The organism is Marinibacterium profundimaris (genome assembly GCF_002210095.1).
Classification (GTDB): domain Bacteria; phylum Pseudomonadota; class Alphaproteobacteria; order Rhodobacterales; family Rhodobacteraceae; genus Marinibacterium; species Marinibacterium profundimaris.
In genome coordinates this window covers 1-108788 of record NZ_AQQR01000013.1, presented here as the reverse complement: position 1 = coordinate 108788, position 108788 = coordinate 1, and the positions used below count along the sequence as shown (strand labels likewise).

Below are 108788 nucleotides of genomic sequence, written 5' to 3'. Positions count from 1 at the left end.
GCAGACTGCAAATCATAGCTTATGTCAGTGTCCGAAATTTGGGAGGTAGCTCATGGGAACGTCGGGAAGGTCTGGTAACCGGCCTGTGGTGATAGAAGGATGCAGCGAACCATTCCTCAGAAACGGGTTCTCAGACGCTTGCTCTGCCCGCCTCCTGCAGGATGACCTCAACCGCAGCCTCGATATCCTCGACCGTCAGCGCCCTGTCGCTCTGGCAAAAACTCTCGTCTCCATCCCGGTACTTCCCGGTCTTAACGAGGACCCCCATGCCAAGCCCGGCCTTGAACCCGCCCGCCACATCGCTCTCGGCATCGTCACCGACCATGGCAACCTGCACCGGATCGCAGCCCAGGCCGGCCACACCGGCAAGGAAAAAGGCAGCCGAAGGCTTCCCCATCAAAAGGGCCTCGCTGCCGCTGGCATGCTCCAGCGCGCGGACGAAGGCGCCGGCATCCAGGCTCAGCTCTCCATCGTCGTCGCGAAAGACCCGGTTCGCCGCGAGGGCGATGAACGGCGCTCCACGGTCAATCTCCCTGAAGGCCGTGTTCAACCGGTCGTAGGTGAAGCAGGGACCGGCATCTCCGACCACGACCGCTGTCGGGCCCGCGCCAGGACAGCCGGCAAAATCCTCCTCGAGGTCGGGGTGGATCAGGAGATGGGGCGAACGGCTGTTCTCTTCGAGCCAGGAGCAGGCAGCAGCGGCAGGCGTCATGACCTCTTCCGGCTCCACGTCGATCCCGAAAGAGCGCAGCTTTTCCACGATCCGCCGTTTGGGCTGACGCGTCGAGTTGGTGAGAAAGCGGATCCGGAGACCGGCATCGCGGAGCCGGGTCACAGCCCCGGGCGCGCCCGGGATGACCTCGCCTCCCTGGTACAACACGCCTCCGATGTCGAGAAGGACACCGCGGATCAAGGCAGATTTTCCATTCGTTTCAGTCACCTGCGATTGCCTTCGGTTATCGCTCTTGACGCCCCCAGTCCCATGAAATATCTCTCTGCCCTGCGACGCGGGCGTCGTATACTGGCTATTACCTCAGCCTTCCAAGCTGATGAAGCGGGTTCGATTCCCGCCGCCCGCTCCAGGAAACCTCCCACGTTATCAATTCACGTCCTGCGGTCTTCGGCCTGGCGCAACTATGCTGCAAGGCCTGCGCCTGGGCCGGGGCAAGGCCATGTCGCCGCTCAGGAAATGGGCATCCTTCCCGTCCCCGGCCTCTGTCCCCCCGAAACAGGCTTGGCGCAGCGGCGTTGCGGTCGTCCCATCGGCACGACCATTGCAACGAAAGGACACCCCATGTGCAAGGCCTGCGATTACACCATCCACGGCGCGCAGCACCATTTCGGATGGGACAATTCGATCGCCCCGGTCGAGACCGTCGCGCCGGGCTCCACCATCCTCTTCCATTGCAAGGACAGCTCGGCCGGCCAGCTTGGCCCCGCCTCCACCGCAGGCGACGTGAAGACGCTGGACTTTGGCAAGATCAACCCGGTCTCGGGGCCCATCTACGTCGACGGAGCCGAACCCGGCGACGTGCTGAAGATCACGCTGGACAGCTTCGCGCCGCGCACCGAAGGCGGCAAGGGCTGGGGGTGGACGGCGAATATCCCGGGCTTCGGGCTGCTGGCGGACCAGTTCACCGAAGCCGCACTGAACATCTGGACCTATGATGCCGACAGCCTTGAGCCCGCGCTTTGGGGCAGCACCGGTAAGGTCGCGCTGAAGCCCTTTGCGGGCACGGTCGGTGTCGCCCCGGCCGAGCCCGGGCCGCATTCCATCGTCCCGCCGCGCCGGGTGGGCGGGAACCTGGACATCCGGGACCTGGCGGCTGGGGCAGAGCTGTACCTGCCGGTCGAGGTGGCGGGCGCGCTGTTCAGCGTGGGCGACACCCATGCGGCGCAGGGCGATGGCGAGGTCTGCGGCACCGCGATCGAAAGCCCGATGGACGTCGTCCTGACGTTGGACCTGGTGAAGGGCGAGCCCCTGAAGATGCCGCGCTTTACCACGCCGGGGCCGGTCACGCGGCACCTGGACGCCAGGGGATACGAGGTGACGACGGGCGTGGGCCCGGACCTGATGACGGGCGCGCGGGACGCGGTGGCGGGGATGATCGACCTGCTGACCGCGCGGCACGGGATGACCCCGGTCGAGGCCTACATGCTGGTCTCGACCTGCGGAGACCTCCGGATATCCGAGATCGTGGATGCGCCGAACTGGGTGGTGTCGTTCTACTTCCCGCGCTCGGTGTTCGAATAGGGGGCCGCTCACCCTGCCCTCGGGCCGGATGAAGCAGAGCCATCCGCGATCGCGAGCAGGCCGGCAAGTGAAGAGGGCCGGCGGGAGCCCCCTGCCCCACGCCCGTTCCCGCGGGTCCTAGTCAGGCGCGTACCAGATCGGCGAGGTATAGGCCCGTTCTGTGACCGTCATGGGCACCTCGGGCGCGAAATCCGACTCTTCGAAATAGGCCGCGTCGTAGGCGGTCCAGCGGGGGGTCGGGATCTCGATCACGCGGGCATAGTAGAAGGCCTTGAGCGCAGGATCGAACTCCGGATCCTGCCAGACGGCGATCAGTTCCGGCGCGCCGATCGTGTTGGTCCAGGTCGCGCCGGCCACGTCCACCGTGTCGCCCACCGGCGGCACCTTGCCCTCGGCATCCGGCGCCCGGTCGCCGGACCAGGCCACGTCAAAGATCTTCTCGCGCAAATCACCGTCGGCATCGACCCAGCCCTTCACGATCTGGATCCGGTCCAGGTTGCCCGAGATCGGGTCCTTCAGCGCCGCCACGAGGAAGCTTGGCGCGCTGCTGCCGTCGGACGCGGGAGGAAGGTCGCCGCCCATCGGCACGCCCTTTCCATAGCCGACCACGGCGGGATCGCGGCGCTGCGCATCCTCCGGCGCGAAGTCCCAGCCGCCGAAGAACCGCACGAAGATCCGCGAGCCGGTGGTGCCATAGACCTCCTTGCGCTTCATCGCGTCCCAGATCGCCGCGCGGGTGTTCTCGGTCGCCCAGACCGCCGTGAGGCCCGAGGCGCCAAGCTGCCAGTCCTTCACGGTGCGCCCCTCGAAATCAAAGGCATTGCCGGTCGACCGCTCCGGCCCCGGCTCGCTGGCGGGGAACTTGCCGAAGAAGTTGTTCTCCTCGGCCGAGGAGATCCCGGTGTGATCGTCGGTGGACCCCAGCAGGCCGAACTTGAACGGGTTGGCGCCCAGCTCGTCCTCCAGCTTGAGCCCCCGCTTCAGCGCCTCGCGGGCGTACTCGAAGGGGATCATCCCCGGCTCCTTGGGCACCACGTTCAGGTTGCCCTTGTCCCAGATCTCGAAATCCGCGAACTCGTCCGCCGGGGCGAGCGACGGGTGCTGTTCAGACGTGCCCTTGGACTGGGTGACCTCGTAAAGCGGCTCCCACCGGGCGCGGCGCGCAGCCCAATCGGCGTCGATCGGCAGGCCGTCCGGGGTCTCGGTCGCGAACATCAGCCCGTTGGAGAGGTTGCCGTTGTGCGGCACCGCCAGCAGGCGGCCGCCGGTCTTTTCCTCGTAGGCCTCCATCCAGTCCCACAGCTCGCGCGGAAGCTCGGTGTCGAAGGTGGTCAGCGGGCGCACCTGGTCGGCCTCGGCCTTGTTGCCGCGATAGATGACGTTGCGGTGCAGGTTGTTGCCGCCGCCATAGTTCGACGTCCATTCATAGCCGATCAGCGCGGTGAAGACGCCCGGGTCGTCATGGCCCTCGACGATCTCGGTCATCTTCTGCCACATGTCCATCTGGGTGGTAGGATCGGTCATCGCGGGCGGCAGGTCTCCCTGCCCCTGCAGCGTGATCATCTCCATCACCACGGCCATCGCTGCATCGCCGCCTTCCCGCCTGCCGTCGTGCCAGCCCTTCAGGACCGGGTCCGACATCAGGGCCGGATCCCCCTCGTAGACGCTGGCCACGACGCCGAGCGCATCGGAATGGTCGGCCACGACCATCCAGTCATAGGGCCGCGAGAGTTTGACCGGCTGGCCGGTGCTCGACGTGATCTCGTCCCCCTTGGCATAGCGCAGGGCATCGTCCGGACCGACCCGCGTGCCGCCGCCAAAGGCATCCGGCGACCACGAGGTATGCAGGTGCTGTTCGCCCCAGAGCGGCAGTGCGGGAAAGGCGCGGCCGGCGTAGGGCGAATAGGCCGGCTGGCCGAAGAACCGTTCGATCCGCGCCGGGTCGATGGTTCCGGCATCTGTGGTGACCGCGGCCTGCTGCGCGGCGGCGGGCGTGGCAAGAACAGCCGCGCCCGCGAACAGGGTCAAGCGAAGGGAAAAGGTCATGTGGCACCTGCGTTCTGGAACACGTGGTGCAGTCTACCATGATTTGCGCGTTTCGTCCGAATTTCGGACCTGCGCAACCTCTGGCCCGGGCGGGCGATCCCTGCGGCGGCCTGTCAGCCGCCGCACCGGGCGTCGTCTCAGCCGCGCAATTCGCCGCCGGTGGCCTTGGTCACCTTCTCGACGATCTTCTTCGACACCGCCTCGATATCGGCATCGGTCAGCGTCTTCTCGGTCGGCTGAAGCCGCACGGCGATGGCCAGGGATTTCTTGCCCTCGCCCAGCGAGCCGCCGATGAATTCGTCGAAGACCCGCACGTCCGAGATCAGCGCCTTGTCGGCGCCCTGTGCCGCGTTGACCAGCGTCAGCGCCTCGACCTCGGCATCGACGACGAAGGCGAAATCGCGCTCCACCGCCTGCAGGTCGTGCAGGGCCAGCGCCGAGCGCGTGGCGCCGGACTTGCGCGGCGCCGGGATCGCGTCGGGCCAGAGGGTGAAGGCCATGGCCGGGCCCTTGATGTCCATCGCGGTCAGCACCTTGGGGTGCAGTTCGCCGAAGATGCCCAGCACCTTCTTGGGGCCGAGGCAGATCTTGCCGTGACGGCCCGGGTGCCACCAGTCCTGCGCGCCGCGCAGGATCTGGACCTTGGCCGGCGCGCCAAGGGCGGCCAGCACCGCCTCGGCATCCGCCTTGACGTCATAGACATCCACGGCGCGCGCCGCGCCATGCACATCCCTGGGCCCGGTGCGGCCGATCAGCAGGCCGGTCACCAGGTTGTGCTGCTCGCCCGGCTCGCCGCCGTGAAAGGCCGGGCCGCATTCGAACAGCGCCAGATCCATGAACCCGCGCGCCTGGTTGCGCGCCGCGGCCTGCAGCAGGCCGGGCAGCAGCGCCGGACGCATGTGCGACATGTCGGACGAGATCGGGTTTTCCAGCATCGTCTCTTCGGTGCCGCCGCCGAACAGCGCGGCCGAGGCCTGATCGATGAAGGAATAGGTGACGCATTCGTTGTAGCCAAGCGCCGCCACCTGGCGCCGCGCAATGCCCATGCGCTTCTGTGCATCGGTCAGAACCGGTTTTGGCACGCCGGGATCCAGCCGCGGCAGAGGCTTGCCCTGCAACCCGGTCAGCGAGGCGATCCGCGCGACCTCTTCGACCAGGTCGGCCGAGCCCTGCACATCCGGGCGCCAGCTGGGCACATGGGCCATGTCGCCCTCCAGCCGGAAGCCGAGCGCCGTCAGCGTCTCGCGCTGGGTCTCGGGTGCGATCTCCATGCCGACAAGGCTTTGCACCCGGTCGGTGTCCAGCTTGTAGGCGCGGGCATGGTCCGGCACGGCGCCCGCGATCACGACCTCGGACGGCTCGCCCCCGCAGAGGTCGAGGATCATCGCCGTCGCGGCCTCCAGCCCCGGTTCGGTGAATTCGGGATCCACGCCGCGCTCGAAACGATAGCGCGCGTCGGAATTGATCTTCAGCGCGCGGCCGGTCATCGCGATCTGGACGACATCCCAGAAGGCACTTTCCAGGAAGACATTGGTAGTCTCGTCGGTCACGCCGGTCGGATCGCCGCCCATGATGCCGCCGATGCTTTCCGGCCCTTCGTCATCCGAGATCACCATCATGCCCGGCTCGAAGGTATATTCCTTCTCGTCCAGCGCCTGCAGCGTCTCTCCACCCCTGGCGCGATGCACCCGCAGGTTGCCCTTGACCTTGTCGGCATCGAAGACATGCAGGGGGCGGTTCTGGTCGAAGGTGAAGAAATTGGTGATGTCCACCAGCGCCGAGATCGGGCGCAGGCCGATCGCCTTCAGACGGTCCTGCAGCCATTGCGGGCTGGGTCCGTTCCGGACACCGCGAATGACGCGGCCGGTGAACAGCGGACAACCGTCCAGCGTATCCTCGTCGATGCTCACCTTGACCGGGCTCTCGTAGGTGCCCGCCACCGGGTCCACCGGCTTGTCGATCAGCCGGCCCAGCCCCCGCGCGGCCAGGTCGCGGGCGATGCCGCGCACGCCCAGCGCGTCGGCGCGGTTGGGGGTGATGGCGATCTCGATCACCGGGTCGACCTTGGCGGGCTGATGTTCGGCCAGCCAGTCGGTGAAGCTTTGGCCGACCTCGCCCGACGGCAGCTCGATGATGCCGTCGTGTTCCTCGGAGAGCTCCATCTCGCGCTCGGAACACATCATGCCGAAGCTTTCGATCCCGCGGATCTTGCCGACGCCGATTGTGGTGTCGATGCCGGGGACATAGGTGCCGGGCTTGGCCACGACCACGGTGATCCCGGCCCGCGCATTGGGCGCGCCGCAGATGATCTGGGTCACGCCCTCGTCCGTCTCCACCTGGCAGACATTTAGGCGATCGGCATCGGGATGCTTCTCGGCCGCCTTGACGAAGCCGAGGGTAAAGTCCTTGAGCGCGTCGGCGGGATTGGTGACGCCCTCGACCTCCAGACCGAGGTCGGTCAGGGTGTAGAGGATCTCGTCCAGGCTCGCCTCGGTCTCGAGGTGATCCTTCAGCCAGGAAAGCGTGAATTTCATGTGTCTGCGCCCAAGGTCAACGGGAGTTCCGGGCGGGGTTTAACGGAAGGGCGCCCGGGGGGAAAGGGGGCGTGGCAGGCCGGGCCCGATATGACCTTCGGGCAGGGCCGCCGGACAGCACCGCCCGCGCCCGCGAGCCGGCCTGCCAGGGCCGGCGAGCATGGCCCTGCCCCTCAGCTCCTGAACCGCTCCGCGAGGTCCTCCTCGTCCCCCATGGCCGCCAGCTTCAGCTCGCGCACCAGCCGCAGCGTCGGCTTGGCGGCGAAGAAGAACGAGCCCACGATGAAGCACCAGGTCCCCGTCATCGTCCATTCCTCGGACAGGAACATGAACGAGCCGATGACGAAGAGGGTCGCCGCGGCGAAGTCGATGATCGTGTAGGCGATCTCGAACCAGGCATAGATCCGTCGCTGGTCATGTGTGCCGTGGCGATGGTCGGTCTGAAAAAGCATGTCGGGCCTCGAAATCCTGTCCTGTTCCTGTCACTGGCAGGGTCGGCGCTGGTCGCGCCTGCGTCAAGGACCGGCGGTCCGTGGCAGGGCCGGGGCCGGGAAAACACCTGTGCCGGCGCGTGTTTCGGGCGGTGCGGGGGCTCTGCCCCCGTCCTCCTGCGGAGGTATTTGGGCCAAGAAGAAGCAGGGGCGTCGCGACATGTCCCACGCGTGGGACATCGGGGCGCCTGTTGGATTTCAAGGAGTTGCGGGCGCGTATTTACAAAGTGTTCACCTTTGCCCGCGCAAGGGGAGGGTCATTCCGGGACGGTGTTGGGCGTGCCTTCGGCGCCGGCAAAGACCGCGAGCAGGCGCATCGGCGCGTCCCCTGTGTTTTCGCCGTTGTGGCGCGATCCCAGGGCTTCGACCAGGGCATCGCCCGTGCGATAGGTCTTCGTGCCGTGGGGGCCGTAATCGACCGTGATCTCGCCTTCGAGGATATAGGCGAAGAGCGGCGCGTCGTGGTCATGCCAGCCGGTCTTCTGACCCGGCTGCATCGTCACGATCGCCGCGGTAATCTGCGCCTGGCCCCCGGGGTAGGCGATCGGCTGACCCAGGATCGTCGTCGTGGTCTGCAGCAGGACGTCGAGCGGCGGATAGCTGTCGTCGGCCGCGGCGGCGCCCGTCCAGAGGACTGCCAGGGCCGCGGCCGCGCGGATCACCGGGACAGCCCGCCGTGCAGGGTCGGCGTGTCGAGCGCCGAGAAGCCGTAGTGCCGCAGCCAGCGCAGATCCGAATCGAAGAAGGCGCGCAGGTCGGGGATGCCGTATTTCAGCATCGCGATCCGGTCGATCCCCATGCCGAAGGCGAAGCCCTGGTAGACCTCGGGGTCGATGCCGCCAGCGGCGATCACCTTGGGATGCACCATGCCCGAGCCCAGCACCTCCATCCAGCCGTCGCCTTCACCGATGCGCAGCTGGCCGTCGACCCAGGAACACTGGATGTCGACCTCGGCCGAGGGTTCGGTGAAGGGGAAATGCGACGCGCGGAACCGGGTCTTGATGCCGTCGATCTCGAAATAGGCCGAGAAGAATTCCTCGAGCACCCATTTCAGGTTGGCCATCGAGATATCGCGGTCCAGCGCAAGCCCTTCGACCTGGTGGAACATCGGCGTATGGGTCTGATCGTAATCGGCGCGATAGACGCCGCCCGGACAGATGATGCGCAGCGGCGCGCCCATCTCTTCCATCGTGCGGATCTGCACCGGCGAGGTATGGGTGCGCAGCACATGCGGCGGGCGGTTGTCGCCGTCCTTGCGGTGCATGTAGAACGTATCCATCTCGGCCCGGGCCGGGTGGTGCGAGGGGATGTTCAGCGCGTCGAAATTGTACCAGTCGGTGTCGATCCGCGGGCCTTCGGCCACGGCAAAGCCCATCTCGGCGAAGATCGCCGTGACCTCTTCGGTCACCTGGGAAATCGGATGCAGCGTGCCCTGCCGCGCGGGCCGCGACGGCAGCGTCACGTCCAGCCATTCGGTGCGCAGCCGCTCTTCGAGCGCGGCATCGGCCAGCGACGCCTTGCGCGCGGCCAGCGCCGAGTTGATCTCGTCCTTCAGGGCGTTCAGCTGCGGCCCGGCCACCTGCCGTTCCTCGGGCGTCATCTTGCCCAGCTCGCGCATTTTCAGCGCGACTTCGCCCTTCTTGCCGACAGCCGCCAGGCGGATCGCTTCCAGAGACGCTTCATCCGCCGCATCGGCAATCTGGCCGAGGTATTTGCCCTTGAGATCGTCCATGTCGGTCCCGTTCCTTCGCTGTCGCGCCGACCTATCCCAGAGCGGGCCTTGATGGCAAGGGCCGGGGTGCGCATGGACAGGGCCGGCGCCGCTGCCTAGGCTTCGACGCGGGACCTTGCAGAGGGGGGGAGCGGGATGAATGGCCTGGACGTGGCGCTGACGCAGGCGGTCGAACGGGGCGACGTGCCCCATGCGGTGGCCATGACCGGCACCGCCCGTGGCATCACCTGGAGCGGCGCTGCCGGCGGCACCGGGGCGGGATCGGTCTTTCGCATCTATTCCATGACCAAGGCGATCGGCGCGCTGGCCGCGATGATCCTGATCGACCGCGGGCAGCTGAGCCTTGACACCCCCGTGGCAGAGGTGCTGCCCGAATGGGACAGCCTGCCCCTGCTGACCGGCTGGGAGGGTGAGACGCCGATCCTGTCGAGGCCCCGCAACAGGGCCACGATCCGGCACCTGGCGACCCATCGCGCCGGAGTGGAATACGACATGTGGAACGCCGACGTGCGCGCCTATGCCAAACACGCCGGTGTGCCCCGGGCCGGCACCGGCCGGCTGAGCGCGCTGGCCGGTCATCCGCTGACCTTCGAGCCGGGCACGCGCTGGGGCTACGGTATATCCTCGGACTGGCTTGGCCGCCTGGTGGAGCGCGTGGACGGCCGCCGCATCGACCGGTTCTGCGCCGAGGAGATCCTTGAGCCGCTGGGCATGGGCGACACCGTCTTCGAGATCGAGGGACGCGCGCACCGGCTTGCCCCGGTCTTTCGCCGCACCGCCGATGGCGGGTTCGAGGCGCTGGAGCTTGCACCGCCGTCGGAGCCGGAATTCTACGGGATGGGGCATGCGCTGTATTCCACGGCGCCCGATTACATGCGGTTCCTGCGGATGATCCTGAACGGCGGGGAGCTGGACGGGTCGCGCGTGCTGTCGCCACAGGCGGTCGAGACGTTCTGCGCCGACCAGATGGAGGGGGTGACGGTGCAGAAGATGCACAGCGTCATGCCGTGGATGACGGCGGACGTGGATCTGTTCCCCGGCCTGCCCGCGACGCATTCGGTCGGCTTCATGCGGGTCGAGGCGGATGTGCCCGGCAAACGTTCCGCGGGCAGCCTGGGCTGGGCGGGGATCTGCAACACGCATTACTGGATCGATCCTGCGCGCGGGATCGCGGCGGTCTTCATGACCCAGCTACTGCCCTTCGTCGAGCCCGGCGCCTGGCGGGCCTATGACGGCTTTGAACGCGCGGTCTACGCCGCGATCTAGGCGCGGGGGCGCGTCCCTGCGGCCGCCAAACGCGAAAGGGGCACGCAGGCGGTCGGCCTGCATGCCCCTTGAATGGTGTCTGTTCCCGGGACTGCGCGCCCCGGGATCCCGGCAGTGCCGGATCAGGCGGGCAGCGCGCCCTTCGCCTGGTCGACGATGGCGTTGAACGCCTCGGGCTCGTGCACGGCCAGGTCGGCCAGGACCTTGCGGTCCACCTCGATGCCGGCCAGCGTCAGGCCGTTGATGAAGCGCGAGTAGGTCAGGCCTTCATCATGGGCACGCACGGCGGCGTTGATCCGCTGGATCCACAGCGCGCGGAAGTTGCGCTTGCGGTTCTTGCGGTCGCGGGTTGCATACTGGTTGGCCTTGTCGACGGCCTGGGTTGCGGTCTTGAAGTTCGACTTGCGGCGGCCGTAGTAGCCTTTCGCAGCCTTGATGACCTTCTTGTGACGGGCGTGGGTGACGGTACCACTTTTGACGCGGGACATGTTCTAAGCCTCCTTCGATCAGCGGTCGTAGGGCATGTAGCCCTTGACGATCTTGGCGTCGGGGGCAGACAGGGTTGTCATGCCGCGCGCGTCGCGGATGAATTTCTTGTGGCGCTTGATCATGCCGTGGCGCTTACCCGCCTGGCCTGCCAGCACCTTGCCGGTGCCGGTCACCTTGAAGCGCTTCTTGGCGCTCGACTTGGTCTTCATCTTGGGCATTTCGGTCTCCTCGAAACGTTGGGTCCGTTACACGCGACTCGGCATGCCGCTTTGGCCGGCCGCGCAGACGAGAGGCGCCCTTTACAGGCGTCGCGCGGGGCTGGCAAGCCCTGGCGCGCGGAATTGCGGGATTTCGCGACAGGTAACGCCGCGGTCAGCGTCCCGGCACGGCCGGCCCGGCGAAGCGGGCGGCCGGCCGGCCACGTGTCAGGTGATCACGCGGGCGATCACGTCGATAAACGCATTGGGCACGTCCGGCCAGCTGAAGCCCCCGGGCAATGTGGTCACCGCCCGATAGATCAGGTAGGCGCCGCCGGCGGCCATCACCACCGGCAGTTTCGGCACGCGCCGGTCGACCAGCGCGGCCAGGACACCCGGAATGGCCAAGCCGGCCAGCAGGATGCCGATCACAAGCGAAAGATCAGGGTCCATCACATCTCCTCGTCTTCGGAAACGGTGTTCAACCCGGGTCCATATAATAAATCATGCGCTCGTCACAGGGGGCGACGCGCAGGATGTTCGTCGTGCCGGCCACGTTGAAGGGCACACCGGCGGTGACCACGATCTGGTCCGATTCCGTGGCATATCCCGTCTGGATCGCGGCGCGCACCGCGTTGACCACGGCCATCTTGAAGCGGGTCAGCTGCTCGGTCATGACCGGGGTCGTGCCCCAGGTCAGCGCCAGCTGCCGCGCGGTGGATTGCATGTTGGTCATCGCGATGATCGGCACGGTGGGCCGTTCGCGCGCCGTCAGCAGGGCGGTGGTGCCCGACTGGGTATAGGCGACGATCGCCTTGACGTCCGTCGTCTCGGCGATCTCGCGCGCGGCGGCGACGATGCCGTCGGCCACGCCATGCTCGCGCCCCTCGCGCGAGGCGGCGATGATCTTCATGTAATTCGGGTCGGCCTCGACCTCGCGGGCGACGTTGTCCATCGTCGTGACCGCCTGCACCGGGTACTGACCGGCCGCCGATTCGGCCGACAGCATCACCGCGTCGGCGCCCTCGTAGATCGCGGTCGCCACGTCCGAAACCTCGGCCCGGGTGGGCATCGGGCTTTCGATCATGCTTTCCAGCATCTGGGTGGCGATGACGACAGGCTTTGCCGCGGCGCGGCACTTGCGCACCAGGCGCTTCTGGATCGGCGGCACGGCATGGACGGGCAGTTCCACGCCCAGGTCGCCGCGCGCCACCATGATGCCGTCGCAGACCGCGAGGATCTCGTCGAAGTTCTCGACCGCGGCGGGTTTCTCGACCTTGACCATGATGTTGGCGCGCACGCCGACCAGGCCACGGGCCTCCTGCACGTCCTCGGGGCGCTGCACGAAGGACAGCGCCAGCCAGTCGACGCCCAGCTGGCAGGCGAATTCCAGGTCCTTGCGGTCCTTGCGGGTCAGCGCGGCCAGCGGCAGGATCACGTCCGGCACGTTCACGCCCTTGCGGTCGGAAATCGTGCCGCCGGCGATCACGGTGCAATTGGCATAATCGTCGCCGCAGGAATCGACCCGCAGGCGGATCTTGCCGTCGTTGACCAGCAGGCGGGCGCCGGGCTCCAGCGCGGCAAAGATCTCGGGGTGCGGCAGGTTGACCCGGTTGATGTCACCGGGCGTGTCACCATCGAGATCCAGCCGGAATTCCGCGCCTTCCTCCAGGTCTTCGGAACCGTTCGCAAAAGTACCCACGCGCAGCTTCGGCCCCTGCAGGTCGGCGAGGATCGCGATCGTGCTCTCCAGGTCCTCCTCGACCTGGCGGATGATCGCATGGCGTGCCTTGATATCCTCATGGGTGCCGTGGCTCATGTTCAGCCGGAAGACATCCGCGCCCGCCTCGTGCAGCTTGCGTATGGTGTCGTAGTCGTTGGAGGCAGGCCCCAACGTCGCAACGACTTTCACTCTACGATTTCGGATCATGCGCCTACTGCTCCCCGTTCAGGCCTGTTACCGCAAACGAGGGTCTAGACGGTTTCCACAGCAATTTCCATCCCCAAGCAATTGGCCTACACAAATGATCGAACAAGTGACAGGCACATGACATATACACCGTTTTTCCGGCTGGGCGGGGCCCGGCTCTCGCGCTGGCGCATCACCTGCGACCATGCCAGCAACGTGGTTCCGCCGTCGGTCTGCGGCGGCGACCTTGGCCTGCCCGAAACCGACATGGCCCGGCACATCGCCTATGACGTCGGCGCCTGGGGCGTCAGCCAGATCCTGGGAGAGCGCCTGGACGCGCCGGTGGCGGGCGCCAACTTCTCGCGGCTGGTGATCGACCCGAACCGGGGCGAGGACGATCCGACGCTGCTGATGAAGCTCTACGACGGTACGATCATCCCCGCCAACCGCCATGCCGACGCCGTCGAACGCGAACGGCGCCTGGCCGAATTCTACCGCCCCTACGACCGCGTCCTGGCCGAGATGATGGCCCCCGATGACGCCGTCCTGCTCTCCATCCACAGCTTCACTCGCCAGTTGCGCGGCCGCCCGCCCCGCCCGTGGCACATCGGCGTGCTGCATGCCGGCGTAAATCCCCTGGCCGAGGCGCTGCTGAACGAGCTCCGTGCCGAGGGCGACCTGATCGTGGGCGAAAACGAGCCCTACGGCGGGCATCTGCCCGGCGACGCCATCGACCGCCACGCCCTGGCCCGCGGCCGCGCCAATGTGCTGATCGAGCTGCGCAATGACCTGATCGCCGATCACGCCGGCCAGCGCGCCTGGGCAACCCGCCTGGCCCCACTGCTGGAGCGGGCGCTGGAGACCTGCGGCCACTGAAAGCCGACAGCGCCGGCCCGGCGGCACCTGCACCCCGGCCAGGACAAGCCCCCGCCGCCTCAAGGGCGCGCCGCCCCCTCTTCATCTTTGCAGAAATACCTCCCGCCGGAGGCTCCGGCCGTCAGGCCGGATAATCCGACACCATCAGGCGCCACGCCGGCTCGTCTTCCTCCACCGTCGGAAACCGCCCGATCGGCGCCTCGAAGATGTTGTCCGTCTCGTCGTCGTTCACGGTCGAGACCTCGCAGATCAGGCAGGGCGCCTTCTCCGCCCAGAAGGCGTGCCACGTCGTGGGCTCCAGCGTGACCGAGGCCCCCGGCGCCAGGCGCAGATGCCCGCCCGCCTCCATCGTCACCAGCACCCCGTCCGAGCGCACCTCCACCGGCGCCTCGCGGTCGATCGACCCGTCGGGCGCGGCCGTGAACAGCTCCAGCACCAGGTCACCGCCGCCGCGGTTGATGATATCCTCGGTCTTCAGGTCGTGCCGGTGCATGGGCGAAATCTGGTCCACGCCCGAGATCATCGCCTTCTCGGCATAAAGCATCCCCCGCCCCGCGGCCATCTGGCCGAGATCGCCGTTGCGCGTGGTGAACAGCACCAGGCCCAGCTCCTCGAACTTGCCCAGCCCGTAATCGGTGATGTCCCAGCCCAGCCGCCTCTCGCGGATCTGGTCGCCGTCGGGGCCGAGGATACGTTCGGGCGTCCAGTCGGCGAAGGGTGGCAGGTAGTGGCCGAAGCCGCGGATGAAGGACTCGGACCGTTTCAGGATCTCGTTGACGTCGGATCGTTGCATCTCGGGGCTCCGCCAGTCTCAGGTTTGGGGCAGTATCAGGTTTCGGTCAGGTTCAGCTCGCTCGCCCAGGGCGGGTTCGGCCCGGCGCGCGACACGGTCACCGCGGCGGCGCGGGTGCCAAGCGACAGGGCCTCGGCAAGCTCGATCTCGGATAGCTCCGAAAGCCCCTGCTTGTCGAGCCGCCCGACCCGGCGCAGCCCCGACAGCAGCCCCGCGTTGAACGTATCCCCCGCGCCCACCGTGTCGGCCACCTGCGCCTCGGGGCTCGCCACCTCGACCGACAGGCCCGAGGCGGTGACCGCCACCGCGCCCTCGGCCCCGCGCGTCATGACGATCATGCGGGGCCCGAGCTCCAGCAGCCGGGCAAAGATCTCGTCCAGGCTGCCATCATCGGGCAGGAGCCAGGCCAGGTCCTCGTCCGAAACCTTCAGCACATCCGTCACCGCCAGCATCGCGGCAAGGCGGGCGCGGTAGGCCATGGGCTCGGTCACGAAATCGGGGCGGATGTTGACGTCGAGCATGACCAGCGCCCGGTCGGCATGGTGGCGGCAGTAATCCGCGAGGCTGTCGGCCACCGGCGGGTTGATCAGGCTGATGCCGCCGAAGACCATGGCCGTCGTGCCGGCGGGCGGGTCCGGCATGTCCGCGACCTCGATGTCGCGCAGGGCCGAGCCTTCGTCGCGGAACTCATAGGTGGCCTGCCCGTCGACCAGCGTGACCACGGCCAGCGTGGTCGGCCGGTCCGAGCGCACCGAGGGCGCGAAATCCACGTGGCTGGCCGCGCCGTGCTCTTCGATCAGGCGGCCGTATTCGTCCGAGGACAGGCCGGTGAGCATCGCCACCTCCTCGCCCAGACGCCCCAGGGCCACGGCGGTGTTCAGCACCGCGCCGCCCACGTGGGGCACGCGGGTGCGGGCTTCGGGGATGAGGTCGATCAGGGCTTCGCCGCAACAGAGGATCATGGGAGCGTGTCCGTATAGGTGATGTCCGGATCCAGTAGCGCGGCGGCCACGCGCGCGCCATTGGGGATGTCGTTGTCCATCGCCTTGGCCCGGGCGGCCTGCTCCGGCAGACCATGGCCCAGCCAGCGGGCGATCAGGCGCTGTTCCAGCACCTCCGGATCAACGGGCAGGTAGACGGAAAGATCCCAGCGCGCGGCCAGCTCGCGCCAGCCGGGCGCGTCGAGCAGCAGGTAATTGCCCTCGACCACCACCGTGTCGCATTCCGCCGGCACGACGCCGGACTGGGCGATGGCGATCTCGCGCGTGCGGTCAAAGGTGGGGTGAAAGACCTCTCCGCCGGTCGCCAGATCGGCGATGAAGCGGGCAAAACCGCGCTGGTCGAAGGTCTCGGGCGCGCCCTTGCGGGGCAGGAGGCCGCGCGGTTCGAGAAGGGTGTCGTCGAGGTGGAAGCCGTCCATCGGCACCACGGCGCCGCCCAGCGCATCCGCCAGGCGGGGGGCGAGGGTGGATTTGCCGCTGGCCGGCGGGCCGGCCAGGGCGATCAGCCGCCGGGCGCCGCGCGCGGGCACGGCGCAGGCGGCGACCAGCGCATCGAAGTCGGACAGTCTGCGGCTCATGCGGGCTGCATCGCCTCCGGCGGGGTATCGGCCCCGGTCATGTAGGCGACGGCATCGGACATCGAATGGTCCTTGGGGTCGATCACGCACAGCCGCTTGCCCAGCCGGTGGACATGGATCCGGTCGGCGACTTCGAAGACATGGGGCATGTTGTGGCTGATCAGGATGATCGGGATGCCCCGGGATCTCACGTCGAGGATCAGCTCCAGCACCCGGCGGCTTTCCTTCACGCCCAGCGCGGCGGTGGGCTCGTCAAGGATGATGACGCGGGATCCGAAGGCCGCCGCGCGGGCCACGGCCACGCCCTGGCGCTGGCCGCCCGACAGCGTTTCCACCGCCTGGTTGATGTTCTGGATCGTCATCAGCCCGAGGTCCGACAGCTTCTCGCGCGCGATCCTTTCCATCTTCGGGCGATCCAGCTGCCGCAGGAGAGAGCCGCGCCAGCCGGGGCGGCGCAGCTCGCGGCCCATGAACATGTTGTCCGTGATCGACAGCGCCGGGGACATTGCCAGCGTCTGGTAGACCGTCTCGATCCCGTGCTCGCGCGCCTGGATGGGCGAGGTGAAGCGCACCGGCTTGCCTTCGAGCCAGATCTCGCCGCCGTCCGGGACGACAGCGCCCGAGATCGCCTTGATCAGGGTGGACTTGCCGGCGCCGTTGTCGCCGATCACGGCGAGGATCTCGCCCGGCATCAGGTCGAAGTCGCAATGGTCGAGCGCTGTGACCCGGCCATAGCGTTTGACGAGGCCACGCGCCTTGAGGATGGGGTCGGTCATGTCGCTTCGCTCCTTTCCGACAGGGCTTCGGGGGCGGTTCCGGGGGCGGGCGGCTGCGCCGCCGAGGCATCGCTGACGCGATGGGGTATCGGTGGCGGCTTCGCCGCGGGGCTGGAGAAAGGTGTCATGCCGACACCTTCCGGATCCACTGGTCCACCGCCACGGCACCGATGATCAGCACGCCGATCAGCAGGAAGGTCCATTGCGGGTTGGCCCCGGCCATGCGCAGGCCCAGTTCGAACACGCCGACGATCAGCGCGCCGAAGAAGGCGCCGAGGATCGAGCCGCGCCCGCCGAAGAGGGATATCCCGCCGATCACCACGGCGGTGATCGCCTGGATGTTGCCGATCACCCCGGTGGTCGCCGAGGGCGAGACCGAGCCGAAGCGGCCGATCATCACCCAGCCGGCCAGCGCGCAGATGAAGCCCACCAGCATGTAGACCGACATCAGCGTGCGGTGGACGCTGACGCCCGCCAGCTCGGCCGCTTCGGGGTCGTCGCCGACGGCATAGACGTGGCGCCCCCAGGCGGTGGCGCGCAGGGCATAGGCCAGCGCCCCCACCAGCACGACCATGGCGATCACCCCCAGGGTCAGCCGCGCGCCGCCCACGTCGAAGGTGGTGCCAAGGAACTGCAGGAATGGCGCCTGCTCTTCGATTTCCTGGGCGCGGATGGTTTCATTCGCGGAATACAGGTAGTTGGCCGCCAGCACGATCTGCCACATGCCCAGCGTCACGATGAAGGGCGGCAGCTTGACCTTGCTGACCAGCCAGCCGTTGATCCCGCCGATCAGCGTGCCCACGGTCAGGCCCAGCACCACGGCGATGAAGGGCGGCAGGCCGTAGTCGAAGGTGATCTTGCCCATCACCACCGAACACAGCACCGCAATCGCGCCGACGCTCAGGTCGATGCCCGCCGTCAGGATGATCAGCGACTGCGCCGCCGCCAGAACGCCCACGATCTGCACCTGCTGCAGGATCAGCGTCAGCGCGAAGGGCGAGAAGAATTTCGATCCCAGCACCAGCCCGAAGATCACGATCGCCGCGACAAGGACGATCAGCGGCACCAGCGCCGGCGTTGTATGAAGTAGATGGTGGAAGCGGCCGAACAGCCCCTTCTCGTGCTCGTCGAACGAGGCCACGTCGGACGAGGCGCGCGAGACCGCGTCCTCGTAATTCTCGGTCTTCGACATCACTGCCTCCCCTGCACCGCGTCGATGTCGGCCAGTCTATCATGGAACGGGAAGGACAGGGGCGGTCCGCGCCGCCCCTGCCCCGGGTCATCGGGACAACTCAGCCCCAGCAGAGCTCCATGCCCTTGTCGGTGTCGATCGATGTGACGCCCTCGGCCGGCTGGTCCGTCACAAGCGCGACGCCGGTGTCGAAGAAGGCCTTGCCCTCGGTCGCCTCGGGTTTCACGCCGTCCTTGGCCCATGCGGCGATCGCCTCGATCCCCTTGGAGGCCATCAGCAGCGGGTATTGCTGCGAGGTGGCGCCGATCACGCCTTCCTTGATGTTCTCTACCCCCGGGCAGCCGCCATCGACCGAAACGATCAGCACGTCGTTCTCGCGGCCCATGGCCTTGAGCGCCTCGTAGGCGCCGGCGGCGGCGGGTTCGTTGATCGTGTAGACGACGTTGATGGTGGGATCCTTGGCAAGCAGGTTCTCCATCGCCTTGCGGCCGCCTTCCTGGTTGCCGGCGGTGACGTCGTTGCCGACGATGCGCGGATCGTCCTCGTCGCCCCATTTGTCGGGGTCCTTCACGTCGATGCCGAAACCGGTCAGGAAGCCCTGGTCGCGCAGGACGCCCACGGTCGGCTGGCTGATGCCCAGGTCCAGCATGGCGATCCGCGCATCCGCCGCATCATCGCCCAGCGTGGCGGCGGCCCACTGGCCGATCAGCTCGCCGGCAAGGAAATTGTCGGTGGCAAAGGTCATGTCCGCGGCCTCGATGGGATCCAGCGGCGTGTCGAGCGCGATCACCAGGATGCCGGCGTCGCGCGCCTGTTCGACCACCGGCACGATGGACGAGGTATCGGAGGCGGTCAGCAGGATCCCCTTGGCCCCGTTGGCGATGCAGGTCTCGATCGCGGCCACCTGGGTTTCATGGTCGCCGTCGATCTTGCCGGCGTAGCTCGACAATTCGATCCCCAGCTCCTCGGCCTTGGCCGTGGCCCCTTCGCGCATCTTGACGAAGAACGGGTTGGTGTCGGTCTTGGTGATCAGGCAGGCCGAGACCGGCTCGTGCCCGGCTGCCATCGCGGCACCGGCGCTGGCCAGAAGGGCACAGGCGGTTCCCATCAGCAGTTTCTTCATGATGTCCTCCCAGACGTGATATCGACGCAGGGGCGCCTCCTCCGGCCCCATCTGCGCTGCGCCTCAGGAAAGGCGATTCCCCCGGCCCTGTCAATTAATAACTAAACTTGATTTATTAAAGCGGGAGCGGCACACTTGCCCCCAGGTGTGCGGGCGACAGTATCATGAGTGAAATTCGAAGACTGACCAGCGGGATCAACCAGAGGGGCGTTCGGGCCTACAACGAACGGCTGATCCTGACGATGCTGCAGCGGGGCGGGCCGACACCGGGCCGGGACCTGGCGCGGCAGTCGGGGCTGTCGCCGCAGACCGTATCGGTGATCCTGCGCAAGCTGCAGAACGACGACCTGGTCCTGCGGGGCGCGCCGCAGCGGGGCAAGGTGGGCAAACCTTCGGTCCCGGTGGCGCTGAACCCGGACGGGCTGTATTCGATCGGGCTGAAGATCGGGCGGCGCAGCGCGACCCTGACGCTGATGGATTTCACCGGCGTGGTGCGGTCGCATTACCGGCTGACCTATGCCTACCCGATGCCCGGCACGGTCTTCGGCTTCCTGCGCGAGGGGGTGGAGAAGGCCTTTGCCAGCCTGCCGCCCGAGGGCCGCGCGCGGATCTGCGGGATCGGCATCGCGGCGCCCTTCGAGCTGTGGAATTGGCGCGACCTGGTGGGCGCCCCGGCGAAGGATTTCGACGCCTGGAAATCCGTGGATATCCGCGCCGAGGTACGCAGCTTCAGCGACATTCCGGCCTATGTCGTCAACGACGCCACCGCCGCCTGCCGGGCCGAGCTGATCTATGGGCAGGGCAAGCATTACCGGGACTACGCCTATTTCTTCCTGGGCGCCTTCATCGGCGGCGGGATCGTGATGAATCACCTGGTGGTCGAAGGGCAGTTCGGCAATGCCGGCGCCCTGGGCTCGCTGCCCCTGCCCGGACCGGATGGCCGGACGGTGCAGCTGATCGACGTGGCCTCGATCCGCAACCTGGAGGCGCGGCTGGTCGAGGGCGGGCTGAACGCCCGGGCCCTGTGGGAGATGCCGCAAAGCTGGTCCGCGCTGGAAACCCACGTGGGCCCCTGGGTGGCGCAGACCGGCAAGGCCATGGCACAGGCCTGCCTGGCCACCTGTTCGGTGATCGACTTCGAGGCGGTGCTGATCGACGGCGCGATGCCGGAAGAGATCCGCAAGCGGCTGGTCGAGACCACGCGCGCGGAGATGAAGACGCTGGACGCCCGCGGGCTGATCCTGCCCAGGATCGAGGAAGGCCGGATCGGCGCCGATGCGCGCGCCATCGGGGCCGCCTGCAGCCCGATGATCGCCGAGTTCCTGCTGGACGAATTCTCGGGGCTGTTCCGCGGCGACCGGGGGGCGTAAGCCGCCTCGGGTCCTGAACGAGAACCGCACGAGAACCGTGTGAGCGACCGGGCCCCTGACCACCGCCATCGGGCGTGAACCGATGGCGCGCCGATGTCCCCGGAGGTATCCGGGCAAGGATGAAGAAAGCGGCAGCCTCTTCGGGGTCACGTGACCAGGAGGACGCGGGCCTGGCGCGGTGACGCGCCCCGCCCGTTTACTTGGTCAGGATCAGCTTGCCGGCCTTGGTGATGCGCAGGCGATAGACCTGATCGCCAAGGACGATCTCGGCCAGGTTGCCGCCGGCGGTCAGCGCCATGGCGTCGTGTTTCGGCAGAACCGGGATAGAGCTTTCAGCGTCGTTCTGGGTCATGGTTGTCCGTACATTCATGTCGCTTCGCGCCCCCGCGCTTCCATTCGTTCGTTGATCCATTCCATGCCGTGGAACAGGAGCAGCCAGCTTTCCCGCAGCACCGCCCGAACCTTTGTCGCGAGACACCGGCAGCGTTTCACCCTGGCCGAAGTGCCTGTATCGCATCGGTTCTCTCCACGTCTCTGGATTGGCTGCCCCGGTTTCGTGGAAGGGGGTGGCTATGGAGATAAACATTACTTTTTTAATCGGATATTACAAGCCGAGTTTTTTTGTCGGGTAAATGAGGCGCCTGAACGCCGGTAAACACGGCGCAGGACGCGCCCCGGCGACGCCCGTGGCGGTGTTCAGGCAGGCGGCGAGCCCGGTCAGGTTCTGGCAGGGCCGGCCGGACCCGATTCGGGCCCGGGGGACGGGATCAGGAGACGGGTGTCAGCCCAGCGCGTCGTTGGCGGCGCACAGGCCGGCCAGCGTCATCGCCTCGGCATCGGTGCGATCGCCGATCGCGGCCTGGGCCTTCAGCGCGCGCTGATAGGCGCCGGCCAGCTCGGGCGCGCCGATGAAGGCCAGCTGCTGACCCAGCCAGTAGGATTTCGACCCGGCCAGCTCTGCCCCGATCAGCAGACCGGAAAGCCGCGCCCGGGCCGCCGCCGGGGCCATGTCGTTCAGCAGCCCCTCGGCCCGGATGCCGAAGAGGTCGCTGGTCAGGAACTGGGGCCGCTGCAACCCGTCGGCCACGCCGGCGTCGAAGGCCTCTTCGTCCCAGCCGTCGCCGTCCAGCCCGTGGCGCAGCACCGACTGGCCCGACAGCAGAGCGAAGAGTTCGCCGGTCATGAAGCTGCGGAAGCTCACGATCTCGCCCGCGCTGATCTGGACCCACTTGGTGTGGGTGCCCGGCAGGCAGATCACACCGTCGAAGCCGGGCTGTTGCGCGAGGAAGCCTGCGACCTGTGTTTCCTCGCCCCGCATCACGTCGGCGGGACGCTGTTGCGACACGCCGGGCAGGATGAAGACCTTCAGCCGGTCGTCCTTGACCGGGGCTTCGACCGCGTGGGCGCCCATGGGCGGTTTGCAGGGGGCCACGGCATATCCGGCGTCGACCCAGCCCTGTTTCGCGCCGACCATGCCGCAGGCGACGACGCGGGTCGGCCCCTCGATCCACTCGCCTGCGACCTCGAGCAGGGCGGTTTCGAACCCCGCCGGTGTCAGCGCGCCCATGCCCATGTCGGATTGCGCGGCCTGCAGCACGCTGCCATCCGCGCCCATTGCCCAGGCGCGCAAACGCGACGTGCCCCAATCCACTGCGATCCAGTCGGTCATGCCCTGCCCTCTCGTTGCCGTTACGGACTTGTCACCGTGGCGGCGGGCCGGGTCAACCTTTGACGCAGGCCCCGGGTCACGCGGGCGGGATCGGGCAAGCTGTGAATGCGCTGGTGGCGCGAATCGGGTCAGGCGCAGGGGCGGGATCGGATCGGGTCCCCGGTGCGTTGGCCAGGGCCACGTCATGTTCCGATGGGCCGCACCCTGCGGTTTGGGCTGGCCCCACGCGCCGCTCTGCCGCACACTTCGGCTGATCCGGAGGGGGAGGATTGCGATGACGGATGCAAGGACCGCGCTGGTGATTTCGGCCCATGCGGCGGATTTCGTCTGGCGCTGCGGCGGGGCGATCGCGCTGCATCAGCAGAAGGGCTGGGAGGTGACGGTGGTCTGCCTGTCCTACGGCGAACGCGGCGAAAGCGCGAAGCTGTGGAAAGAGCCGGGCATGACGCTGGAAAAGGTCAAGGCCGCCCGGCGCAGGGAGGCCGAGGCGGCGGCAGAGGCGCTTGGCGTCCATGACATCCGCTTCATGGATCTGGGCGATTACCCCCTGGTGCTGGAGCGCGAGGACAAGGACCGGCTGGTGGCGCTGATCCGCGCGGTGCAGCCACGCTTCATGCTCAGCCATTCCGCCTACGATCCCTACAACACCGACCACATGTACACGACGCAGGTGGCGATGGAGGCGCGGATGATCGCCCAGGCCTGGGGCCACGAGCCGGGGCAAAAGGTGCTGGGCGCGCCGCAGCTTTACCTGTTCGAGCCGCACCAGACCGAGCAGATGGGCTGGAAGCCCGACACGTTCCTGGACATCACGCCGGTCTGGGACCGCAAGCGCGCCGCCATCGAATGCATGGAAGGCCAGCACCACCTGTGGGACTATTACACCAACGTGGCCGAGAACCGGGCCAACCACTTCCGTCGGAATTCGGGCGGGCAGGCCGGCGGGCGGCCGGCGCAATATGCGGAAGGCTTCCAGTCGGTCTATCCGCGCTGCGTGGATGAACTCTGATGGGCGTCGTCGTGCAGAAGATCGAGAGGGCCGACCCGGCGGTGATCGAAGAGCTGGGCCGCTGCGGGGTCGCGACCCTGCACGAGGCGCAGGGGCGCAAGGGGCTGCTGGCCGCCTACATGCGCCCGGTCTACCGGGGCGCGCGGGCGGCGGGATCGGCTGTCACAATCCTTGCGCCGCCGGGCGACAACTGGATGATCCACGTCGCGATCGAACAGCTGCAGGCGGGGGACGTGATGGTGATGGGCGTGACCTCGCCTTCGGACGCGGGGTATTTCGGCGACCTGCTGGCGACCTCGGCCAGGGCGCGGGGCTGCGCGGGCATGGTGCTGGACGCGGGCTGCCGGGATGTGGCCGAGCTGGAAGAGATGGGCTTTCCGGTCTGGTCCAAGGCAATCTGCGCGACCGGCACGGTGAAGGAGACGATCGGATCGGTGAATATCCCCGTGGTCTGCGCCGGCGCCCTGGTGGAGCCGGGCGACGTGGTCGTGGGTGACGACGACGGGGTGGTCGTGGTGCGCCGGGCCGAGGCGCAGGAGGTGCTGGAAAAGGCCCGCGCCCGGCTGGCCAGCGAAGACAGCAAGCGCGCGCGCCTGGCCGCCGGAGAGCTGGGGCTGGACATCTACGACATGCGCGACCGGCTGGCCGCGAAGGGGCTGACATATGAGTGACGCCGGGCGCGCGGGGCCCGGGGACGCCCGTGTCTGACGGCATCCGCGCCATGTGGATGCGGGGCGGCACGTCGAAGGGCGGCTATTTCCTGGCGGAGGATCTGCCCGACGATCGCGACAGCGCCCTTCTGCGGATCATGGGCTCGCCCGATCCGCGCCAGATCGACGGGCTGGGGGGCGCCGACCCGCTGACCTCGAAGGTGGCCGTGGTGCGGCGGTCCGACCGGCCCGGGGTGGACGTGGATTACCTGTTCCTGCAGGTCAGCGTCGACCGGGCGCTGGTCTCGGACCGGCAGAACTGCGGGAACATCCTGGCCGGGGTCGGCCCCTTCGCCATCGAACGCGGGCTGGTGGCCGGGCAGCCGGGGCAGACCCGCGTGACGATCTACATGGAAAACACCGGCCAGACCGCCATTGCCACGGTCAAGACGCCCGATGGCCGCCCAGTCTATGAGGGCGCCGCGCGGATCGACGGGGTGCCGGGCACCGCCGCGCCGGTGCCTCTGGAATTCCGGGACACCGCCGGGTCGACCTGCGGCGCGCTGCTGCCCACGGGCCGGGCGGTGGACGTGATCGACGGCGTGGAGATGACGCTGATCGACAACGGCATGCCGGTGGTGATCCTGCATGCCTCGGACCTCGGGCTGACCGGGCAGGAGCCGCGCGACGCGCTGGATGCGGACGACGCCCTGAAGGCGCGGCTGGAGGCCATCCGGCTGCAAGCCGGGCCGCTGATGACCCTCGGCGATGTCGCGGACCAGACGGTGCCGAAGATGACGATGGTCAGCGCCCCGTCCCACGGCGGCGCGATCTCTACACGAACCTTCATCCCCCACCGCTGCCATGCCTCGATCGGCGTGCTTGGCGCGGTCTCGGTCGCGACCGCCTGCCTGCTGGAGAACGGCCCCGCCGCGGCGTTGGCACAGGTCCCCGGGGGCGCGCCGCTGTCGCTGGATATCGAGCACCCCACCGGGGCCACCACCATCCTGGCCACGCGGGGACCGGACGGGCATGTCAGCTCTGCCGCGATCCTGCGCACGGCACGGAAACTGTTCGACGGGATGGTCTACGCCTAGCCATCTCCGCCAGCGCGAAGGGCGGCAGGCGGATCGGGGGTGGGCGGGCGGGAGATCTGCCTGCCGCCCGGCCCTCAACGATGAGATGTCAGAAGAAGTATTCCAGCGACAGCTGCACGAAGCTGTCGTTCTGCGCGAAGGCCAGCGGATCGCGGGTATCGGCCGAATTCACGCCGAAGGCCGCAACCTCGACCCGGACCGCATCGCCGATGCGGCGGGAATACGAGGCGGTGTAGATCTGCGCATCGCTGTTGACGTCGTAATACATCCCGCCCCGCACCGCGGTGCCCTGCACGTCGTTGCCGGTATAGGCGAAGCCCAGGAAGACATCGTCGTCGTAGATCGTGAGCGGCTGGATGCGCGAGCGGTTGTCGTAGAGATATTCGCCGACCACCGTCAGCGTGTCGCCCGTCGGGCCGATCCCGCCAAAGGAATACTGCGCCCCTGCCACGTAGGAATAATAGGTCTCGTCGATGGCATTGCTGATCGCGCCCTCGAAGGTCAGTTGCAGGCTGCCGCGCGACCAGACGGTTTCCAGCCCCCAGCGGCGCAGCTTGGCGTAATAGGGCAGCGCGTGCAGATCGGGCAGATTGTCGATCAGGTCGGTGGTACAGCTGGACCGGTCGAAGACCCCGGTGGGCACCACGCAGATGCTCGGCAGGGTCGATGGCGCGCGGTCGGTCCCGTCGAAATAGGACAGCGCCAGGTCCATCCCGCCCCAGAGCGCATCGAAGGAGCTGCGGAACCGTGCCGCGAAATCGAAATTGCGGCCGCCGCCCTCCTCGTACACGGCATCGTTGTTGCTGACGAGGATGGGCGAGCGGAAGCGGGTCTCGGCGGTGTTCAGGTCGCGGTCGCGGAAATAGACCAGTCCGAAGACGCTGAGGGTCGAATTCAGCCCCAGCGACAGGTTGAAGTTCACCATCGGCTGGCCAAGGCTGATGTAATCGACCGTCTGGTCGATCGTGTAGCGCTGGTTCACCGTGTCGACGACGCGGTTGCCCTCGCTCACGCCCCAGTATTCGATGTTGGAACCGACGAGCAGATCCCAGCCATCGCCGAAATACTGGTAATAGCCGCGCGGGATGTCGGCATAGCCTTCGCCGGTGTCGGTGTTGTAAAGGCCGCTGACCTCGAACACCAGGGTACCGCTCTCGAACCGGGTGCGGGTGTCAAGCTCACCCGAGATGATGGTCTGGAAGCCGGCGTCGCCCTGGCCGCGCAGCAGCCCGTCCTCGGGATAGTAGCGCAGCGTCGCATCGAGCGAGCCGCCAAAGGTGAAATCCTGCGCCCGGAGCGCACCGGGGGCGGTGGCCGCCAGAAGGCAGGTGGCAAGGATCCCTCCCGACCAGGCCGTCCGTGCCCCGGTCGCCGCTTTGGTCAGCGCAGTCATCGCCCCAGTCATCACCATGTCCGTCGGTCCGTCCCCGTTCCGGTGGGTCAAACGGCACCGCCCCGCCATTTCCTGCGGGGCGCCACCGGTACACGTGGTGTCCGACCGGGGCCGGACACCGGGTCAATTAGCGCGACTTCAGAGCCTGGACACTGAAATCGTTGGCCGAAAAGCCGTTTCCGAACTTGAAGTTCGACCACAGCAGGTCGGTGCTCTTGCCGGTCAGGTGGTTGACCATGCGCATCTTCGAGGCGCGCCAGTAGCGGCCGTATTTCTTGTGCCCCGAGCTTTGCAGCGTCTTCACATGCTTGCCGGCGCGGTCGAAATACTGGACCTGCACGACATAAAGGTTCGACGCGTTCATCCAGACCCGCTGCAGCGCGTAGCCCGAGCGTTGCTTGGGCGTGCGGTCGATGACGTGGCAGGTGCCGCCGCCCACCGGGCAGGGGCCGTCCTGGACCCATTTGTGGTTGAAGTCATCGGGGCCCTGGTCGGTCATGTCCTCGTAAGCGAATTCCGAGCCCATGAACGAGCCCGAGCGCGCCGAGGAAGAGATCCGCTTTACCCGGCCGACCGACGGCAGGTACAGCCACTGGTCGTCCGCCTTGTTGTCGTAGGAATAGGTCAGCAGCGCGGTGTCACGCACATCGCCCGGCCATTCGAACACCAGCAGCGAGGCCGAGGGGTTGTTGCCCCGCCCTTCGAGGCCCTTGGCGTTGAAGCGCCTCTCGGACTGGGCGCCGCCCTGAGTGTAAAGGATCATCTGGCCCGACGAGGAGCTGTCGCCCCAGCCCTGGCCGGCGGCCTGGGCGCGCTGGACGATTTCCTCGCCCTTCTGTTCGGCGCTTTGCGCCAGGGCCGCGACCGGGGCGGCCATCAGCATTGCGATCAAAGAAACTTTTTTAAGAAAGGTCATGTTCTCTTTCCTTCGGCTAGAACCAATAGCACAGGGAGCAACAACAGGTCGGCCAGGAAGGCCATCGCCACGACAAGAGCCGTCAGCCCGCCAAGGTGTTCGTTGATCGCGAAACTTGACATGGCAACGATGGTGAATCCGGTAACCAGTGTAATCGACGTCAGAGTAATGGCGGTGCCCACGGTTGCCAACATCCGTTGGACAGCCTCGCGGGGGTCGAATCCAAGGCGTCTCTGGCGGATATAGGTCATCATCATGTGGACCGTATCATCGACCACGATCCCGAAGGTCATGACCGTCACCACGGTCGAGCCCAGGTTCACCTGGCCAAACAGCACGCCCCACAAACCAAAGGCCATGACGGCAGGAACAAGGTTCGGCACCAGGCTGAGGAAGCCGTAGCGCAGCGACCGCAGCGCGATGATCATCGTCGCCGAAATCACCACCAGAACCACCACCGCGCCGGTGAACATCGCCGTCCCGTTGCGCTGCGAGACTCGCGCGAACGTGATGCCCACGCCGGTGCCGATCGTGGCGATCTCGGGGGTGTTTTCCTCCATCCACGCCTGCGCATCCTCGGCGAACCAGCGCAGCTCGGCGCTGGTGTCCACGTCAAGCGACACGGTCATCAGCGTCTGCTTGCGGTCGATGCTGAGCTGGGTGTTCAGGTCCTGCCCCACGGGCAGGTTGAGCTCGTAGAGCATCAGCAGCTGGGCATTCGCCTCGGAACTGTCGGCGGTCCGGTAGAATGCGGGATCGTCGCCGTTGAGGTTCATGTTCAGCCGTTTCAGCGGCTGCACGATCGAATTGATGTGGCTCACGTCGTCCCGGTCGCGCATCCAATCGCTGAACGCCTCGACCTGCTCCAGGAATTCGGGGGCAAAGACGCCGCCCTCGTAGGGGCTGTCGAGCACGAAGTTCACGACCTTGAGCGAGGTCAGGCGGTCCTCGATCACGTCGCTGTCGCGGCGCAGCTGGTAGCTGTCGTCGAAATAGCCGATGAAGTCGTCGTTGAAATGGATCCGGGTGATCCCGAAGACGGCGATGCCGGTCAGGATGGCGAAGACGATCAGGATCGGCTTGGGGTAGGTCAGGGTGAAATCGCCCACGCGCGGCAGGATGCGCGGCAGCAGCCCTTCGCGGCGGCGGCGCAGCTCGGGCAGGACAAGCAGCGTGGTCGGGATCACCAGGATCGCCAAAAGCCAGCCGCACACCGTGCCGATGGCCACCATGTTGCCCAGGTCCTGCAGAGGCGGCGCGTCCGAGAAGTTGAGGCAGAGGAAGCCGAAGGCCGTCGTCAGGTTGGTGACGGTGATCGGGGCCAGGTTCTCCTGCACGGAATGCTCGACCGCCTCGCGGCGGGTCATCCCCTTGCCCATGCTGTTGCGCCAGTGCAGCACCAGGTGCATGCAGGTCGCGGCGACGATCACGATGACCGCCAGCGGGCTGGAAGCATTGCCCGGCGTCAGCGCAATACCCAGCCAGCCGCCCACGCCCAGCGTCATGGCGGCGCCGCCGAACAGCACGATGATCGAGCCGACCACGCCCGAGAAGGTGCCGAGGCCGAGGATCAGCAGCAGGACGGTCGAGGCCGCCGCCAGCGGCAGCGTGTCGTCGAGATCGCGGTCGCCGGCCTCGCTGAAGGCCAGGCTGGCCATGATCGAGCCGGTCATGAAGACTTCGTGGCCCGGGTAATCCGCCTCGATCCGGTCGGCCAGCTCGGTGACCGCATCCATGATTTCCTGGAAGGTCTCGGGCGAGCGGTCGGGCGGCACCATGGAGATGCCGACGCCGAAGGTGCGCCCGTCCGACGACACGACGCGGTCAACGAGCTCTTCGGTCTCGAAGGTGCGTTCGCGCGCCTCCGCGGCGATCTCGGGCGTGATCTCTCCGACCTCGGGCAGCATCGGTTCGACGATGATCTCGTCGCCCTCGGCCCAGGAGGAATTGAAAGTCGCCATGGAATCGACGCGCAGAACATGCGGGATGTACCAGGCTTCCTCGGTGGCTTCGCGCACGGCGGACAGGGTTTCGGGATCGAAATCCGACCCTTCCGGCCCCGAGATCGCGAGGATCATGTTGTCGGTCGAGACGAACATGTCCTCGATCTGGAGGATCAGTTGGTATTCGGGGTTGTCCGGCCCGAAGAACGCGCGGGTGTTTGTCGAGCGTTCGACCCTGGAAATGCCCATCGCGCCGATGATGATCAGCGCGATCGCCAGGCCGAAAAACAGCCAGTGCCAGCGGACCAGCGCATGCGCGATCCGCGTGCCGAAGGAAACATCGCCTTCAGCGTGGAAAGTTTGGTCAGCCATTGGAGGCGTTGGGTACCTGTCTGATGTCGGAATTCGTATCGTCTTCAGGCGTGCCGGGCGCCTCCCCGTCCGCTGTCACGATGGCCTCGTTGACGGGCGGCTCCTCTCCCTCGACCGGCAGCTTTTCATACCCGTACTTGTCGAAATAGATGTCCCAGTTCTCGTTGATCATCTTCACGATTTCGGGGTCTTCTTTGTACTTGTTCGGCTTGTAGTTCTTGCGGCTGTCTATGTAGGCCTGCATCGCCGGCAGCGCGTGTTCGATGTCGGGAAGATCCAGCGTCGTGTAGATCTTGCGCATCACGCCCAGCGGGTCCTTCACCAGATCCTCGTAGCTGACGGTCACCAGCGCCCCCTCGGGCAGCTCGGCCTTCTGCTTCTCGAACGCCTCGTGGAAGGCGGGGAAGCCGTCCTTGAGATCGTGGATCAGCTGTTCGTCGGTCATGCCCTTGGCCTCGAACCCCTGGGTCACGGACAGCGCCTTGCCCAGTTTCAGGTTCGACTGAAGGATCCGGTAGGGGTTTCGGGTGATGTGGATGAACTTCGACTGCGGAAAGACCTCGCGGATGAGCGAGACGCGCACCGTGTGGGTGGGCGATTTCAGCAGCAGCTGCTTGTCGGGGTTGCGGTACTGCACCTTGCGCAGGAACCAGACCCAGGCCTTGATCCAGCGCGCGCGCACCTTCGGATCGCGCTGCATGATCAGGCCATCGCTGTACCTTCCCTTGGCAGAGGGAAAAGCCATCTGCGCATAGGGGCTGGGCTGGCCCATGGTCAGCATGGCGATCTCGTCCTCCTGCGGGGCATCCATGGACATGTCCATGTCGTCCATGGGCCGCTTTTCCATCTTCGCGAGAGGATGGTTGCGCAGGCGCTTCTCGGCGATCAGGAAGCTTTCCGGCATGATGCACTGCATGTTGTCCGGCGAGGCAAAGCGGTCGTCGCAGGCAAGCAGTTCGTTCAGGAAGGTCGTGCCCGAGCGCATGAAGCCCAGGATGCAGACCGGATCGCCGTTGAACCGGGTTTCCTTGATCCGCTTGCGATAGAACAGCTTCACCAGAAGGGCGAGGATGCTGTGCGTCGGCGCGGTCAGCAGGAACACCGACACGACCACCCCGTAGCGTTGCGGAGATATGTGACGCCAGTTGCCCTTGAGCAGCTTAAGGAACGCCCAGATCGTCATCCCGTGCCACAGGCGGAACTGGTAGCGCGAATAGCCGTAGTACCGCGGATCGTTCGGATCGTAGAGCTTTGTGGGGTCGACGCTGTCTTCGCGGTCAGCCGGGGAGGTCATGCGAAATCTCCGTTGTTCAATTCATGTCCGACGTTCGGACCCAGGCGGTCCGCTCAGCCGTCAAATTTGCCCCGAGCATCGGCCGCGGGGGCCTGATGCTCGAGCCTTCAGCGATAAGTCTGCCCTGCGATACCAGAACGCGCCCTATGCGAGGACGCTGAGAATTTGTTCCACGATCTTCGTCGCAATGGTATCCACCTCGTCGGCGTCAAACGCCACGTCAAGTCCACGGACGATCAGTTTCGATCCCTGGGAGGTGGTCCGGATGTCGACCCGAAGGTCGTTCGGGAAGGGCATGAAGGGGCGGCGGGGCAGATGCATGCGCTCCACCTCGACGGGGCCGACCTTGAAGGTTTCGGCGCTTTCCGATTCGAAGAGCTTCGACATCATCGACGCCTTGGCCTTGCCGGTCGCCAGCACGTTGTGCACGAAGACCTGCGGCGCGGCGCCGACCTCGGCCTTGATCCTGTGACCAAGTTCGTTGTCGGGATCGTCGAACATGATCGACCGGTGGGTATCCGCCTCGGCCATGTGCTTGCGCACCACGGCCGCCCGCGCGATCAGGTCGTCGCCATCCGAGATTTTCGACCGGACGTAGTGGTACTGCAGGTCACACCCGGAATACCGCGCCAGCAGCGCCGAGGTGCGGCTGGCGATGAACCGGCCGATGTAGTCCTCGGTCCCGTAAAGGTCCTTCATCGTTGCGCCGATCGCGGCGATGGTCAGCGCAAAGAAACTGGCGTCGGCCTCGAGCAGCTTTTCCGAGATCGCGTCGTAATCCTCGCGCGAGACGGTGACGATGGTCTCGTGCAGCGGCAGCGGCCCGCTGATCCACGGCCCGACAGGCAAGTCCCTGGCGAAACGCCCGAAGGGAATCGGCGCCGGCGGATTGGCCAGCAGACCATCCCAGAACGCGGCGGTCGCGCCGGTATAGGGGGGCAGCTTGTTGTGGTGATCGCTGATATATTCCTGATGGCTCAGCGCGGCGCCGGACCCCGGAAGATTCAGCACGCTGCGCACCAGGTCCTCGATCATCACCAGCATGCCGTAGCCGTCTGTGATCGCGTGGTGAACGCGGATGATGATCACGTCGCCATGCGAGCCGAACCGCAGCATGCGGAATTCGCACAGCTTCGGGCCGGTGATCTCCATCGTGTCGTTCTGGCTGTCCGACACGATCTGGTACATCTCCTCCTTGGAGACATCCCCGTGTTCGTACACGTCCAGAGTGATGTCGTCGGACGGGATCAGCTTCATGACCCATTCGCCGTCCCTCTGTTCGAAGGCCCCGCGCAGGGTGTCATGTGCCTTGACCGTCTTCTTCACCGCCCGTTCCAGGCGGCGGGGGCTGCCCGAGGGGCTGATACGAATGCCCTCGGACAACGTGAAGAACTGCTTCGCCAGATCGGTGCAGTCAGGATGCGTGAGCTGGTCGATCAGGAATTTCTGGTAACCCGTTAACGAAAATGAAGCGGAGGATTCCTCCTCCGCTCCTTTTTTGGCGCGTCTGCCAATCATTCAGCAACCTCGAGCTGATTGTCGTAGGGCGACGTGATCGAGGTGATCCCGAGACGCTTGGCCAGGGCCTGCATCAGGCGCTGAGCGTCGTTCGGGGTGACCACGTCGCTGTCGACCCGCATCAGCAGGAGCGACGCGTCATCCGACTTGCGCAGGATGATCTCCACGTCGCTGGCGATGCCGGTGCGGCCGTTGGCCTCGGCATGGATCGTCATGTCGCCCATGCTGACCGGACCTGCCACCAGGGCCGCCTCGAGCGCGCTGAGCTCGGGTGCGAAGCGGTACGAGATCTGGAACGGAGCCGCCCCGGATTTCTCGAACTGGTCCGCCAGCTCCTTGCGCAGCGTGTAGAGGTCGACGCTGTCGTGGCTCTCGGCCGCGGCCAGGATCCGTTCGACATGGTTGCGCTGAACCTCTGCCGTGGTGTCCATCGGCACGAAGAGCGGCTGATCGTCGGCAAGCGGGGCCACCACATTGGCATCGGCCAGGCGCGCGGAACGATCGGTCTCGCGGGTCAGCAGGACGCCGCCCTTGTGGCCGGTCGCTTCGGTCAGGGCCTCTGCCAGAGCGATGGTGAAGTCCGCCTCGGTCAGCGAATTGCCGGGGATGTCCCCCTGCCATTCGGCTGCCACACCGTGATCGCGGCCCAGGGCGGCGATCGAAACCGCACGCGCCCGTTCCTTGAACTCGATGGCCGGCGCCTTGCCGGAGACAGCGTAGCTCCAGAACGACTGGTCGTTGGCGTTGGTCGAGTCCTCCGGATCGAAGATACCGCGGCGCATTTCGACGCCCAGGTCCTTCTCTGCCATCGGGTCGGCCAGCTCCGCGCCGCTCAGGCACTTCATCAGCTCGTCCATCACCAGGTAGGCCGAGGCACGATTGGCCACACCGCTCTGGATCTGCAGCATCAGACGGGTCGCGTCCTCGCTTGCAGGCGCCATGGTCAGGCAGGCGACGGTGCCTTCCGACACGTCGACCGCCTTCACCTGGAACGGATCCAGAGTGTCGAGCTGGACCAGCTTGAGGCCTTCGCCGTCGAAGCTGACCTTGCCGTTCGAGAACCTGGTCTTGAGCATCGGATGACGCCCGCTGACCGTCTCGGCCGCCTTGGCGAGGGCCTCGGCGTCGACCGCCGGGGTGACCTCGACCACGATGCGATGCTCCAGCGCTTCACGGGCACTGTCGGTCGTCATCGGGGCGGTGGCTTCGGACAGAAGCTGCGTGCCGCGGTCGTTCAGCAGAAGCTCTTCGCCGTAGTAGGCGCTGCTGCTTTCGCCGTCGTCGACGATGTCACCGGCCAGCAGGGCGGCTTCCATTTCCGCCTTTGCCTTGTCCAGTTCCACGCCGAGCACGTCCACCAGTTCCAGGATCGTGGGCGCCTGCAGGAACTTCGCCGCCTGCAGGGCCAGACCCAGGCCGGTTTCGATGCGCATCTTCAGCTCGAACGAGGAGAGCGAGTCGAGGCCAAGCTCGTTCATCGCGTTCTCGGGGTTGATCGTGTCGGGGTCGATCTTCAGCACGTTGCCGATCTCGCCCTTCACGAATTCCGTCAGCTCCACGATGCGCTGTTCGCTGTCGAGCTGCAGAAGACGCTCGCGCACCTCCGAGGATTTCTCGTCCTTCTTCTTCAGCATGCCGGAGACGCGCGGGATCGAGCCCATCTTTGCGTTGGTCCGGGCCATCTGCTGCCAGTCGGCGTTGGCGTAGAAGATATTCGGAGCGCTGGTCCGCAGGAGCGTCTTGATGCCGTCCGGCGTCTCGTGCTCCTCGAGCCCCATGAGGCCCATGCTTTCCAGGTAGTTCTTCAGATCCTCGTTCCGGCCGACGATACCGGTGGCCGCGATGGCACCCCAGTTGATCGACCCGCCCGCGTCCTTGTGTTTCTTGCGGTAGGCTGCAAGCGCATCAAGAAAGCCGTTGGCCGCCACATAGTTGGCCTGACCCGGCGAACCGGTGGTTGCCGCGATGGACGAGAAGGAGATCACGAATTCCGGCTGTTTGCCGGCCTTCGCAAAGGCCTTCTCAAGAGCCCAGCCGCCAGCCACCTTCGGATAGACGACCGAGTCGATCATCTCGTCGTTCAGCTGGTTGATGAAGCCGTCCTTGATCACGGCCGCGGCGTGCATGACGCCCTTCAGCGGCTTTTCATCCGCGAAGAGGCGCGCAATGGCGTCCGCGGTCTCGTCCTCGTTGGTAATGTCCAGCGAGATGATCTCGACCTCGGTGCCCTGCTCCTTGATCTTGTCGACGCGGACCTGCTCCTCTTCGCCGACCTTGCCCGAGCGCGAGGCCAGGACCAGTTTGCCGGCGCCGTTGGCGCTCATCCATTGTGCGATCGACAGACCGAAGCCGCCGTTGCCGCCGGTGATCAGGTAGGAGCCCTGCGGGTCCATCTTCACTTCACGCTCGCGGTCGGCCTTCACGACGAATTCGTCCTCGTCGAAGGTGACGACAACCTTGCCGACGTGCTTGGCCTGAGACATGAACCGGATCGAATCCGCGACCTGGCTGACCGGGAAGGACACCAGCGGAAGCGGCTCCAGCTCGCGCTTGACGAAGGCTTCCGTCAGCTCCTGGAACATCGAGCCCAGAAGATCGGGACGTTCCACGCCCATCGCGGCAAGGTCGAGGACCGAGACCGAGATGTTCTTGCGCAGGGCCTTCATGCCGATCGAGCTGTCCGCGTAGACGTCACGCTTGCCGATCTCGAGGTAGCGGCCATAGGGCGACATGACCTCGAGGCCTTTCTCGATATAGGCACCCGGCAGCGAGTTCAGCAGAACGTCCACACCCTTGCCGTCGGTGATCTCCATGACCTGGTCGGCCCACTTGAGATCGCGCGAGTTCATGATGTGGTGGACACCCCATTCCTTCAGCAGCGCGCGCTTTTCATCGTTGCCCGCAGTTGCGAAGATCTCGGCGCCGACGTTCTTGGCCATCTGAACGGCCGCGGTGCCGACACCGCCGGTTGCCACATGGATGAAGACCCTCTCACCCTTGGCCATCCGGCCGGTCCGGTTCAGCGCGTAATGCGCCGTCGCGAAGGCGGACGGGATGGTCGAGGCTTCCTCGAACGAGATGTGTTCGGGGATGTGCGAAAGCGCCAGCTTGGTGGTTTTCAGGAACCGCTGCAGGCAGCGCTTGCCCATGCCCATGACACGGTCGCCGACCTTGAACTCGGTCACGTTGGAGCCGAGCTCGGTGATCACGCCACCGAATTCGAGGCCGAGGTTGGTCCAGGCGGGTTCGCCTTCGGCTTCTTTCGGCAGCAGGCCGGTGACGGCCATGACATCGCGGAAGTTCAGGCCGACGGCCTTCACCTGCACGCGGACCTCGTCCGGGTCCAGAGCATCGAAGCCACATTCGATCAGCTCGAGGTTATCGATAACCCCGGGGTTGTTCATCGTGACAAAGAAGTTCCGGTCGGTGTTGTCCTTCGGAATGTAGAGGTCCTGCTGTTCCAGCTCGTGATCCCAGACGCGGTTCAGACGCGGCACGAAGGCACCGTCCTTGCGCAGCACGACTTCGGTCTCGGCCGAGGGGGCCAGGATCGCGTCGAGCAGGGTATCCATCGCTTCCAGCTGCGCGTTGTCGACATCGATCTGCATCATGTCGATTTCGGCAACCTCGTTGGCCACGGTCCGCAGCAGCGTCGACAGCGGCGCCTGGGTCAGGCCGTCCACCGCCATGCTGTCCCCGTCAGGGGCCGAGCGGGCGTTGCGGGTCACCAGGACGACGCGCGGCAGGCTTTCGCCGTGGCGCAGTTCGTCGAAGGACGAGCCCAGCGCGATGACCGCGCGGGTGTCGTCGGCCACCATCTTGGCGACGGTTTCGGCCGGCGTGTCCTCGGTGATCGGCTCCTGGGCAAGACTCCAGGCATAGACCACACCGGTCAGGCCCTTCTCCTCGTCTTCCATCAGCTCGGAGATGCGGTCGGCGAAGTCCTCGCGCATTTCCTCGGCCGACGGATCGACCTCGTCGCGCGACATCATGATGACCTCGGCGCCACGGGCTTCCAGGCCTTTCGCCAGCTCTTCACCGGCGGTGCCTTCCTCGGCCAGCACCAGCCAGGTGCCGGCTTCGGCGTCCGCTTCGGGCGTTGCCACCTTGTAGTCCGAGAATTCCTCGATCGCGTAATGCGGTGCGAAGCCTTCCGGGTGCTCCTGCTGCTGCGAGCCCATGAGCGAGCGGTTCAGCAGGCCCTTCATTTCCAGGACCACGTTGCCGTCCATGTCGACGACGACGAAGTCGGTGCAGGCGGTCAGCGCGTCGATGCGCGGACGCTGGAACGCGTAGACCCTGAATTCACGCGGCAGCTTGCGGTGCATCCGCAGGCGGGTCGCGCCAACCGGCATGAAGCTTTCGTACTTGCCCGTGCGGTCCTCTTCCGGAACCGACAGGGTTTCCTTGATCATGCGCGGATCCGAGATCTGCAGGCAGGCATCGAGCAGCGAGGGGTGAACCTCGTAGCGGTCGAAGTGATGCTCGCACTGCGAATCCAGCGAAACCTGTGCACCGGCCCCCACGTCGTGGGCCCAGAGGTCACGCACCGTCTGGAAGGCCGGGCCGTAGTTGATCACGCCGTCTTCGGACGTGGTCTGGTACAGGACTTCCAGTTCGACGCCGACGGAGTCCGGGTTGTCCTTGGTGTGCAGGACATAATCGGTCTTCGGGTCGATCATGTTCTGGCGCACGACACCGTCGGCCCGCAGGGTCCAGGGCTCCGAGCTGTCACGCGGCTGCGTGTAGATCTGGATCTGGTTCCGCTCGGGCACGAACTGTGTGAAGAAGCGCACCGCCATGTCCGGATAGATGAAGAGCGCTTCGTGGATCGTCAGGTTGGCGATCTCGATCGCGCCTTCCTCGCCGAACATGAAGCGGCCGGCTTCCATCATGATGTCCATGTAGCCGGCGCCGGGGAACACGCACTCGGCCTGCAGGCGGTGATCACCGATCCAGGGGTAGGCATTGAGGGTGACCTCACCGAACCACTGGTTCTTCGCACCTTCGACCTTGGCGCCCAGCAGCGGGCCCACGTTCTCGGGGAACATGATCGAACGCCACTCATTGTTGTCCTGCCACAGCTCTTCGAGAGCCCAGGGGTAGAGCGGCAGGTCGACAAAGCTGTCCGGCTCGCCGTTCAGGGCGGTCCAGTCCAGCTTCACACCGGTGCAGAACAGGCGTGCCGCGGCTTGCGCCATCGACAGGTGGTCGTTCTGCTTGCGGTTCAGCGAGTTGATGACATCGACCTTGGCGCCGAAGTCGGATGCGGTCGAAACGGCGGGCGACGACAGGGTGGTGTGCGGGCCCATTTCCAGGAACACGTTCGCACCCATGCGCAGCGCGGTGTCGATGCCGTTCTTGAACAGCACCGCCTGGCGCAGGTTCCGCCAGCCATAGTCGATGTCGAAGCGCGTTTCCGGCTTGCCGGTCACGGTCGAGATCCAGGGCGTGGTCGGCACCGACCAGTCGATGTCGGACACTTCCTTGCGGAACCAGGATTCGCCGGCTTCCAGCTGATAGGAGTGCCACGCGGTATCGACCTTCAGCGTGCGGATGAAGGTGTTCGGGTGGTCCTTCTCGAACTGCGCGACGAATTCGTGCAGCGTGTCGTAGTCACCCGAGATGGTGGTCGACCCGGGGCCGTTGACGGCCGCGATGTTGATCTTCTCGGGCAGCAGCGGCTCGATGTCTTCGGGGTCGAGACCGACGGCCGCCATGGCGCCTTTCTGGCCCAGCTGGTCGCGGATCGCGCCCCGCTTGGACAGGAAGTTGGCGGCACCGGCCAGCGTCAGGCCGCCGGCGGTGTAGGCCGCGCAGGCTTCGCCGATCGAGTGGCCGACAACCATGTCGGGCTCAACGCCCCAGGATTTCCAGACGGCGACGAGGCCGTGCTGGATCGCGAACAGCGCGGGCTGGGTGACGGTGGTGTCGTCGATGTTGCTGTCGGCTTCGTCCTTCAGCAGCTCTTCCATGATCGACCAGCCGGCCGATTTGACAAACTGCTCGTCGTATTCCTGAACGGCCGTGCGGAAGGCGTCGTTGTCTTCCATCAGCTGGCGCGCCATGCCCCACCACTGGGAGCCCTGGCCGGCATACATGAAGGCGACTTTCTTGTCCGCCGCGGCCTGGCCACGGAAGACGTTGCCGGGATCCTCGGCATCGGCATCGGTGGATGCGACGAAGTCGAGACCCTTCAGCAGCTCGTCCTTGTCCTTCGCGACGATGGCGGCGCGATAGGCATGGTGGGTCCGGTTGGTCGCCAGGGCGGCGGCCACGTTGCCCAGGTCGGTGTCGGCGAGCTTGCCCTCACGCAGCGAGGCGGCGAGCTTGGCGGCCACGTCCTTGACCACGGCTTCGTTCCGGGCCGAGATCGGGAAGATGCGCGGGGCTTCTTCCGCGGCGACGGGCGCCGGCTTGCGGTAGACACCTTCGACCGGACGATCCGGCGCGGTGGCCAGCAGGGCCGATGCGTTCGCACCGCCGAAACCGAACGAGTTCACGATGCCGCGGCGGATGCCGTCGACCTCGGGGAAATCGGTCGCTTCCAGCGGGATTTCCATGTTCAGCGCGTCCAGCGGGATGCGCGGGTTCGGCGCGCCGAAGCCGATCTGCGGCGGGACCTTGCCCTTGTGGATGGCCAGAGCCAGCTTGATCAGGCCGTTGACGCCGGCACCGGATTCCAGGTGGCCGATGTTGGGCTTGACCGAACCGATCAGCAGCTTGCCGTTGGTCTTGGGCTGGCCGATCACGCGGCCGATGGCGCCCGCTTCGATCGGGTCGCCGATGGGCGTGCCCGTGCCGTGTGCCTCGACATAGCCGATCTCGTTCGGTCCGACGCCTGCGCCCTGCATGAGCGACTGCATCATCTTGATCTGGCTGTCCTGGTTCGGCGCGGTGATGGTGGAGGTATAGCCGTCCTGGTTGGCCCAGCTTTCCTCGATCACGGCGTAGATGCGGTCGCCATCGGCGACGGCGCGGTCATAGGGCTTCAGCACGACGGTGCCGATGCCCTCGCCGCGGACGAAGCCGTTGGCGTCGGCGTCGAAGGTGCGCAGGGTACCGGTGGGCGACAGCATGCCGGCTTTCGAGAACACCACGAAGGTGGTCGGCGACAGCATGAAGTTCACGCCCGTGACCAGGCAGTAATCGGCCTGGTTGTTGCGCAGGTTCAGGATGGCCTGGTTCAGCGCGGTCAGCGACGACGAGCAGGCCGTGTCGACCGAGTAGGACGGACCGTTGAGGTTCAGACGGTGCGACACCCGGTTGGAGATGATGCAGTGCGCGATGGCGGTACCGCCATAGGCGTCGAAGCCCGCGCGGCTCTTCTCCTGGATCTCACGATAGTCGACGGACTGGACGCCGACGAAGACACCGGTGCGGGATTTCTGGAATTCTTCCCACGGGATACCGGAATCCTCGATGGCCTCGTAGGAGGTCATCAGGGTGTTGCGCTGCTGCGGATCCATCGAGGTGGCTTCGCGCGGCGACAGGCCGAAGAAACTGGGATCGAAGGAGCGGACATCGTCGAGGAAACCGGCCCACTTGGTCTGGGACCGCGCGATCGCGTTCGGATCGCTGTCATAAAAATTCTCAACGTCCCAGCGATCCGAGGGAACTTCCCGGATGCCACAACGCTTTTCAATCATGAGATCCCAGTAGGAATCCGGCCCCGTGACACTTCCCGGCAGGCGGCACGCGATCCCCACAACCGCAATCTTTTTCGAAGAATTTTCTACGTTAGTTGAATCGAGCATTTAGCCTACCCATTCTTTTCTCAAAGTACGTTTTATATGGACCCAGCAGGACGCGAATCCCTGTTACGCGACTTCTATCCCTGCCGGTAGTCCGGAAACCATATGAATATGCTGCCATGTGGCAGAACGTGCAAGGCCGCACTTGTCATGCCGTACCCATTTCGTAGCGGTAACATACGCTCCTCGAACGACCAGTCCCGCACGAAGACGGCGGCTCTGCAGGGGCGATTCCATGGTGCGGATGTGGCTGATTCGCGTCACTTTGAAGCGATTCGCAAATCGATTATGCCTAATATTTGAGCATATCTTTGTGCCCCGCCAGACGTTTCGTTCGCGCCCTGGTGGAGTTCGCTCGCGTCATGGTGGAGCGGACAATTGTTGCTGTTTGTAATTTTTTCAGCGGCTCCGCCACGGCTGGCGGCGGCGAAACCGTTTATTTTACAATTTTTCTCTACTTCTGGTCGAGACCAGGCCCAATCTGCAACCCGGCCTGGCCACCAGGGAAGCGGACCACCTCAGAAGCGGTAGGAGGCGCGCACGTGCAGCGTGTTGAAGGTCACGTCGTTGCCATCGGCCCCGAAATCGAGAAACTGGTGCCACATGTATTCGCCACCGACGACCCAGTTCTGGTTGATCTGGTATTCGTAGCCGACACCGGCAACCACGCCCGGATCGTCGAAATCGATGTCGGTCACACCGGTGACGCCGTCGAAGTTGGTATAGGCCAGACCGACGCTGATGAAGCCGAGCGAATTGCCGAAGTCACGGCCGGCGCGCGCCTTGACGCGGGCGATGCCGTCGAAGCTGCCCGAGCCCGACGGTTCGTCGTAGCTGATGTCCGAGAAGTCATACTGCAGTTCGACACCGGCAACCCAGTCACCGTAGTCGTACAGATAACCACCCATGAAACCGCCAATGATTCCGTTGGTGTCGAAGTTGTCGGTGTCGGTCACGCTTTCGAGGTCGAACTCACCGTAGGAATAGCCGAGCTGTCCACCGGCGTACCAGCCGGTCCATTCCCCGGCGAGAGCCGCGGTCGAGGTGGTTGCGGCCAGGAGGGTAGAGCAAAGTAGGATGCGCTTCATGATGAATCCCATGCATGTTGAAGTGTCACGACTTGCCGGGAACCGACGAGCCATTCGTGCTTTAACTAGTTCTTAATACCTCGGTTCCATCCCTCGGAATGATGGAATCATTGGTGCTGGGCGGATACTTGCCAGCCTCTCCGGCGCCTCTTGCCGCCGAAGAGCTTTGGACAGGGCCGAAACCGACCCCGGCGACATTCCCGCCCGGCCAGCTGCCGTGTTTGCAGTTTTTCCGTTGCGTCACGAAGGGGAATGCGACCGGCACCACACTGGGCGAGATCTAACTGCAACCCACTGAGCAGAAAAGATATTGCGCTCTCTGCCAGGCTTGCCTGCGTCAATCCTGCCGTGCGCAGACCCGGGCCTGCACGCCTGCCCTCACTTGCCCCACTCCGCCTCGCCGGCATCACGGATCGCATGGTCAAGACATCACCGCGAATGTGACAGGACCGGCGGCAACCCGCTCATCCGGAATTCGGCGAAGACTTGCGACCGTGATCAGACCGACACGGCCTCCAGCATCGCGTCGCGGCCGACCATTTCCTTTGCCCCGCTGAGCACTACTTGCCCACGCCGCAGCGCGTAGAACTGCTCGGCCAGCCCATAGGCAAAATCGAAATACTGCTCCACGAGCAAGATCGCCATGTCGCCCTGATCGCGAAGATATTCGATGACGCGGCCGATCTGCTGGATGATGTTGGGCTGGATCCCTTCGGTCGGCTCGTCCAGCAGAAGGAGCTTCGGCTGGATGATCAGGGCGCGCCCGATCGCCAGCTGCTGCTGCTGACCGCCGGAGAGGTCGCCGCCGCGGCGGTTCTGCATCTCCTTCAGCACCGGGAAAAGTTCGTAGATCTGGTCCGGCACCATGTGCTGGTCCTTCGGCAGACAGCCAAAGCCGCTTTCGAGGTTCTCGCGCACGGTCATAAGCGGAAAGACCTCGCGCCCCTGCGGCACATAGGCGATCCCCTTGCGCGCCAGCACGTGGCTGGGCACGACGCCCAGCGTCTCGCCATCCAGCGCGATGGTCCCGCCCGAGCGCGGATGCACCCCGGCGATGGCCTTCAGCAGAGAGGTCTTGCCGACCCCGTTCGTCCCCATCAGGCAGGTGATCTGCCCCGCCGCGGCCTCCAGGCTCACGTCATAAAGGATCTGGCTTTGCCCGTAGTGAAGGGTCAGGTTCTTGACCTCCAGCATCACGCAGCGCCTCCTTCAGCGACCGAGATACACATCGATCACCTCCTGGTTGGAAGTCACATGATCGAGGCTGCCCTCGGCCAGCACCGAGCCTTCGTGCAGCACCGTGACCTTGCAATTGAGTTTGCGGACGAAATCCATGTCATGCTCGACGACGACAACCGCCCGGGTCTTCGCCGCCTCCTTGAGGATCTCGGTCGTGTGATCGCGCTCTTCCGGGCCCATGCCGGCGGCGGGTTCGTCCACCAGCAACAGCTGCGGATCCTGCGCCAGCAGCATGCCGATCTCCAGCCATTGCTTCTGTCCGTGCGACAGCTCTCCCGAGGTGCGGCCCAGCTGATCGGTCAGCCCGATCTCCTCGGCCAGGGCGCGGATCCGGTCCGTATCCCGCGCGGTGCGCTTGTAGAACAGCACCTCCCAGGGCTTGCGGTCGTTCTTCAGCGCCATGGCGAGATTGTCCTCGACGGACTGGTCCTCGAACACCGTGGGCCGCTGAAACTTGCGCCCCACCCCGGCCTGGGCGATGTCGCTTTCCCGCATCGACAGCAGCGAGACGGATTTGTCGCCCCACAGCACGCGCCCCTCGTCGGGCTTGGTCTTGCCGGTGACGATATCCATGAAGGTGGTCTTGCCCGCGCCATTGGGCCCGATGATCGCCCGCAGCTCGGCCTTGCCGATCTGGAAGCTCAGGTTATTGATCGCCTTGAACCCGTCAAAGCTGACCGAAACGCCCGAGACTTCCAGCAGAGTGCGCTCGCTCATTGCTCGACCTCCCGCTTGGATCCCTTGTCGGGACCGTAATCCGCGCCGTGCCGGTCGTCATGCTTCGGCTTCACGATCAGGTCGACAAGCCCGCCCAGCCCCTTGGGGGCCAGCAGGGTGACCAGGACAAAGCCCAGCCCCAGCAGCACCAACCACCATTCCGTCCATTCGATGGTGTAAAAGCCAAGGTTGATCGCCGGCGCCGCGCCGCCGGTGAACCAGCTCGACAGCAGCGAGACGACAACCGCGCCCATGACCGCCCCGTACAGCCGCCCGCGCCCGCCGATGGCGACCCAGACCGCCAGATAGATCGAGGCGATCGGCGCCACCTCGGCCGGGTTGATGATCCCGGCCTGCGGGTAATAGAGCGCCCCGGCAATCCCGCAAATCACCGCCGTCAGGGTGAAGACGAACAGCTTGTAGCCCTCGACCGAGTAGCCCAGGAAACGCACCCGCGCCTCGTCGTCCCTTATGCCCCGGATCACGTTGCCGAACTTGCCCGACACAACGAAGGCCCCCAGCAGGTAGGTCAGCGCCAGTGCCAGCGCCGAAGCCCAGAAGAACCAGAGCGAAACGACATCCTGCCCCCGGCCCTCGATGCCCGGAATGTTCTGCAGCCCCGACAGACCGTTATTGCCCCGCAGCCCGCTGTCGTTCTGGAACAGGTACAGCGACAGGGCCAGCGTCATCGCCTGCGTCAGGATCGAAAGATACACGCCCGTCACCCGGCTGCGGAACGCCAGCCAGCCGAAGACCAGCGCCAGAAGCCCCGGCACCAGCACCACGAACAGCAGCTGCATCGGCAGCGAGCCCGCGAAGTGCCAGATGGCCGGAAAATCGCTGGCCCCCACCACGCCGAAGATCTGGCTGGCGATGGCATCCGAAAGCTCCGCCGGTGTCGGCGGCAGCTCGGCCTGCGCGAGCGACCCGGCAACGATCGCCTCGGTCCGCGCATACATCAGCCACATGCCGATCATGTAGCCGCCCAGCCCGAAGAAGGCGAAATGGCCCAGCGAGAGGATCCCGGTGTAGCCCCAGACCAGGTCCATCGCGACCGCCGCCATCGCCAGGCACAGGGTCTTGCCCAGGGTCTTGACGAAAGAGGTGGAGATGAAGCCGGATCCCATCGCCTCCGACCCGATGGTCACGAAAACGGTGAACAGCGCCAGGATCGCCAGGAAGATCAGGACCGACGGGTTGCGCATGACGTAGGGGCGTCTCGTACTCATGTGAGCCTCCGTTCAGGCCATGACGCGACAGGCCGGGCCTCCGGGCGCACCGCCCCTGCTTCATCTTTGCCGAAATACCTCCGGGGGAGTCGCCCACCGGGCGACGGGGGCAGCGCCCCCTTGATTAGGACTCTGTCACCCATGCTCATGCCTCCGCCGCCCGGCCCTTGAGCGCGATGATCCCGCGCGGCCGGAACTGGATGAAGATGATGATGAAGACGATCATGTAGGTCTGAGCCGCCAGCGTGTTGGACGGGTTGAACCATTCGATCCCCTTCTGCAGGAACCCGATCATCGTCGCGCCCAGCAGGGTGCCCCAGATGTTGCCGACCCCGCCGACCACAACGGTCATGAAGCTTTGTACGATATAGGCCTGCCCCATCTCGGATGTGACCTGCGCGTAAAGCCCGATCGCCACCCCGGCGATCCCGGCAATGCCCGAGCCGAGGCCGAAGGTCAGCATGTTGATCCGGTCCGGGTTGATCCCCATCGACGAGGCCATGCGCGGGTTCTGTGTCACCGCCCGCACTTCCAGGCCCAGCCGCGTCCGGTTCAGGATCACCAGCAGCAGCACCAGGAAGATCAGCGCCAGCACGAAGATCGCGATGCGGATATAGCTGATGCCCACCACGTCGTTCAGCACCCAGGCCCCGTCCAGCCAGCCGGGCGCCGTCAGCGGACGGGCCTGCGTGCCGAAGATGTTCTTGGCGATCTGCTGCAGCGCGATGGAAATCCCGAAGGTCGCCAGAAGCGTCTCCAGCGGGCGGGAATAAAGGTGCCGGATCACCAGCCGCTCCATCGCCACGCCGGCGGCGAAAGTCACGGCGAAAGCCGTCGGGATCGCCACGAGGATCGACACCGTGTTGTTCGGGATCACCTGCTGCAGGACGTAGCCGGTATAGGCGCCCATCATGATGAATTCGCCATGGGCCATGTTGATCACCCGCATCACGCCGAAGGTGATCGCCAGGCCGATGGCCGCCAGGAAATAGATCGAGGCCAGCGAGAGCCCGTCCAGCGACAGGTCAAGCAGCTGGTTGGCCCCCACCCGGGTCGAGATCGAGGCCAGCGCCGCCTGGGCGGCCTCCGTCACCGCCGGATCGGGCTCCAGGTAGACAGAGACGAACTCGGCCTCCTGCACCACGGTCTCGCGGGTCTCGCCCGGGGCCCAGGACGGCACGTCGGCCTGCGCGGCCAGCCTGACATAGGCGGCGTCGCGGGCCTCCTGCGTGTCGAGACTAGAAATCGGCACGCCGGCGACCTCGCCGCCCTCGGCATTGGCGATCAGCGCGGCCTTGCGCGCCTCGGCATCCGGGAAGGGCCGCACAAGACCGGCCTCGATCATCATCTCGTAGGCTTCGGTGATGCCCAACTCGTCAGTGCCCGGCTCCAGAGGGCCTTTCACGTTGGCGCCCTCGGGCACCTCGGTTGCCAGCATCGGCCGGGTCGCCAGCAGCGGGTTCAGCGCCCCGCGCGTCTCGAGCGAAATCGAGGTCGACAGGTCTCCGATCGCCGCCACCCGCGTGGCGCTGTCGGGGTCGTAGGCCACGGTCAGCAAACGCTCCAGCACGATCTTGCGGGCGCGGATCTCCGGGTCGGGCTCTTCGTCGATGGAGCCGCGCAGCGGTTCAAGGTGGCTTTCGTTCCCGCTCCTCTGGATCGCCGTCAGCGCATCCAGCCGCCGCGCCGGATCCGGGTCCAGCAGCTGGAACCGCACCAGCGCCGACCCGATCAGCCCGCGCACGCCCGCGTTGGGGCGCAGCTGGTCCAGCGCGTCCTCGTTCTTTTCCGCGACGACCTCGCCGGTGGACAGGTCCAGCAGGCGATAGGTCTCGCCGTCATCGGTCTCGACCAGGTGGAACAGCCCGGTTTCCTCGTCCTGGTAAAGCTCGCGCTCGGACCAGGCCTCGAAGAACTGCTGCACCCCGGGCAGGCCCGAGCGCGCGATCTCGGTGATGACCGGCCCGATGGTCTGGCGCGAGGGTCGTTCGATGTCCGAGCGATTTTCCTGAAGAAGGTCCTGCAGGGTCTGGGCCCCGGCAGACCCGGCCGTTGTCAGGGTGCCGAACACGGCGGCGCACAGCAGGAACAGGGCTGTGAAAAGACTTCTGGGCATGAAGGGGAGCGTCCTGACAATTCGGGCCGGAAAGTGAGTGGGGCCGAGGCGACAACAATCGCCTCGGCCATGCGCGTGGATGGCGCGGATCAGTAGTTGGACTTCAGCTGCACGCAGCTTTCGGTCTCGGTGTTGTACATGCCACAGCCCAGCTCGGCCCAGTCGGACTTCAACACGGCCGATTCCGGCAGGTAGTCGGTCCAGGCGTCGCCCGGCACTTCCTCGGTCTGGCTGATGATGTCGAACTGGCCGTCCGCGGTGATCTCGCCGATCAGGACCGGCTTGGACAGGTGATGGTTCGGCAGCATGGTGGCGGTGCCCCCGGTCAGGTTCGGGGTTTCCATGCCGATAATCGCCTCGGAGACGGCGTCGACATCGGTGGTGCCGGCCTCTTCGACCGCCTGGGTCCAGAGGTTGAAGCCGATGACGGTGGCTTCCATCGGGTCGTTGGTCACGCGGTCTTCGCCCATGCGGTCCTTCCACTTGGCGACGAATTCGTCGTTCAGGTCGGATTCCGCGGACTGGAAGTAGTTCCACGCCGCCAGGTGACCGACGAGGTTGGTGGTGTCGAGGCCCGAAAGCTCTTCTTCACCGACCGAGAAGGCCACGACCGGGATATCGTCCGCCGAGACGCCGGCCGCCGCGAGTTCCTTGTAGAAGCCGATGTTGGCGTCGCCGTTGATGGTCGAGATCACGCCGACCTGCTTGCCGTCCGCGCCAAGGGCCACGACGTCCGAGACGATCTTGGACCAGTCGGAATGACCGAAGGGCGTGTAGTTCACAAAAATGTCTTCCTCGGGGATGCCCTTGTCCTTGAGATAGCTCTCGAGGATGTTGTTCGTGGTCCGCGGGTAGACGTAGTCGGTGCCGAGCAGCGCGAATTTCTCGACGCCCAGCTCTTCGAGGAAGTAATCCGTGGCCGGGATCGCCTGCTGGTTGGGGGCGGCGCCGGTGTAGAACACGTTCTTCGACGATTCCTCGCCCTCGTACTGGACCGGGTAGAACAGCAGGCCGTTCAGCTCTTCGATCACCGGCAGGACCGATTTCCGCGACACGGAGGTCCAGCAACCGAAGATCACGTCGACGTCCTGCACGGTCAGCAGTTCACGCGCCTTCTCGGCGAAGAGCGGCCAGTCCGACGCCGGGTCGACGACAACGGCTTCCAGCTGTTTGCCCAGCAGGCCGCCCTTGGCGTTCTGTTCGTCGATCATCATCAGGACGGTGTCCTTCAGCGTCGTCTCGGAAATGGCCATTGTGCCGGACAGCGAGTGCAGCACGCCGACCTTGATGGTGTCTTCCTGGGCGATCGCCGGGACGGCGGCCGTGGCGAAAGCCGCGCCAAGAAGGGTCTTTTTGAGAAGTGTCATATGTTCCTCCGCGCGGGGCAGAGCGCGTGGCACGACCGGCGCGCCAGAAGTGGCGCGGTGCCGGCGTTTCCAAGTGTCCCCCGCAACTGTTCGTTGCACTTGCGTGATGCCTGGCCCGGATTGGCGTTCGTTCCGTGTTCACGCGCCCCGTCGCTTGCGGCATCCCCGCCCGCATCGAGACGGGCCAACGAAACCCGCTAAGCGGCCTTCCGCTCAATTCAACAGCGTCTGCGGGAGGCTCAGGGGGACAGCATTGGCGCTTCTTTGGGCTGTTCTTGCAGCATATGCCTAAGTAATGTGCGGAATGCTCATTGAAATTTTTTCACCCGGGCATCAAGAAAACAATTTCATCTGATATTCGTATCATCTGCCTTTCCCGCGCCGCGCGCCGGCGCGCGGCCCGCCCGCCCCCTGCCTGCCAACTTTAGAAGCCCGAAAGACGATCCAGAACCCAGAAGGCGGCGACGCTGCCGATGGCATAGCTCGCCCCACGGGTGAGCGCCGCGCCATGGCGCCACAGCGCGGGGACAAGCGCGCGCAGGACAAGGCCGCCGGCCATCACCACCAGCACGAAGGCGATCTGGCCCAGCTCCACCCCGATGTTGAAGGACAAAAGCGCCAGCGGGATATCGCCCTCCGGCAGGCCGATCTCGCGCAGGGCGCCGGCAAAGCCCAGCCCGTGGATCAGGCCGAAGCCAAAGGACACGACCCAGGGAAAACGCACCGCGACCTGGTCGCGCGCCCCGGGCGGAAGCGACAGCTCGTAGGCCAGGAACACGATCGACAAGGCGATCACCGTCTCGACCGGCGGCGGCGGCACCGACAGGATCCCCAGCGACGCCGCCGCCAGCGTCAGGCTGTGCGCCACGGTAAAGGCGGTGATCGCCCAGAACAGTCGCCGCCAGTCGGAAATCAGCAGCAGCAGCGCGAAGACGAAGAGCAGGTGATCCGCGCCCTCGAGGATATGGGTGAAGCCAAGTGCCACGTAGCTGGCCGCCACCTCGCCCCGGCCGGCGCGGGCGGGCACGGTGAACGCGATCTCGGACGCGGTCAGCCGATGGGTGCGGATGTCGCCCGGTTCGGGCTCGTAGCGCACCAGCGTGTCGGTGCCGGTGCGGTCCAGCCCCTCGATCGTGATCGTGCCGCCGGTCAGCCCACCTGGGCATCGGGCGATCCAGCCCGTCGTCCAGGCTCGGTCGTCGAAGGCCGGCGGCGGCGGTTCGGTATCGGCGCAGCCTTCGGGCAGGCGCGCGGCGATCGGCATTGGCCGGCCCGAGACATCCGGCACCCGCCAGGTCACCCGCCAGCGCCCCTCGCCCATGGCCGAAAGCTGCAGGTAGCCCGGATCCAGCGCATGGGCCTGACCGAGCGTGGGCCAAAGCCCCGCCCCCAGGCCGATCAGCAGAACCAGGAACCGAAGCAGGCGGATCATCGGCCCAGCACCTCGGCCGGTTCGGGCAGGTGCAGGGTGTAGCGCTCCAGCAGGGCCTCGCCAAAACTCTCGCGCATCTGGCGCGCCTGTTCGGCCCGCCATTCCCCCTCGACCTGCGCGCGGATCTCGTCCAGCGGCGGCATCGAGGCGGGCTCCACCGCTGTGACGCGGACCAGATGTGGCCCATAGGCGCTTTCGACCGGGCCGGACCAGGTCCCGCGCGGAAAGTCGGCCAGCCGGTCGGAGAAGCCGCTGCCAAAGCTGCGGTCGATCACCGGGGACGGCGTCAGCGGCAGGGCGGGCGGCAGCAGGCTGGCCTGCCCGGCCTCGGCCGGATCGGCCCCGCCCGCGAGCGACTCGCGGATCTGCGCGACATCTTCCGTCGTGGTTCCGGGGCCAAGCAGCACCTGATCGAAGGCCAGCCGCATGGGGCGGCGGAACCGGTCCGCATTGGCGTCCAGCCAGCCCCGCAGGGTGGCGTCGTCCGGTTCCAGCACGGCGGCACCGGATTCCGCGATGAACCCCATCTTTGTCGCAAGCCGCTGCCGGATCACCCCGTCTCCCCGGTCGAGGCCCAGGGCGAGCGCCTCGCGGACATAGACCTCTTCCAGTGCCCAGGCGCGCAGCAGGCCGGCGAGTTCCTCTTCGCTGGGCGGACGCTGCCAGGTGGCGGTGAAACGCTCCGCCAGCCGCGCGGCCTCATCCACGGTCAGGACGATGGCATCGGCGGGGGGCGGCGCCGGATCGTCGTCCAGCACCGCATAGGCGGCGAAGATCAGGCCCCCCAGGGCGAAGAAATGAAGCAGGGGCGAACGGGCCAGGCGACGCAACAACATGAGAGCATTCCGACAGGGTCGATACCCGAGCGTAGCGCGAAGGCACTGGCGGCGTCACCATGCTTGTGCCGTCCGTCGCGCACCCGCCCCGCTCAGACCGTCACGCCACCTGCCGCGCGCCGTCCTCCGCGGCGCGGGCCATGGATTTCGGGTAGCGCACCATCAGGATCGCCGGGCTGGTGATGCCGGCCTCGCGAACCTTTTCGGACAACCCGCCAAGCGTCGTCGCGACGTGGCTCTGCGCCCCCGTGGACACCGAGGCGACGATATCCACCGGGCAACAGGCGGGGGCACCGGCGGCCATCAGGTCATCCTGCACCTGCGCGGCCTTCTCGACCGCCATGTAGAAGGCGATCGAGGTCCCCGGGCGCGCCAGCAGGGCGCGGTCGGGGTCGGCATCGCCGGGACGGCAGGTGCCCGTGGTGATGACGAAAGTGTCGGTCTCGCCCCGTTCGGTCAGGGGCTGCAATGTCGCAGCGGCGGCGGCCGAGCCGGCGGTGATGCCCGGCACGATCTCGACCTCGATCCCGGCGGCGCGGGCGGCGGCGATCTCTTCGCTGGCGCGGCCGAAGACCGACGGATCCCCCGATTTCAGACGCACCACGCGGCGCCCCTGCGCGGCCTCGGCCACGATCAGCCGGTCGATCCGGTCCTGTGGCCAGGCGCTCGCCCCGACCTCCTTGCCGACATAGACCCGGTCCGCGTCACGGCGCGCCAGCTCCAGCACTTCGGGATCAACGAGACGGTCATAAAAGATCACGTCGGCCGCCTGCAGCCGCTGCACCGCGCGCAGGGTCAGCAGATCCCGCGCCCCCGGCCCGGCACCGACCAAAGCGATGTGCCCTCGGCTTTCCGGCGCCTGTCCTTCGGCCACGGCGTCCTTCAGCAGCCGCGCGGCCTCGCGCTCGTGGCCCGCCAGATGCGCGCGCCAGGCCTCGCCCGTGAACGCCCATTCCCAGAAGCCGCGCCGCGCGGCGGGCGCGATGCGCTCTGCCACCTCGGCCCGGAGCCGCCCGGCCAGCGCCACGAAACCGCCCAGGCGCGGCGACAGCATCGTTTCCACCTCGGTCTTGATGGCGCGGCCCAGCACCGGCGCGGCGCCCTCGGTGCCGATGGCCACGACCACCGGGTCGCGGTCAACGATCGAGGGCGTGAAGGCGTCGCACAGCTCGGGCCGGTCGATCACGTTGACCACCGCGCCCGCCGCGCGGGCCAGCCCGGCAAGCCGTTCGTCCAGCGCGTCATCCCCGGTGGCGATGAAGACCAGCGCGGCGGTCTCGAAGGTCCGTTCGTCCAGCGTCGCCTGATGCTCGGCCCGGCCCGAGGCGACCAGCCCGCGCAGCTCGGCATCCAGCGTACGGGCCAGGATGGTGATCCGCGCCTCTGTCTTGAGGATCAGCCGCGCCTTGCGCGCCACCTCTTCTCCGCCGCCGCAGAGCACGACGCGGCGGTTGTCCATCCGCAGGAACATCGGGAAGTTCTTCATGGTTGTCTCCGTCAGCAGAAAAGCGGGGCCGAAACGCGAAAAAGGCCGCCGACCCGCACGTGACCCGTGTCACGCACCGTCGAGCAGCCTTGCCCAGTTCCCAATCTTCGGGATGCAGCGACGCCTTTGTCGCTTAGGGAATGATATCAGTTTCCACCCGTGGCCGGCAAGAAAAAGCTGCGGGCATGCCAGACACGCCGTCGGCGGCGCCGTGGGTGATGGCACAGTTCCTGAGCGGCCCCCTTTGGCCTCGCGGCGAGATCATTTCTGAAATGCGGAGTGGGCAGCCATTTCGTTCTGATCAACCGCAGGCAGAAGACCGAATGCCTGGCCGAAGAAACCGGGCGGCGTCGCCCCGACCGGAAACGATGTCATGCCAGAGAGAAGCGGCGGATCTGAGCTCCCATGAGGCGCGGCGGCAGAAGAATAACCGCCAGCCTTTGGGACATGTCGTCAGGGCAGAAAAATAAATTGTCCTGTCGAAAACGGGTCTGCCGCCCCGGCAAAGGGCAGCAAACCCGCATATCTTGAGCTGACCGGAAACCGATCAGAAGGTGTAGAAGTCCAGCTCGAGGCCCGGCACGAAGTTGTTTCCAAACACTTCGGTATCGATAGCGGCAAAGAAACCGAAATCGAAATCGCGATTCTCGCCATCCACGCCGAACTGGACCCCGGTTCCAGCTTCGAGCGACGTGTCACGCCAGCTGTCGTAGTCTGCCGTTGCTTCGTTCTGAACCCCGATCTTGATGCCGTCTTGGCCCTTGATCAATCCGCCACGCTTCTCGAAGAAGAAATCGAAGGAATCACCCACGGCAATGTCACGGGCAATCGATGTCGAGGTGACGCCGATGTCGAAGGAATTGCTGAAACCGCCGTCAGCATACCCATTTTGGCCAGGCTGGTAGAAGTTCAGCTCGTTAGAAATGCTGAACTCCCAATTGATGCCCCTGTTCGCGGCAATGGGTCCGGGACCCACCGAAATATCAAACGTGAGCAAGTCGCTCAGGAAGTCTCTGATGATGGGCATTGGCCCCTCCGTAGCAATGTTAGCGTCGAAGAGGTGCTGCCGTTCGGCAGCGGCAACGCCTTATTGGCGTGCTGGCACATGCAAGAGCCCCAGCTCCGACTGATTAAGGTTAACAAACAATTACTCGGCTTTCAACAAATAGCTGAAATTACCGCCAAGTTGCATGGATTATGCACATGCAGAAATTAATTCTGCGAATGCGAAAACCCGTCAGCCAAAAGAGGGCTGACAGGAGAAATTTTCGTTTTGACCGCGCACCGCAGGGCGCGAATCGGCTCAAATCAACTCGAAATCGAAGCTGAAGCCAGGCTGGAAATCCCGATCCAGAACCTCGGTTTCAAGGACAATCGCGCGGTCGAAGAACGCGTCGCGGTCTTCACCGTCAAAGCCCGCAAAACGAGTGCTCTCGGCGTCGATGGTGGTGCCGCGCCAGCTGTCGTAATGGTCGACATTTTCATTTGCCACGAAGAATGATGCGCCGTCCTCGCCCTTGAACAGGCCGCCACGCTTTTCGAATGCGAAGGCCATGGAGTCGGAGACCAGGATGTCCCGGGCAATCGAGCTGGACTGGAACGTCACATTCGATTCGTTGCTGAAACCGCCGTCGGCAAAGCCGTTTTCTCCGGGTTCATTAAACGTCAGCTCGTTGGAGATCGAAAATTCCCAATCGATATCGAGCCGTTGGGCGATCGGGCCCGGACCGACGGAAATGTCAAAGGTAAGAAGATCGCTCAAAGCGTCTCTGATAATGGACATAAGCCCTCCTGAAAAAATAAGTTTCGAAGTTGCATGGCCTTACGGCTGCGTCGATGCCATCGCCGGCGCGCGCGTCACTCCAAAAATCACACCCCGTAAAGTCGAAAAATGACCTGGTCGGAGATAAAAATAGAAGAAACCATTCCTGTTCAGAATGGGTGAAAAAATCGCAATCGAAGCAATAAGGGCCAAAGGCCAGCGAATTTGTGGGTAACGCATTGATACGGCGACAGGAACAGGCCTAATTCGAAGATCACGGGTTTGTGAACGGATGCGCCGGCGTTTCTGTATTCCTGTGAACAGTATGATCGGACAGTCCGGGATTGGCGCCGGATCGACGAGGGTCTATAACGCCCCATCACTCAGCTCGGAAAGGCGCCCATGAACATCGACCCGGTCAAGCAGGTGGTCTGTATCAACTGGGGCACCAAGTACGGTGCTCCCTATATCAACCGCATGTACCGCATGGTCGCGGCCAACATCACGCCGCCATTCCGGTTCATCTGTTTCACCGATACCGAAGAGGGCGTTCTGCCCGAGGTCGAGGCCTTTCCGCTGCCCGAAATGCCAGGCACGATCCCGACCAACACGCCCGGGCAGTGGCAGAAGGCGCGGCTTTGGGCGCCGAAGCTCGAGGACCTGACAGGCAACTTCCTGTTCCTCGACCTGGATCTGATCATTACCGATTCGCTTGACCCCTTCTTCACATACGGGGATCCGGATGAACTGATCATGGCCTGGAACGTGGCGCGGCCGCTGAACCGGTACGGGCAATCCTCGATCTACCGCGCGCCGGTCGGGCAGCTTGCCCCCCTGCAGGAGATCTTTGCCGCCGATCCCCAGGGCGTTGCCGACAAGTACCGGTTCGAGCAGCATTTCGTCACCGCAAACGCGCCGCGAAAGCCGCGGTTCTGGCCGCGGAAATGGGTCCGGCATTTTCGGATCGAATGCGTCCCGCGCATGCCGATGAACTTCTTCCGCCCGCCTCGCCTGCTGAAGGGCACGCGGGTGGTGATCTTTGCCGGCGGACCCAACCCCCCCGAAGCGATCGAGGGTCGGCGGCGCGAGGAGATGCCCAGGATGACACCGAAGGAATTCCTTGCCTACTGGCGTGCGAACGGGGCCAAGCTGACGCGGCTGCAGGATTATGCCATGCCCGCCCCCTGGGTCGCCGACTACTGGAACAAGTAAGGGCTTAGCCCGTCGGCGGTGGCAGCACGTCGACCGAGAACACCGAGGGCAGGTGACGCGCAATCTCGCGCCAGCTGTCCCCGTCATCGGTCGAGGCAAAGATCGAGCCGGAATTGGTGCCGAAATATATGCCGGGCGCCTCGTGCGTATCGGTGGCCATGGCCTGACGCAGCACGGTGAAGTAGCAGTGCTCGGCCGGCAGCCCGTCGCTCAGGGGCATCCAGTCGCCGCCGCCATTGCGCGATCGCCAGACCCGGGCGCAGGCATCTGGCGGAAACCGTCCGATGGAATCGCCGTTCATTGGGATCACCCACAGCGTCGCCGGATCATGCGGATGCACCGTCACCGGGAACCCGAAGGTCGAAGGCAGCCCCTCGGTCAGGTCGACCCAGCTGCGCCCGCCATCGCCACTGCGCAGCACGCCATGGTGGTTTTGTTGATAAAGCAGGTCACGGTCCAGCCCCGGCGCGCGGACCATGTTGTGCACGCACATCCCGACCTCGGTGTCGGTGCCGGCCGCCGGGTGGTCCGAAGGCGCGCGACGGCACGCATTGTCGCGGCGGGTGCGCCGATCCCAGTTAAGGCCGCCATCCTCCGTCGCCAGAACCCCGGCGGTCGAGATCCCGACCCAGAACTTTTCGGCGTCCCGGGGATGGGCGACAATCGTGTGCAGGGTCAGCCCCGCGCCGCCTGGCATCCAGCTCTCGCGCGAGGGATGGTCGTTCAGCGCCGACACAGGCGCCCAGCTCTCGCCGCCATCGCTGCTGCTATAGAGATTTGCCGGCCGGCTTCCGGCCAGAACGCGGCCATGCACGGCGCAGAGCGACCATATCGAATCGATTTCGCCGGTAAACGGTCCGGGCGCCGTGGGGGTCATCCCCAACGTCGCGGCCAGCTCCGGATTGTCCCTCGCAAAGGCATCGGCATCGCCATCGGAGAGCTTGGCCAGCCGCCAGCTCTCGCCTCCGTCGGCCGAGCGCCAGACGCCGGCGCCGTGCCACTTGCTGCCACCTGCAGCCCAGATGCGGCCCTGCGTGTCGCCCACCATATGGTTGATCGGCCAGAGATCGCAGAGCGGCCCGCGCATCTTCCATGTGTCACGCGCGGCGTCGCTGTACAGGATGAAGGCGCCTTTCGACGTGCCCAGAAGCAGGGTGACGGCGGGTTCCATGACCGGGACCTCCTGAACGCAAACCTCACTGTTTGAATCCTACGATGACATGAGTCCGCGATCCTGTCGCGGGGGACGTGCGGTTGGTCCGGGAGCGGCGGAATCCGGCAAAGACGCCGTGCTCTGGATTACAGTTTCCTCACGAAGAGCCCTTGTGCTTCCCGTGGCTCATCCATATCAGGGCTCCATTGGCGCGGGATGGAGCAGCCCGGTAGCTCGTCAGGCTCATAACCTGAAGGTCGCAGGTTCAAATCCTGCTCCCGCAACCAGCTTTAGTGAACAGGCCGCACCCGAAAGGGTCGCGGCCTTTTTTGCTGTTCTCAAAGCTCAATAGTTCCAGCAGCTTGCCGCGGATCTCCATTGTGTGGAGGTCCGCTTCCTCGTCCCACGAGACGACAACCGTTTCGACCAGCGTGTGAAGCCCGCCTGCCATTTCCAGCTGTTCGATCAGCACGTTTGAGAACCCGCCTTCCTTCACGGCACGCACGAGGTTCGCGTGTTCTTTCTCAACCTCCCGGATCAGCGCATCGTGCCGCTGGAGAACTCGCCCGTTTTCCTGCTCCTCGGCGCGCATCTTGGCAACGTAGCTCGAACGGAACTTCTCGTATTCTTTCTCTTGCATCCGCCCCTCGCGCAGGCCGCCGAGGATCGTCTCGGCGGCGTCAGCCTCCGAGAGACCGGGCATACCGGTGCAGACGGCCTCGCCCTTCTCCTTGGCATTGGCGCAGTAGTAGCGCCGCCGGTCGCCCTTGCCGGCGACGTTGAGATTGCCGCCGCACTGGCCGCAGGTCAGCAGCCCCGAGAGCAGATACTTGCGCCGCCGCGCGCTCTGTGCCGCTCCGGCGCCGGTCTTGCCATCAGCTTCGGCCCGGGTGCGGGAGCTGTCGATCAGGTCCTGCCGCGCCTTGACCTTGTCCCACAACGCCTCGTCGATGATACGCAGGTCGGGCTTCTCGGTGGTGAGCCATTCTTCCGGCGGGTTCGGCTTGGAGACCCGGCGACCTGTCTCGGGATGCTTGGAATAGCGTTGGCGGTTCCAGACGTGCCGCCCGATGTAGAGTTCGTTATTGAGGATCCCGGTGCCGCGTGCGCGGTGACCGTAGATTGTGTCGGCCTTCCAGTGACCGCTGCATCGCCCCGTCCGCGCGGTGCAGGGACCGCGGCCGCATTGAGCTCGGCTGCGATCTGTCGCGGCGACTTGCCGGCAGCGTATTCCTCGAAGATGCGGCGCACGATCGCCGCCTCCTCCAGGTCGATCTGCATGATACTGCCGTCCGACTTTCCGTTCCGGGGCGGTAGGGCCTCGGCACGATAGCCATAAGCCCGCCCGCCGGTGTTCTTGCCGGCCTCGACGCGGCCGACGAGGCCGCGACGGGTCTTGTGCGAGAGTTCTTCCAGGAACAGCTGGGCGAAGGTGCCGAGGATGCCGATATCGAAAATCCCGAGCTTGCCGCGGTGAAGCTGGTGCATCTCGACATCGGCGTAGTTGGCTTTCTTGTAGAAGAGCATCAACAGCTCGAGGTCGCGCGCCAGCCGGTCGAGGTGTTCGAAAAGCACGACGTCGCAGCCGCCCTCCGCGATGAAGGCCTGCAGAACTTCGAAGCCAGGACGGCCTCGAGTCGCGCCGCTGATCGCCACGTCTTCGAACACCTGCACGACGGTCCAGCCATCCTGTCGTGCCGCGTGCTGACGACAGAGCCGCACCTGGTTCTCGATCGAGGTCGGGTTCTGCAGGTCGCTGGAATATCGCGCATAGATGGCGACGCGGATGGGCTTGCGCGAGAGGGGGCTTCAGAGCTTTCGGCGGATCACGTCCTGCAACATCTCCCGATCGAGGGTCAGATCGGCCACGATCTTCTTCAGCCGTGTGTTCTCCTCCTCGAGCGCCTTCAGCCGCCGCATCTCGTCCGGCAGCAGACCTCCATACTTCTTTTCCAGTTGAAGTCGGTCGCCTTGCTGATCCCCGCCTTGCGGCAGATCTCCGCGACGGGCGTGCCCTGTTCCCCCTGCTTCTGGATCAACGCCTTCTGCGCTTCCGTGAACTTCGATGCTTTCATGCGTTTCCGCTCCTCTCCCAGCCAGGAAAGATTAGCCGAAAACTCCAGCTTCAAACGGTCCGGTTTTCAGGGGACAGAGCAAGGCTTTCCAGCGATGTGATACAGGCCAGGAAGGCCTGCGTCGCGCCCGACTGCCGCCGGGCACCTGTCACGTAGTACGAGCTGCCCAGGTCGACCTCTCCGTCCGGCCACATCCGCAAGGCGCCCTCGCGCACCCCGCCGCTGGCGATCGACCGCCAGCCCAGCATGACAACGCGCCCATCCAGCACCGCCTGAATCACTACCCGGACGTGCCGCGCTTCAGCCAGCCCGCGCTTCTGGCCGATCTCGCGCTGCGCGCCAAGTGGATCGAGGCGATGCTGGTCGAGGGCTTCGTGATCCTGACCGACATGCCCGACGTCGACGAGGGATTGACGGAAACCGCCGAGATGATCGGCCGTATCCGTCCGACCTTCTTCGGCGAGTATTTTGACGTGAAGACGCATATCAACCCGACCAACACCGCCTACACCGCGTCGGCGCTGGAGCCGCACACCGATACGCCGGCCGAGGAACATGCGCCGGGCGTGCAGTTCCTGCATTGCCGGACCAATACCGTCGAAAGGGGCAACGGCCTTTATGCCGATGGCGCGGCGGTGGCCAATGATTTCCGCAAGCGCGATCCCGAAGGTTTCAAGGTGCTCTCCGAGGTGCCGGTGCCGTTCTTCAGCGAGCACGACACCTACGACAAGCGCTCGCGCCAGACCATTATCGAGCTGGACCAGCACGGCGAGGTGTCCGGCCTGACGATCAGCCAGCGCATGCTGGATGTTTCCGATCTGGACCAGGAGCTTCCGGATAGCTGGTACCCGGCCTTCTGCCGCTTCGGAAGCATGCTGCAGGAAGAGCAATACATGATGACCTTCCTTATGAAGGCCGGCGAATGCATGGTCTTCGACAACCATCGCATCATGAATGGCCGCGCCGCCTCCACCGCCGAAAGCGGCGAGCGCTAACTGGGTGGCAGCTATACCGACCGGGCCGAGATGCGCTCGACCTGCCGCGCGCTGGTCAGCGAGGGTCGCTTCAAATGAACGGGATGAGCCCCGGTATCGCGCGACGCGCCGAGGATCTCTACTTCATCGAGAAGGCGGCGCAGACGCTGACCCTGGCCCGCGCGACGGGCGAGCCGCTGGCGGTGCTGTCGGATGCGGTGGCCCAGAACACGGCCGACGGCTGGATCGCCTATCGCGGCATGGCCGTCCGGCATTTCGACTACCTCAAGTCGCAGCTGCCCCGCTCTGACCCCTCGCACGCCTGCCCCCGCCGGTGTATCCAGCGGGGGCATCCATGCGTGAGGCCCGACATCAAACGCTATCGTCACGGCGCAGTCTGGTCGACAGAGCGGGCAGAACCGCGCTGACGCTTGCCGATTTGCCTGACGTGGTTCCGTCCGGCAGCGGGTTTATTGACGTGCCAGCCCCGTGACGCTGGCCAGTGCGTCGTCATAAGCGCCTTCACAGACCTCGCCGCAGCGTTCGATCCAGCCGGGCAAAACCGCCGCCACAAAGGCCTCGTTGCGCAACGCGACGTCCGCCTCTGTGAAGTCCACCAGCGTCATGCCCGCAGGCTCGCCCAGGTCGCACGGACCGGACGTGTTGCATGCAATACCCATCGCGTCCTCTTCCCGGTTCTGGACCCACATCGCGTCGGACAGGGCCTCTAGTTCGTCGGTCAGGAAGGTCCGGACCGAATCGGGCTGCGCGTTCCACCATTCCAGGTTCGCGGCGGTTGCGCCGGCGCCGAAGTTGATCGGCAGGGCATAGATGTAATCCGCCCCCTCGTACCACCGCGAGGTATAGCCCCCCACGGTGCTGGTGATGGCGCAGTCGATCACACCTTGCTCCAGGGATTGCTGCACGTCGCCGAACGGCACGTTGATCGCGACGCCACCAATATAATTGATGAAATCCGCCTGCGATGCGCCCGATGTCCGGACCCGGCGCCCCTTCAGGTCCGCCAGCCCGGAGAACGCCTCACGACAATATACCACCTGACTCTGGTAGGATTGCAGCGAGATCAGGTGCAGGCCCAGCTTGTCGGCGTAGTAGTCGGACAGAACCGGAAAAAAGGCTTCGCTCGCGGCAGCGAAGTCGTCGAAGCTGGCCGACATTCCGGCCAGATCGTTGCCGTCGTTGATCGGGTCACTGCCCGAATGATGCCCCAGCTGGGCGGTGGCGACATGCGCGCCGCCCTTGGACAGCAGGCCGAAAACCTCCGGCCCTTTCAGGCCCAGCTGGTCCCAGGACCGGAACTCCGCCGTGACCTGTCCGCCGGATGCGTCCTGTATGCCGCCGGTCCAGAAAGGCGTTTCGACCTTCTTGCTCTGCGTGCTGGAACTGAGGTTGCCGATGACTTTGATTGTGGTTTCGGGCAGGTCCTGGGCCATCGCCAGCGACGTCATTCCCAGACAGGCGCAAATCGCCGCGCCGATAGAGGTCTTCATGGTTCTCTCTCCTGTTGGTTGGATCGTGAGGATCATCGTGAAACGGCCTCGGGCAGCCAGGTGGCGAGGCCGGGCCAGGCCAGCAGCAGCGCGATCATCAGCAGGATGATCAACACGAAGGGCACCGCCCCCAGCGTCACGTCCCGGAAACTGCCCCCGCCACGCACCGACTGGACGATGAAAAGGTTCATCCCGATCGGCGGCGTGATAAGCGCCGTTTCAATCAGCAGCATGAAGACCACGCCAAACCAGATCGGGTCATAGCCAAGCGCAACGATCGCCGGCACCACGATCGGAGTGGTGGCGATCATCAGCGAAAGCGTCTCCATGAAGCAGCCCAGCACGAGGTAGATCACCACGATCCCAAGCATCACGTAGATCGGATCGGCATTGATGGCCGAAATCGCATCCTGCACCGCCACCGACAATCCGGCGCTGACCATGACAAAGTTCAGGACCAGGGCCGCGGTGACGATCAGCATGACCATGCAGGTCGTTTTCATCGTGCGCTCGAAGGCAAGCATCAGCACCCGAACCGTCAGCTTTTTCCGCCAGGCGGACAGCGCCAGCGCTCCGATGAAGCCAAGCGCCGCGGCCTCGGTCGGGGTCGCGATACCCGCATAGATCGCCCCCACCATCAGCGTGAACAACAGCACCGGCGGCACCAGCGCGGGCAGCGACTGCACCTTTTCCGCCCAGGTGGCGCGGTTTTCCCGGCGTCCACCCAGCGAGCTTCGCAAGGAGCAGGCAATGAAGATCATCACCGAGAACAGCAAAGCCAGAAGAACACCCGGGATCAGCCCGGCGAGGTAAAGCCGACTGATCGACACCTCGGCCAGCACGCCGTAGATGATCAGATTGATCGAGGGTGGAATGAGGATTCCCAACGTACCGCCCGCCGCGATCGAACCAAGAAACAGCGGCGGCGAATAGCCTCCGGCTTTCATCTGCGGGATCGCGACGGTGCCGATCGTTGCCGCCGAAGCGACACTGGATCCGGACGTGGCCGAGAACAGCGCGCTGGTGGCGATGATCGTGTGCAAAAGCCCGCCCGGGACCACGCGCACCCACCGGTCAATGGCCGCGAACATCGCCGCCGCGATCCCAGAACTCAGCAGCAATTCTCCGGTCAGGATGAACAAGGGCACCGCCACCAGCGAGAAATTCGTCATCCCGCCCCACAGCAGCTCCGGCACCGCCGGCAACACCGGAAAGAACGAAAACGATTGGTCCAGAACCAGGGACAGGATGGCCAGAACAACCGCCACCGGCAGGCCCGCGGCCAGCAGCAAGAAAAGCAGTCCGAGAGGCAGGTAGATCATGTCACCTCACCCCGCGCGCCCGATATCTCAACCGTCTCGTCGGGATCTGCCCCGGCATTGCCGGCAGCTGACAGCCCGTCTGCCAGACGATGATCGCCGCGCAGCAGGGCAACGGCGTAACGCACCGCGAACCAGATCGCAGCCAGCGCGAAGACGCATAGCCCCAACGCCCAGAACGCCTGGGGGACGTAGAGCTTGACCGCCATGGCCGAGTTGGACCTCACGCCGCGCGCATGACTTTCCAACACCAGCTCAACGGCGAACCACACCATGCACACGGCCAGGACCGCCAGCGAGACATAGGCCAGACAATTCAGGAGCCGCTTTGGCGCCGGCGGAAGCTTTTGCAGGACGATGTCGATCCGGATATGCGCCCCGTTCAGTGCCGTGCTCGCCAAACCCAGGGCCACGGCTGCGGCGAACAGGTAGGTGCTCAGTTCGAAGGCGTTGAAGGCGACGGTGCCAAAGATGTTCCGGCTGACGACATCGCCGGCAATGATCAGCGCGGTGACGGCGATCAGCGCCCCACCCGCGCGGGCACACCATCGTGCCAGCCCCTCGAGGCGATCGCTCCACGTCGATTGTTCCGTCATGCCACGCCCCGCGCCAATGGCGACAAGCTGCAGAGGGGGTACCTTTTGCTGTGCATCGGTTTCGACCTGCCTTTCCGGAGCGCCCAGATTGAATTGACCGCCGACGAACCGCCCTGGCTGGCCGACCGGCGCGAAGACTCGAAAGCTCTCTGTCTGATTACGCATTCATGACTTTGAGATCTTTTCTGTCAACGAAGACGTGCCATTTCTTGGAAACTTACTGCAATATTCTGGCGAATAATCGACGCGCCTGACCTCAGACCGAAGAACCGCTCAAATCTTTTGCATGCGGTTGCAACGCATATCAGACGCAACATCTGGTGGATCTGGACGAGGATTGACCTGTCCCGCCCTGAACCCGGACCTTGCAGAGATATTCGCAAGTCCTGAGACCGCTGAGGGTCTTGAGACGCCAACTCTCGCTGCCGGTTTCAACGAATTCCCGGTGAATAACCAGGCGACGGGACCTGCGTCTTCGCCGGGGATCAAACGGCGTGAGGCCAGGCGCTGCGTTTGGATCGCACACCGCCCTGGCCCTATCCACACCGGCGGAAAGCGCCACGCCGACCGGGTCGGCACCGTCAGGAGATGTCGATCCGGAAATCCATCGACTGGGAGGCGAAATCCAGGTCCACGACCGCATCGTTGCCGATATCGAATTCGGCCAGGTCGACTTCCTTCCTGTAGCTGTAGAGCAGGCCGACACCGGGTCCGCCAGCACCAGCCCGGCGGCGCGAGCCTTGAACCCGCAGCGGCCGACGCTGATCGTCGGACCGACATCGAGAACGAGGCTGGGATCGGCCAGGAAGGTCGCGCCGGCGACATCGAATTCGAGCGGGGCGTCGATGTTTCCGTCGGAGTTGAAACAGACGCTGGCGACATCGATGACGACGCCGTTGGCGAAATCGAACTCCTCGTCATGTTCCTTAATTGCTTGACGAGCGGCCTGATGGTTTCTTCGAGCCGGATCTCGCTGCGACATCGATGGCGATGGTCGCGACACCGGCTTCGGTCAGTATCAGGGTTCCAAGGACAAGCCGGAACCAGTGTGCGGCCGGTCAGCCTCCCGGTAGGGGAATGCATCGGGCGATCGGCGCCCGACGGGGTCACGGGACCACGGCGCGCGCCATGGTCCCATGGCTTGTTCAGTGCGCGATCATGACATGGCGGGCGACGGTGTAATCCTCAAGGGCGTACATCGACATGTCCTTGCCGTATCCGGATTGCTTCATCCCGCCATGGGGCATCTCGTTGACCAGCATGAAATGCGTGTTCACCCAGGTGCAGCCATATTGCAACCGGGCCGAGATATCGAGCGCCCGGCCGATATCCGACGTCCACACGGATGAGGCCAGCCCGTACTGGCTGTCGTTGGCCCATTTCACGGCGGTGTCGGCATCGTCGAACCGGGTGATCGACACCACCGGGCCAAAGACTTCGCGCTGGACGATCTCGTCCTCCTGCAGGGCGCCGGCTACGACCGTCGGGCGATAGTAGAACCCTGAGCCATCGGCCAGATCGCCGCCGGTGGTGACCTCGACATGTTTCAGCTCCGACGCGCGCTGGACGAAGCTCGCCACCCGGTCCCGCTGGCGTTGCGAGATCAGCGGCGGGATTTCGTTCAGCGTATCGTCGGCATTGTCATAGACGATGGTGGACACGGCGCTGGTCAGATCGGCCACCAGATTGTCGTAGACCTTGGGCCCGGCATAGATCCGGCAGGCAGCGGTGCAGTCCTGTCCGGCGTTGTAATATCCAAAGGCGCGCAGACCTTCGACGGTGCGGGCCAGATCGGCATCATCCATCACGATGACCGGGGCCTTGCCGCCCAGTTCCAGATGCGTGCGCTTCACCGATTTCGAGGCCGCCTGAAGCACCTTCTTGCCGGTCGCCACGTCGCCGGTGATCGACACCATGTCGACATCGGGATGGTTGATCAGCGCGTTGCCGACGCTGGCCCCCTGCCCCACGATCACGTTCACGACGCCTTCGGGCAGGATGCCGGCCATCACCTCGGCCATCAGAAGCGCCGTCAGCGGCGTCTGTTCGGACGGTTTCAGGACCACCGTATTGCCGCCGGCCAGCGCCGGGGCCAGTTTCCACGCCATCATCATCAGCGGATAGTTCCACGGCGCGATCGAGGCCACGACGCCGATCGGATCCCGCCGGATCATCGAGGTATGGCCCTCCATGTATTCGCCCGCCACCGGACCGTGCATGTTGCGCACGGCACCCGCGAAGAAGCGGAAGCAATCGGCCACGGCGGGGATCTCGGCCGTGCGGACCTCGTTGATGGGCTTGCCGCAGTTCAGCGCCTCGAGCCTGGCGAAGTCCTCGGTCCGGGCCTCGACCGCATCGGCGATCGCCAGAAGCCTGGCCGACCGGTCGGCGGGCGTGGTGCGCGCCCAGCCGGGGAAGGCCGCGCGGGCCGCGGCCACGGCACGGCCGACCTGGGTCAGATCGGCCTCGGGCATCTTGACGATGACCTCGCCGGTGCGCGGGTTCAGGACCTGTTCCTCGGCCTCGGTCCCCGCCTCAAGGGCCCCGCCGATCAGCATCTTGGTCTGCATGGAAATCCTCCGTTACTTACCTTGTCCGGCGACCTGATCGGTCCCGCGGGTGAGGTAATAGGCGCCCAGGATGGGCAGCATGGTGACAAGCGCCACGACCATGGCGACGACATTGGTCACGGGCCGTTCGCGCGGCCGGACAAGTTCTTCGAGCATCCAGATCGGCAGGGTCTGCTGCTGACCGGCGGTGAAGGTGGTCACGATCACCTCGTCAAAGCTGAGCGCGAAGGCCAGCATGCCGCCCACCACCAGCGCGGTCGCCATGTTGGGCATGATCACGTGACGCAGGGTCTGGAACATGTTGGCGCCCAGATCCATCGACGCCTCGATCAGGCTGCCGGATGTCCGGCGGAACCGGGCCACGGCGTTATTGTAGACGATGACGACGCAGAAGGTCGCGTGACCCAGAACGATGGTCCACGTGCTGAAGGGCACATCGGCGAGGGAAAAGGCCGACCGCAGCGCGATCCCCGTCACCACGCCCGGCAGCGCGATCGGCAGGATCACGAGAAGCGAGATCGTCTCCCGCCCGAAAAACCGCGTGCGGCTGACGGCGGCGGCACACAGCGTGCCAAGGATCAGCGCCAGCACGGTCGAGATTGCCGCCACCCGAACCGAAAGCGCCAGCGCCTCCCACACGTCCGGGCGGTGCCATGTGACCGCGAACCATTTCAGCGTCAGGCCGGGGGGCGGCCAGGCAAAGCTCTTTTCCTCCGTCGTGAAGGCGTAGACGAAAATCAGCAGGATCGGCAGGTGCAGGAACAGCAAGCCCCCGGCGGCGGCCAGTTTCAGCGTCAGCGGCGCGCGGTCAGAGTGCATCGAACGCCCCCATGCGCTTGGCGCCCCACAGGTAGAGACCCATGATCACGATGGGCACCACGGCGAAGGCCGCGGCCAGCGGGATGTTCCCGGCGATGCCCTGGTGCTGGTAGACGGCCTGCCCGATGAACAGCCGCGAGGTGCCGATGATCTGGGGAATGATGTAGTCGCCCAGTGTCAGCGAGAAGGTGAAGATCGAGCCCGCCACGATCCCCGGCAGCGCCAGCGGGAACAGCACGTGGCGGAAGGTCTGCGCCGGCCGTGCGCCCAGATCGCCCGACGCTTCCAGCATCGACCCCGGCACCCGTTCAAGCGCCGCCTGGATCGGCAGGATCATGAAGGGCATCCAGACATAGACGAATACGATGAACGTGCCCGTGGTGCTGACCGACAGCGAGTTGCCCCCGACCACCGGCAGCGACAGATAAGCCTCCAGCAGCCAGTTCAAGCGCAGCCCTTCCAGCGCCCATGTCAGGATGCCTTCCTTGGCAAGGATCAGCTTCCACGCGTAGATCTTTACAAGGTAACTGGACCAGAGCGGCATCATGATCCCGAGGTAGAAGACCGCCCGCCATTTCCCCCGGGCATAGCGCGCGGCGTAATACGCGATGGGAAAGGCGATAACGGCAGAGGCCAGCGTGCAGCAGGCCGCCATCGTGACCGTCCGCAGGATGATGTCGAAATTCGCGGGCGTGAACAGTTCGGCATAGGTGGACAGCGTGAACCGGTAGTTGATCAGCCCGGTGAAGTGGTCGATCGAAAAGAAGCTTTGCAGCAGCAGCGCAAAGAGCGACCCGAGGTAGATGATACCCAGCCACAGCACCGGCGGCAGCAGCAGCAGGACCAGCAGCACCGCGGGACGCCGCCACAGCATGTCCGACAGCCGCGTGCCGATGCTTTCGCTGCGGGCGGCGATCATAATCCGGCCCGCATCAGGTGAAGATCGCCCTCGGCCCAGGTCAGCGCGACAAGGTCGCCCTGCGCCGGGCGCGGCGCGTCCTGTGGCAACAGAGCGGTCAGCCGCGTCCCTTCCGCCTCGAAACTGACGCGCGTCGTCAGGCCGAGAAAGCTGAGCCCCGTCACCCGCGCCATGACGGGGCCGTCTTCGGCCAGCTGCAGACGTTCGGGCCGGATCGCCGCCGGGCAGTTCTCTCCCGTCAGCCGGGCCACCAGCGCGGCGGGCAGGACGTTCGACGAGCCCACGAAATCGGCCACGAAGGGCACTTCGGGACGGAAATAGATGTCTTCCGGCGCGCCCACCTGGATGATGCGGCCCTCGTTGAAGACTGCCACGCGGTCGGCCATCGACAGCGCCTCGCCTTGATCATGGGTCACGAAGACGAACGTGATGCCAAGCTGGCGTTGCAGGGTCTTCAGTTCCTCCTGCATCTGTTCTCGCAGCTTCAGATCCAGCGCGCCCAGCGGTTCGTCCAGCAGCAGCACGCGCGGCTTGTTCACCAGCGCGCGGGCAAGCGCCACGCGCTGCCTCTGGCCCCCCGAAAGCTCGGACGGGCGGCGGGCGCCGTAGCCGCCAAGGCGCACCATTTCCAGCGCCTCGTCCGCCGCCTTGTGGCGCGGCTTGCGACCCTGCCCCGCGATCATCAGCCCGTAGGCCACGTTATCGATCACGTTCAGATGCGGAAACAGTGCGTAATCCTGAAAGACGGTGTTCACCTGCCGCTTGTAGGGCGGCAGATCGGCGACCGGTTCCCCGAAGATGCGGATGTCGCCCGCCGTCGGGCGCTCGAACCCCGCGATCAGGCGCAGGCAGGTGGTCTTGCCCGAACCCGACGGTCCCAGCATGGCAAAGAACTCGCCCTCGGCGATGTCGAGGTCCACGCCGTCCACGGCGCGCACGGCACCGAAATGGCGCGAGACCTTGTCGAAAGTCACGGCTGACATGGAAAACATCCGTCTTTGCCCGTGCCGCGCGCCCGAGAGGGGCACGGCACGGGTTGGGGTCAGGGAAGGATCAGCGGCCGCCGATCACGCCGATATAGTCGGACACCCAGCGATAGTAGGGCACGCATTCGTCCTGACTTTCGCAATTGGCGACGGGGGTCTTCCAGAACTTGATCTTGTCGAACTGGGCAAGGCCATTGGCATCGCAGCCTTCCTGCGTCTGCATTCCGCGTCCGTCGGTGCAGGCGGCGGGAACCGACGGAACCGCGCCGAACCAGACCGACAGGTCGGATTGCAGGTTCGAGCTGAGCTGATGTTCGAACCACATGTAGGCGCAGTTCGGGTTCTCGGAATCGACGTGAAGCATGGTGGTATCGGCCCAGCCCGTCGCACCTTCTTGCGGAATGACCGAGGCGACCGGCACGTTGTCGGCCTGCAGCAGGTTCACCTGGAACGGCCACGAGCCCGAGGCGACCATGCCTTCGTTCTTGAAATCGTCGATCTGGATGAAAGCGTCATGCCAGTAGCGACTGACCAGCTCACGCTGCCCCCGCAACAGGTCGAGCGCGGCGGCATATTGATCCGCGTTCAGCTCGTAGGGGTCTTCGATGCCCAGCTCGGGTTGGTGGAACATCAGATAGTTGGCCGCGTCGGCGATGTGGATCGGGCCGTCATAGGCCTGCACCCGGCCGGCGTTGGACTCGCCATCGGACAGGGTCGTTTCCTCGAACACCACGTTCCACGAGGTCGGCGCCTCGGCGAAGGCTTCGGTGTTGTACATCAGAACGTTCGGGCCCCACATGTAGGGCACGCCGTAATGCACGCCGTCGACTGTGTGCCAGGGCGCGTCCTTCAGGCGGTCATCCACGGAGCTCCAGGACGGCACAAGGTCGATATTGATCGGCTGCACGCGCTTGCCCGCGATCATCCGCAGCGACGCGTCGCCCGACGCGGTGACAAGATCGAAGCCGCCTTCGTTCATCAGGGCGACCATCTCGTCCGAGGTGTTGGCCGTCTTGACCGAAACCATGCAGCCCGTCGCTTCCTCGAACCCGGTGACCCAGTCGAAGGCCTTGTCGGTTTCGCCGCGCTCGACGTAGCCCGCCCAGGCAACGATTGACAGCTGGCCTTCGCCTTCGCCGATCTCGGTCATCTGGGCCAGGGCCGATGTCGCGACCGAGGCGGCCGTGATCGCACTCACCACGGCAGTGATGAAAGTATTCTTCATTGCGGTCTCCCTGCGGGCCGGCCAGACGCACCCCTTGGCCACGCGTCACAGCATGGCCGGGACCCGCGGGCCGCCCTGGCTTGTTTGTTTGTGATGCCCGCCCGTCAGATACACGGGGGCGCGGTCCGGGAGCCCTGTTGCCATGACAGGCCCGGGATCCCTCTGCCGCTCCGAAACCATGCATCGCTGATGCTGCGCGCGCAAATTCATTATTCAGAAAGTATCATTCGGAAATTCCGATAGCTTGGGCACGTCAAATCCGCAGGTGCTTGCCGCCCTGCCCCATCCGTGCCAGCGCAATGAAATCGCGCACGGCGGGCGACAGAGGCAGCCCCCGCCGCCAGACCACGCCCACCTGCACGATCGGCAGCGCGCCCGAGACATCGCGGCTTTCAATCCGGTCCCCGTCCAGCGACCAGGGCCGGTAGACCAGATCCGGCAGCAGTGTCACCCCGGCCCCGGTGGCGACAAGGCTGCGCACGGCTTCGACGCTTCGGGTCCGGAAGGCGATCTGGGGCCGCTCGCCGAAGGCCGACAGCAGCTTGACCGCCTCTTCCTCCATCTCGTCGACGTTCAGCATGATCAACGGCTCGCGCGCGACATCGTCCAGCCCGATGCTTTCGCGCACCGCCAGGGGGTGGTTAAGCGGAAGCCACAACCGGAAGGCCGAAACGTCGAGGATTTCGGATTGCAGCGCCATCCGGTCGCGCAGGTTGGAAATCACCATCACCGCGACGTCCAGTTCGCCACCGATCAGCAGGTGTTCGAGGTATTCGCCGGAATCTTCCAGCGCCGAGACATCGACCACCGGATTCATCCGCCGGTAGCGCGACAGTAGGTCCGACATGACATAGCCCGCCATCAGCGACGTGACCCCGATGTTCAACCGCCCCGATGTCGTGCCCGGCGGCCGCTTGAACGCTCGCTGCGCGCTGGACACGTCCGCCAGGATCTGGGTCGCATGCCGCAGGAACTGGTGCCCGCTGTGCGTGATGTTCAGCCCCCTGGCATGGCGTTCGAACAGCGTCACGCCCAGGTCGGCCTCGAGGTTCTTCAGCGCCTCGGTCACGGAAGACTGCGCGATCGACAGTGACTGCGCCGCCCCGATGACGGAGCCCTTTTCGGCGACCGCCACGAAGTAACGCAACTGCTTCAGTGTGAAGGACATTGGGGGCGCTCTCCTGTCATCCTGTCAGACGTAACGACAGTTGTGGCGATCAAACAAGCCGTAGTTGCGGGACCCGGACCCCTGCCCTTTCGATCTCGGGCAGCTTGCGGCAGCCAGCCTCCTGCGTCCGGGAACGCGGGAACCGAGCCCCCTGCCCCGCCGCAAGCCAAGCTACCCTGACCGAACCCAGCCCAGGCCTCAGAACGGCACGATCCAGCGAACCGCCCCACCATAATCGGTCTCGTTGCGCGACGCATGCCCGTAGCCGGCAAGGTCGAACATGGCGCCCGAGCGGGTGACGACCGTGAGCCCGACGGAGAGGTCGTATTGCGTCCGGTCGAAATCCGACGTCCAGGGCACCGACCCTGCCGAGACCGGCGCGTCGGCAAGCCGCGCGCGGGCGCCGAAGCTCGTGTCGCCCAGGAACTGGGTCATCATCAGCGTCACGTTTGGCCGAACCTCCATGCCCTGCGACAGGAACCGGCCGCCGATCTCAAGCGCCGGGCGCAGGTAGAACAGGGTCTCCGCCTCGGCCTCGATCGTCAGGTCGGTGCCACCCGCCCCGGTTTCCGTGTAAGAGCTGTCATTGAACCGCGCGACGCCCAGGTCCATCCGCGGTTTCAGGAACCAGCTGCCGCGCTCGATGGCATAGCCCGCCCGCAGCTGGGCGCCGTAGACCCACTGGTCCTGCGTTCCGCTGGCGGTGGCCCCGCCCGAGACCCGGCTGTTGTCGAAGCTGCCCCGGCCCAGATGCGCCCCGGCGCCCAGTTCCCAGTTGCCGAGGAAACGCTTGACCGACAGCCCGGCCGTGGCCGTTTCTCCATCGCTGGAGGCGCCTGCATCCGTCGACAGATCGGTAAAGGCGTAGGTGAACGCCCCGCCGATGGCCAGGCCATTGTCCAGCAGCGCCTGGCCGCCGGCGGTGATCGCAAAGCCCGTCTGGCTGAAGCCCGACGCCCCGCCCGACGCGTCCCGGCTGAACCGGTTGCCGCCGAAGGTCAGGTACACACACTGACCGTCGCGCGCCCAGACCGCGCCCGCGCCGTCGTGCGGACAGCTGAACAGGCTGTCGGCGAAGCGCAGCGTGCTCGAAAGCCGCGCGATCTCGTTGCTGGTCACCACCTCGGGGCCCAATTCGTTCATCGCCAGCCCGTAACCGGCATGACTTTCGACCTCGATCAGCCGGCGCGCCAGATCCGGGTCCAGCTCTCCCTGACGGTAAAGCCTGTCGAAATAGGAACTGAGCGCCCCCTGGCTGTCATTGACCGCGGCGAGCAGGTCGTCATTGGCGTAGTCCACCTCGTAGCTCAGGCTGAGTTCGGTGGCCGCGGATTGCTCCAGCCGGTAGCGCGCCACGACCGAGGGCACGACGTCGAGCGTCGAAATCTCGAGCCCGTTCCCGGCACGCAGGATGGTCATCGACTGCCGCCCGGAAGGCTGTTGATCGGCCTGCAGAACGTTGACCTGCAGCGCGCCGCCGATCTCGGCGCGGCCGGCAACAGTGAGCACGTCGCCGGTCCGGCGCTGCATGTCGAGGTCGAAATGCAACGTGCCCCCCCTGTGCAGAAGGTCGCCGTCGATGCGGGTGCCTCGCACGACTTCGGCGGTGCCGACGAAAATCCGGCCCCAGTTGCGCAGCCGCCGCGTCTGGATGATGTCGCCTGCGTCCAGGATGCCGGTGGCGAGATTGTCGAGCACGATGTTCGACTGAACGGGCGCTGCGACGGTTGGCGCCGCGGACGACGCCTGAGTGACAGAGCCAGTGATCTGGCCGCTGATGGTCCCGGAATTCGACACGGTCAGGGTGCTGTTGGCGTTGGTCGCGTGGATCGCCACACCGCTCGCCGCCGAGATCGTACCCGCATTGTCGAGCGTGCCGTCCGCAGAGCTGTCGACCAGCACGCCGGCTGCGGTGTCGCTGTTGTGATAGGTGCCGCTTCCCCCGCGGATCGTCGCGCCCAGGGCCACCGTGATGTCCACCCCGCCGGCACCGCTGCCGCCGTTTTCGACCCAGAGCCCATGCGCGCCGGTGCCGCTGGCCGATACCGCTCCGGAAACCGCGACCGCGACGGTGGTGTCCGCGACTGCGGCCTGCCCGCCCGAGCCACCGGCATACTGGGCGAAGATGCCCGTCGCCCCGTCGCCGGTCGTGCTGAGCTGGTCCCCGCTGAAGGTCACGCTGACCTTGCCAGCCGTCCCCGTGCCGCCGAAACTGCCCACGTAGGCGCCATCGGTCGAGGTGTCGTCGATGTTGCCCAGCACGCCGCCCCCGCCCCCGACGGATTGTGCGAAGATCCCGACCGAATTCGCGCCCATCGTGGTGATGGAGCCGCTGGCGTCGATCGTCACAGCCTTGCCGTTGGCCTCGCTCGCGTTGGATTGCTGGACGTTGGCGCCGACGCGCGTCTTGTCGCTGAGGAACATGGACCCGCCATAGCCGCCACCGCCGCCCACCGATTGGGCGAAGATCCCCATGGACGCGGCGTTGAGCATACCCGGTGTCGCGGGCCCGGTGCGGATATCCGAGCTGCTGTTGACGGTCACCTGGCCGCCGTCGCCGTAATCGCTTTCACCGCCGAAGGTAAGTCCGCCCTCGAAATCCTCCGAGGCCTGTCCGAGACTGCCGAACAGGGTTCCCCCGCCGCCACCGACCGATTGCGCGAAAAGCCCCGGCGATTGTTCGGCGGCGGTTCGGATCGTGCCGGTCCGCGACGAGACTTCGACATCGCCGCCGTTGCCCGACGCGCCATTCAACCCGCCGATAATGACGTCGGCGTTGGCTATCGCCTTGCGGTTGGTCTTGCCCCCGGTATTGCCACCGCCGCCGCCGATGGACTGGGCAAAGAGCGCCGCGCTGGCATACCCCTGCGTTGAGATCGCTCCGCTGTTGGTGATCGTGGTCGTGCCGCCGTTCCCGGCCTGCCTGCCCGAACCGCTGATCTGGATCGAGTACTCGGCCTTGGCGTCATTGGCCTCGCCACCCGAACCACCGCCGCCACCGACGGATTGAGCATAGATGCCATAGGCATTCACCCCGGCGGTCGACACCGACCCGCTGTTGGTCACCTCGGTCTGCCCACCGTTCCCGGCCGCTCCGCCCATCCCGCCGATGCGGATGTCGGCCTTGCCGAAATCTGTCCCGAGGTCGCTGATCTTCGAATCTTCGCCCAGCCTGGATTTGGTGTCGTCGCTGTTCTCGCTGATCTGGCGGCTGTAAAAGCTGCTCTTGCTGGTCGAGGTCGCCCCGCCAATTCCGCCGCCGCCGCCGACCGATTGCGCAAAGATGCCGTGGGCCACGTCGCCCGAAGTCGACAGGTCGGCATCGTTGGTGACCCTGACCGCCCCCGCATCGGCGCCTGCCGCGCCATCGCCGCCGATGTCGAGGTCCAGCGACGCGGTGATCGAACTGGTCTCGCCTTCCTCGTTCTCGCAGGAGGTTTCGCCCTGCCCGTCGGTGTCCGAACAGGTCCCGGCGACGCTCTTGGAATATGTGGAGGCCAGCCCGCCGTCGCCCCCGTTGCCGCCCACCGACTGGGCAAAGATACCGTAGGCGCCCGCGCCGGTGGTGGCGATGGTGCCGCCGGACTGGTTGGTGACCGTGATGTCCCCGCCCTTGGCCGATCCGCCGCCGCTGCCGCCGACCGTTGTCCGGAAGGCCAGCGATACCGTGGTTTCGCCTTCCCCGGAACTGCCGGGCAGGTTGTAGATGCCGGTGCCGCCAAAGCCGCCCTTGCCGCCGTTTCCACCGACCGACTGGGCATAGATGGCGCTTGAACTGGTGCCGCCAGTCGTGATGGCCGCGTTGTTGGTCACCGTGACGGCGCCACCGGTGCCGCTGCCGCCCCCCGCGCCCCCGACCGAGACGCCAAGGTCGGTCCCGATGGACCCGCCGGCAAGCAGGTTGCCGAGCACGTTGTACGTCAGCCCGCCTGCCCCGCCGGAACCGCCGACCGACTGGGCCAGCAGACCGTCCGAATTGTCGCCGCTGGTCGACAGCGCGCCGCTGTTGGTGACGCTCGCCGCACCGGCCTTGCCGCCGCCGCCGCCCGCACCGCCCAGCACGACCGAGACATCGATGTCCTCGCCCGGCCCGATGTTGACGGTACCCGAAGCCGCCATGCCGCCGGCGCCGCCCGACCCGCCGATGGACTGGACCTGGATCGCGGCGCTGTTGAAATCGCCGGTCGTGATCGTGCCCTTGTTGTCGACCGAGGCGGTCCCGGCCTGCCCGCCGCCGCCGCCGTCTCCGCCCATGGTCAGCGAGGCATCGCCCTGCGGGTAGCCGTCGCCGAAGTCGGCGTTCATCCCGGCTTCGAGCGCGAAGCCGCCAGTGCCACCGTTGCCGCCCAGGCTGAGCGCCCGGATGCCCGCCGCGTTGCTGCCATCGGTGCTGATCGAAGCGCTGGCATCCGTGCTGACCGAGGCCGTCCCGGCAATGCCACCGCTGCCGCCTCCGCCGCCCAGGGTGACCGTGGCCGACGCCTGCGAGATACCGGCCCCGGTGATCGCCCCGCTGCCACGCCCGCCATTGCCGCCCTGGCTGATGGCCGTGATGCCTTCGGACTGGAACCCACCTGTCCGGATCGCGCCCGAGGCCGAGACCGTCACGGCGCCCGCGGTGCCGCCCGCGCCACCCTCGGCGCCCACGTTGACATCGACCGACCCCAGGCCGACACCCTGCCCGCCCATGGTGAACCCGGCCACTCCGCCCGAGCCGCCACCGCTGATGGCGAGGATGCCGGGCGATTGATCGCCCCCGGTGGTCAGCGTGTCTCCGGACCAGTCGACGTCGACCTTGGCGGCCGTGCCGCCGCCTCCGCCCTTCCCGCCGACGCTGATGTTGGCCGACCCCGCCGACACGCCCTGCGCGGCGATCACGGTCGCGCCACTGCCCCCGCTGCCGGCCTGGCTGACCGCCTGGATCCCGGGCGAGACCTGCCCCCCGGTGGCCAGCGTCTCGACGGAGACGACCGTCACGTCCGAACTGTTGCCGGCCTTGCCGCCTTCACCACCGATGCTCATGTTCAGGTCGGCCTCGCCGATGGTGCCGATCGCCCCGACGACATGCCCGGCGCCGCCGGACCCGCCGACGCTGGTAGCCAACAGCGCGGCCGAGGCATCGCCCGATGTGCTGATACCGCCGGTCGAATAGATCTCGACTTCGTAGGCGAACCCACCGGCACCGCCATCCCCTCCGACCGACAGGTTGACGCCTGCCCCGGCATTGGCCGAGACTGCGGCGCCCGATTGGCCGCCGCCGCCCCCCGCCGACACCGCAAGGACCCCGATCGCCCCGTCGCCCGAGGTCGTCACGGTCCCCCCGGTGCCCGGCACGTCACAGACGTCGCTGCTGCTTGTACCGCCACGGCAGATCGACGCCTGCCCACCCACGCCGCCGCCGGATCCGTCGCCGCCGATGGCGATACCCAGCGTGCCCAGCCCGGCCGTCGCCGCCACGGTCGTGGCCGCCGAACCACCCGATCCGCCGGCGCTGATCGCCGATATGCCGGTGGCATTGTCGCCGGTCGTGGACACGTTGCCGAACAGGGAAGCCAGAACCGAGCCGCCATTCCCCGCCGCCCCGCCGGAGCCGCCGATCGACACCGAGATGTCCGGCGTGTCCGTCGCCGAAACCGACAGCGAGTTGCCCGCCGAACCGCCGCCGCCGCCGACGCTGCCGATGGCGATGCCGCGTGCATTGTCGCCGCCGGTGCTGACCGACGAGCCCGCCTCGGTCTTCACGTAGGCGGTACCGCCGTTGTTGCCGGTGCCACCGTCCCCGGCGACCGACAGAGAAAAGCCCACCCCGACACCAAGCGTGTTCGAGCCGTGGCCACCTGATCCGCCGACGCTCTGTGCGACGATGCCGTCCGCGCCGGTGCCCGAGGTGGTGATGCTGCCGCTCGCGGTGACCGCCGCCCTGCCTCCGGTGGACCCTGAACCGCCCTTGCCGCCGATGGCGACCAGACCGGCGGTCGAGCTGGCCGCGCCGCCACCACCGCCGATGGATTGCGCAAGAACCCCGGTTGCGTCGTCGCCCGAGGTCGTGATCGTGGCCGATGTCTCGAGTGTGACCTCGCCGCCCGCACCGCCGCCTTTGCCGGTCCCTCCGATCGAGGTGAAACCGCGCGCGTCTCCGCCGTCGCCGCCTGTCCCGCCGATCGACTGGGCCATGACGCCCCGGCTGCGGTCGCCGCTGGTCTCGATGACGCCCGAGAGTGTCACGTCGACCGTCCCGCCATTCCCACCCGACGCGCCCGAGGCCGTGCCCGACAATGCCACCAGCCCCTGCGTGCGGGACGATTTGCCGCCGCCGCCGCCCTGGCTTTGCGCAAAGATCGCATCCGAATTGTCCGCATCGGTCCGGATCGAGGTGTCGTCCGACCCGTTGTAGGTCACGCTCACCTGTCCGCCGCTGCCCGCGCTCTCGCTGCTGGCGCCATACGCGACAATGCCCGACGCCGTTCCGCCATCACCGCTGAAACCGCCGATGGACTGCGCCATGATGGCGTCCGATGCACCCTGACGTGTATGGATGTTTCCGGCATACGTCACCGTGACGTCCCCGGCAGGTCCGGATCCGGCCCCGGCCCCGCCGGTGGCGGAAGAGGAATCCGCTTTGCCCCCGTCTCCGCCGGCCCCTCCGTAGCTTCGGGCGATGATGGCCGGCGCCTGGTAGCTGTCGGTCACGATGCTGGCCGTCGAGCCGCCGGGTTCAGCGACATGGATCGTCACGGCGCTGCCCGTTCCGCCCTGGCCCCCGTTGCCCCCCGTGGACTTGCCCAACCCGGCCCCGACCTTCGCGTCGCCGCCCCTGCCACCGTCGCCGGCGATGCTTTCGGCCATGAGGCCCGGTCCATCGGTGGCATTTATGTCGAGACCGCCGGCCTCGTTGCCCGACACATTGGTTATTTCGACCACGCCACCGGTGCCACCCACACCGCCCGTGCCGCCATAGCCATGCCCGTTGCAGACATCCTCGCCTTCGCCGCCCTTGCCGCCCGCCCCGCCCTGGGACGTGGCGACAATCCCGATGCCGCCCTCGGACGAAAGCCCGCTGGCCGTGATCGTCACGGCGCCACCGTGGCCTCCCATGCCTCCCTGGCCACCGTAGGCGCTGTGATCACACGACTTTCCGGACCCGCCGGTATTGGCGCCGCCGCCGATACTGGCACCAGAAATGGCCGGCATGCCCGTGACCTGGACCCCGGTGAACGTGGCCGAGACCTGGCCCCCCGCACCGCCCTGGCCCCCGGCGCCACCCCGGCCGTGGCCACCCGATACCGAATGGCCCTCGGCCCCCTTGCCACCTTGTCCGCCGGAGCTGTAGACGCCGATCCCTTCAAGTGCTCCGGAGACGGTCACACCTGAAACCGTCGCGGTCACGGCCCCTCCGCCACCGCCCACGCCACCATCCTTGCCGTCGCGGTCGCCGGACCCCTTGTTCTCGCCGTGCTCATTGCCGATGCTGCCCGTCGAATTCACAAGGATCCCCTGCGCCGAAGGCGAGGTGACCCCGAACCCGTCCGACAGGTCGACCTTGAGAACGGTCGTTGCGGCGGTCTCGCTGTATTCAGGTGCTCCGACGTCAAAGTTCCAGACCGGCGCCGTGCCCGACGGCGCCCCCGTGACCCCGGTGTTCGACGCGTTTTCGAAGGTCATCGTCGCGGTCTCATCGGACGTCGTGCCGGGCAAGCTGAAATCCGTCACGGCAAGATCGCCGGAACAGGTCAATTCCGTTGTATCGGGTCGCGTGCAGTCCGCCCGGACGGGCGCGCCCATCACCCCCGCGCAGAGCACGGTCAGAGACATCGCGACAGGTCTCGGCCCGGGTCGATGGCGGATGAACAGGATCGCAGAACGCCTTGCGGCTTCGGAAAAACCGTTTGAGTTTGCCATCTGTCCCCCCGTCTGGCGCAAGAAGTCGTCACAACCTGAAATTGCACCCCGATCCCCAATTGACCGGTCTTTTCCGGGTAGACTTCATTCGGGCCATGGTGCCGCCCGCTCTGCGACCTGGCAACGCTTTTCGAATTGGGGCGTGTGCTGCTGTTCCTCGTGACGGCCTTGTCAGGGGGGCGCCAGACCAATTCGAGCGCGTCTCAAGGACGGCAGAATGGCCGTCCCTTATGCCGCCCCCGTCGTCGAATTTTCTGGTCTTGAAACACTTGAACGGATCGCGTTTCGTCATCCCGGGACGGCATCGGAGCCACCGACCCTACCGCAAGCCGCGTTGCCCTGACAGAGCCGCCCTAGGGCTTCTGCCGTGCCTCAGAACTTGCCCGGGGCACATTGAAGGCAGGTAAGACCCGCCGAACGCCAGAAATCGACCACCGACTGTCGGTCGTCCACGACCAGCCACGGGGTATACCCGTCGGCACGGATCCGTTCGAGCGCGGCGCGTTTGACCTCCGGATCTGAATCCCGGTCCTCTTCCGGGCGGCGCAGGTAGAGCGCGTCATGGGAAATGCCGGCCTTCTCCAGCCACTCCCGGGTCCGGTGCCGCCAGCCCTCGGGCCGGCCGGAGCACAGAATGATGGCTTCGCCCTGCGCTTGCAGACGCGCCAGCAGCCGGGCCACCGGTGCGATGACGGCGGCTGCTGCCATTTCGTCGTGGAAGGCATCCCAGTGCTTGTCTTCGCCATGTACCAGGTGCCCCAGCCGCTGGCTGTCGAATTCGGCCAGTGTGCCGTCGATGTCGAAAATCACGCAATCCAAGGAAGTGTTTCTCCGGTCAGTTCAATTTCGGTCCAGCCCGCGGGTCCGGGGCTGTAGAGGATGGGGGTGGTGTTCGGGGGCGAAGGTCCCAGCGGCGTGCCCCCGGTGATCGCGCGGGTGGCGCGGACCACCCCGGAATGCGCGACGATGACCGGCAGGTGCCCTTCGGGCGTGGCCGCGATGCCCTCGATCAGGGCCGCCTGCACCCGGTCACGGAATACGTCCCAGCCTTCGCCCGCCTCCGGCGTCGATCTGCGCGGCGGCAGCTGGCTGACGGGGCGGCCCTCGTAGATGCCCCAGTCGCGTTCGCGCAAGCGTTCGATCACCGTCGTGGGCACATCGGGAAAGGCCAGCGCCGCGGTCTCTCTCGCGCGCTGCTGGGGCGAGGAGAAGAGCGCCACAAGCGGCCAGCTCCACGTCGCAAGGGCACGGGCCCCGGCCCGGCCCGCATCGGTCAGCTGCGCTTCGGTACGGCCCGCGATCAGCTTGTCGCGATTGGCATCGGTCTGGCCATGGCGAATTACCAGGAAGGCCCGGCCCGGCAAGTCAGTCACAGAAACAGTCTTTCATTCAACAGAAGTGCCGTGCCGAACCGTGTCTCCAGAAGGTAGTCTTCGGGGCAATCGCAGAACAGCGGCGCGAAGCGGCTGGCCCGCAGGCGGTGGATCATTGCGATCTGGTCACGCAGCGGCGGATGAACGTTCCAGCGCAGAAACTGCCCGCCATGGGCCATGATCGCGCGGGCATGGGCCGTCATGTGGCCGGTGAAGATCACCGTCGCTTCCCGGCCCAGCCGTCCGGTGTCGCGCCAGTCCCGGACGATGGCCCAGGCCGCGCCGGCGTCCGCATTGGGCGTGTCGCAGATCAGGTAGCGCGCGGCCCGGTCGAAAGGCGCCTCGATCAGCGGCCACAGGGCCTCTGCCCCGGGGGCCACGCTGCCGTCTTCCAGCATCTGCCGCAAGGCCGCCCTGCAGGTGTCGTCGAGAGTGACGCCACCACGCGGCAGCAGATGCAGCGCCAGCTCCCCCGCGCGGCCCGAAGGCGGGACCGGGAACAGGTGCTGGCGATGGCGGCTCGTATCGAGCGCGGCATCGAGCGCGGCCCGGCGGGCCTCCTGCGGGACATCGTTCAGGTGATAGGAACAGTCGATCAGCGCCACCGCCGCCTCGGGAGGCGGCGCATATGCGAACCAATCCGATTCCTCCGACCAGTCGCCGGAAAAGAACAGCCCCTCGCCAACCGCGACGTGGAACCATACCCCGCCGCAGGCATGGCCGTTGGGTCCGGTGCTCAGCACGGTGCCCGCGATCTCGGTCTGGCCGTGATGCGGCAGCAGATGCACATCGGCCCCCGGCGGCAGGGATCGCGCGGTCTCGGCCGTGCAGTGGATGGGCAAACCGGCCGTCACCGCGAAACCGGCGCCTCCGATATGGTCGATGTGGTCATGGGTGATCAGAACCCGGTCCGCACCGTCCAGCCACGCCGGGCAGAACGGCGAGGACGCCTCGGGTCCTGCGCCCACATCCAGGAGCCAGACTTCGCGGCCGGTCCAGATCCGGATGCAGGCCGGTCCCTTCTCGCCCAGGCCCGACAGAACCTCGACCCAGGGCGCGGGACTGCGGGTCGCGTCAAACATGGGCCGTCGCCCGCGCGGGAAGCGCGCTCAGACCGGGTTCGCGAAAGGCCCAGGGCCTATCAATCCGAAGACCGACCTGCGCCCCCACCTCCAGACGCAGGCGCGAGAACGCAACGAGATCCTCGCCGCCCGTGTCCAGCACGACCCGGAACCGCCCGCCCTGATATGTACAGCCTCGCACCCGTGCGCGCAGCCCGCCCTCGTCGGTCAGGCTTACATCCTCGGGACGGATGCACAGATGGGTCGGCAGGGCCTCATTGCTCCGCGCCGCGACCCGCAGACCCATCGTCTCGACCTCCAGTCCGTTGCGGCCCAACGGCCCCGCCGCGCTGGCGGAGACCACCGCGCCGTCCCCCACGAAGCCCGCAACGAAGCAATCCGCGGGCTCGGAATACAGCACCTCGGGCGCGGCGAACTGGCGGATCCGACCGCGCTCCATCACCGCCACTCGGGTTGCCAGCGCCAGCGCCTCGCCCTGATCGTGGGTCACGTAGAGCATCGTCGCGCCGGTGCGTCTGTGGAACGCCGTGAAGTTCTCCTGCATCGAGGCCCGCAGCGCCAGATCGAGGTTCGCGAGCGGCTCATCCAGCAGGACCGCGCGCGGTTCGGCCACCAGGCAGCGCGCCAGCGCCACCCGCTGCCGCTGCCCGCCCGAAAGCTGCGCCGGGGCGCGGTGGGCGAACTCGGTCAAGCCGGTCAGCGACAGCGCCTCCTCCACCCGCCGGGCGCGCTCTGCCCGTGCCAGCCCGCGAACCTCCAGCGGGTAGGACACGTTGCCCGCCACGGTCATGTGCGGCCAGAGGGCATAGCTTTGAAACACGATGCCCACGCCACGGTCCTCGGGCGGCACGAAACAGCCCGGCCCCGCCACCTGCGTATCGCCCATGCGGATCTCGCCGCCCGTGGGCTCTTCGAACCCGGCGGTCAGGCGCAGCAGCGTGGTCTTGCCGCAACCCGAAGGCCCCAGAAGGGCGACGAATTCTCCGCTTTCGATACGGGCGTCGATCCCGTCCAGCGCAGGCTGCGCGGATCCGTCGAACTGTTTCGTCAGACCGGAATAGATCAGCTCTGCCACGGCACGACTCCTTTGGGCAGACGGCGGGCCATCAGCTGTACCCCCGTCATCAGGCATACGATCAGCAGGACAATCGACATCGCCACGGCCGAAGCCATGATCGTCTCTCCGCTGTCTTCGAGATTGAAGATGACGACGCCCAGGGTCTCCGTTCCCGAAGACCACAACAGTGCCGAGACGGTCAGCTCGTTCACCGCCGTCAGGAAGACGAGGATCGCCCCTGCCGCCGCCGCCGGTGCGGCAAGCGGCAGCACGATGGTCCGCAGGCGGCGGCCAAGCCGCGCACCCGCCGCGCTGGCCGCTTCCTCCATCGCCGGGTCCAGCTGCCCCACCGACGCCTGCACCGGGCGCAGCATCACCACGAGAAAGCGCGCCAGATAGGCCAGCAGGATGATCCAGATCGTGCCGTAAAGGGTCAGGTCGGTGAACGGCAGGTCGAGAAAGGCGAGGATACAGGCGATCGACAGCACCACGCCCGGCAGCGCATAGGGCAGATCCACCAGCGCATCGATCGCGCGCGTCGCGCGACTGGGCCGGCGCGCCATCAGCCAGGCCAGCGGCAGGCAGACCGCCATCAGGATCGCCGCGGCGCCAAGCGCCAGTCCGAGAGAGTTGACGTAGGCGCGCCGGGTCATCGGCTGACGCAACAGCGCCTCTGTCCAGGCGTCAAAGGTCATGTTCGCCCACGTCAGCGGCACACCGTAGGCCGGGATCAGCGAGGTGAACAGCAGCGCCATCATCGGCAGCACGAGGATGGCCGCGATGAAGCTCCAGAGCGCGATCTCGACCGGAAGCCGTGCGCGGCCCAGCGAAATGGACAGCGGCTGCCCCGAGAGGCCCACCAGCCCATGCGACCTGCGCGCCAGCAGCCATCGGGCCAGCAGCACTCCGGCGATGGCCACGAGGCCGATCAGCAGCGCCAGCACCGCAACCTCCGGCAGCGCCGAGGGGCCGAACCCCACAAGGCGCTGGTAAATCAGTGTCGGCAGGGTGGAATAGCGCGCCGGAATGCCCAGCATCGCCGGAATGCCAAAGTTTCCCAAAGCCGTGACGAAGGCCATCGCCGCACCGGCTCCGAGCGCGGGGAGCGTCAGCGGCATCACGATCTGCGCCCAGACGCGCAGGCCGCGGGCCCCCGACATGCGCGCCGCCTCGACAAGATCCGCGGGAATCTGGCGCAGGCCCGCGCGGAGCGTCAGGAACACGATGGACGCGTGCTGGATACCAAGCAGCAGGATGATGCCGCCAGGGCTGTGCAGCGGCTGCGGGCTGCCAAGCGGGGGCGCAAGCCCCACCATCTTCAGCAGCACCGAGGACGGACCCGTCACCTGCATCCAGGCCAGCGCCGTGATTTGCGGCGGGATCATCATCGGCACCATCAGGCAGAACACCAGCGCGCCGCGCGCCCGCACGTTCGTCAGTGCCACGAGAAATGCGAAGGCGCCACCGATCAGCACCGACAAAAGCGTTCCACCCGCGGCGGTGACCAGGGAATGCGTCAACGCCTTGCGCGTGCTGTCACGGCTCATCACGTCGGCCAGGTAGTCGCCGGTCAACCCGTTGCCGAAGCCCACGCCCTCCAGCAGCAGACGCACCACCGGCCCGAGCGCGATCAGCGCGACGGGCAGCAGGAGCCAGGACAGCAGCCGGCCTTCCGACCGGCTGCTGCGTTTTGCGACCCCAAGGTTCATTCGACGCCAAAGACCTTGGCAAAGCGTTCCTTGTTGGTCTCGGTGTCGGCCAGCGCCTTCGCGGGATCGAACGCCATCAGCTTGATCTCGCCGCGCGACGGGAAGCCTTCGGGGCTGTCGATGCCGTTGCGGGCGGGGATGTAGCCCTGTTCGACCACCAGCTCCTGACCTTCTTCGGACAGCAGGAAGTCCACGAATTTCTGCGCGGCGGCGTTGCCTTCGGCCTTCTTCATGATGGCCACGGGCTCGGTCACGTAGGACACGCCTTCCTCGGGGAAGACGAAGTCGACGGGCGAACCGTCGGCCTTGGCGCGCAGCGCCATGAAGTCCACCAGAACGCCATAGGGCTTTTCACCCGCGGCCACGGCCTTGAAGGTGCCGCCGTTGCCGCCCTCGGCACGCGCGTCGTTGGCGGCCAGCGCCTCGTAATAGTCCCAGCCCAGGTCCGCGTCGCCGGTCAGCGTGGCGAGGTGGATCAGCGCGGCACCGGAGTAGAGCGGCGACGGCATGGCCACCATGCCATTCATCTCGGGCTTGGCAAGATCGGCCCAGGATGTCGGGACCTCGGCCGCGCCGGTGTTGTAGACGATGCCGGTGGTGATCAGCTTGGTCGAGTAATAATAGCCATCCGCACTGTAGAGCGCCGCGTCATAAGCCTCGGCCTCGGGCGAGCTGTAGGCGGCAAGGTGGCCGTCCTGCGCCATGCCTTCCAGCGTCACGGTGTCCGCGATCAGCAGGACGTCGGGTTGCGGGTCTCCGGCGGCGATCTCGGTCTGCAGGCGGGCCATCAGGTTGGTGGTCCCGTCGCGCACCCATTCCACGTCGACGTCGGGGTTGGCTGCCATGAAGGCATCCACCGTGGCCTGGGCGTCCGCATTGGGCTGCGAGGTGTAGAGCGTGAGAGTTTCGGCACCCGCGGCCACCGGCAGCGCCAGCGCAACGGAAAGGGAAAGAAGACGGCGAAGCATGGAGCACTCCTGAAGGATTTGCTTTTCGTTCGAAAACGAACAGCCGCATGCCATTCGTTGCCGCCCTGTTAGTGGCGACGCGTGACAGCGATGTGACAGTTTCACCTGCTTATGGTTTCAAGTTTAAAAATAATCCCCGGCGCGGTTTCGCACTGGACAGGGCGCATGTCGCGGATCAAAGCTGTGCCCGGGAAAGAGGACAGTTGGATTTCGAACGAAAATGCCTATCGATGAGACCGCCCGCCGTCGGGATCAGATCATCAACCTGCTGTCGACATACGGCGAGCTTTCGGCAAAGGCCATGGCCGACATGCTGGATGTAACGGTTCAGACGATCCGGTCGGACCTGCGGTCTCTGGATGACGCGGCGCTGGTCCGGCGGCGCCACGGCATCGCGCGCCTCGCTACTCCGCAGGAGAACATCGGCTATCAGCCGCGGCTGGCCGTGTCCCGCACCGAAAAGGAAAGGATCGGCGCGGCTGTTGCGGCGCTGGTGCCGGACGGCGCATCGGTCGCTCTGGGGACCGGCACAACGGTAGAGGCCGTCGCCCGCGCCCTGGCCTGTCACGACCGGCTGTCGGTGGCGACAAACAACCTGCACGCGGTGCTGGCACTGCGCGCGGCCCCGGAGATCTCGGTGTCACTGGCGGGCGGACGGGTGCGCATGCGGGATCTTGACCTGATCGGGGCCGAGGCCAGCGAATTCTACGCAGGCCTTCGAATGCAATTTGCGGTTTTCAGCGTCGGCGGGGTGTCTCTCGAGGGTGATCTCCTGGATTTCAACATGGACGAAATCCGGGCCCGTCGGGCAATCGCCGGCTGCGCCACGCATCGCATCCTTGTCGTCGACCACGCGAAGATCGACCGCGCCGCCGGCTTCGCCATGGGGCATCTGTCAGACCTCGATACCGTCGTGTGCGGCGGAGAGATCCCCGAGACGCTGACAACTGCCTGCAAGGAGGCCGGAACACGCATCGTGCTGGCGTAACACGTCGATCGGCCGGTGCGGTCAGAGCGATTCGAACTCAATTCTCCAAGGACAGCATAGCTGCTCCTTATGACGCGCAGAGACCGCGCCACCCGGCGCCGCGCACGATCCGGTCCCAGCGGACGGGAACCGGGATTTCCGCCCTGACTAAAGCGGCGTCACGACCGGAACCCGCCGCCCCTCCAAGGCATTGTTACCACCCGGCACTTGCGGACCGGCGGTTGGTGCGATGTCGGCCCTGGGGACGGCGGCCAGAAGGCGGCGGGTATAAGCGTGGCGCGGCGCATGCAGCACCTGAGATGTCTCGCCCTGCTCGACGATCTCTCCCTTGTACATGACCGCGATCCGATGGCTGACCCGTTCCACCACGGCAATGTCGTGGCTGATGAACAGGAATGAGACGCCCTCCTCGCGCTGGATCCGCGCCATCAGGTCGGTCACCCGCCGCGCGTTCGAGACATCGAGCGCCGAAACCGCCTCGTCCGCCACGATGATCTGCGGGCGGACCGACAGGGCGCGCGCGATGCAGATGCGCTGCCTCTGCCCGCCCGAAAACTGGTGCGGAAAGCGCTCGGCCGCGTCGGCCGGCAGACCCACGCGCTCCAGCAGGTCGCGCGCCATGGCGTCACGGCCGGCAGGCGCGACCATGTCGTGAAGATAGGCGGGTTCGGTCACCAGGTCCCGGATCGCCATGCGCGGGTTCAGCGCGGCATAGGGATCCTGAAAGACCATCTGTATCCGCGCCCGGTGGGGCTTGAGCGCCGCCGCATCAAGGCTGTCGATCCGCGTGCCCAGCAGGTCGATCTCGCCCGATGCCGGATCCACCAGCCGCATCACCGTCCGCGCAAGGGAGGACTTGCCGCAGCCGCTTTCGCCGACCAGCCCCAGCGTTTCCCCGCGCCCCAGCGTCAGGGACACGCCGCGCACGGCGGTCACCGGCGCCCTGCGGCTGAAGAACCCGCCGCCTCCGTAGGTGGTGACCACGTCGCGTACCTCCAGCACCGTCTCGGCGCCCGCCAGCGGCGCGGGCGAGCCATCGCCCAGGCGCGGCGTCGCGGCCAGCAGCTCGCGGGCATAGTCTGATTTCGGCGCTGCAAACAGGTCCGCCTTGCGCCCCTCTTCAACGAGGTCGCCGTCCTTCAGCACCACCACCCGGTCCGCGATCTCGGACACCACGCCCAGGTCATGGGTGATGAACAGAACCGCCATGCCAAGATCGCGCTGCAGCCCCGCGATCAGAGCGAGGATCTCGGCCTGCGTGGTGACGTCGAGCGCCGTGGTCGGTTCGTCCGCGATCAGAACGTCCGGCTCGCAGATCAGCGCCATGGCGATCATGACCCGCTGCCGAAGCCCGCCGGACAGCTCGTGGGGATATTGGCCCAGCCGTTGGTCCGGCTCGGGTATCCGCACCCGCTCGAGCGCAGCGCAGGCGGCCGCGCGGGCGGCCCGGCCGCGCAGGCCCCGGTGCAGGGCAATTGTCTCGCCAAGCTGTGCGCCGATGGTCATGACCGGGTTCAGCGACGTCATCGGCTCCTGGAAGACCATGGCGATCCGGTCGCCCCGGATCGCGCGCAGCGCCGCGGGCGCCAGCTCGGTTATCTCGGCGGGCGCCTCGCCGCCCAACCTGATGCTGCCGCCGGTGATCCGCCCGCCTTCGCGTTCGATCAGCCGCAGGATCGACAGCGCGGTCGCGCTCTTGCCCGAGCCGCTCTCGCCCACCAGCGCCAGCGTCTCGCCCCGGTGGATGTCGAAACTCAGCCCGTGCACCGCCTCGACAGAGCCGAAGGCGACGCGCAGGTCCTTGACGGAGAGGACGGGAGGATCGGGCAGCATCCGTGTCACTCCGCCGCGATGTCGGCGAAGAGCGGCGCCAGCGGAGGCGTCCAGCGATGCCGCGAAGGCGTCAGGCGCGCTTCGAACGGGTCGTCGCCGAAGACCTGCCAGTGCAGCGTCTCGACCAGGTCGAGCATGCCCCAGGCGCGCGCGGGTTCGCCGGCCGTGGTGAAGCTTTCGGTCAGGCTCTGCTGGGTGATGTGCGGGATGCCGTCGACGGTGGTCACGGTGTTCCAGTGCACATGCCCGGCGATCGCCGCGACCGGAACGCGCGCCTGTGCCAGGGCCGCGCGGGCCCGGTCGGCCTGCGGATAGGTCGATACGCCCGGGGTCCGCTGGAAGTAGTAGTTGCCGACCTGCGAATGCCCGGAAATCGGCACGTGCGAGGCCAGCAGTGTCGGCTTCTCCGCCTGCTGCGCCATGCGGGAGAGCCACAGGAGGTCGGCCTCGGGCAGGTCGAAGCCGGGGCGCGGCACGTCGCGATGGATACGCGAATCCGCCCGCCAGAGGGCGAGCTGCCAGGCGCCCAGGTCGATGACCTCCGAGCCCAGCGGCGTGCCCAGGATCTCTTCGTTCTCGGCCACGCTCAGGTGGTCCCGGTCATGGTTGCCGCAGACATGGTGCACGGGCGCGTCGATGCGGGCAAAGAGCTCGGCCACCTCGCGTTCAAGCCGGGCATCGGTCTGGCTGTCCACGTCGGAAATCCTGTCGCCAAGATCCAGGACGAGGTCGGGCTTCTGCTCGTTGGCCCAGTCCGCGAAGGCCGAAAGGAGCTCCAGCGCCGTGTCGCCGCGCTTGGTATGCGAGGGGGCGCCGTGGTGGATGTCGGTGACGATGGCGATCCGGGTCATGTCGGTCTCCGTGGAGGGCGTTGAAACGTCGGGAAGAAGGGTGGAACCGGGCCCGAAGGCCCGGCCCCTGCCCGGATCAGCTGCCGGTGTTGGAGATGCTGCCGGAGCGGAAGTCGAGCACGTAGGGGATGTGGCCGGGCATCGGCGCCCAGTCGATCGACTGCTTCATGCCCCAGCTCTCGAACGGGCGATAAAGCGGCAGAACCGGCGGGTCCTGCTGGATCTCTTCCATCAGCTCGACATAGGCGGCCTTGCGGGCCTCGACGTCGGTGGAAAAGCGGAAGCGGTCCCATTTCTCGGCATATTCGGCGTCGGTGTTGAACCGGCCCTCGCTTTCCGAGGGGCCTTCGGGCGCCCACATCACGCCGAAGGAGCCGAACGGGTCGGCGAAGTACATCGGGTTCGACCAGTTGCGCGCCATCAGCTCGGGGTCGTTGCCCGACCACTGGTCCTGCACGTTCACGCGGCCGTTGATGCCCACGGCGGCCCACATCTCCATGATCGCCTGCGCGGCCAGCAGGCCGTTGGTGTAATAGGTCGCGGCGGTGTCATAGGTGATCTCGGTCCCGTCATAGCCCGCTTCCTCAAGCAGCGCCTTCGCGCGTTCGGGATCGTATTCGAAGGTCACGAGGCCGGGCTGATGCAGCGCGCCCATCTCGGCCATGGTGTGGGTCGAGGGCACGATGGCCTTGCCCAGCCACAGCGCCTCATTCAGGGCGTCGCGGTCGATGGCCAGCGACATCGCCTGGCGGATGCGCGGATCCTCCAGCACGGGGTGGTTCTGGTTCATGATCATGACGTGGAACAGCGCGGTGGCCGAGCCTTCGGTCTTCAGGTTCGGGTCGTCGTCGATCAGCGACAGCTGGTCAGGCGCCACGTTGGTGATGATGTCGGCTTCACCGGTCTTCAGTGCGGTCACGCGGCTGGCGGTCTCGGCGATCTGGACGACGGTGGCGCGTTCCAGCGGCGCGGGCGCGCCCCAGAAATCGTCGAACCGTTCCCAGACCAGTTTCTCGCCCGGCTGGAAGGAGGCGACCTTGTAGGGGCCGGTCCCCACGGGGGCGAGCGAGAAGGCCTCGAAGTCGCTGTCCTCGGCCACATCCGGATCGCCGGTCAGCGCCTTGGTGTAGGCCTCGGGGATGATCATCGCCTGCTGCATCGAGATCAGGGTCTCCCAGAGCGGCTCGGGGCGTTCGGAATGGATACGGATGGTGTAATCATCCACCTTCTCGGCGCCGGTGAAGTTGCCGAAGCGGTCCTTGGCGCGCACCACGTAGGGCGGGAAGGTGGCCTGGAACATGCGGTTGAGCGAAAAGACCACGTCGTCGGCCGTCATCTCGTCGCCGTTGTGGAACTTGACGCCCTCGCGCAGCTTCAGTTCCATGGTGGTGGGGTCGATCAACTCCCACGAGGTGGCAAGGCCCGGGGTCCACTCGGGGTCCAGCTTGCCGTGGTCGCGGTCGATCAGCGTGTCGAAGGTGTTGTAGTAGAACTGCGATCCCACGTTGGAATGGTCGCGGCCGGGATCGACATAGGGGGTCACGTTGGCGGCGCCAACGGTGATGTCCTGTGCGGCGGCGGCCAGGGGCAGCGCGGCAAGGGCGGTGGTAATCATCAGGCGGAACATGGGATGTCTCCGGTTTGGCTAAGGATGGGTCGGGCCGGTTGTCCGGCTCTTGGGGTTGGCGGTCAGCGTTCTCTCAGGCGGACGTCGGCGCGGTCACGCAGCCAGTCGCCCAGGATCTGCACGGTGAAGGTCAGGGCCACGATCAGCGCGGCGGGGGTCAGCACGATCCACGGCGCCGTCGGCATGTAGTCGCGCCCCAGCCCCACCATGGAGCCCAGAGAGGGCTGCGGCGGCTGAACGCCCAGGCCGAGGAACGACAGCGTGCTTTCGAGGATGACGATGTTCGACAGGGCCAGCGTGAACTGCACCACCAGCGGCGAGACGAGGTTGGGCAGGACGTGGCGCCAGGCGGTGTAGAACGGGCCGGCCCCGGCGGTTCGCGCGGCCTCAAGGTAGGGTTGCGCCGCGATCCGGCGCACCTCGCCGCGCACGATGCGGGCGTATTGCTCCCATCCGGCGATGCCGAGCACGAAGATCAGCACCGTCAGGCTGGATCCCATCAGCGCGAGCACCAGCAGGGCCACCAGCGTGAAGGGAATGGCGATCTGCATGTCGACCAGCGACATGATCACGTCCTCGGCCCAGCCCCGGCGCAGGCCCGCGACCAGCCCCAGCAGACCGCCGATCACCAGCCCGATCACGGCTCCGGCGAAGGCCAGCGCCAGTGTCAGCCGCAGCCCGTACAGCGACCGCGACAGCACGTCCCGGCCCAGCTCGTCGGTGCCCGCGATATGCCCGGCCGCGTAGCGCTCGAACCCGAGCGGCGGGCGCAGGCGGGCCAGCAGGCTTTGCTGCAGCGGATCGAAGGGCGTCAGCAGCGGGGCGAAGATCGCGGCGCCCACCAGCAGCACGGCCAGCACCATGGCGATCTTCTGGATAAAGTCGGCTCCCTGCCCCTTGCGGGACTTGCGGCGGCGCAGGATGGGATCGGCAAGGCTTGCCATGGCGCGTTCCTCAGGCTCGGGCCAGCCGGATCCGGGGATCGGCGAGCGCATAGGCGATGTCGGTGAGGGTGTTGATGGCGACGACGGCCACCGCGACGGCGATCACGCCGAACTGCAGCACCGGGTAGTCGCGGACGATCGCGGCATTGACCAGCATCTGGCCCACGCCGGGCCACGAGAAGATGCTTTCCACCACCACCGATCCGGCAGCAGCCAGCCCGGCGATCTGCAGCCCGATGACCGAGATCACCGTGACCCCGGCATTCCCCAGCCCGTGTTTCAGAACCACCCGCGTTTCGCGCAGGCCCTTGGCACGGGCGGTGCGGATGAAATCCTGTCCCAGCACGTCCAGCATGGCGTTGCGGGTGAACCGCGTCAGCGCGGCGATCAGGACGCCCGACATGGCAATCGTCGGCATGATGAAATGCTGCCAGGTGCCGTTGCCCACCACCGGCAGCCAGTTCAGCCAGTAGGAGAAGGTCAGCACCATCACGATGGCCAGCACGAAGGAGGGCACCGCGTAGCCGGTGAAGGCCACGACCATGACCGCCGAGCCGATCCAGCTGCGCCGGTAGACGGCAGCCAGGACACCCAGCGGCAGGGAGACGGCAATGGTCAGCGCCACCGAGGCCAGCAGCAGCTGCCCCGAGGGCCAGAGCCGCTCGATCACCACCGTCGTGACCGGGCGCCGGTCCACGAAGCTCAGCCCGAACTCGCCCGACAGGGCCCCCCGCAGGTAGGCCAGGTACTGATGCCAGAGCGACCCGTCGAGCTGGAAGTAGGCGATCAGCGCCTCCCGGCCTTCGGTGGTCAGCCCCTCGCCCAGGAAGGTGTCGATCGGATTGCCCGAAAGCCGGGTCGCGACGAAGGTCACCGTGACGATCGCAAACAGCGTGACCACCGCCTTCACGACAAGGCGCAGCAGGTAGGCGATCATTGGCCCGCACTCCTGAGAATATGAATGAAGGACATGCCCGCCGCCGAGGCCGCCCGGCCGTCGGTCAGTGCGTTGTCGCCCACGAAGACCGCGTCATCGGCGCGCAACCCCGCCTCGGACAGGGCGTGGTCGAGCATCGCCGCGTGCGGCTTGCCCAGGCTGCGCCACGCCAGCCCGGGGCGGATGGCCCGCAGGGCCGCCAGCAGCGCCCCGGTCTCGGCCACGGGCTGGCCCGCATGATCGGGGTGCGAGACATCCTCGTTCGCCACCCAGAACGGCACGCCGCGCGCCAGCTGCGCCACCAGCGGACCCAGCGTGTCGACGTTTTGACCCGGATCCCGGCACAGCAGGACCGCCTCCGGATCCTGCGCGCCCGGCTCCAGCCCAAGAGCGCGGGCGCGTTCGACCAGCACGGGCGCGGCGCAGAGCGTCACCCGCCTCAGGTCTTGGCGAACGAAATGCTGCAGCGTGAATTCCCCGGCGAGCAGGATGTGCGCGGCGGGCACGCAAAGCCCGAGCGCCGCCAGTTGCCGCGAAAGCGCCGCCGCCGTGCTGTCGGACCGGTTCGAGACGACGCGAAGCCGGTCACCGCAGGCCGCGACGAAATCCGCCGTATCCGCGAAGAGCGTCCCCTCGGACATCAGGCATCCGTCCAGATCGCAAAGCACGATACGCGCCTCCTCCACCGCGCTCGGGTCAAGCTGCGGGTAGCGGCGGGTGCCGGGGCTGCATGATGTCGTAAGGGCGTCCAAGTCTTGTCTTTCCTGTTTCCGCGAGGCCGGGCAGTGCCGGCGCGCTGTCGGGAAGACCAATGGCGGCGCTTTGTAACAGGGCCGACACGAACAAAAGCTAGAGCTTGGGAAAACCAAAGCCGGAGTTTGAGAAATGACGCTTTCCCCGCAAAGACTGGATGCGGTGCGGACCGTGGCCGAGACCGGCTCCTACGCTGCCGCCGCGCGGGTCCTGTCGGTCACTCAACCCAACATTTCCGCGCAAGTGCGTGGATTGGAAAAGGAATTCGGTGTCCGCCTGTTCCGGCGCGAAGCCGGCCGCCTGCTGCCCACCGACCTCTGCCTCAAGCTTTGCGATTCGGTCGAGCGCATGGCCGAGGCCCGGCAGGAAGCTGAGCGACTTCTGCTCAGCCGCGCCTCGTTGCGCGAAGGCCAGATCATCGTCGGGCTCGGCAATGCCATGCCGGGCATGGCGCTGATCGCCGCGTTCCACCGCGCCTATCCGGGCGTGACCCTGAAGGTCGAAACCGGGTCGCACCACAAGATCACGCGCGCCGTGCTGAACCACGAATGCGACATCGGCGTCCTGCCTGACGTGCCCGCCGATTCCCGCTTTCGCTGCACGCGCTTCGCCGACGCCCAGGTCGTCGCCATCGCCCCCCTGGGCCACCGGCTGGCCCGGATGGGCGAGGTCACAGCGCGCATGCTCTGCGACGAACCCCTCATCTTCCGCGCCTCCGGCTCCTCCACGCAAAGGGCCGTCGACCGGATGTTCGCCCGCGCAGGGCTTTCCCCCCGGCCCTTCCTGACGCTGGACGCCCGCGATGGCCTCTACGAGGCGGTGGCCAACGGGCTGGGCGTGGGGTTTCTCTGGGAGGGATCCACCGGGCGCAGCGACAGCGTGGCGAAGCTGCGGATTGCCGAAATGCAGGGGCAGGTCATCGAGGAAACCGTTTTCGGCCTGAAGGAAGCAAACGGACAGATCGTCGAGGCGTTCTTCCAGCTGGCCGCCGCTCGATCGGAGCCCGCAGCAGCGTGACGCCTCCCCGGGTGCATGTAGCGTCGCGGTCACAAGTGCCCGCAGCGGATCATCAGGGGCGCGCAGCCGATGACGACGGCGAATGGGGGCCAGCGCTTTCGCAAGTGACCGGACTCAAACTGAAGCGGATCGTCCAGACGTGTGGGAAAGCTCGGTGCAAAGCACGCGACCTCCCCCAAAACCTCCGGCGTATTCTCGGAAATCACCGCGCGGGATCGGGCGTGTCTCCGATTGTAAGCGACGCGGTCATCCCGGCGGCCAGGAACGCTCGGTCCGGGATCCGGTCCATCTCGATCCGCACCGGGATCCGCTGCGCCAGCCGGACCCAGTCCAGCACGGGATCCACGGCCGGCAGCCCGTAGGCATCCGTCGCGCCATTGTCGTCGGCGATCCCGTGGCCCAGGCTTTCCACGTGACCGGTGATCGTGTCGGGCGTCCCCATCAGCTTGATGCGGACCGTGTCGCCCACGTGAATGCGTTCGAACTGCGTTTCCCGGAAATAGCCGGTGACGCCGAAGCTGTCCTCATCGATGACCGTGATCGACGGAGACCCCGCAACCGCGTAATCCCCCGGCCGCAGCCGCAGGTTCGTCACGTAGCCATCGACCGGCGCGCGCACCTCGGTCCGCTCCAGGTCCAGCTGCGCCATCTCGAGCGCGACCTCGGCGCCCCGCACGTCCGCCCGCGCGGCCGCGGCGTCGTGCAGCGCCTCCTCGATGCTCTCGGCACTGATCGTCCCGGCGTCCTTCAGGCGCGAGGCGCGGTCGGCGACCGAGGCCTTGAATTCCATGGACTCGCGTTCGCTGTCCAGCGTTGTCCGGGCCCGCTCCACCGCCAGTTCGAAGCTCTCCGGACTGATCCGGTAGAGCAGGTCACCCTTGTGAACGAAGTCGTTGTCGGCGACGTCCACGCTCTCGATCGTGCCCGAGACCTGCGGCGCGATCCGCACGGAATCCGCGCTGACGCGGCCGTCCCGGGTCCAGGGGGCGTTCATGTAGTAATCCCAGAAGGACTGGCCAAGCACGCCCGCGCAGGCCAGCATTGCGGCGGTCAGGGCGACGCGTCCGCCGTTGCGTGTGATCCATGTGGTCATGTCGGAAGGTGCTCCAGGAACAGGATGGAGGCGCTCAGGATCGAGGCGTAGAGGGCGACGTCGAAGAGCGCGGGGTGCCAGACGTGGCTGTAGCGGCCGGCGCGGGCGAGGATCCGGTGAAGCCCCCGGTAGATCCCGTAGCTGACGGCGGCGAGGATCAGCGCGCCGGGGGCAAAGACACCTGCGTTTGAGCTACTCCCCATCTGTTGGACAGGATCTGGCGTAATTTAAGCTACTCGTTGCACCTGCTGATCGGGTTGGTTGATATCATTTCTCTGCCAGTGGACCAGCGCCGGGGGCTGGCCGCCCATATAACGCCGATTGGTTCCAAGACGCGCTTCAAGATAAAGGGATACGCGCCGGCATTCCCGGGCGGAAGCATCGCAGGACGCGGGTCAAATAAGAGAAGTGCCGGTGAATGCGCCGCAACCGGATCGAGATCATGTTCGGCAAGCTCAAGGCCCGGATACGCGTCGCGACCCGCCATGACCGATGCCCGAAGCTTTTCCCCTCGGCCGGCGCGCTCGCGGCAACCGTCATCTACTGGTTATGAAGCCTGACCCTAGCGGCAATCGTCAGGCCCGGCATCAGGGTCCTGCTATCGGTCTCGATGACCATCGTGCCTTCCAGTGCCGTTACATCGGTCGCGATTACGGTGATCTTGTTGCCTTCGACCAGCACGCATCGGGCCACTCAGGTCCGGCGAGATGCCGTCGTAGATGCGGGCCACATAGTCAATTACGGGCTTCGACAGATCGACCCTCCCCTCCTCCTCCCGCAGGGCTACGCGATGACCAGATCACGGGACGGCGACACGTAAAGGCCCTGGGTCAACAACCCGCCCTTCCAGATGTCTCCGTCGGGCCAGAACAGGTCCCATTGCCGGCCGGTGGCGATGGAATCATCCCCGCCCATGTATTCGGTGAAGGCGGGTCCGTGGAAACTGTTCATCATGAAGTCATGCGGGCGCAACCAGTCGCACATCCGGTCGAGGATCTCATCGGCGACGACCTGCTCGGTCGCGATCTTGTCCCAGCTCGGTGCACAGAGCATCCCGAAGCGGGCAAAGTCGCGCAGATTGCTCGACACAAGCCCGTGCGGCGGAGATGCCGTCCGGCGTCGGGAAGCAGATCCTCAACGTTTCGCAGCGACAGCGGGAAGCGGATGTACATGATGACCGCCAACCGGACGATCTCGGCATGACGCTTGCAGCGCAGATTGGCGTTGTGACGATCTTTCGCGATGTTGCCTTCGAACTCGTCCCGGAAACTCTTGGCCTGGCATCAGTCCAAAGACACTGACAAACCGTTCACCTGAACATCCTTTGCGAAATGACATGCGGCAACCCGGTCGGTCCCGACGATGCCCAGGGCCGGCACCTTTTCACGGCAGACAGGTTGCGCCAGTGGGCAACGCGGATGGAACCGGCAGCCTGACGGCACCCCGACCTGGGAGGCGGCATCGCTGGGCAGCCGTATGCGACTGCGCTTGCCGGCGGACGCGCGATGTTCGGGTGCGGCGCGGATCAACAGCCTCGTGTAGGGGTGGGCCGCATTCGCGATAAGCGTCTCCGCTCGCCCCTCTTCCAGCACCGCGCCCAGATACATCACGGCGATCCGGTCTGCCATGTAACGGGCGACAGACAGATCATGGGTGATATAGAGGTAGGTCAAGCCGGTTTTGCGCTGGATATCGCGCATCAGGTTCATGACACCTGAGCGGATTGATACGTCCAGCATACTGACCGGTTCGTCCGCGATGACGACCCGCGGTTTGATGATCAGCGCCCGGGCGATGGCGATCCTTTGCAGCTGTCCGCCCGACAATTCGGATGGGAAACTGTCCGCAAAGCTTTCCGCAGGCCGAAGTTCGACCGCTTCCAACATTTCCAGCACCGCTTGCCGCAGCCCGGAGCGTGGCACGAGGCCATGCAGCCTGAGCGGTTCGGCCAGCGACTGTCCCACTGTCAGCCGCGGATTCAGCGCGTCGTAGGGGTTCTGGAAGATCATCTGGACCTTGGCGCGAAATGACTTGAGCGCAGCGCCGGTGATGTGGGTCACGTCCTGCCCGTCGTAGCGGACATGGCCCGCGCTCGGGCGTTCCTGCAAGGTCGCCATCCGCCCGGCCGTCGTCTTGCCTGAGCCGCTTTCGCCCACCACCGCCAGCGTCTGACCCGGGTAGAGCGACAGCGACACGTCATCGGCCGCAACGATCGGTGGATCGGCCCGGCCGGTCAGGCGCGATACCAGTCCCGGGCCGATGTTGTAGACCATCCGAAGGCGGTCGAGCTGCAGGATCGGTGTGGTCATCCCGTGGCCTCCCTTGTATCCGCGAAGGCAAGGTCGCGGGCGAAATGGCATTCGGACCTGTGCCCATCGCTCAAGGCCACGACAGGCGGTGGCGTGGTCCGGCAGAGTTCGGTCGCGGACGGGCAGGCATGAGCGAAACGGCACCCCTCCGAAGCGGCGGCGGCAGCCGTTTCAGTGGCCGGCAGGCTCTTCAACTCCTCCAGCGGCCCGGTCAGGCTGGGCAGCGATCCGATCAATGTCCGCGTATAGGGATGGGCGGGATTGTCGAATATCGCCCGGGTCGGCGCGATCTCTACGATCCGGCCCGCATACATCACCGCAACCACGTCACAGCTTTCGGCAACGGCCCCCATGTCGTGCGAGACAAGGATAAGCGACAGGTTCAGCCGGGCGCGCAGATCCGCGATCTCTCCCAGGATCTGGTCCTGGATGAGCATGTCGAGCGCGGTTGTCGGCTCGTCGGCGATCACCAGGTCCGGCTCCAGGATCAGGCTCAGCGCGATCATCGCACGCTGCCGCATGCCGCCCGACAGCTGGTGCGGATAGGCGTTCATCCGGCTGCGTGGAATGCCGATCATGTCGAAGACTTCACCGATCCGGGCCGCCGCCTCGCTGGTCTTTATGTCGGGCTTGTGCAGCCGTAGCGCATCGATCATCTGGCGGCGGACGGTGGTCACCGGGTTCAGGGCGTTCATCGCGCTCTGGAAGATCGTCGCCAACCGCTTCCAGCGCAGCTGATCGATGCGGGAACGGCCCTTCTCTACCACGGGCTTGCCGTCCAGAACGATGGCCCGACCGTCAAAGCGGATGGTTCCCGCCGTCATCTCGGCATTGTTGGGCATGGTCTGCAGGAGCGCCGAGCCGAGGCTGCTCTTGCCGCAGCCGCTCTCGCCCACGATGCCCAGGCTGCCCCCGCGCGGGAGCGAGAACGACACCCCGTCGACCGCCGTGACACGCCGGTCCGGTGTGCGGTACTCCAGGCGCAGGTTCTCGACTTCCAGGATAGGGGTCGTATCGCTCGGCGCAGGTTCGTCCGCAGGCGGTGCGACACTTGCGCGTTTACGTGGGGCTCCGCCGCGGGTGCGCAGCTGCGGATTCATGGCGAAATTGATCTGGTCCCCAAGCAGGTTCAGGCTTGCGACCAGCAACAGCAGAGCAACTCCCGGCGCGATCGACATCCAGGGGGCCAGGCGCAGGTGGCGTTGCCCCTCGAAGATCATGCTGCCCCAGCTGACCATGTTCTGATCGCCAAGACCCAGGAAGCTGAGCCCGGCCTCGGTCAGGATCGCCATGCCCATCAGGATCGTGCCGTCGGTGATGATCGGCGCGATGCCATTGGGGATCACGTGACGCAGGATGACCCACCATTGCGGGGCGCCTGCGGCCAGTGCGGCCTGCACATAGACCCTCGATTTCAGCGTGAGCACCTGGCTTCGCATGAGGCGGGCCGAGCGTGGCCAGGTCGTCAGGGCGATGGCCACGATGGTCAGGGGCAAGCTGGCGCCGAACAAGGCGACGATGAGCAGGATCAGGAAGAAGGTCGGGATCAGCAGGAAGATGTCGAAGACCCGGCTGAGCAGCCCGTCCACCGTGCCGCCGAAGTAGCCCGCCACGGCTCCCAGCGCCGAGCCCAGAAGGATCGACAGAAAGGCGGCGCCCAGAGCCACCGTCAGCGCGACCCGCGCGCCCCAGACCACGCGGGAATAGATGTCGCGCCCGTAATTGTCGGTGCCCAGCCAGTGATCGGTGCTGGGGGACTGGTAGAGATCGAACTCCATCGCTGCGGGATCCGGGATCGGCAGGAACGGGGCCGAGATCGCGAGCCCGATGATCACGGCGAGGATGATCAGGCTCAGCGCACCGGGCAGGCTGCGGGTGACGGCCCCGATGGTCCTGTTCAGCGCGGGCGTCACAGGCTCACCCGCGGGTCGAGAGCGGCATAGAGAAGATCGGTCAGCAAGGCGGCAAGCATCACGGTGAAGGACATGATCAGGAAGGCGCCCATGATGACGGGCGTGTCACGCGACAGGATCGCCTCGTAGATCAGGCGCCCCAGACCCGGCCACGAGAAGACGGTTTCGGTCAGCACGGCACCGCTGAGCAGCATGCCCAGTTCCAGCCCCAGCACCGTAACGATGGGCAGCATGGCGTTGCGCAGGGCAAACCGGCTCATGACGCGGCGTTCGGGGTAGCCGATGGCGCGGGCCGTCGTGACATAGGGTTCGGCCAGCGTTTCTGACACGGAGGCGCGAGACAGGCGGACATATTGGCCGAGCCAGACCGCGGAAAGCGCGACCACCGGAAGCACCATGTGCCGCGCGATGTCAAGGACGTGGCCGATCCCCTCGCGGGGGCCCGCGATCGACATCATGCCGCTGGATGGCAGCCAGCGCAGGGTGACGGCGAAGAGCAGGATCAGCATCAGGCCAAGCCAGAACACGGGGATACTGAAGAGCGAGATCGACAGGGTGGTCACAGCTGTGTCCATCGCCGACCCGGGCCGGCGCGCCACGAGGGCACCGATGACGACACCGGCCACCGAGGCCAGTACGAGGCTCGTTCCCGCCAGCAGCAGCGTGGCCGGGATGCGCTCGGCTATGATGTCGATCACGGGCTCGCGGGTGCGGAAGGACAGGCCCAGATCACCCTGAAGGACCTGGCCCAGGTAGGCGCCCAGCTGCTGGTACAGCGGCCGGTCAAGGCCATAGGCCTCGCGCACCGACTGCATATAGGCCGGGTCCGCGCCCTCGCCGGCCAGCAGGATGGACACGTCGCCCGGGGCAATGTGGATCAGCGCGAAATTTATCACGACGATGAAAAGGGCGATCGGGATCATCTGCAACAGCCGGAAAAGGAAGTATTGCGGAAGTCTCATGCGCGATCGCCCTGTTCTTTGCTTTCAGTCGACAAGAATGTCAGTTCATTCGGCCGGCGGCTTGACCGCGTAGGTGCCGAACCAGCTGATCGAGGTGTTGAACCCGTCGGGCATCACGGCGAACCCGGTCCAGCCCGGACGCACGAGGCTCATCTTCTGTTCCTCGAACACGTTGATGTAGGGCATGTCGCGGACGATTATCTCCTGGATGCGACCGTACATCTCCTTGCGCTTTTCCTCGTCGGTGATCGTGTTGGCCTCGGCGGCCAGCTCGTCAAGCTCCGGGTCGGAATAGCTCATGAAGTTGCGCGCGCCATCGGTCGAGAAATGCTCGCGGTAGGCATCCGGATCGGGACCGTAACGGCCGAAGTAGCAGGAGATGTCGAACTGCTTCTCCTGGATGCGGCTGAACCAGGTCGACTGGTCGAAGCGCGCCAGTTCGGCCTCGATCCCCACGTCGCGCAGCTGGCGCACGAGGATCTCGGTGATGGCCGAGCAATCCGAGATGTTCGGCCCGGTCACGCTTACCTTGAAGCGCCACCCGTCCTCGCCGCGCGGGAAGCCGGCCTCGTCCAGAAGTGCCTCGGCCTTTTCCTTGTCGTGCTCGGGGAAGCGGGCCTCTTCGTTGATCCACTTCTGCTGGCTGCTGACACCAGCATAGTACCCGGGGGTCCAGGAGTTGTTGAAGGCAATCCGGTTCATCGCCTCACGGTCCATCGCGTAGGCTATCGCCTCGCGCACTTTGGGATTGCCGAGCGCCTCGTGGTTGAGGTTCAGCTGCAGGTCTCGGCTGAAATGCGAGGGCGTGTACACAACGTTGATCTCGGGGGCCTCCTCGAAGATCGGTGCCTCGGCCCAGGGTGGGGCATAGTTGAACGGGAGATAGGGGAACTGGCCTGCTTCGAACTCGGCTCGTGCAACATTTGCGTCCGGGATGGTGCGGAAGATCAGCGTGTCGACCTCCGGGGGACCGCGAAAGTAATCCTCGTTCGCCTCCAGCACAACAGCACTGCCCTTGTCCCACCGGACGAACTTGTAGGGGCCGCTGCCGACCGGCTCGTTCACGTAGGGACCGGTGTCAAAACCGTCCTCGTCGGCCCACAGATGCTCCGGGTAGATCTTGCCGGTCCATTGCGCGCCCTGCGCCATCATCGGCAGGAAGGCCATGTTGGGCTTTGTCAGGGTGATGACGACGGTCTGGTCGTCCGGCGTTTCGATGCTGTCCACGTCGCGCAGGAAGGAGGAGAACGTGTAACCCTTCTCCATGATGCGGTCATAGGTGAACTTGACGTCTTCCGAGGTTACCGGTTCGCCGTCATGCCATTTGGCATCCGGGTGCAGGTGGAACGTGTAGGTCAGGCCATCGTCCGAGACGTCCCAGCTTTCGGCCAGGTCGCCATATGCGGCGACGCCCTCCACGATACCCCAGTCCATTACCACCAGGTGGCTGTAGATGTTCGAGGTCGGTCCGTGGCCGCCTGTATCCGAAGACGGGGCCGGGCTGAGTGTGCGCGGTTCGTCCTGCTGCGGCATGACAAGCGTGGTCTCCGCCATTGCGGCGGCAGCCGGCAACGCCAGAAGAGCCGCGACAAGGGTTGGCAATCTCATGTTCATTTCCCTGTTTCCTTTTGTTGACGTTGTTATCGCTGGTTGCTGCGCCTGAAGCGGCGCGCGCTCAATAACCGCGGGTGCGGTCGACGAGATCGACTGGCATCCCACCAGACAGGTGACAGCGGATGCTTTCCGCCATGATCCGAACCGCCGATCCCGGCTGGGTCGGTGCGGCCACGTGGGGCGTCACGAGCACTTTGGGGTGCTGCCAGAGTGGATCGGTTTCCGGCAGTGGTTCGATGCGGAACACGTCAAGCGCTGCACCGCTCAACTGGCCCGAGTCCAGGGCGTCGATCAGGTCCTGGTCCACCAGGTGCGCACCGCGTCCAGCGCTGGCGATGAACCCACCCGGGGCCATCCGCGCGAACAGGGCCGCGTTCATTACGCCTTCTGTCTCCGGCGTCATGGGCAGAAGATTGACCACCGCATCGGCGCCGGTGGTCGCATCCACCAGCCCGTCGGGCCCAGCAAAGGCCACAGCGCCTTCGACCTTGCGCCCGGACCGGCTCCATACCCGCGTCTGAAAGCCGATCGTGCCCAGCAGGCGCGCCACGCGCCCGCCCAGAGCTCCAGCCCCGAGCACTGTCACGACGCGGTCACGCGAAAGCCGTTCCTCGCGACGGGTCCAGCATTCATCGCTGCGATAGATGGCAAGGTTGCGGTGCCATTCCAGCACCACCGCCAGAACCCAATCGGACATGCCCTCGGTCATTGCCGGGTCGACCAGCCGCACGATCGGCACTTCCTTCGGGACTTCGCCGGGTGACACAAGATGTTCGATCCCGGCGTTCAGGCTAAGAACGAGCTTGGCTCCGGGAACGGCGGCCAGCACACCCGGGTCCGGTTTGCCGGCCACGATGTACGGGATTGGTGCCCCGTCGAACTCTGCCGGATCGGTGAAGATCTCGGCATGTGGGAACTGGTCCCGAAAGCCCTTGGCAAGGGCTTTCGGGTTTCCCTTGGACGCTATGAATATTCGGATCTTTTCCATCATGGGGCTCAGGCTAGAGGGGGCGACTTGTTGGACAACGCAACAAATTCTTGGATTTACCTTGCGATAAACTCATGGGTGCGTGGTGCACGGGGTTTCGCCCCGTTATCGGATGCGGTGCGCGCAGCGCGTGCAGCGTATTGTGTATAGCGGCCTCCACGACCTGCATTTGCGCGCGTCGTTCTGCTTGCAAAATAGACATCCAGAGAAAGGCGGCCCGGTTGTCTTGATGGTTCAGGGCGCCCGAACCACTCCGCGCCAGACAGCGCACAGGCTTGGTGGGTCTGAAACCGCGCCAGGCGTAGGTCATCGAAAAACTCATGCATCGAGCCTCCCGGCCAGGCGCATCGAGTCTTCGACGAAGGCCAACGGCACGTGACCATGTGCGAGGAGGCTGTCATGGAAATCGCGCGTGCTGCCCGACCACCGTCGACGCAATGCCCTTATGCCTTCGACGCCCAGCCAGTAGGTCGCACGCGAGCCAGGGAAGATGGAATTGCGCACGACCTCCGAATGCACGCGAGCCGGGGCAAACCCCGCTTCCTCGGCATAGAACCTCTCGGCTTCGGCCTGGGTCCAGGTTCCGCAGTGCAGGTTCACATCCACCAGCACAGAGGCGGCGTTGCGTCTTTCGAAGGATTTCAGCAGCAAGAGCTCGGCCGGGGAGTAGAACCCTTCGGCCTCCATGAGCAAATCCTCCACGTGGCAGGCCCAGCCTTCGACCAGGGTCAGCGCGGCCGGCATCGCCAGCCCCATCGCGCAATCTGTTGCGGCAATCCGGCCGAGCCGGGAGGCGCTCGCGCGGGCGCGGGCGTTCTGCGTATGATGTCCGACCGAACCGTGGTGGACCGCGTGGATCGCCTTGACCATCGCAGTGTTGTGCGCCGACAGGTCGCCCGACGCGCCAGGCATCACCCAGTACACGCTGCCCAGGCCCGGGTTCAGGCCGGGAGGCGATCGATAAAAGAGGAAGTAGAGCGGGCCGGCGATACGGGCAAAGCAAGGCCAGAGCGGACGATATTCGAGACCATAGCTCTGCTCCGGTGTGACGAGCCCGTGGGTTTCGGCGGCTTCGCGCGCGGCGGCGTCCCAGTGAATATAGCTGTCCGTTACTTCGTCCGGCCGCTGCGGTCCGATCCTGGACAGCGCGGCGATCTGCTCCTGCCAGCTGCGGTCCGGATCAATCCTGTTCGCCATCTGCTCCAGCTCTTCGGTGCAGCGGGCAAAGGCGGCCTCGGCTTGTGCCACGGCGTCCTGTGGACTGAGTTTCAGCGCATGTTCCTCGCGGAACACCAGTTCCAGGTGCTTTGCGCCGCAGGCGGGATCGGCATCGGGCAGAGTGTCGAGCGCGTTCGCGAAACCATCGAATGCCGCCGCTGCCGCTTCGTTGTTCGCCGCCCAGTCCGGTTGCCAGGCCTCGTGCAGAGCCATGTCCTCGCGCAGGAAAAGCGCCATGGCCTGCGCCTCTGCGCGCGCGCGCCCGACCCATCCGGAGGGCACGGGCGTCTCGCCGATCTGGTTCCGACCGGCGGCGAGGAAGTCCGGGATGCCGGCGATGCGGGCCGCAATCGCCGCGCTGCGCCACGGCGCGGATTGCGGCAGCAGCAGGGAGATGACGGCAAACGCCGCCTCGCCCGTGTACCAGGCGGGATTGAGCTGACGGGGCCGGGTGCGCAGGCGTGCCTGTTCCATGCGCAGCTCGGACAGGATCATGCGCCGGTCATGCGGATGGGCTGCATCGTCGTCCTCGGCCCAGCCAAGCAGGATGCCGGTTTCCTGCAGCTCGGTCTCGATGCAGCCGGGCCCGACCGGGGGCAGCCGATGGTCATGACCGGTGTCGCCCATGAAGGTGGCATCCACCGGGCGCCATTTGAAGCGGTGCTTGAGGTATGCGTCGACCAGGTCCATCACGCCCCCAGGCTCACCCAGCGGCGTTCGCGATGGGCGAGGATCACGGCATCCACGATCTCCTGGCTTTTCGCCCCGTCGTAGAACGTGCATTCCTGCGGCCGCCCTTCAACGATCTCGTCCACGAAATGGCGCACGAGGTTGCGATAATACAGTTCGGGCCAGGGCGTGGCGAGCGTGGTGCCGGGCGGCAGCGCCGCTTCGGTCAGTTCGAAGGGCACGAATTCCACGGCATCAGGTTTCGCATACATCAGCGTCTCGGCCACGTCGAACTCCGAGATCAGCCGCGCGATGGCCGCGCCCTTCGAGCCATAGACCCGGATCTCGACCCCCGGGTAATTCCCCACGGTGACATAGCTGGTCTGGATCGTGCCGATCATGCCGGCGGCATATTCCACGAGCGCCACGGTTCCGTCGTCGATCATGATCTTCTGGCGGCCGTCCTCTCCGCGGACCACCCGTTCGGGCACGAAGTTGCGCATGGAAGAGGTCACAGCGGAAAACTCTCCGCCCAGCCAGCGCATCAGGTCGATCAGGTGCGATCCGTAACCCACGATGGAGGCAGGGATCAGCGAGTCACGGTCGGCGCCCGGGGGCACCTGCCGCAGAGGGACATCCGGATCCAGCCACTGCGAGTTCTGCTCGAACCCGTTGATGTGGTAGATCTCGCCGAGTGTGCCGTCTTCGATCCATTCCCTGAGCTGGCGGATGGCGGGCGAGTAGCGGAAGGTGAAGCCGAGCTTGGTGCGCACACCGGCGGCATCGGCCCTGGCGGCGGCGTCGAAGGCCGGCCCGGCCTCCGTGTGCAGCGGCTTTTCCGACAGGACATGCTTGCCCGCCTCGATCGCGGCGAGGCTCAGGGGCAGATGGGTGTGGGTCGGCGTGCAGACATCGACCATCTGCACCTCGGGGTCGGCGATCATCTCCTCCGCGCTGGTATAGACCTTGCGCGCGCCGAAGGCCTCGGCCGCCGCACGTGCGCGGTCTTCTTCCACGTCGCAGACTGCAACCAGGTCCACGTTTTCGTGGGCGACATAGCCCGGCAGATGGGCCTTGTTGGCCCAGGCATGGGTGCCGATCACGCCGACCCCGAGTTTCGTGCCGCTCATGGCAGTTCCTTTCCGCAAGCGGCCACGTAGGCCTCCAGCTCGTCGTAATTGTGAAAGCCCAGCTCGCGGGTGCCGTCCTCGATCTCGTAGATCATCTCGAACAGCTTCGCGTTCAGGCGGGTGTCTGCGCCGACGGCCTTGCCGTAATCGATCAGCTTGCCGCTGGAAGACCGCGTTTCCGAAGGGCGCTTGCGATAGACGATGTCCCACCAGATGCCCGAGCCCTGCTTCTTGAACTGGTGGTCGGGCTTGGTTTCCTGGTCCTTCTTCAGAAGCCAGATCGCGTGGTTCACGTTGTCCAGCAGCTTGCGCGTGTCCGCGGCCGTCTTCACCCGGTAGTTCGCGGGATCGAAGAAATCGAAGGCCTGCACGTCGATCCCGTTGGCGTCGGCGATCTCAAGCGCTTCTTTCACGATGGCGCCGGAAATGCGGGCATAGCGTTCCACGCCCAGCGTGTTGCGGATGCGGTCATCCACCAGCGCGGAAAACACCACCTGGCTGGCATAGACTTCCTTGGCCCAGATCTGCCCCCAGATATGATCTGACAGCTGCACCTCGGTCAGGGCCGACAGCGCGCTGGCCAATTCTGCGAGGCGTGGCGTTTCCGCGCCATCCATCTCTCCCAGCTGGATCGGCCCTTCGTGGACGAACTCGATATAGCCCGGATCAACCAGTGCCCCGCCGTAATTGGGGATCGCGCCGATCACCATCTTCTTTCCCGGCAGGCCGGCCGCATCCAGCGCCGCCACGAGGTCCGGTTCATTGAATCCGTTCTGGAAGGAGACCACGCCGGTCTCCGCCGTCATCAGAGGGACCAGCCCCTCTACGGCCTCGACGGAGTGTTGCGACTTGGTCGCGATCAGAACCATGTCCAGCGGCCCTTCGAGAGCGGCGGGATGCACCGCCGTCACGGGGATCTTCATCTCGCCCCGTACCCCGTCGATGAACAGCCCGTCCGCGGCCATGGCGTCGACATGTTCGGTCCAGCGGTCCGTCAGGACAACATCGTGACCGGCACGCGTCATGAATGCACCGGCAAGCCCGCCAATGGCGCCGGCGCCAACGATCGTGATCTTCATGTGTACTCCGGGGGTTAGTTCGTAGAAAACATCTCAAGGCTCTGCGGAGAGTGCGCGCGCCCGAACAGGAAACGTAGAAATTCGGGACGGTTCGCATTGGAGACACGCTCTCGCACGCGGCGCACGGCCTCGTTTCCGGCCCAGAACGACGCAGCGAAGGGCCCCTTGAAGGGATGCGCCGCCGAGCGCAGGCGCCCGCGTGCCCAGGCCTCTTGCCCCAGCGCCGTTTCCCGCAGGTAGTTCATCGTCTGCTCTGCCGGCTGGCCCTCTGCCATGTAGGCCCAGGTCGCGCTGGTCTGGGCGGCCGACCGCAGGTTGCGCAACTCTGCGGCAAGTTCGTCATCCTCGTCTTCCATCCAGTCGATCAGGTAGATGCCCTGATCTCCGATCCCCTCCTGGACGCAGCCGGTGACGGCGTTGGCCGAAACCAGCAGCGCGTCATAGGTGGAGCGGCCGGCCGCGACCTCGGCATGGGCGTAAAGGACCTGGGTTGCGTGGCCCGGGAAGATGTTGTGACAGATGATGTGCTTGAGCGCCGCGCGCGAGAACAGCATGTCCACGTTCAGATCCACGCGGCGTTCGGCAAAGCCGCAGCGTGCGGGGTAAGGCACGTCGCGCACCGGACGGATAACCATTTCAAAATCGCCGGTGTCGAAAATCATCTGCGCGGTTCGCTGCTTGGCTTCCCGCATGAGCTCGGCAATGGCGGCATCCAGCCTGTGCTCGGGAATGGCGCGCTGCTCTTCCCAGGATCGGACCCTGTCGCTCAGCTTTCCGCGGCAGAAGCCCATCCGCGTCAGCAGCCGGTCGATCCGGTCGCGGCTGGCTTCGATCATGCCCGCATCCTCGTGGCCGCGCGTGGCGCCGACCAGACCGATGACCTTCTGTTCGTAGGTCGGGCTGCCGCCGGAGAAAAGACGGATGGCCAGCTTGAGCGAGCGGATCATTCCTTCAAGGAATGTACGCCGCTCGCCGGGGGCGAGCCCTGCCAGACCGGCTTCAAGCCGATCGAGGTCGCGCCGGGCGGCGTCCCAGTCGTCATACCGGCGAGGTGTTACGAGGTCACCGCCGGTGTAGATCGGGACCAGCCCCTCATTGTCCAGCAGGCTGTTGCCGTCGTTTCTCTGGCGCTCCAGTTCATGAATGCCCATGGTCGCGGCGGTAAGGTCATATGTGATCTTGCTTAGTTTCAAGGCTCGATCCGGCTCATCCCACAGGGGGCGGTGTTTGTGTTACCGAAATCTTCGGATGGAATTGACCTGCAGCTCAACCTGCGAAATTCTACGGTTTGAATGAGTTTTTGGAATGCACCTGATGAGCCGCGCCCTCCCTTCGCTGAACGCCCTTCGCACATTCGAGGCGGTATCCAAGCAAGGCAGCTTCACCAGGGCAGCCGAGGAACTCAACGTCACGCAGAGTGCGGTGAGCCGGATGATCAAGGGGCTGGAAGAGCACCTTGAGTTGCAGCTTTTCACCAGAGTAGGTCGCCAGATCACGCTGACGGAAAGTGGGATCTACTATTCCGAAAAGATCTCCAAGGCGATGGACATCCTCGAGATCGCCTCGCGCGAACTGGTCGACACCAAGGCGGGCCGGGGTACGCTTAGCATCGCAATGCTGCCGACATTCGGCACCAAGTGGCTGTTGCCCAGGCTCAACGCCTTTCTCCAGTTGCAACCCGAGCTGTCCGTCGAAATCTCCAGCAGTGATGGAAAGCTCGACTTCACCGAGGAACGGATCGATGTGGCGATCCGGTTCGGCTATGGCGTCTGGGAGGGCGCGAGGGCCGAGCCGCTGATGTCAGAGGAACTGCAGGTGGTTTGCAGCCCACGCATAATGGACGGCCCCTATCCATTGACTGACTACGATCAGCTTCGGCGGCACAGTCTGATCGTCCATTCTTCGCGCTCAGGCACTTGGAACCACTGGCTGCAAGCAGTGGGTGCCAGTGCCGAAGGGCTATCCTTCGGTTTGCGGCTGGAGCACTTCTACATGGTCTTGCAAGCCGCCAAATCAGGGCTGGGGATAGGGCTACTGCCCAGCTACTTGGCCGCGGATGACATCGCCAACGGCAGCCTCATTGCACCCTTCCCGGTGCGCGTCGGCAGTCCCGGCGGTTATTACCTCCTTACCCCGTGGGACAAGACAGACCTGCCGCGGGTTCAGGCATTCCGGTCATGGGTCCTCGCCCAGACCTGACACGCTGTCCGTCATCCGTTGGATCAACTTCAGGGTCTGCCCTGAGACCCGACGCTCCTCCGGATTTCCGGAGAGTTCGCGGGTTTGTGCACTGCTCCCCAACCTTGGACCGCCGGAAGTTGGATTTTGCCGGCTGTCTCACGATGACGGGCCGGTGACGCCATCGGGATAATGCATTGCAATCGGAACGTTGTATCCGATCGCGCTGTGGGGTCGGTCCTCGTTGTAGTGTCGACGCCAATTCTCCAGCTTTTCGCGGGCGTCCGTGAACTTCGACGCTTTCATGCATTTCTCCTCCTCTCCCAGCCAGGAAAGATTAGCCGAAAACTCCAGCTTCAAACGGTCCGGTTTTCAGGGGGCAGAGCAGGCACGCTTCACTTTCCACCGGTCTTGGTGTCCTGCGTCGGGAATCTGCGAGTGGCGTCAGGTCTTGCTGCTCCAAACGCAAAACACCCGCCGCGCTTTTTCTGCGCGGCGGGTGTTTGTATTAGATTACGATCGTTTATGAGAGATTTGGCTTTTTACTAGGTCTGGC

The 108788-nt window shown here is 65.9% G+C and carries 86 protein-coding genes, 2 tRNA genes and 5 pseudogenes; 16 read left to right on the top strand and 77 right to left on the bottom strand.

The annotated features are described in order from the left end of the window. Positions 1–130: 130 nt before the first annotated feature. Complete coding sequence (locus tag ATO3_RS21465; protein ID WP_269845424.1) at positions 131–940, bottom strand: TIGR01458 family HAD-type hydrolase; 810 nt, start codon at positions 938–940, stop codon at positions 131–133. A 67-nt stretch (positions 941–1007) separates the two neighbouring features. Between ATO3_RS21465 and ATO3_RS21460 the strand changes: the two genes are divergently transcribed. Continuing rightward, positions 1008–1082 (top strand) — tRNA-Gly (locus tag ATO3_RS21460). A gap of 212 nt (positions 1083–1294) precedes the next feature. Continuing rightward, complete coding sequence (locus ATO3_RS21455) at positions 1295–2254, top strand: acetamidase/formamidase family protein (protein WP_088651956.1); 960 nt, start codon at positions 1295–1297, stop codon at positions 2252–2254. 117 nt (positions 2255–2371) lie between these two features. On the opposite strand, the gene ATO3_RS21450 is transcribed toward ATO3_RS21455, so the two are convergent. The 5 genes from ATO3_RS21450 to pheS form a co-directional block, all read right to left on the bottom strand. Then, on the bottom strand, positions 2372–4300 hold the full coding sequence (locus tag ATO3_RS21450) for a DUF3604 domain-containing protein (RefSeq protein WP_088651955.1): 1929 nt from the start codon (positions 4298–4300) through the stop codon (positions 2372–2374). Between the two features lie 137 nt (positions 4301–4437). After that, positions 4438–6834, bottom strand: coding sequence for a phenylalanine--tRNA ligase subunit beta (pheT, locus tag ATO3_RS21445; RefSeq protein ID WP_088651954.1), 2397 nt, complete (start codon positions 6832–6834; stop codon positions 4438–4440). 173 nt (positions 6835–7007) lie between these two features. After that, complete coding sequence (locus tag ATO3_RS21440; protein WP_088651953.1) at positions 7008–7286, bottom strand: YrhK family protein; 279 nt, start codon at positions 7284–7286, stop codon at positions 7008–7010. Between the two features lie 296 nt (positions 7287–7582). Then, on the bottom strand, positions 7583–7987 hold the full coding sequence (locus ATO3_RS21435; protein WP_088651952.1) for a cupin domain-containing protein: 405 nt from the start codon (positions 7985–7987) through the stop codon (positions 7583–7585). Beyond that, a complete protein-coding gene (pheS, locus tag ATO3_RS21430; RefSeq protein ID WP_088651951.1) occupies positions 7984–9057 on the bottom strand; it encodes a phenylalanine--tRNA ligase subunit alpha in 1074 nt (357 codons plus the stop codon). Before pheS ends, ATO3_RS21435 begins: the two co-directional genes overlap by 4 nt. A 135-nt stretch (positions 9058–9192) precedes the next feature. Between pheS and ATO3_RS21425 the strand changes: the two genes are divergently transcribed. After that, positions 9193–10323 carry a serine hydrolase domain-containing protein gene (locus ATO3_RS21425; RefSeq protein ID WP_088651950.1) on the top strand — a complete coding sequence of 377 codons (1131 nt, stop codon included), beginning with the start codon at positions 9193–9195 and terminating at the stop codon, positions 10321–10323. A 122-nt stretch (positions 10324–10445) separates the two neighbouring features. Here the strand turns inward: ATO3_RS21425 and rplT are convergent, their stop codons facing one another. The 4 genes from rplT to pyk all read right to left on the bottom strand — a co-directional run bounded on the left by rplT (position 10446) and on the right by pyk (position 12939). Then, positions 10446–10811 (bottom strand): 50S ribosomal protein L20, encoded by a 366-nt coding sequence (gene rplT / locus ATO3_RS21420; protein ID WP_088651949.1) that lies wholly within the window; start codon positions 10809–10811, stop codon positions 10446–10448. Positions 10812–10829: 18 nt separating this feature from the next. Then, the gene (gene rpmI, locus ATO3_RS21415; protein ID WP_088651948.1) at positions 10830–11030 is read right to left on the bottom strand and encodes a 50S ribosomal protein L35; all 201 of its coding nucleotides are present in this window, start codon (positions 11028–11030) and stop codon (positions 10830–10832) included. A 207-nt stretch (positions 11031–11237) separates the two neighbouring features. Then, positions 11238–11462, bottom strand: a complete 225-nt coding sequence (locus ATO3_RS21410; RefSeq protein WP_088651947.1) for a hypothetical protein — start codon at positions 11460–11462, stop codon at positions 11238–11240. A gap of 28 nt (positions 11463–11490) precedes the next feature. Next, the gene (pyk, locus tag ATO3_RS21405) at positions 11491–12939 is read right to left on the bottom strand and encodes a pyruvate kinase (RefSeq protein ID WP_088651946.1); all 1449 of its coding nucleotides are present in this window, start codon (positions 12937–12939) and stop codon (positions 11491–11493) included. Positions 12940–13056: 117 nt separating this feature from the next. Here pyk and ATO3_RS21400 point away from each other — a divergent pair, with 117 nt between their 5' ends. Next, the gene (locus ATO3_RS21400) at positions 13057–13794 is read left to right on the top strand and encodes an N-formylglutamate amidohydrolase (protein WP_088651945.1); all 738 of its coding nucleotides are present in this window, start codon (positions 13057–13059) and stop codon (positions 13792–13794) included. A gap of 121 nt (positions 13795–13915) precedes the next feature. On the opposite strand, the gene ATO3_RS21395 is transcribed toward ATO3_RS21400, so the two are convergent. The 6 genes from ATO3_RS21395 to ATO3_RS21370 all read right to left on the bottom strand — a co-directional run bounded on the left by ATO3_RS21395 (position 13916) and on the right by ATO3_RS21370 (position 19257). Continuing rightward, positions 13916–14587: a D-lyxose/D-mannose family sugar isomerase gene (locus tag ATO3_RS21395; protein ID WP_088651944.1), complete on the bottom strand. Its 672-nt coding sequence runs from the start codon at positions 14585–14587 to the stop codon at positions 13916–13918. Between the two features lie 35 nt (positions 14588–14622). Then, entirely contained in the window at positions 14623–15549 is a 927-nt protein-coding gene (locus tag ATO3_RS21390) for a carbohydrate kinase family protein (protein ID WP_088651943.1), read from the bottom strand. Next, entirely contained in the window at positions 15546–16166 is a 621-nt protein-coding gene (locus tag ATO3_RS21385) for a nucleoside/nucleotide kinase family protein (protein ID WP_088651942.1), read from the bottom strand. Before ATO3_RS21385 ends, ATO3_RS21390 begins: the two co-directional genes overlap by 4 nt. Further along, a complete protein-coding gene (locus ATO3_RS21380) occupies positions 16163–16942 on the bottom strand; it encodes an ATP-binding cassette domain-containing protein (RefSeq protein WP_088651941.1) in 780 nt (259 codons plus the stop codon). The genes ATO3_RS21385 and ATO3_RS21380 overlap by 4 nt, the downstream gene beginning before the upstream one ends. A gap of 124 nt (positions 16943–17066) precedes the next feature. Further along, positions 17067–18134: an ABC transporter permease gene (locus ATO3_RS21375; protein WP_088651940.1), complete on the bottom strand. Its 1068-nt coding sequence runs from the start codon at positions 18132–18134 to the stop codon at positions 17067–17069. 100 nt (positions 18135–18234) lie between these two features. After that, a complete protein-coding gene (locus ATO3_RS21370) occupies positions 18235–19257 on the bottom strand; it encodes a sugar ABC transporter substrate-binding protein (protein WP_088651963.1) in 1023 nt (340 codons plus the stop codon). 164 nt (positions 19258–19421) lie between these two features. Between ATO3_RS21370 and ATO3_RS21365 the strand changes: the two genes are divergently transcribed. Continuing rightward, positions 19422–20627, top strand: coding sequence for an ROK family transcriptional regulator (locus ATO3_RS21365; RefSeq protein WP_088651939.1), 1206 nt, complete (start codon positions 19422–19424; stop codon positions 20625–20627). Positions 20628–20823: 196 nt separating this feature from the next. Here the strand turns inward: ATO3_RS21365 and hemP are convergent, their stop codons facing one another. After that, entirely contained in the window at positions 20824–20979 is a 156-nt protein-coding gene (gene hemP / locus ATO3_RS21360) for a hemin uptake protein HemP (protein WP_233152247.1), read from the bottom strand. A 429-nt stretch (positions 20980–21408) separates the two neighbouring features. After that, positions 21409–22296, bottom strand: a complete 888-nt coding sequence (locus tag ATO3_RS21355) for a 2-dehydro-3-deoxygalactonokinase (protein ID WP_088651937.1) — start codon at positions 22294–22296, stop codon at positions 21409–21411. Positions 22297–22570: 274 nt separating this feature from the next. On the opposite strand from ATO3_RS21355, the gene ATO3_RS21350 reads away from it, so the two are divergent. Genes ATO3_RS21350 through ATO3_RS21340 form a run of 3 tightly spaced genes read left to right on the top strand, consistent with a single transcriptional unit; the run spans position 22571 to position 25052 of the window. Then, positions 22571–23305 (top strand): PIG-L deacetylase family protein, encoded by a 735-nt coding sequence (locus ATO3_RS21350; RefSeq protein WP_088651936.1) that lies wholly within the window; start codon positions 22571–22573, stop codon positions 23303–23305. Next, entirely contained in the window at positions 23305–23976 is a 672-nt protein-coding gene (locus tag ATO3_RS21345; RefSeq protein WP_088651935.1) for a 4-carboxy-4-hydroxy-2-oxoadipate aldolase/oxaloacetate decarboxylase, read from the top strand. The genes ATO3_RS21350 and ATO3_RS21345 overlap by 1 nt, the downstream gene beginning before the upstream one ends. 29 nt (positions 23977–24005) lie before the next feature. Then, positions 24006–25052 (top strand): 4-oxalomesaconate tautomerase, encoded by a 1047-nt coding sequence (locus ATO3_RS21340; RefSeq protein ID WP_088651962.1) that lies wholly within the window; start codon positions 24006–24008, stop codon positions 25050–25052. Positions 25053–25140: 88 nt separating this feature from the next. Here ATO3_RS21340 and ATO3_RS21335 read toward each other — a convergent pair whose 3' ends face one another. The 17 genes from ATO3_RS21335 to ATO3_RS21255 form a co-directional block, all read right to left on the bottom strand. Continuing rightward, positions 25141–26457, bottom strand: a complete 1317-nt coding sequence (locus tag ATO3_RS21335) for a hypothetical protein (protein ID WP_143747322.1) — start codon at positions 26455–26457, stop codon at positions 25141–25143. A 115-nt stretch (positions 26458–26572) separates the two neighbouring features. Then, positions 26573–27361, bottom strand: a complete 789-nt coding sequence (locus ATO3_RS21330) for an outer membrane lipoprotein-sorting protein (protein WP_088651933.1) — start codon at positions 27359–27361, stop codon at positions 26573–26575. Next, positions 27358–29676, bottom strand: coding sequence for an efflux RND transporter permease subunit (locus ATO3_RS21325; RefSeq protein ID WP_088651932.1), 2319 nt, complete (start codon positions 29674–29676; stop codon positions 27358–27360). The genes ATO3_RS21330 and ATO3_RS21325 overlap by 4 nt, the downstream gene beginning before the upstream one ends. Beyond that, a complete protein-coding gene (locus tag ATO3_RS21320; RefSeq protein WP_088651931.1) occupies positions 29669–30970 on the bottom strand; it encodes a sulfotransferase family protein in 1302 nt (433 codons plus the stop codon). The genes ATO3_RS21325 and ATO3_RS21320 overlap by 8 nt, the downstream gene beginning before the upstream one ends. Before the next feature lie 144 nt (positions 30971–31114). Beyond that, on the bottom strand, positions 31115–32488 hold the full coding sequence (locus tag ATO3_RS21315; protein ID WP_088651930.1) for a condensation domain-containing protein: 1374 nt from the start codon (positions 32486–32488) through the stop codon (positions 31115–31117). Further along, positions 32485–40245, bottom strand: a complete 7761-nt coding sequence (locus ATO3_RS21310) for a type I polyketide synthase (RefSeq protein WP_088651929.1) — start codon at positions 40243–40245, stop codon at positions 32485–32487. The genes ATO3_RS21315 and ATO3_RS21310 overlap by 4 nt, the downstream gene beginning before the upstream one ends. A gap of 515 nt (positions 40246–40760) precedes the next feature. Beyond that, positions 40761–41330: an outer membrane protein gene (locus ATO3_RS21305; protein ID WP_158218033.1), complete on the bottom strand. Its 570-nt coding sequence runs from the start codon at positions 41328–41330 to the stop codon at positions 40761–40763. 498 nt (positions 41331–41828) lie between these two features. Beyond that, positions 41829–42524, bottom strand: coding sequence for an urea ABC transporter ATP-binding subunit UrtE (gene urtE, locus ATO3_RS21300; protein WP_088651927.1), 696 nt, complete (start codon positions 42522–42524; stop codon positions 41829–41831). Between the two features lie 15 nt (positions 42525–42539). Next, positions 42540–43286 carry an urea ABC transporter ATP-binding protein UrtD gene (gene urtD / locus ATO3_RS21295; RefSeq protein ID WP_088651926.1) on the bottom strand — a complete coding sequence of 249 codons (747 nt, stop codon included), beginning with the start codon at positions 43284–43286 and terminating at the stop codon, positions 42540–42542. Beyond that, on the bottom strand, positions 43283–44515 hold the full coding sequence (gene urtC, locus ATO3_RS21290; RefSeq protein ID WP_088651925.1) for an urea ABC transporter permease subunit UrtC: 1233 nt from the start codon (positions 44513–44515) through the stop codon (positions 43283–43285). The genes urtD and urtC overlap by 4 nt, the downstream gene beginning before the upstream one ends. A 145-nt stretch (positions 44516–44660) precedes the next feature. Further along, positions 44661–46631 (bottom strand): urea ABC transporter permease subunit UrtB, encoded by a 1971-nt coding sequence (urtB, locus tag ATO3_RS21285; RefSeq protein ID WP_088651924.1) that lies wholly within the window; start codon positions 46629–46631, stop codon positions 44661–44663. Between the two features lie 89 nt (positions 46632–46720). After that, the gene (urtA, locus tag ATO3_RS21280; RefSeq protein ID WP_088651923.1) at positions 46721–47998 is read right to left on the bottom strand and encodes an urea ABC transporter substrate-binding protein; all 1278 of its coding nucleotides are present in this window, start codon (positions 47996–47998) and stop codon (positions 46721–46723) included. A gap of 424 nt (positions 47999–48422) precedes the next feature. After that, positions 48423–49430, bottom strand: a complete 1008-nt coding sequence (locus tag ATO3_RS21275) for a HupE/UreJ family protein (RefSeq protein WP_088651922.1) — start codon at positions 49428–49430, stop codon at positions 48423–48425. After that, on the bottom strand, positions 49427–50266 hold the full coding sequence (locus ATO3_RS21270; RefSeq protein WP_088651921.1) for a peptidyl-prolyl cis-trans isomerase: 840 nt from the start codon (positions 50264–50266) through the stop codon (positions 49427–49429). Before ATO3_RS21270 ends, ATO3_RS21275 begins: the two co-directional genes overlap by 4 nt. A 100-nt stretch (positions 50267–50366) precedes the next feature. Then, positions 50367–51752, bottom strand: a complete 1386-nt coding sequence (gene cysG / locus ATO3_RS21265; protein WP_088651920.1) for a siroheme synthase CysG — start codon at positions 51750–51752, stop codon at positions 50367–50369. Between the two features lie 547 nt (positions 51753–52299). Further along, positions 52300–52779 carry a hypothetical protein gene (locus tag ATO3_RS21260; protein WP_088651919.1) on the bottom strand — a complete coding sequence of 160 codons (480 nt, stop codon included), beginning with the start codon at positions 52777–52779 and terminating at the stop codon, positions 52300–52302. Between the two features lie 276 nt (positions 52780–53055). Continuing rightward, positions 53056–53514 carry a hypothetical protein gene (locus tag ATO3_RS21255; protein ID WP_088651918.1) on the bottom strand — a complete coding sequence of 153 codons (459 nt, stop codon included), beginning with the start codon at positions 53512–53514 and terminating at the stop codon, positions 53056–53058. A gap of 402 nt (positions 53515–53916) precedes the next feature. Here ATO3_RS21255 and ATO3_RS21250 point away from each other — a divergent pair, with 402 nt between their 5' ends. Beyond that, positions 53917–54726, top strand: coding sequence for a glycosyl transferase (locus tag ATO3_RS21250; RefSeq protein ID WP_088651917.1), 810 nt, complete (start codon positions 53917–53919; stop codon positions 54724–54726). Positions 54727–54730: 4 nt separating this feature from the next. On the opposite strand, the gene ATO3_RS21245 is transcribed toward ATO3_RS21250, so the two are convergent. After that, positions 54731–55897 carry a WD40/YVTN/BNR-like repeat-containing protein gene (locus tag ATO3_RS21245; protein ID WP_088651916.1) on the bottom strand — a complete coding sequence of 389 codons (1167 nt, stop codon included), beginning with the start codon at positions 55895–55897 and terminating at the stop codon, positions 54731–54733. A 192-nt stretch (positions 55898–56089) separates the two neighbouring features. On the opposite strand from ATO3_RS21245, the gene ATO3_RS21240 reads away from it, so the two are divergent. Continuing rightward, positions 56090–56166 (top strand) — tRNA-Met (locus ATO3_RS21240). Here ATO3_RS21240 and ATO3_RS29285 read toward each other — a convergent pair. The 5 genes and pseudogenes from ATO3_RS29285 to ATO3_RS21225 all read right to left on the bottom strand — a co-directional run bounded on the left by ATO3_RS29285 (position 56145) and on the right by ATO3_RS21225 (position 58202). Further along, positions 56145–56819, bottom strand: coding sequence for a zinc ribbon domain-containing protein (locus ATO3_RS29285; protein WP_233152249.1), 675 nt, complete (start codon positions 56817–56819; stop codon positions 56145–56147). The genes ATO3_RS21240 and ATO3_RS29285 overlap by 22 nt on opposite strands. Before the next feature lie 36 nt (positions 56820–56855). Next, positions 56856–56972 (bottom strand): annotated as a pseudogene (locus ATO3_RS29470) (hypothetical protein); the annotation flags it as partial. Between the two features lie 113 nt (positions 56973–57085). After that, a pseudogene (locus tag ATO3_RS29280) lies at positions 57086–57601 on the bottom strand (recombinase family protein); the annotation flags it as partial. A 93-nt stretch (positions 57602–57694) separates the two neighbouring features. Then, positions 57695–57954: pseudogene (locus tag ATO3_RS21230) on the bottom strand (transposase); the annotation flags it as partial. 50 nt (positions 57955–58004) lie between these two features. Next, positions 58005–58202, bottom strand: coding sequence for a hypothetical protein (locus ATO3_RS21225; RefSeq protein WP_233152246.1), 198 nt, complete (start codon positions 58200–58202; stop codon positions 58005–58007). Positions 58203–58244: 42 nt separating this feature from the next. Between ATO3_RS21225 and ATO3_RS21220 the strand changes: the two genes are divergently transcribed. Together ATO3_RS21220 and ATO3_RS28585 are read left to right on the top strand one after the other, a co-directional pair. After that, positions 58245–58949 (top strand): TauD/TfdA family dioxygenase, encoded by a 705-nt coding sequence (locus ATO3_RS21220; RefSeq protein ID WP_233152245.1) that lies wholly within the window; start codon positions 58245–58247, stop codon positions 58947–58949. A gap of 74 nt (positions 58950–59023) precedes the next feature. Then, on the top strand, positions 59024–59356 hold the full coding sequence (locus ATO3_RS28585) for a class II aldolase/adducin head domain-containing protein (RefSeq protein ID WP_143747321.1): 333 nt from the start codon (positions 59024–59026) through the stop codon (positions 59354–59356). Between the two features lie 42 nt (positions 59357–59398). Here ATO3_RS28585 and dctP read toward each other — a convergent pair whose 3' ends face one another. The 17 genes from dctP to ATO3_RS21135 all read right to left on the bottom strand — a co-directional run bounded on the left by dctP (position 59399) and on the right by ATO3_RS21135 (position 84129). Continuing rightward, positions 59399–60439, bottom strand: coding sequence for a TRAP transporter substrate-binding protein DctP (gene dctP / locus ATO3_RS21210; protein WP_158218032.1), 1041 nt, complete (start codon positions 60437–60439; stop codon positions 59399–59401). A gap of 32 nt (positions 60440–60471) precedes the next feature. Then, positions 60472–61761, bottom strand: coding sequence for a TRAP transporter large permease (locus ATO3_RS21205; protein WP_088651914.1), 1290 nt, complete (start codon positions 61759–61761; stop codon positions 60472–60474). After that, positions 61758–62519 carry a TRAP transporter small permease subunit gene (locus tag ATO3_RS21200; protein ID WP_088651913.1) on the bottom strand — a complete coding sequence of 254 codons (762 nt, stop codon included), beginning with the start codon at positions 62517–62519 and terminating at the stop codon, positions 61758–61760. Before ATO3_RS21200 ends, ATO3_RS21205 begins: the two co-directional genes overlap by 4 nt. A gap of 139 nt (positions 62520–62658) precedes the next feature. Then, positions 62659–63336, bottom strand: coding sequence for a hypothetical protein (locus tag ATO3_RS28580; protein WP_143747320.1), 678 nt, complete (start codon positions 63334–63336; stop codon positions 62659–62661). A gap of 163 nt (positions 63337–63499) precedes the next feature. Then, positions 63500–64924 carry a gamma-aminobutyraldehyde dehydrogenase gene (locus ATO3_RS21195; protein ID WP_088651912.1) on the bottom strand — a complete coding sequence of 475 codons (1425 nt, stop codon included), beginning with the start codon at positions 64922–64924 and terminating at the stop codon, positions 63500–63502. A gap of 12 nt (positions 64925–64936) precedes the next feature. After that, positions 64937–65743, bottom strand: coding sequence for an ABC transporter permease (locus ATO3_RS21190; protein ID WP_088651911.1), 807 nt, complete (start codon positions 65741–65743; stop codon positions 64937–64939). Beyond that, positions 65733–66662: an ABC transporter permease gene (locus ATO3_RS21185; protein WP_088651910.1), complete on the bottom strand. Its 930-nt coding sequence runs from the start codon at positions 66660–66662 to the stop codon at positions 65733–65735. Before ATO3_RS21185 ends, ATO3_RS21190 begins: the two co-directional genes overlap by 11 nt. Further along, a complete protein-coding gene (locus ATO3_RS21180) occupies positions 66659–67645 on the bottom strand; it encodes an ABC transporter ATP-binding protein (RefSeq protein ID WP_088651961.1) in 987 nt (328 codons plus the stop codon). The genes ATO3_RS21185 and ATO3_RS21180 overlap by 4 nt, the downstream gene beginning before the upstream one ends. Positions 67646–67715: 70 nt before the next feature. Further along, positions 67716–68873, bottom strand: a complete 1158-nt coding sequence (locus ATO3_RS21175; RefSeq protein ID WP_088651909.1) for an ABC transporter substrate-binding protein — start codon at positions 68871–68873, stop codon at positions 67716–67718. A gap of 253 nt (positions 68874–69126) precedes the next feature. Further along, on the bottom strand, positions 69127–70041 hold the full coding sequence (locus tag ATO3_RS21170) for a LysR family transcriptional regulator (protein WP_088651908.1): 915 nt from the start codon (positions 70039–70041) through the stop codon (positions 69127–69129). Between the two features lie 198 nt (positions 70042–70239). Then, a complete protein-coding gene (locus ATO3_RS21165) occupies positions 70240–77853 on the bottom strand; it encodes an autotransporter outer membrane beta-barrel domain-containing protein (protein WP_088651907.1) in 7614 nt (2537 codons plus the stop codon). Positions 77854–78312: 459 nt separating this feature from the next. Beyond that, positions 78313–78750, bottom strand: a complete 438-nt coding sequence (locus ATO3_RS21160; RefSeq protein WP_233152248.1) for a phosphatase domain-containing protein — start codon at positions 78748–78750, stop codon at positions 78313–78315. Beyond that, positions 78747–79313, bottom strand: coding sequence for a histidine phosphatase family protein (locus ATO3_RS21155; RefSeq protein WP_088651905.1), 567 nt, complete (start codon positions 79311–79313; stop codon positions 78747–78749). The genes ATO3_RS21160 and ATO3_RS21155 overlap by 4 nt, the downstream gene beginning before the upstream one ends. Continuing rightward, the gene (locus tag ATO3_RS21150; RefSeq protein ID WP_198963334.1) at positions 79310–80395 is read right to left on the bottom strand and encodes an MBL fold metallo-hydrolase; all 1086 of its coding nucleotides are present in this window, start codon (positions 80393–80395) and stop codon (positions 79310–79312) included. Before ATO3_RS21150 ends, ATO3_RS21155 begins: the two co-directional genes overlap by 4 nt. Continuing rightward, positions 80388–81470 carry an ABC transporter ATP-binding protein gene (locus tag ATO3_RS21145; RefSeq protein ID WP_088651904.1) on the bottom strand — a complete coding sequence of 361 codons (1083 nt, stop codon included), beginning with the start codon at positions 81468–81470 and terminating at the stop codon, positions 80388–80390. Before ATO3_RS21145 ends, ATO3_RS21150 begins: the two co-directional genes overlap by 8 nt. Next, positions 81458–83161: an ABC transporter permease gene (locus ATO3_RS21140; protein WP_088651903.1), complete on the bottom strand. Its 1704-nt coding sequence runs from the start codon at positions 83159–83161 to the stop codon at positions 81458–81460. The genes ATO3_RS21145 and ATO3_RS21140 overlap by 13 nt, the downstream gene beginning before the upstream one ends. Beyond that, positions 83158–84129 (bottom strand): ABC transporter substrate-binding protein, encoded by a 972-nt coding sequence (locus tag ATO3_RS21135; RefSeq protein ID WP_088651902.1) that lies wholly within the window; start codon positions 84127–84129, stop codon positions 83158–83160. Before ATO3_RS21135 ends, ATO3_RS21140 begins: the two co-directional genes overlap by 4 nt. 220 nt (positions 84130–84349) lie before the next feature. Between ATO3_RS21135 and ATO3_RS21130 the strand changes: the two genes are divergently transcribed. Next, on the top strand, positions 84350–85117 hold the full coding sequence (locus tag ATO3_RS21130; RefSeq protein WP_088651901.1) for a DeoR/GlpR family DNA-binding transcription regulator: 768 nt from the start codon (positions 84350–84352) through the stop codon (positions 85115–85117). A gap of 147 nt (positions 85118–85264) precedes the next feature. Here ATO3_RS21130 and ATO3_RS21125 read toward each other — a convergent pair whose 3' ends face one another. The 6 genes from ATO3_RS21125 to ATO3_RS21100 all read right to left on the bottom strand — a co-directional run bounded on the left by ATO3_RS21125 (position 85265) and on the right by ATO3_RS21100 (position 92061). Continuing rightward, positions 85265–86950: an ABC transporter ATP-binding protein gene (locus ATO3_RS21125; protein ID WP_233152244.1), complete on the bottom strand. Its 1686-nt coding sequence runs from the start codon at positions 86948–86950 to the stop codon at positions 85265–85267. Positions 86951–86955: 5 nt separating this feature from the next. Then, complete coding sequence (locus ATO3_RS21120; protein ID WP_088651899.1) at positions 86956–87801, bottom strand: metallophosphoesterase family protein; 846 nt, start codon at positions 87799–87801, stop codon at positions 86956–86958. Positions 87802–87877: 76 nt separating this feature from the next. Then, positions 87878–89428 (bottom strand): ABC transporter substrate-binding protein, encoded by a 1551-nt coding sequence (locus ATO3_RS21115; RefSeq protein WP_088651898.1) that lies wholly within the window; start codon positions 89426–89428, stop codon positions 87878–87880. Positions 89429–89490: 62 nt separating this feature from the next. Then, positions 89491–90372, bottom strand: coding sequence for an ABC transporter permease (locus tag ATO3_RS21110; RefSeq protein WP_088651959.1), 882 nt, complete (start codon positions 90370–90372; stop codon positions 89491–89493). Between the two features lie 10 nt (positions 90373–90382). Continuing rightward, positions 90383–91309: an ABC transporter permease gene (locus ATO3_RS21105; RefSeq protein WP_088651897.1), complete on the bottom strand. Its 927-nt coding sequence runs from the start codon at positions 91307–91309 to the stop codon at positions 90383–90385. After that, a complete protein-coding gene (locus ATO3_RS21100; protein WP_143747319.1) occupies positions 91306–92061 on the bottom strand; it encodes an HAD hydrolase-like protein in 756 nt (251 codons plus the stop codon). Before ATO3_RS21100 ends, ATO3_RS21105 begins: the two co-directional genes overlap by 4 nt. 133 nt (positions 92062–92194) lie before the next feature. On the opposite strand from ATO3_RS21100, the gene ATO3_RS21095 reads away from it, so the two are divergent. Then, entirely contained in the window at positions 92195–93079 is an 885-nt protein-coding gene (locus tag ATO3_RS21095) for a LysR family transcriptional regulator (RefSeq protein ID WP_088651896.1), read from the top strand. A gap of 202 nt (positions 93080–93281) precedes the next feature. On the opposite strand, the gene ATO3_RS21090 is transcribed toward ATO3_RS21095, so the two are convergent. Together ATO3_RS21090 and ATO3_RS21085 are read right to left on the bottom strand one after the other, a co-directional pair. Beyond that, the gene (locus tag ATO3_RS21090; protein WP_088651895.1) at positions 93282–94172 is read right to left on the bottom strand and encodes an efflux RND transporter periplasmic adaptor subunit; all 891 of its coding nucleotides are present in this window, start codon (positions 94170–94172) and stop codon (positions 93282–93284) included. Beyond that, positions 94169–94375, bottom strand: coding sequence for a DUF1656 domain-containing protein (locus tag ATO3_RS21085; RefSeq protein WP_088651894.1), 207 nt, complete (start codon positions 94373–94375; stop codon positions 94169–94171). The genes ATO3_RS21090 and ATO3_RS21085 overlap by 4 nt, the downstream gene beginning before the upstream one ends. Before the next feature lie 95 nt (positions 94376–94470). Between ATO3_RS21085 and ATO3_RS21080 the strand changes: the two are divergent. Further along, positions 94471–94725 (top strand): annotated as a pseudogene (locus tag ATO3_RS21080) (transposase); the annotation flags it as partial. 230 nt (positions 94726–94955) lie between these two features. Here ATO3_RS21080 and ATO3_RS21075 read toward each other — a convergent pair. The 10 genes from ATO3_RS21075 to ATO3_RS21030 all read right to left on the bottom strand — a co-directional run bounded on the left by ATO3_RS21075 (position 94956) and on the right by ATO3_RS21030 (position 107247). Continuing rightward, complete coding sequence (locus tag ATO3_RS21075) at positions 94956–95261, bottom strand: serine hydrolase domain-containing protein (protein WP_088651893.1); 306 nt, start codon at positions 95259–95261, stop codon at positions 94956–94958. 194 nt (positions 95262–95455) lie between these two features. Beyond that, the gene (locus ATO3_RS21070; protein ID WP_088651892.1) at positions 95456–96481 is read right to left on the bottom strand and encodes an ABC transporter ATP-binding protein; all 1026 of its coding nucleotides are present in this window, start codon (positions 96479–96481) and stop codon (positions 95456–95458) included. Next, positions 96478–98394 (bottom strand): dipeptide/oligopeptide/nickel ABC transporter permease/ATP-binding protein, encoded by a 1917-nt coding sequence (locus ATO3_RS21065; protein WP_088651891.1) that lies wholly within the window; start codon positions 98392–98394, stop codon positions 96478–96480. The genes ATO3_RS21070 and ATO3_RS21065 overlap by 4 nt, the downstream gene beginning before the upstream one ends. After that, the gene (locus ATO3_RS21060; RefSeq protein ID WP_088651890.1) at positions 98391–99356 is read right to left on the bottom strand and encodes an ABC transporter permease; all 966 of its coding nucleotides are present in this window, start codon (positions 99354–99356) and stop codon (positions 98391–98393) included. The genes ATO3_RS21065 and ATO3_RS21060 overlap by 4 nt, the downstream gene beginning before the upstream one ends. Before the next feature lie 45 nt (positions 99357–99401). Beyond that, entirely contained in the window at positions 99402–100964 is a 1563-nt protein-coding gene (locus ATO3_RS21055) for an ABC transporter substrate-binding protein (RefSeq protein ID WP_158218031.1), read from the bottom strand. Between the two features lie 67 nt (positions 100965–101031). Beyond that, entirely contained in the window at positions 101032–101961 is a 930-nt protein-coding gene (locus tag ATO3_RS21050; RefSeq protein WP_088651888.1) for a 2-hydroxyacid dehydrogenase, read from the bottom strand. 315 nt (positions 101962–102276) lie between these two features. Beyond that, a complete protein-coding gene (locus ATO3_RS21045; RefSeq protein ID WP_088651887.1) occupies positions 102277–103866 on the bottom strand; it encodes a DUF885 family protein in 1590 nt (529 codons plus the stop codon). Further along, positions 103866–104975, bottom strand: a complete 1110-nt coding sequence (locus ATO3_RS21040; RefSeq protein ID WP_088651886.1) for a Gfo/Idh/MocA family protein — start codon at positions 104973–104975, stop codon at positions 103866–103868. Before ATO3_RS21040 ends, ATO3_RS21045 begins: the two co-directional genes overlap by 1 nt. Further along, positions 104972–106054, bottom strand: a complete 1083-nt coding sequence (locus ATO3_RS21035; RefSeq protein ID WP_088651885.1) for a ketopantoate reductase family protein — start codon at positions 106052–106054, stop codon at positions 104972–104974. Before ATO3_RS21035 ends, ATO3_RS21040 begins: the two co-directional genes overlap by 4 nt. A 14-nt stretch (positions 106055–106068) precedes the next feature. Continuing rightward, positions 106069–107247, bottom strand: a complete 1179-nt coding sequence (locus tag ATO3_RS21030) for a hypothetical protein (protein WP_088651884.1) — start codon at positions 107245–107247, stop codon at positions 106069–106071. Positions 107248–107359: 112 nt separating this feature from the next. On the opposite strand from ATO3_RS21030, the gene gcvA reads away from it, so the two are divergent. Further along, positions 107360–108253 carry a transcriptional regulator GcvA gene (gcvA, locus tag ATO3_RS21025; protein WP_088651883.1) on the top strand — a complete coding sequence of 298 codons (894 nt, stop codon included), beginning with the start codon at positions 107360–107362 and terminating at the stop codon, positions 108251–108253. A 138-nt stretch (positions 108254–108391) separates the two neighbouring features. On the opposite strand, the pseudogene ATO3_RS21020 reads toward gcvA, so the two are convergent. Next, a pseudogene (locus tag ATO3_RS21020) lies at positions 108392–108544 on the bottom strand (integrase core domain-containing protein); the annotation flags it as partial. Between the last annotated feature and the right edge of the window lie 244 nt (positions 108545–108788).

Bases quoted from the DNA above. Each gene is read 5' to 3' on its own strand.
- ATO3_RS21120 (WP_088651899.1), bottom strand. From the start codon at position 87,801: ATGACCCGGATCGCCATCGTCACCGACATCCACCACGGCGCCCCCTCG.
- pheS (WP_088651951.1), bottom strand. From the start codon at position 9,057: ATGGACGATCTCAAGGGCAAATACCTCGGCCAGATTGCCGATGCGGCG.
- ATO3_RS21260 (WP_088651919.1), bottom strand. From the start codon at position 52,779: ATGCCCATCATCAGAGACTTCCTGAGCGACTTGCTCACGTTTGATATT.
- urtD (WP_088651926.1), bottom strand. From the start codon at position 43,286: ATGAGCGAGCGCACTCTGCTGGAAGTCTCGGGCGTTTCGGTCAGCTTT.
- ATO3_RS28580 (WP_143747320.1), bottom strand. From the start codon at position 63,336: ATGTCGCAGCGAGATCCGGCTCGAAGAAACCATCAGGCCGCTCGTCAA.
- ATO3_RS21335 (WP_143747322.1), bottom strand. From the start codon at position 26,457: ATGACTGGGGCGATGACTGCGCTGACCAAAGCGGCGACCGGGGCACGG.
- ATO3_RS21135 (WP_088651902.1), bottom strand. From the start codon at position 84,129: ATGCTTCGCCGTCTTCTTTCCCTTTCCGTTGCGCTGGCGCTGCCGGTG.
- ATO3_RS28585 (WP_143747321.1), top strand. From the start codon at position 59,024: ATGAACGGGATGAGCCCCGGTATCGCGCGACGCGCCGAGGATCTCTAC.
- ATO3_RS21190 (WP_088651911.1), bottom strand. From the start codon at position 65,743: ATGCACTCTGACCGCGCGCCGCTGACGCTGAAACTGGCCGCCGCCGGG.
- ATO3_RS21165 (WP_088651907.1), bottom strand. From the start codon at position 77,853: ATGTCTCTGACCGTGCTCTGCGCGGGGGTGATGGGCGCGCCCGTCCGG.
- urtC (WP_088651925.1), bottom strand. From the start codon at position 44,515: ATGAGTACGAGACGCCCCTACGTCATGCGCAACCCGTCGGTCCTGATC.
- ATO3_RS21185 (WP_088651910.1), bottom strand. From the start codon at position 66,662: ATGATCGCCGCCCGCAGCGAAAGCATCGGCACGCGGCTGTCGGACATG.
- urtA (WP_088651923.1), bottom strand. From the start codon at position 47,998: ATGACACTTCTCAAAAAGACCCTTCTTGGCGCGGCTTTCGCCACGGCC.
- pyk (WP_088651946.1), bottom strand. From the start codon at position 12,939: ATGATCCGAAATCGTAGAGTGAAAGTCGTTGCGACGTTGGGGCCTGCC.
- ATO3_RS21370 (WP_088651963.1), bottom strand. From the start codon at position 19,257: ATGAAGAAACTGCTGATGGGAACCGCCTGTGCCCTTCTGGCCAGCGCC.
- ATO3_RS21045 (WP_088651887.1), bottom strand. From the start codon at position 103,866: ATGGACCTGGTCGACGCATACCTCAAGCACCGCTTCAAATGGCGCCCG.
- ATO3_RS21085 (WP_088651894.1), bottom strand. From the start codon at position 94,375: ATGGGGAGTAGCTCAAACGCAGGTGTCTTTGCCCCCGGCGCGCTGATC.
- ATO3_RS21385 (WP_088651942.1), bottom strand. From the start codon at position 16,166: ATGAGCCGCAGACTGTCCGACTTCGATGCGCTGGTCGCCGCCTGCGCC.
- ATO3_RS21395 (WP_088651944.1), bottom strand. From the start codon at position 14,587: ATGCAACGATCCGACGTCAACGAGATCCTGAAACGGTCCGAGTCCTTC.
- ATO3_RS21195 (WP_088651912.1), bottom strand. From the start codon at position 64,924: ATGCAGACCAAGATGCTGATCGGCGGGGCCCTTGAGGCGGGGACCGAG.
- gcvA (WP_088651883.1), top strand. From the start codon at position 107,360: ATGCACCTGATGAGCCGCGCCCTCCCTTCGCTGAACGCCCTTCGCACA.
- ATO3_RS21330 (WP_088651933.1), bottom strand. From the start codon at position 27,361: ATGACCTTTCTTAAAAAAGTTTCTTTGATCGCAATGCTGATGGCCGCC.
- ATO3_RS21380 (WP_088651941.1), bottom strand. From the start codon at position 16,942: ATGACCGACCCCATCCTCAAGGCGCGTGGCCTCGTCAAACGCTATGGC.
- ATO3_RS21105 (WP_088651897.1), bottom strand. From the start codon at position 91,309: ATGATCGCCTACCTGCTGCGCCTTGTCGTGAAGGCGGTGGTCACGCTG.
- ATO3_RS21350 (WP_088651936.1), top strand. From the start codon at position 22,571: ATGACGGATGCAAGGACCGCGCTGGTGATTTCGGCCCATGCGGCGGAT.
- ATO3_RS21110 (WP_088651959.1), bottom strand. From the start codon at position 90,372: ATGGCAAGCCTTGCCGATCCCATCCTGCGCCGCCGCAAGTCCCGCAAG.
- cysG (WP_088651920.1), bottom strand. From the start codon at position 51,752: ATGAAGAACTTCCCGATGTTCCTGCGGATGGACAACCGCCGCGTCGTG.
- ATO3_RS21040 (WP_088651886.1), bottom strand. From the start codon at position 104,975: ATGAGCGGCACGAAACTCGGGGTCGGCGTGATCGGCACCCATGCCTGG.
- ATO3_RS21055 (WP_158218031.1), bottom strand. From the start codon at position 100,964: ATGAGATTGCCAACCCTTGTCGCGGCTCTTCTGGCGTTGCCGGCTGCC.
- ATO3_RS21410 (WP_088651947.1), bottom strand. From the start codon at position 11,462: ATGGACCCTGATCTTTCGCTTGTGATCGGCATCCTGCTGGCCGGCTTG.
- ATO3_RS21095 (WP_088651896.1), top strand. From the start codon at position 92,195: ATGACGCTTTCCCCGCAAAGACTGGATGCGGTGCGGACCGTGGCCGAG.
- urtB (WP_088651924.1), bottom strand. From the start codon at position 46,631: ATGCCCAGAAGTCTTTTCACAGCCCTGTTCCTGCTGTGCGCCGCCGTG.
- ATO3_RS21250 (WP_088651917.1), top strand. From the start codon at position 53,917: ATGAACATCGACCCGGTCAAGCAGGTGGTCTGTATCAACTGGGGCACC.
- ATO3_RS21345 (WP_088651935.1), top strand. From the start codon at position 23,305: ATGGGCGTCGTCGTGCAGAAGATCGAGAGGGCCGACCCGGCGGTGATC.
- ATO3_RS21225 (WP_233152246.1), bottom strand. From the start codon at position 58,202: ATGCTGGGCTGGCGGTCGATCGCCAGCGGCGGGGTGCGCGAGGGCGCC.
- ATO3_RS21150 (WP_198963334.1), bottom strand. From the start codon at position 80,395: ATGTTTGACGCGACCCGCAGTCCCGCGCCCTGGGTCGAGGTTCTGTCG.
- ATO3_RS21390 (WP_088651943.1), bottom strand. From the start codon at position 15,549: ATGATCCTCTGTTGCGGCGAAGCCCTGATCGACCTCATCCCCGAAGCC.
- ATO3_RS21050 (WP_088651888.1), bottom strand. From the start codon at position 101,961: ATGATGGAAAAGATCCGAATATTCATAGCGTCCAAGGGAAACCCGAAA.
- ATO3_RS21455 (WP_088651956.1), top strand. From the start codon at position 1,295: ATGTGCAAGGCCTGCGATTACACCATCCACGGCGCGCAGCACCATTTC.
- ATO3_RS21125 (WP_233152244.1), bottom strand. From the start codon at position 86,950: ATGCTGCCCGATCCTCCCGTCCTCTCCGTCAAGGACCTGCGCGTCGCC.
- ATO3_RS21425 (WP_088651950.1), top strand. From the start codon at position 9,193: ATGAATGGCCTGGACGTGGCGCTGACGCAGGCGGTCGAACGGGGCGAC.
- pheT (WP_088651954.1), bottom strand. From the start codon at position 6,834: ATGAAATTCACGCTTTCCTGGCTGAAGGATCACCTCGAGACCGAGGCG.
- ATO3_RS21180 (WP_088651961.1), bottom strand. From the start codon at position 67,645: ATGTCAGCCGTGACTTTCGACAAGGTCTCGCGCCATTTCGGTGCCGTG.
- ATO3_RS21060 (WP_088651890.1), bottom strand. From the start codon at position 99,356: ATGAGACTTCCGCAATACTTCCTTTTCCGGCTGTTGCAGATGATCCCG.
- ATO3_RS21320 (WP_088651931.1), bottom strand. From the start codon at position 30,970: ATGACCTCCCCGGCTGACCGCGAAGACAGCGTCGACCCCACAAAGCTC.
- ATO3_RS21090 (WP_088651895.1), bottom strand. From the start codon at position 94,172: ATGACCACATGGATCACACGCAACGGCGGACGCGTCGCCCTGACCGCC.
- ATO3_RS21375 (WP_088651940.1), bottom strand. From the start codon at position 18,134: ATGTCGAAGACCGAGAATTACGAGGACGCGGTCTCGCGCGCCTCGTCC.
- ATO3_RS21070 (WP_088651892.1), bottom strand. From the start codon at position 96,481: ATGACCACACCGATCCTGCAGCTCGACCGCCTTCGGATGGTCTACAAC.
- rplT (WP_088651949.1), bottom strand. From the start codon at position 10,811: ATGTCCCGCGTCAAAAGTGGTACCGTCACCCACGCCCGTCACAAGAAG.
- ATO3_RS21130 (WP_088651901.1), top strand. From the start codon at position 84,350: ATGCCTATCGATGAGACCGCCCGCCGTCGGGATCAGATCATCAACCTG.
- ATO3_RS21270 (WP_088651921.1), bottom strand. From the start codon at position 50,266: ATGTTGTTGCGTCGCCTGGCCCGTTCGCCCCTGCTTCATTTCTTCGCC.
- ATO3_RS21175 (WP_088651909.1), bottom strand. From the start codon at position 68,873: ATGAAGAATACTTTCATCACTGCCGTGGTGAGTGCGATCACGGCCGCC.
- ATO3_RS21115 (WP_088651898.1), bottom strand. From the start codon at position 89,428: ATGTTCCGCCTGATGATTACCACCGCCCTTGCCGCGCTGCCCCTGGCC.
- ATO3_RS21315 (WP_088651930.1), bottom strand. From the start codon at position 32,488: ATGATTGGCAGACGCGCCAAAAAAGGAGCGGAGGAGGAATCCTCCGCT.
- rpmI (WP_088651948.1), bottom strand. From the start codon at position 11,030: ATGCCCAAGATGAAGACCAAGTCGAGCGCCAAGAAGCGCTTCAAGGTG.
- urtE (WP_088651927.1), bottom strand. From the start codon at position 42,524: ATGCTGGAGGTCAAGAACCTGACCCTTCACTACGGGCAAAGCCAGATC.
- ATO3_RS21305 (WP_158218033.1), bottom strand. From the start codon at position 41,330: ATGAAGCGCATCCTACTTTGCTCTACCCTCCTGGCCGCAACCACCTCG.
- ATO3_RS21365 (WP_088651939.1), top strand. From the start codon at position 19,422: ATGAGTGAAATTCGAAGACTGACCAGCGGGATCAACCAGAGGGGCGTT.
- ATO3_RS21245 (WP_088651916.1), bottom strand. From the start codon at position 55,897: ATGGAACCCGCCGTCACCCTGCTTCTGGGCACGTCGAAAGGCGCCTTC.
- ATO3_RS21035 (WP_088651885.1), bottom strand. From the start codon at position 106,054: ATGAAGATCACGATCGTTGGCGCCGGCGCCATTGGCGGGCTTGCCGGT.
- ATO3_RS21355 (WP_088651937.1), bottom strand. From the start codon at position 22,296: ATGACCGACTGGATCGCAGTGGATTGGGGCACGTCGCGTTTGCGCGCC.
- ATO3_RS21205 (WP_088651914.1), bottom strand. From the start codon at position 61,761: ATGATCTACCTGCCTCTCGGACTGCTTTTCTTGCTGCTGGCCGCGGGC.
- ATO3_RS21140 (WP_088651903.1), bottom strand. From the start codon at position 83,161: ATGAACCTTGGGGTCGCAAAACGCAGCAGCCGGTCGGAAGGCCGGCTG.
- dctP (WP_158218032.1), bottom strand. From the start codon at position 60,439: ATGAAGACCTCTATCGGCGCGGCGATTTGCGCCTGTCTGGGAATGACG.
- ATO3_RS21400 (WP_088651945.1), top strand. From the start codon at position 13,057: ATGACATATACACCGTTTTTCCGGCTGGGCGGGGCCCGGCTCTCGCGC.
- hemP (WP_233152247.1), bottom strand. From the start codon at position 20,979: ATGACCCAGAACGACGCTGAAAGCTCTATCCCGGTTCTGCCGAAACAC.
- ATO3_RS21275 (WP_088651922.1), bottom strand. From the start codon at position 49,430: ATGATCCGCCTGCTTCGGTTCCTGGTTCTGCTGATCGGCCTGGGGGCG.
- ATO3_RS21310 (WP_088651929.1), bottom strand. From the start codon at position 40,245: ATGCTCGATTCAACTAACGTAGAAAATTCTTCGAAAAAGATTGCGGTT.
- ATO3_RS21325 (WP_088651932.1), bottom strand. From the start codon at position 29,676: ATGGCTGACCAAACTTTCCACGCTGAAGGCGATGTTTCCTTCGGCACG.
- ATO3_RS21450 (WP_088651955.1), bottom strand. From the start codon at position 4,300: ATGACCTTTTCCCTTCGCTTGACCCTGTTCGCGGGCGCGGCTGTTCTT.
- ATO3_RS21200 (WP_088651913.1), bottom strand. From the start codon at position 62,519: ATGCGTAATCAGACAGAGAGCTTTCGAGTCTTCGCGCCGGTCGGCCAG.
- ATO3_RS21440 (WP_088651953.1), bottom strand. From the start codon at position 7,286: ATGCTTTTTCAGACCGACCATCGCCACGGCACACATGACCAGCGACGG.
- ATO3_RS21170 (WP_088651908.1), bottom strand. From the start codon at position 70,041: ATGTCCTTCACACTGAAGCAGTTGCGTTACTTCGTGGCGGTCGCCGAA.